The sequence below is a fragment of the Rhodoferax sp. GW821-FHT07G04 genome, from assembly GCF_059418585.1.
Genome location: NZ_JBWKQD010000002.1, coordinates 225,411 through 340,753, shown reverse-complemented (window position 1 = coordinate 340,753; position 115,343 = coordinate 225,411). Strand labels below are relative to the sequence as shown.

At 61.6% G+C, this 115,343-nt stretch carries 97 protein-coding genes and 1 tRNA gene (2 of these 98 cut by a window edge); 59 read left to right on the top strand and 39 right to left on the bottom strand.

The genetic code is table 11. The features are described 5' to 3' along the window. From AC07OO_RS10745 to xdhA, 7 genes are all read right to left on the bottom strand, one after another. A protein-coding gene (locus AC07OO_RS10745) for a TRAP transporter large permease (protein ID WP_495082098.1) crosses the window boundary here: on the bottom strand, positions 1-601 show its 5' end (the start). 698 nt of this gene lie to the left of the window's left edge; only the first 601 of its 1,299 coding nucleotides appear in the window; it begins with the start codon at positions 599-601; the stop codon falls past the left edge of the window. Positions 602-717: 116 nt separating this feature from the next. Next, entirely contained in the window at positions 718-1,374 is a 657-nt protein-coding gene (locus AC07OO_RS10740; protein ID WP_495082097.1) for a hypothetical protein, read from the bottom strand. 98 nt (positions 1,375-1,472) lie between these two features. Then, positions 1,473-1,964, bottom strand: a complete 492-nt coding sequence (locus AC07OO_RS10735; protein ID WP_495082096.1) for a TRAP transporter small permease — start codon at positions 1,962-1,964, stop codon at positions 1,473-1,475. Between the two features lie 23 nt (positions 1,965-1,987). Continuing rightward, positions 1,988-3,004 carry a sialic acid TRAP transporter substrate-binding protein SiaP gene (locus tag AC07OO_RS10730; RefSeq protein WP_495082095.1) on the bottom strand — a complete coding sequence of 339 codons (1,017 nt, stop codon included), beginning with the start codon at positions 3,002-3,004 and terminating at the stop codon, positions 1,988-1,990. Between the two features lie 200 nt (positions 3,005-3,204). Then, complete coding sequence (locus AC07OO_RS10725) at positions 3,205-4,032, bottom strand: hypothetical protein (protein ID WP_495082094.1); 828 nt, start codon at positions 4,030-4,032, stop codon at positions 3,205-3,207. Between the two features lie 158 nt (positions 4,033-4,190). After that, positions 4,191-6,563 carry a xanthine dehydrogenase molybdopterin binding subunit gene (gene xdhB / locus AC07OO_RS10720; protein WP_495082093.1) on the bottom strand — a complete coding sequence of 791 codons (2,373 nt, stop codon included), beginning with the start codon at positions 6,561-6,563 and terminating at the stop codon, positions 4,191-4,193. Further along, complete coding sequence (gene xdhA, locus AC07OO_RS10715; protein ID WP_495083333.1) at positions 6,560-8,050, bottom strand: xanthine dehydrogenase small subunit; 1,491 nt, start codon at positions 8,048-8,050, stop codon at positions 6,560-6,562. The genes xdhB and xdhA overlap by 4 nt, the downstream gene beginning before the upstream one ends. Before the next feature lie 93 nt (positions 8,051-8,143). Here xdhA and AC07OO_RS10710 point away from each other — a divergent pair, with 93 nt between their 5' ends. The 13 genes from AC07OO_RS10710 to AC07OO_RS10650 all read left to right on the top strand — a co-directional run bounded on the left by AC07OO_RS10710 (position 8,144) and on the right by AC07OO_RS10650 (position 23,479). Next, entirely contained in the window at positions 8,144-9,076 is a 933-nt protein-coding gene (locus AC07OO_RS10710) for a LysR family transcriptional regulator (RefSeq protein ID WP_495082092.1), read from the top strand. 13 nt (positions 9,077-9,089) lie between these two features. After that, positions 9,090-10,688 carry an ABC transporter ATP-binding protein gene (locus tag AC07OO_RS10705; RefSeq protein ID WP_495082091.1) on the top strand — a complete coding sequence of 533 codons (1,599 nt, stop codon included), beginning with the start codon at positions 9,090-9,092 and terminating at the stop codon, positions 10,686-10,688. Then, entirely contained in the window at positions 10,675-11,775 is a 1,101-nt protein-coding gene (locus tag AC07OO_RS10700; RefSeq protein ID WP_495082090.1) for an ABC transporter permease, read from the top strand. Before AC07OO_RS10705 ends, AC07OO_RS10700 begins: the two co-directional genes overlap by 14 nt. Next, the gene (locus tag AC07OO_RS10695) at positions 11,775-12,695 is read left to right on the top strand and encodes an ABC transporter permease (protein ID WP_495082089.1); all 921 of its coding nucleotides are present in this window, start codon (positions 11,775-11,777) and stop codon (positions 12,693-12,695) included. Before AC07OO_RS10700 ends, AC07OO_RS10695 begins: the two co-directional genes overlap by 1 nt. Positions 12,696-12,754: 59 nt before the next feature. Then, positions 12,755-13,918 carry a BMP family ABC transporter substrate-binding protein gene (locus AC07OO_RS10690; RefSeq protein WP_495082088.1) on the top strand — a complete coding sequence of 388 codons (1,164 nt, stop codon included), beginning with the start codon at positions 12,755-12,757 and terminating at the stop codon, positions 13,916-13,918. Between the two features lie 377 nt (positions 13,919-14,295). Then, positions 14,296-14,910 (top strand): hypothetical protein, encoded by a 615-nt coding sequence (locus tag AC07OO_RS10685; RefSeq protein ID WP_495082087.1) that lies wholly within the window; start codon positions 14,296-14,298, stop codon positions 14,908-14,910. Between the two features lie 27 nt (positions 14,911-14,937). Further along, positions 14,938-16,839, top strand: a complete 1,902-nt coding sequence (gene pepF / locus AC07OO_RS10680; RefSeq protein WP_495082086.1) for an oligoendopeptidase F — start codon at positions 14,938-14,940, stop codon at positions 16,837-16,839. 7 nt (positions 16,840-16,846) lie between these two features. Continuing rightward, positions 16,847-17,701 (top strand): dienelactone hydrolase family protein, encoded by an 855-nt coding sequence (locus AC07OO_RS10675; protein WP_495082085.1) that lies wholly within the window; start codon positions 16,847-16,849, stop codon positions 17,699-17,701. A 27-nt stretch (positions 17,702-17,728) separates the two neighbouring features. Continuing rightward, positions 17,729-18,766 carry an adenosine deaminase gene (locus tag AC07OO_RS10670; RefSeq protein WP_495082084.1) on the top strand — a complete coding sequence of 346 codons (1,038 nt, stop codon included), beginning with the start codon at positions 17,729-17,731 and terminating at the stop codon, positions 18,764-18,766. 217 nt (positions 18,767-18,983) lie between these two features. Next, complete coding sequence (locus AC07OO_RS10665; RefSeq protein WP_495082083.1) at positions 18,984-19,205, top strand: DUF1161 domain-containing protein; 222 nt, start codon at positions 18,984-18,986, stop codon at positions 19,203-19,205. A gap of 50 nt (positions 19,206-19,255) precedes the next feature. Continuing rightward, positions 19,256-19,750, top strand: a complete 495-nt coding sequence (locus AC07OO_RS10660; RefSeq protein WP_495082082.1) for a DUF6265 family protein — start codon at positions 19,256-19,258, stop codon at positions 19,748-19,750. Between the two features lie 40 nt (positions 19,751-19,790). Continuing rightward, entirely contained in the window at positions 19,791-20,177 is a 387-nt protein-coding gene (locus AC07OO_RS10655) for a nuclear transport factor 2 family protein (protein WP_495082081.1), read from the top strand. A 23-nt stretch (positions 20,178-20,200) separates the two neighbouring features. After that, positions 20,201-23,479 carry a ligand-binding sensor domain-containing diguanylate cyclase gene (locus AC07OO_RS10650; protein WP_495082080.1) on the top strand — a complete coding sequence of 1,093 codons (3,279 nt, stop codon included), beginning with the start codon at positions 20,201-20,203 and terminating at the stop codon, positions 23,477-23,479. Between the two features lie 14 nt (positions 23,480-23,493). Here AC07OO_RS10650 and AC07OO_RS10645 read toward each other — a convergent pair whose 3' ends face one another. The 7 genes from AC07OO_RS10645 to AC07OO_RS10615 all read right to left on the bottom strand — a co-directional run bounded on the left by AC07OO_RS10645 (position 23,494) and on the right by AC07OO_RS10615 (position 33,296). Further along, positions 23,494-24,342: a LytR/AlgR family response regulator transcription factor gene (locus AC07OO_RS10645; RefSeq protein ID WP_495082079.1), complete on the bottom strand. Its 849-nt coding sequence runs from the start codon at positions 24,340-24,342 to the stop codon at positions 23,494-23,496. After that, positions 24,327-25,409: a sensor histidine kinase gene (locus AC07OO_RS10640; RefSeq protein ID WP_495082078.1), complete on the bottom strand. Its 1,083-nt coding sequence runs from the start codon at positions 25,407-25,409 to the stop codon at positions 24,327-24,329. Before AC07OO_RS10640 ends, AC07OO_RS10645 begins: the two co-directional genes overlap by 16 nt. 135 nt (positions 25,410-25,544) lie before the next feature. Beyond that, complete coding sequence (locus tag AC07OO_RS10635; protein ID WP_495082077.1) at positions 25,545-27,575, bottom strand: hypothetical protein; 2,031 nt, start codon at positions 27,573-27,575, stop codon at positions 25,545-25,547. Between the two features lie 85 nt (positions 27,576-27,660). Then, complete coding sequence (locus AC07OO_RS10630) at positions 27,661-29,175, bottom strand: alpha/beta hydrolase family protein (RefSeq protein ID WP_495082076.1); 1,515 nt, start codon at positions 29,173-29,175, stop codon at positions 27,661-27,663. A gap of 184 nt (positions 29,176-29,359) precedes the next feature. After that, positions 29,360-31,327: an AAA family ATPase gene (locus tag AC07OO_RS10625; RefSeq protein WP_495082075.1), complete on the bottom strand. Its 1,968-nt coding sequence runs from the start codon at positions 31,325-31,327 to the stop codon at positions 29,360-29,362. Positions 31,328-31,345: 18 nt separating this feature from the next. Beyond that, positions 31,346-31,669, bottom strand: coding sequence for a hypothetical protein (locus AC07OO_RS10620; RefSeq protein ID WP_495082074.1), 324 nt, complete (start codon positions 31,667-31,669; stop codon positions 31,346-31,348). Between the two features lie 310 nt (positions 31,670-31,979). Continuing rightward, positions 31,980-33,296 carry a hypothetical protein gene (locus tag AC07OO_RS10615; protein WP_495082073.1) on the bottom strand — a complete coding sequence of 439 codons (1,317 nt, stop codon included), beginning with the start codon at positions 33,294-33,296 and terminating at the stop codon, positions 31,980-31,982. A 165-nt stretch (positions 33,297-33,461) separates the two neighbouring features. On the opposite strand from AC07OO_RS10615, the gene guaD reads away from it, so the two are divergent. The 4 genes from guaD to AC07OO_RS10595 all read left to right on the top strand — a co-directional run bounded on the left by guaD (position 33,462) and on the right by AC07OO_RS10595 (position 38,262). After that, positions 33,462-34,778 (top strand): guanine deaminase, encoded by a 1,317-nt coding sequence (gene guaD / locus AC07OO_RS10610; RefSeq protein ID WP_495082072.1) that lies wholly within the window; start codon positions 33,462-33,464, stop codon positions 34,776-34,778. A gap of 211 nt (positions 34,779-34,989) precedes the next feature. Further along, positions 34,990-35,562 (top strand): dCTP deaminase, encoded by a 573-nt coding sequence (gene dcd / locus AC07OO_RS10605; RefSeq protein WP_495082071.1) that lies wholly within the window; start codon positions 34,990-34,992, stop codon positions 35,560-35,562. Between the two features lie 102 nt (positions 35,563-35,664). Beyond that, positions 35,665-36,573, top strand: coding sequence for a KPN_02809 family neutral zinc metallopeptidase (gene ypfJ / locus AC07OO_RS10600; protein ID WP_495082070.1), 909 nt, complete (start codon positions 35,665-35,667; stop codon positions 36,571-36,573). Positions 36,574-36,792: 219 nt separating this feature from the next. After that, a complete protein-coding gene (locus AC07OO_RS10595; RefSeq protein WP_495083332.1) occupies positions 36,793-38,262 on the top strand; it encodes a DEAD/DEAH box helicase in 1,470 nt (489 codons plus the stop codon). Positions 38,263-38,270: 8 nt separating this feature from the next. Here the strand turns inward: AC07OO_RS10595 and AC07OO_RS10590 are convergent, their stop codons facing one another. After that, a complete protein-coding gene (locus AC07OO_RS10590) occupies positions 38,271-39,119 on the bottom strand; it encodes a symmetrical bis(5'-nucleosyl)-tetraphosphatase (protein WP_495082069.1) in 849 nt (282 codons plus the stop codon). A 24-nt stretch (positions 39,120-39,143) separates the two neighbouring features. Between AC07OO_RS10590 and AC07OO_RS10585 the strand changes: the two genes are divergently transcribed. Further along, entirely contained in the window at positions 39,144-40,442 is a 1,299-nt protein-coding gene (locus AC07OO_RS10585) for a hemolysin family protein (RefSeq protein WP_495082068.1), read from the top strand. Between the two features lie 9 nt (positions 40,443-40,451). Here AC07OO_RS10585 and AC07OO_RS10580 read toward each other — a convergent pair whose 3' ends face one another. Next, positions 40,452-41,222, bottom strand: coding sequence for a YdcF family protein (locus AC07OO_RS10580; RefSeq protein ID WP_495082067.1), 771 nt, complete (start codon positions 41,220-41,222; stop codon positions 40,452-40,454). Between the two features lie 147 nt (positions 41,223-41,369). Between AC07OO_RS10580 and AC07OO_RS10575 the strand changes: the two genes are divergently transcribed. The 5 genes from AC07OO_RS10575 (at position 41,370) to AC07OO_RS10555 (ending at position 45,805) form a co-directional block, all read left to right on the top strand. Beyond that, positions 41,370-42,374, top strand: coding sequence for a TRAP transporter substrate-binding protein (locus AC07OO_RS10575; RefSeq protein WP_495082066.1), 1,005 nt, complete (start codon positions 41,370-41,372; stop codon positions 42,372-42,374). Between the two features lie 51 nt (positions 42,375-42,425). Next, complete coding sequence (locus tag AC07OO_RS10570) at positions 42,426-43,061, top strand: TRAP transporter small permease (protein ID WP_495082065.1); 636 nt, start codon at positions 42,426-42,428, stop codon at positions 43,059-43,061. A 2-nt stretch (positions 43,062-43,063) separates the two neighbouring features. Next, complete coding sequence (locus AC07OO_RS10565; protein ID WP_495082064.1) at positions 43,064-44,347, top strand: TRAP transporter large permease; 1,284 nt, start codon at positions 43,064-43,066, stop codon at positions 44,345-44,347. 80 nt (positions 44,348-44,427) lie between these two features. Continuing rightward, positions 44,428-45,438, top strand: coding sequence for an SRPBCC family protein (locus AC07OO_RS10560; RefSeq protein WP_495082063.1), 1,011 nt, complete (start codon positions 44,428-44,430; stop codon positions 45,436-45,438). Between the two features lie 73 nt (positions 45,439-45,511). After that, entirely contained in the window at positions 45,512-45,805 is a 294-nt protein-coding gene (locus tag AC07OO_RS10555; RefSeq protein ID WP_495082062.1) for a hypothetical protein, read from the top strand. Positions 45,806-45,818: 13 nt separating this feature from the next. Here the strand turns inward: AC07OO_RS10555 and AC07OO_RS10550 are convergent, their stop codons facing one another. From AC07OO_RS10550 to AC07OO_RS10510, 9 genes are all read right to left on the bottom strand, one after another. After that, complete coding sequence (locus AC07OO_RS10550; protein WP_495082061.1) at positions 45,819-47,426, bottom strand: amidase; 1,608 nt, start codon at positions 47,424-47,426, stop codon at positions 45,819-45,821. Next, a complete protein-coding gene (locus AC07OO_RS10545; RefSeq protein ID WP_495082060.1) occupies positions 47,413-48,108 on the bottom strand; it encodes a DUF2087 domain-containing protein in 696 nt (231 codons plus the stop codon). Before AC07OO_RS10545 ends, AC07OO_RS10550 begins: the two co-directional genes overlap by 14 nt. A gap of 257 nt (positions 48,109-48,365) precedes the next feature. Beyond that, the gene (locus AC07OO_RS10540; protein ID WP_495082059.1) at positions 48,366-49,022 is read right to left on the bottom strand and encodes a PEP-CTERM sorting domain-containing protein; all 657 of its coding nucleotides are present in this window, start codon (positions 49,020-49,022) and stop codon (positions 48,366-48,368) included. A gap of 163 nt (positions 49,023-49,185) precedes the next feature. Next, positions 49,186-51,243 (bottom strand): SPFH domain-containing protein, encoded by a 2,058-nt coding sequence (locus AC07OO_RS10535; protein ID WP_495082058.1) that lies wholly within the window; start codon positions 51,241-51,243, stop codon positions 49,186-49,188. 144 nt (positions 51,244-51,387) lie between these two features. Further along, positions 51,388-51,463: transfer RNA gene (locus tag AC07OO_RS10530), tRNA-Thr, on the bottom strand. Between the two features lie 37 nt (positions 51,464-51,500). Continuing rightward, positions 51,501-52,505, bottom strand: a complete 1,005-nt coding sequence (locus AC07OO_RS10525) for a class 1 fructose-bisphosphatase (RefSeq protein WP_495082057.1) — start codon at positions 52,503-52,505, stop codon at positions 51,501-51,503. Between the two features lie 7 nt (positions 52,506-52,512). Next, a complete protein-coding gene (pepN, locus tag AC07OO_RS10520) occupies positions 52,513-55,221 on the bottom strand; it encodes an aminopeptidase N (RefSeq protein ID WP_495082056.1) in 2,709 nt (902 codons plus the stop codon). Between the two features lie 34 nt (positions 55,222-55,255). Next, positions 55,256-56,360 (bottom strand): peptide chain release factor 2 gene (gene prfB / locus AC07OO_RS10515; protein ID WP_495082055.1). Its coding sequence is split into 2 segments (ribosomal slippage): positions 55,256-56,278 and positions 56,280-56,360, totalling 1,104 coding nucleotides; the frame shifts between segments, so codons are not numbered across the junction. 63 nt (positions 56,361-56,423) lie between these two features. Then, positions 56,424-57,521 (bottom strand): patatin-like phospholipase family protein, encoded by a 1,098-nt coding sequence (locus tag AC07OO_RS10510; RefSeq protein ID WP_495082054.1) that lies wholly within the window; start codon positions 57,519-57,521, stop codon positions 56,424-56,426. Positions 57,522-57,701: 180 nt separating this feature from the next. Here AC07OO_RS10510 and AC07OO_RS10505 point away from each other — a divergent pair, with 180 nt between their 5' ends. Continuing rightward, positions 57,702-59,315, top strand: coding sequence for a methyl-accepting chemotaxis protein (locus AC07OO_RS10505; RefSeq protein ID WP_495082053.1), 1,614 nt, complete (start codon positions 57,702-57,704; stop codon positions 59,313-59,315). A gap of 18 nt (positions 59,316-59,333) precedes the next feature. Here the strand turns inward: AC07OO_RS10505 and AC07OO_RS10500 are convergent, their stop codons facing one another. Next, positions 59,334-60,236, bottom strand: a complete 903-nt coding sequence (locus AC07OO_RS10500; RefSeq protein ID WP_495082052.1) for an alpha/beta fold hydrolase — start codon at positions 60,234-60,236, stop codon at positions 59,334-59,336. An 82-nt stretch (positions 60,237-60,318) separates the two neighbouring features. On the opposite strand from AC07OO_RS10500, the gene AC07OO_RS10495 reads away from it, so the two are divergent. Further along, positions 60,319-62,097, top strand: coding sequence for an acetate--CoA ligase (locus AC07OO_RS10495; RefSeq protein WP_495082051.1), 1,779 nt, complete (start codon positions 60,319-60,321; stop codon positions 62,095-62,097). Positions 62,098-62,102: 5 nt separating this feature from the next. Here the strand turns inward: AC07OO_RS10495 and AC07OO_RS10490 are convergent, their stop codons facing one another. The 5 genes from AC07OO_RS10490 to AC07OO_RS10470 all read right to left on the bottom strand — a co-directional run bounded on the left by AC07OO_RS10490 (position 62,103) and on the right by AC07OO_RS10470 (position 72,248). Continuing rightward, positions 62,103-63,131: an acyltransferase family protein gene (locus AC07OO_RS10490; RefSeq protein ID WP_495082050.1), complete on the bottom strand. Its 1,029-nt coding sequence runs from the start codon at positions 63,129-63,131 to the stop codon at positions 62,103-62,105. Between the two features lie 226 nt (positions 63,132-63,357). Continuing rightward, entirely contained in the window at positions 63,358-65,127 is a 1,770-nt protein-coding gene (locus AC07OO_RS10485; RefSeq protein WP_495082049.1) for a sensor histidine kinase, read from the bottom strand. A 52-nt stretch (positions 65,128-65,179) separates the two neighbouring features. Beyond that, positions 65,180-66,307 (bottom strand): HD domain-containing phosphohydrolase, encoded by a 1,128-nt coding sequence (locus tag AC07OO_RS10480; protein WP_495082048.1) that lies wholly within the window; start codon positions 66,305-66,307, stop codon positions 65,180-65,182. Between the two features lie 29 nt (positions 66,308-66,336). Further along, positions 66,337-69,762 (bottom strand): response regulator, encoded by a 3,426-nt coding sequence (locus AC07OO_RS10475; RefSeq protein ID WP_495082047.1) that lies wholly within the window; start codon positions 69,760-69,762, stop codon positions 66,337-66,339. Positions 69,763-69,818: 56 nt separating this feature from the next. Beyond that, positions 69,819-72,248: an alkaline phosphatase family protein gene (locus AC07OO_RS10470; RefSeq protein ID WP_495082046.1), complete on the bottom strand. Its 2,430-nt coding sequence runs from the start codon at positions 72,246-72,248 to the stop codon at positions 69,819-69,821. A 105-nt stretch (positions 72,249-72,353) separates the two neighbouring features. Between AC07OO_RS10470 and AC07OO_RS10465 the strand changes: the two genes are divergently transcribed. Then, positions 72,354-73,070 carry an MBL fold metallo-hydrolase gene (locus tag AC07OO_RS10465; RefSeq protein WP_495082045.1) on the top strand — a complete coding sequence of 239 codons (717 nt, stop codon included), beginning with the start codon at positions 72,354-72,356 and terminating at the stop codon, positions 73,068-73,070. A 12-nt stretch (positions 73,071-73,082) separates the two neighbouring features. On the opposite strand, the gene AC07OO_RS10460 is transcribed toward AC07OO_RS10465, so the two are convergent. Then, positions 73,083-74,393, bottom strand: a complete 1,311-nt coding sequence (locus tag AC07OO_RS10460) for a hypothetical protein (RefSeq protein WP_495082044.1) — start codon at positions 74,391-74,393, stop codon at positions 73,083-73,085. Between the two features lie 232 nt (positions 74,394-74,625). On the opposite strand from AC07OO_RS10460, the gene AC07OO_RS10455 reads away from it, so the two are divergent. Beyond that, positions 74,626-75,690, top strand: coding sequence for an aldo/keto reductase (locus tag AC07OO_RS10455; RefSeq protein WP_495082043.1), 1,065 nt, complete (start codon positions 74,626-74,628; stop codon positions 75,688-75,690). A gap of 96 nt (positions 75,691-75,786) precedes the next feature. On the opposite strand, the gene AC07OO_RS10450 is transcribed toward AC07OO_RS10455, so the two are convergent. Together AC07OO_RS10450 and argH are read right to left on the bottom strand one after the other, a co-directional pair. Continuing rightward, complete coding sequence (locus AC07OO_RS10450) at positions 75,787-76,251, bottom strand: hypothetical protein (RefSeq protein ID WP_495082042.1); 465 nt, start codon at positions 76,249-76,251, stop codon at positions 75,787-75,789. A 27-nt stretch (positions 76,252-76,278) separates the two neighbouring features. Further along, the gene (gene argH / locus AC07OO_RS10445; protein WP_495082041.1) at positions 76,279-77,730 is read right to left on the bottom strand and encodes an argininosuccinate lyase; all 1,452 of its coding nucleotides are present in this window, start codon (positions 77,728-77,730) and stop codon (positions 76,279-76,281) included. A gap of 38 nt (positions 77,731-77,768) precedes the next feature. Between argH and AC07OO_RS10440 the strand changes: the two genes are divergently transcribed. Further along, positions 77,769-78,821, top strand: coding sequence for a sensor histidine kinase (locus AC07OO_RS10440; RefSeq protein ID WP_495082040.1), 1,053 nt, complete (start codon positions 77,769-77,771; stop codon positions 78,819-78,821). After that, positions 78,818-79,570 (top strand): LytR/AlgR family response regulator transcription factor, encoded by a 753-nt coding sequence (locus AC07OO_RS10435; RefSeq protein ID WP_495082039.1) that lies wholly within the window; start codon positions 78,818-78,820, stop codon positions 79,568-79,570. The genes AC07OO_RS10440 and AC07OO_RS10435 overlap by 4 nt, the downstream gene beginning before the upstream one ends. A 43-nt stretch (positions 79,571-79,613) precedes the next feature. Here AC07OO_RS10435 and ppc read toward each other — a convergent pair whose 3' ends face one another. Continuing rightward, positions 79,614-82,478 carry a phosphoenolpyruvate carboxylase gene (gene ppc, locus AC07OO_RS10430; protein ID WP_495082038.1) on the bottom strand — a complete coding sequence of 955 codons (2,865 nt, stop codon included), beginning with the start codon at positions 82,476-82,478 and terminating at the stop codon, positions 79,614-79,616. A gap of 61 nt (positions 82,479-82,539) precedes the next feature. Here ppc and hemC point away from each other — a divergent pair, with 61 nt between their 5' ends. Genes hemC through AC07OO_RS10405 form a run of 5 tightly spaced genes read left to right on the top strand, consistent with a single transcriptional unit; the run spans position 82,540 to position 87,737 of the window. Next, positions 82,540-83,466 carry a hydroxymethylbilane synthase gene (gene hemC / locus AC07OO_RS10425; protein WP_495082037.1) on the top strand — a complete coding sequence of 309 codons (927 nt, stop codon included), beginning with the start codon at positions 82,540-82,542 and terminating at the stop codon, positions 83,464-83,466. 4 nt (positions 83,467-83,470) lie between these two features. After that, complete coding sequence (locus AC07OO_RS10420) at positions 83,471-84,280, top strand: uroporphyrinogen-III synthase (protein WP_495082036.1); 810 nt, start codon at positions 83,471-83,473, stop codon at positions 84,278-84,280. Further along, positions 84,277-85,347 carry a uroporphyrinogen-III C-methyltransferase gene (locus AC07OO_RS10415; protein WP_495082035.1) on the top strand — a complete coding sequence of 357 codons (1,071 nt, stop codon included), beginning with the start codon at positions 84,277-84,279 and terminating at the stop codon, positions 85,345-85,347. Before AC07OO_RS10420 ends, AC07OO_RS10415 begins: the two co-directional genes overlap by 4 nt. 4 nt (positions 85,348-85,351) lie before the next feature. Beyond that, positions 85,352-86,629, top strand: coding sequence for a heme biosynthesis HemY N-terminal domain-containing protein (locus AC07OO_RS10410; RefSeq protein ID WP_495082034.1), 1,278 nt, complete (start codon positions 85,352-85,354; stop codon positions 86,627-86,629). Positions 86,630-86,660: 31 nt separating this feature from the next. Further along, complete coding sequence (locus AC07OO_RS10405; RefSeq protein ID WP_495082033.1) at positions 86,661-87,737, top strand: GGDEF domain-containing protein; 1,077 nt, start codon at positions 86,661-86,663, stop codon at positions 87,735-87,737. A 97-nt stretch (positions 87,738-87,834) separates the two neighbouring features. Here AC07OO_RS10405 and AC07OO_RS10400 read toward each other — a convergent pair whose 3' ends face one another. Beyond that, positions 87,835-90,918 carry an Rne/Rng family ribonuclease gene (locus AC07OO_RS10400; RefSeq protein WP_495082032.1) on the bottom strand — a complete coding sequence of 1,028 codons (3,084 nt, stop codon included), beginning with the start codon at positions 90,916-90,918 and terminating at the stop codon, positions 87,835-87,837. 499 nt (positions 90,919-91,417) lie between these two features. Between AC07OO_RS10400 and AC07OO_RS10395 the strand changes: the two genes are divergently transcribed. The 4 genes from AC07OO_RS10395 to AC07OO_RS10380 are packed head-to-tail and all read left to right on the top strand — an operon-like array spanning position 91,418 to position 94,650. After that, entirely contained in the window at positions 91,418-92,488 is a 1,071-nt protein-coding gene (locus AC07OO_RS10395) for an RluA family pseudouridine synthase (RefSeq protein ID WP_495082031.1), read from the top strand. A gap of 42 nt (positions 92,489-92,530) precedes the next feature. Continuing rightward, a complete protein-coding gene (locus AC07OO_RS10390; protein WP_495082030.1) occupies positions 92,531-93,199 on the top strand; it encodes an HAD family hydrolase in 669 nt (222 codons plus the stop codon). 19 nt (positions 93,200-93,218) lie between these two features. Next, complete coding sequence (locus AC07OO_RS10385) at positions 93,219-93,599, top strand: Rieske (2Fe-2S) protein (protein ID WP_495082029.1); 381 nt, start codon at positions 93,219-93,221, stop codon at positions 93,597-93,599. A 34-nt stretch (positions 93,600-93,633) separates the two neighbouring features. Then, positions 93,634-94,650 carry a S49 family peptidase gene (locus AC07OO_RS10380; protein WP_495082028.1) on the top strand — a complete coding sequence of 339 codons (1,017 nt, stop codon included), beginning with the start codon at positions 93,634-93,636 and terminating at the stop codon, positions 94,648-94,650. 9 nt (positions 94,651-94,659) lie between these two features. On the opposite strand, the gene AC07OO_RS10375 is transcribed toward AC07OO_RS10380, so the two are convergent. Further along, positions 94,660-95,418, bottom strand: a complete 759-nt coding sequence (locus AC07OO_RS10375) for an SAM-dependent methyltransferase (protein WP_495082027.1) — start codon at positions 95,416-95,418, stop codon at positions 94,660-94,662. Further along, positions 95,415-96,029, bottom strand: a complete 615-nt coding sequence (locus AC07OO_RS10370) for a Maf family nucleotide pyrophosphatase (RefSeq protein WP_495082026.1) — start codon at positions 96,027-96,029, stop codon at positions 95,415-95,417. The genes AC07OO_RS10375 and AC07OO_RS10370 overlap by 4 nt, the downstream gene beginning before the upstream one ends. 25 nt (positions 96,030-96,054) lie before the next feature. Between AC07OO_RS10370 and AC07OO_RS10365 the strand changes: the two genes are divergently transcribed. The 21 genes from AC07OO_RS10365 (at position 96,055) to acpS (ending at position 114,110) form a co-directional block, all read left to right on the top strand. Further along, complete coding sequence (locus tag AC07OO_RS10365) at positions 96,055-96,597, top strand: YceD family protein (RefSeq protein WP_495082025.1); 543 nt, start codon at positions 96,055-96,057, stop codon at positions 96,595-96,597. 125 nt (positions 96,598-96,722) lie between these two features. After that, positions 96,723-96,905 (top strand): 50S ribosomal protein L32, encoded by a 183-nt coding sequence (gene rpmF, locus AC07OO_RS10360; RefSeq protein ID WP_301019432.1) that lies wholly within the window; start codon positions 96,723-96,725, stop codon positions 96,903-96,905. Positions 96,906-97,017: 112 nt separating this feature from the next. Continuing rightward, entirely contained in the window at positions 97,018-98,043 is a 1,026-nt protein-coding gene (gene plsX, locus AC07OO_RS10355) for a phosphate acyltransferase PlsX (protein ID WP_495082024.1), read from the top strand. Between the two features lie 28 nt (positions 98,044-98,071). Next, complete coding sequence (locus AC07OO_RS10350) at positions 98,072-99,049, top strand: beta-ketoacyl-ACP synthase III (protein WP_495082023.1); 978 nt, start codon at positions 98,072-98,074, stop codon at positions 99,047-99,049. A 53-nt stretch (positions 99,050-99,102) separates the two neighbouring features. Continuing rightward, positions 99,103-100,065 (top strand): ACP S-malonyltransferase, encoded by a 963-nt coding sequence (gene fabD / locus AC07OO_RS10345; RefSeq protein ID WP_495082022.1) that lies wholly within the window; start codon positions 99,103-99,105, stop codon positions 100,063-100,065. Continuing rightward, entirely contained in the window at positions 100,062-100,808 is a 747-nt protein-coding gene (gene fabG, locus AC07OO_RS10340; RefSeq protein WP_495082021.1) for a 3-oxoacyl-ACP reductase FabG, read from the top strand. Before fabD ends, fabG begins: the two co-directional genes overlap by 4 nt. 112 nt (positions 100,809-100,920) lie before the next feature. Further along, positions 100,921-101,160, top strand: coding sequence for an acyl carrier protein (gene acpP, locus AC07OO_RS10335; protein ID WP_326530058.1), 240 nt, complete (start codon positions 100,921-100,923; stop codon positions 101,158-101,160). A gap of 132 nt (positions 101,161-101,292) precedes the next feature. Continuing rightward, positions 101,293-102,537 (top strand): beta-ketoacyl-ACP synthase II, encoded by a 1,245-nt coding sequence (gene fabF / locus AC07OO_RS10330; RefSeq protein WP_495082020.1) that lies wholly within the window; start codon positions 101,293-101,295, stop codon positions 102,535-102,537. A gap of 26 nt (positions 102,538-102,563) precedes the next feature. Beyond that, on the top strand, positions 102,564-103,046 hold the full coding sequence (locus AC07OO_RS10325; protein WP_495082019.1) for a hypothetical protein: 483 nt from the start codon (positions 102,564-102,566) through the stop codon (positions 103,044-103,046). Beyond that, the gene (gene rpoE / locus AC07OO_RS10320; protein ID WP_495082018.1) at positions 103,043-103,666 is read left to right on the top strand and encodes an RNA polymerase sigma factor RpoE; all 624 of its coding nucleotides are present in this window, start codon (positions 103,043-103,045) and stop codon (positions 103,664-103,666) included. Before AC07OO_RS10325 ends, rpoE begins: the two co-directional genes overlap by 4 nt. A gap of 19 nt (positions 103,667-103,685) precedes the next feature. Beyond that, positions 103,686-104,285 carry a sigma-E factor negative regulatory protein gene (locus AC07OO_RS10315; RefSeq protein ID WP_495082017.1) on the top strand — a complete coding sequence of 200 codons (600 nt, stop codon included), beginning with the start codon at positions 103,686-103,688 and terminating at the stop codon, positions 104,283-104,285. Beyond that, a complete protein-coding gene (locus AC07OO_RS10310) occupies positions 104,282-105,295 on the top strand; it encodes a MucB/RseB C-terminal domain-containing protein (RefSeq protein ID WP_495082016.1) in 1,014 nt (337 codons plus the stop codon). The genes AC07OO_RS10315 and AC07OO_RS10310 overlap by 4 nt, the downstream gene beginning before the upstream one ends. A gap of 72 nt (positions 105,296-105,367) precedes the next feature. Then, the gene (locus tag AC07OO_RS10305) at positions 105,368-106,840 is read left to right on the top strand and encodes a DegQ family serine endoprotease (RefSeq protein ID WP_495082015.1); all 1,473 of its coding nucleotides are present in this window, start codon (positions 105,368-105,370) and stop codon (positions 106,838-106,840) included. A gap of 486 nt (positions 106,841-107,326) precedes the next feature. Continuing rightward, positions 107,327-109,138 (top strand): translation elongation factor 4, encoded by a 1,812-nt coding sequence (gene lepA, locus AC07OO_RS10300; RefSeq protein ID WP_495082014.1) that lies wholly within the window; start codon positions 107,327-107,329, stop codon positions 109,136-109,138. After that, positions 109,138-110,103, top strand: a complete 966-nt coding sequence (gene lepB / locus AC07OO_RS10295; protein ID WP_495082013.1) for a signal peptidase I — start codon at positions 109,138-109,140, stop codon at positions 110,101-110,103. The genes lepA and lepB overlap by 1 nt, the downstream gene beginning before the upstream one ends. A 17-nt stretch (positions 110,104-110,120) precedes the next feature. After that, a complete protein-coding gene (locus tag AC07OO_RS10290; RefSeq protein ID WP_495082012.1) occupies positions 110,121-110,480 on the top strand; it encodes a DUF4845 domain-containing protein in 360 nt (119 codons plus the stop codon). A 2-nt stretch (positions 110,481-110,482) separates the two neighbouring features. Continuing rightward, positions 110,483-111,172, top strand: coding sequence for a ribonuclease III (rnc, locus tag AC07OO_RS10285; RefSeq protein WP_495082011.1), 690 nt, complete (start codon positions 110,483-110,485; stop codon positions 111,170-111,172). Further along, positions 111,169-112,230, top strand: coding sequence for a GTPase Era (gene era, locus AC07OO_RS10280; RefSeq protein WP_495082010.1), 1,062 nt, complete (start codon positions 111,169-111,171; stop codon positions 112,228-112,230). The genes rnc and era overlap by 4 nt, the downstream gene beginning before the upstream one ends. Next, the gene (gene recO / locus AC07OO_RS10275; protein WP_495082009.1) at positions 112,217-112,969 is read left to right on the top strand and encodes a DNA repair protein RecO; all 753 of its coding nucleotides are present in this window, start codon (positions 112,217-112,219) and stop codon (positions 112,967-112,969) included. Before era ends, recO begins: the two co-directional genes overlap by 14 nt. Further along, positions 112,966-113,712, top strand: a complete 747-nt coding sequence (locus AC07OO_RS10270; RefSeq protein ID WP_495082008.1) for a pyridoxine 5'-phosphate synthase — start codon at positions 112,966-112,968, stop codon at positions 113,710-113,712. The genes recO and AC07OO_RS10270 overlap by 4 nt, the downstream gene beginning before the upstream one ends. Next, positions 113,709-114,110 carry a holo-ACP synthase gene (gene acpS, locus AC07OO_RS10265; protein ID WP_495082007.1) on the top strand — a complete coding sequence of 134 codons (402 nt, stop codon included), beginning with the start codon at positions 113,709-113,711 and terminating at the stop codon, positions 114,108-114,110. Before AC07OO_RS10270 ends, acpS begins: the two co-directional genes overlap by 4 nt. A 73-nt stretch (positions 114,111-114,183) precedes the next feature. Here the strand turns inward: acpS and murA are convergent, their stop codons facing one another. Next, positions 114,184-115,343 carry the 3' portion of a UDP-N-acetylglucosamine 1-carboxyvinyltransferase gene (gene murA / locus AC07OO_RS10260; RefSeq protein WP_495082006.1) on the bottom strand. Its footprint extends 121 nt past the window's final position, so the window shows 1,160 of its 1,281 coding nt (coding positions 122-1,281); its start codon lies off the right edge, out of view; its stop codon occupies positions 114,184-114,186.

Below are 115,343 nucleotides of genomic sequence, written 5' to 3'. Positions count from 1 at the left end.
TGTTGCGCCGCGTGGCAATCACATGCACCACTACCATCATCAGCACTGCCATCAGAAAGCCCGGTACCACGCCGCCCAGAAACAGCGCACCGACCGACGCGCCAGAGACCAGTGCATAAATCACCATCGGAATAGACGGCGGAATGATGGGCCCCAGCGTGGCACTGGCCACCACCACCGCACCGGCAAAGCCGCGCGAATACTCCGGTTTTTTGAGCATCTGGCGGATGGTCACCAGCCCAGGCCCGGCCGCATCCGCAATGGCGCTGCCGCTCATACCCGAGAAGACGACGCTGACTAAGATATCCACCTGGGCGAGCCCGCCCCGCATGCGGCCCACCAGGATGCGGCAGAAGTCAAAGATGCGCTCACTGACCGTACCCGCATTCATGATATTGGCCGCGAACACAAACAAGGGCACGGCCAGTAGTACATAGCTGTTGTACAGACCATTGCCAACCTGCTCGGCGACCAGGCCCAGGTCTTGTCCTTTGACCAGCAGATAGGCAAAGCCGGAGACCAGCATGGAGATGCCAATGGGCATGCGTAGGAGCATGCCAATGACTAGGACGGCGGCTAGGGTGGTGATGGCTGGGGTCATACGTGAGATGGCTGAACCAGTGCTGACTGTGCTGGAAAAACGGTCACAAGAACTTAGCGCATCGACTCAATTCATACAGCACGGTCAACCCGGTGTAAACGTTATTCGTCAGACTCTCAGGATTTCAGGTGAAACTCAATAGCTGCGTCCAGGGCTTGGTGCAGAGGGATTTTTTGCCCAGCTTCAACCGTCTTGATGGGCGAAACAGTGCGAGTGAAACGGCGCTTTCCTTGTGATTCACTTTCAATAAAAATGACCAATGCAGATGTGCCCGCTTTGAGCTCCGTTTCTGAGTAAAAGGCGCGTTTGTATTCGTCTTCTCCAGACAAGGCTGCAAAATTGTCCGCATCGACCATAGTGTGGGCTATGTCCCCCTCATGCTTGATCGTACCGTTTGCAACTGCCGCACCGATAGCTCCGCCGAACATAGAACCGAGTGCAACGCGTTTGAGTGCAGCACGATTGTTGAGATACACCGCGAAGTGATGCAACTTTGTCGGTGGAACAGGTTGAGACCCGTACTGCTCTTGCAAATGGTGGGCGAATAGTCGAGGGCCAGTCGGAGTAATGATGTCCTCGGCCAAACGGGTGTAACCGTAGCGATCATTGGTGATGATCAAACTAAATATATCGCGAGTGCTCTCGCTCTTCGGGCGCAAATCTTCGACTGGGGTCTTGGCCGACGTAGCAAGGTTTTCTACGGGGAGGGTGACCGGACCAGTGGCGCAGCCCACTAAAACAAATGCGGTCAGAAATGCAAGAAGAAGGCGCATGGGGTAGAAGTCCTAATGTGATTGAAAGGGTGGATTGTCTCTGTAGAGGGGGCAAATTATCCGTCACTCGATCTTGAGAGATTTCAACTGTGGGTCTCTCAGACCCACACTTCCGCCTCCAACCCCACCCCCTTCACCGCCCGCCAGATTCCCCAGGCGCTGCGCACCACCAGCGCCACCATCAGCAGTACAAACGGGATGTACACCCACATCAGCGGAACCTCCAGAACCGGCGTGCCTTCACGTGCCATGAAATGCACATAGTCCCAACTGGCGGGCAGGCCCACCAGAGCCAGGCCGCCGAACAGCAGGTTGCCCGCGATCTGCATGGCTTGGCGGGTGCGGCGGCCTACGCTGTTCCACACCAGGTCAAACACCACATGTTCGCGTTCGGGCACGACCAGTGCGGCGGCCCACAGGATGACCCAGATGTACAAGATGACGGCGAGCTCGTCGGTCCAGGGCAGGGGTTTGTCGAAGGCGAAGCGTGCGGTGATCTGGATGAGGAATACACCAAACAGCGCCAGAAAGAGCAGACCGCCAACCGCGTTGGCGCAGCGTTGCGCCCAGCGTGCAATGGTCATCATCATGTCGTTGTCGTTGTCGTTGTCGTTCAGTGGGTGGCGTTGATGCGGTCAACCAGGCCAGCCGGCCAGGTCTTGGCCAGATCCGATGCCTGATAGGCGGCCTGCACGGTCTTGCGGAAGGCGGCCACATCGGGCGTGGTGACCTGCAAGCCTTCTTTCTTGAAGAAGTCCACCAACTGGGTCTCTTCCTGCGCAGTGTTGTCGTTGTTGTAGGCGGCTGCGGCCTGTGCCGCGGCAGTCACCTTTTGCTTTTGCGCCGCGTTCATCGCGTTGAAGCTTTTATTGGAGATGGCAATGAACAGGCTGTCGACCAAGTGGCCCGTCAGTACGATCTGCTTGGTCACCTCGTAAAACTTGGCAGCACGCACGCTGGGCAGGGGATTGTCCTGGCCGTCGATGGTGCCGGTCTTCAGGCCCAGGTACACCTCGCCAAAGGCCAGCGGCGTGGCGGTGGCGCCCAGGGCATTGCCCAGGAACAACCAGTCCTTGGAGCCCGGCATGCGCAGCTTGATGCCCTTGAGGTCGGCCGGCGTTTTGACGGCATGGGCTTCGCGCAGATTGACCTGGCGCGTGCCCAGGTAGCAGGTGGACAGCACGGTGACATCCATCTTTTCCGACACACGCTTGAACAACTCTGCCCCAATGGGACCTGCAAAAACCTTTTGCTGGTGGGCCGGGTCGCGCAGCATGTAGCCGGCGGTAAAGACAGAGAATTCGGGTACCAGCTTGGCAATGTCGGCCGCCGACATGGAGGTCAACTCCAGGTTGCCGCGGGCCATGGCAGCAGGCTCGGCGCCCTGCTTGAACAGCGATGCATTGAGGTTGATCTGCACATCGAACTCACCGGGCGCGCTCTTCTCCAGCGCGTCTTTGAAGACGGTCCACATCTTGGCGTGCCAGGCATCGGGCACGGCCGGGGTGGAGATGCGCAGCACGGTCTTGGTCTGCTGCGCGGTTGCAGGAAGGCTGCTTGCTGCGGCCAGGGCGATCGCCGTGCCCATCAGGAAGCGCCGGGAGAGGGTAGAAGTCGGGTGAAGGGTCATGGTGGGTGGCGATTGTCGCAGGCGGGGACGCGGGGCTGTATGGGGGCAACCCCCAAATGGAAACAGCCAGTGTTTTACCACTGGCTGTCGTCTAACCCGAAATTGTCGTCAATCCACTAGCTCACTCACTAGCTAGCCGGCCATCTGGCCGCCCATCGCTCACATCGAGCGACGGTGTGCACGCGTTGTTACACCAGTGCCTAGAGCTTGTACTCCACCAGCAGCAGCGGCGTGGTGGCAGTGCAAGAGTTGCGGACGAACGACTTACCGTTGTCGCAGCCAAATTTGTTGTCCCAGTATTCGACACCCAGGCCAGCCGTCAGGCCACTCTTGGGGCCGCCGATGTCAAACATGAAGCTGGCGCGGATCAGGGTTTCGGTCTTGGTCTCTTCGCCAAAGCCATCCTTGCCCTTGGGGCCGACGATGCTGGCAAAGCCGGTGAAGGTACCTACGCCGCCCACGGGAATGGCCCAGGCGGTGTTCAGGGCTGGTGCTGCGTCGAACGACACCGTCTTGCCGACGATGCCGTTGTTGTTGCTTTCCTTGTAGACGGCCAAACCAATGTCCCAAAAGCCGGCGCTGACTGGCATGGCGGCGGAAATACCCAACTGCAGTTTGAGCGGTGATGGCGCAAACGTCGTGTTTTTGCTGCCGGCGTCAATGCGCGCGGTGAGGTTCAGGTCTTTGGCAAAGCCGTAGCCCGTCTTGTTGCCGGTCATAGCGCTGATGGAGAAGTTGCGTTGGTAGAAGCCGTACCACTCCTGTGCACCGTCCGCGCCGCCGTTGTTGGGGTCCTTGTTGTCAGACTTCAGCAGGTCAATCGTGAAGAAGTTGCTGCCAGCCGAGTCGCCGCTGACATGGGTGAAAGACAGGATGTTCTTGGACACCTTGTCCGACACCCCTGGCTCGGATTGGCTGGGGGCGTAGCGGTAGCCCAGCGAGTTGCTGGTCCAGTCGGCGGCTATGGCGCCGGTTCCGGCCAGTAACGCGCATAGCAGTAGGCTGAGTTTGGGTAGATGATGGGTCATGGGATCTTTCTGTATATATCGTTAGTTAGGTTTGTTTGAGCGTGCGTTGTCCTTGCAGGAACCCTGGGTCTTCAATCTTTCTGGCAAAAAAATCGGCGGACGGGTTTCGGCCTATGCAGCAACGCATAAACCGGGCCATCTGCTTGCACCAACAACCGTCAGGCGTGGCGACTGGATTCACCCAGCGCGGCGAGTACGTTCTCAGCGGTAGCTGGTGCACTCAGTCGCACGGGCCCACGGCGTCCAGCCGTGGCAATGGCTTCACGTAGCGCCTCGTAGACGCTGATGGCCAGCATGAAAGGGGGTTCGCCCACGGCCTTGGAGCCAAAGACGTTGTCCTCAACATTGGGTTCGTGCCACAGGGCCACCTTCAGGTGGCTGGGTACATCGCCCGCTGTGGGAATCTTGTAGGTGCTAGGGGCGTGGGTGCTCAGGTAACCCTTGTCGTTCCACACCAGTTGCTCGGTGGTGAGCCAGCCCATGCCTTGCACAAAACCGCCTTCGATCTGGCCCACATCCAGCGCCGGGTTGATGGAGCGGCCCACGTCATGCAATATGTCTACTTTGAGCACCCGGTTCTCGCCGGTCAGCGTGTCGATGGCCACTTCGGTGCAGGCCGCGCCATAGGCAAAATAGTAAAACGGTCGGCCGGTCAGTGTGGTCTTGTCGTAGTGGATCTTGGGTGTGCGGTAGAAGCCGTCGCTCCACAACTGGATGCGGTTGGCATAGGCCATCTTCACCACGTCGTCAAAGCTGCGCGTGACGGTAGGCGACAGCACCTGCCCATGCTCAAAGCGCACGGCACCCGCGCCGCAGCCATCGAGCCCGCTGACGAAGGCAGCCAGGTTGTCGCGCACATGGCGGGCCGCAAACTGGGCGGCGCGGCCATTCAGGTCGGTGCCAGCGGACGCGGCCGTGGCCGATGCGTTGGGTATTTTGCTGGTGTCGCTGGCCGTGCACAGGATGCGCTCATAGGGCACGCCCAATTCGTCGGCCACGATCTGCGCCACTTTGGTGTTCAGGCCCTGACCCATTTCGGTGCCGCCGTGGTTCACCTGCACGCTGCCATCGGTGTAGACATGCACCAGCGCGCCGGCCTGGTTGAACAGCGTGGCCGTGAAGCTGATGCCGAACTTGACTGGCGTGATGGCGATGCCGCGTTTGACGATGGGGCTGCTCTTGTTCCACTCCGCAATGGCTTTGCGGCGCTGGCGGTAGTGCGACGTGTTTTCCAACTGCGACAACAGTGGCTGCAGGATGTTGTCTTCCACCCGCATGCCGTAGTGCGTGGTGTCGCGCTTGTGCTCGGTTCCGGGGATGGCCTCGTCGCTGTACAGGTTGCGCATGCGCACATCCAGCGGGTCCAGGCCCAGGTGGCGAGCGATGTCGCCCATGATGGTCTCGATCAGGATCACGCCCTGTGGTCCGCCAAAGCCGCGGAAGGCGGTGTGGCTTTGCGTGTTGAGCTTGCAGCGGAAGGACGCAATGTCCACATCCTGCAGGTAGTAGGCGTTGTCGCTGTGGAAGATGGCGCGGTCCGCCACGGGGCCGGACAGGTCGGCACTGAAGCCGCAGTTGGCGGCCATCATCAACTTCAGGGCGGTCAGGCGGCCGCTGTCATCAAAGCCGGCTTGGTATTCGTAGGAAAAGGGGTGGCGCTTGCCGGTGACCATGAAGTCGTCGTCGCGGTCCAGCCGCAGTTTGATGGGACGCTGCAGCTTGTGCGCAGCAATCGCAGCCCACACGGCCAGATGCCCGGCCTGGGTCTCCTTGCCGCCAAAGCCACCGCCCATGCGCCGGCATTCGACCTTGACCGAGTGGTTGTCTATGCCCAGCGCGTGCGACACCCAGTGCTGCACCTCACCGGGGTGCTGGGTGCTGGAGTAGACCCACCACTGGTTTTGTTCCAGCGGCAGCACATAGGCCACCTGGCCTTCCAGGTAGAAGTGCTCCTGGCCGCCCACCTCCAGGTTGCCGCTGAGCGTGTGTTGCGCGCGGGCCAGGGCGGCCGTGGCATCGCCGCGCTTCACATAGACCGGTGGCAACACATAGCTCTGCGCGGCCAGTGCGTCCTTCACAGTCAGTATGGCGGGCAGGGCTTCGATGTTGAGCTTGACCTTGCGTGCGGCGCGGCGGGCCTGCATCACGGTGTCGGCCACCACCACGCCGACCACCTGGCCGATGTGCTGCACGGTGTCGATGGCAAACACGGGTTCGTCACCGGCAAAGGCGGCCAACATGGGGTCGCCGGGAATGTCGCCGGACAAGATGACATCGCGCACGCCGGGCATGGCCAGTGCGGCTGCGGCATCCACACCCAGCAGGCGGCCGTGGGCCAGGTTGGAGAGTATGGGCGCGGCATACAGCGTGCCCCGCACCTCGGCAATGTCGTCAATGTAGGTGGCGCCACCGGCCACCTGGGCGGCTGCGCTTTCGTGCGGGCGGCTGACGCCGGCCGTCACATCGGGCCGGCTGTGCGGTGGCAGGCCTTGCAGGTGCTCGGGCTTGACGGATGTATTGAGCGTGTTCATGCGGTCACCTCCTGCGCCAGCGCATCCAGGTCCAGGCTGCGCACGTCGGTGCGCGTCGTGCCCTGGCTCTCCAGCCAAAAACGCTCCAGCAGATTGCCCAGCACCGTGCTGCGGTAGGCCGCTGTGGCGCGCATGTCGGATATGGGCGTGAACTCCTCACGCAGGGTCTGCATGGCGCTGTGGATGGTGGCGGGCGTCCAGGGTTGGCCCCGCAACGCGGCCTCGGTCTTGCGTGCGCGTACGGGCGTGGCGGCCACACCGCCTGCACCGATGGACGCGCGGCGTACGTGGCCATCTACCACTTCGATCTGGATGGCCAGGCACACGGCGGAGATATCGTCTTCAAAACGCTTGGAAATTTTGTAGACGCGGCTGAACTCTTGTTGGGTCGCCTTGGGCACCTTGATCCACGCCAGCACCTCATCGGGTGCCATGATGTTCTTGCGGTAGCCGGTGTACAGGTCTTCCAGCGGCAGTTCGCGGTGTGCGATCTTCTTACCGGCTTGGCGCATCAGCACGATGTTGGCACCCAGTGCAATCAGCAGCGGCATGGAGTCGCCAATGGGCGAGCCATTGGCCACATTGCCACCCAGCGTGCCGCTGTTGCGCACCGGCAGGCCGGCGAAACGGTGGGCGAATTCGGCCAGGTGGGGACGGTTCGCCACCAGTGCGTTGTAAGCGTCGGTCAGCGACACGGCTGCGCCAATAGCAATGTGGTGGGGGTAGTGCTCCACACGGCGCAACTCGGCCACCTGGGTCACGTCCAGCACTTTGGCAAACTGCATGTGCATCTTGGTGACCCACAGGCCCACATCGGTGCAACCGGCCACCAGTTGCGCGTCGGTGTGCTGCGCGCGCTGGGCCAGCAACTCGGGCAGGCTCTGGGGGAGCATGTATGAAGAATGGGCCTCTAGCCCTCGTGGTTCCTGAGCTAGCTGCTGCAAAGTTAATAGCACTTCGGCTTCGTTGACGCGCGCAACGGGCAGCGCTTGCATGGCTTCTGCTGCATCCAATATGGGGCGGTAGCCGGTGCAGCGGCACAGATTGCCCGACAGCGCACCCTGTGCGTCTGCGCGTGTAATGGTCTGGCCCTTGCACGTCTTGTTTTGGTATTGGCCAAACAAACTCATCACAAAGCCCGGTGTGCAGAAACCGCATTGCGAGCCGTGGCAGTCCACCATGGCTTGCTGTGTGGGGTGCAGCGTGCCGTCGGCCGCGGTCAGGTCTTCCACGGTCCATAGGGCCATGCCGTCTATGGAATGGGCCAGTCGTATGCAGCTGTTGATGGCGCTGTACTTCAGTGCGGGGCCATCGGCTTCTGCCACCACCACGGTACAGGCACCGCAGTCGCCTTCGCCGCAGCCTTCTTTGGTGCCGCAGCTGTGCAGGTCTTCGCGCAACACTTCCAACAAAGTACGGTTGCTGTCTACGGCGGGTAGGCTGACAATCTCGCCGCGCCGGAAAAATCTCAAGGGTTTTGTGTGCATGGGCTTCATGGGCATTTCCTAGTCCGTGAGGGTAAATCGGGTGGCAGCACCACACCATATTCCTTAGGATATGACACAAATTGATAACACCGTATGAGAAACCATTCCCTGTTTGACAAGATAGACCTTCATCTGATTAGGGTCCTTCACACCGTGTTAACTGAACGCAGCGTTTCCAAAGCCGCCATCCGTCTGGGCATGCACCAGCCGGCGGTGAGCAGTGCGCTCAAACGCTTGCGTGATTTCGCGGGAGACCCCCTCTTGGTGCGCTCAGGCTCCGGCATGGTGCCTACCGATGTGGCGCTGCGCATGCTGGAGCCCAGCGCCAGCATTTTGCGTGCCGCCGAGATGCTGTTTACCGATGCCAAGGGCTTTGAGCCCGCCACCGCGCGCAACACCTTCCGTGTGGCGGCCAGTGATTACTTGGACCCGGTCTTCTTGCCCCACCTGGTGGCACAGATCAAGACCCATGCGCCGTTGGCCGACATCGAAATCCATTCACTGTCAGGCAGTTCCGATTACCGTGCGCAATTGGCGCAGGGCGACGTGGATGTAGTGATTGGCAATTGGCCAACTCCACCGGACGAATTGCACCTGGGCCGCTTGTTCAGCGACGATGTGGTGTGCCTGGTATCCAACAAACACCCGGCCGTGCGCCGTGGTTGGGACCAGACGGCGTGGCTGGAGGCCGACCACATCGCGCCCGGTGCCACGCACCCCGGCGCCAAGGGTGTCATCGACGAACACCTGGCAAGCCTGGGCCTGCGCCGCCACATTGCCGCGCGCTGCCCCTACTTCGGCCAGATACCGGCCATGGTGGCATCAACCTTGCTGGTCCTGACAACAGGTCGCCAGTATTGCGAACGGTTTACCGACTCCCTGCCGGTCACGATATTGCCGTGCCCGATGGAGTTTCCTCGCATCCAGTATTACCAACTTTGGCATGAACGCACCCACACCTCGGCCTCTAGCCGGTGGCTGCGTGACTGCGTGAAGTCCGTTGCGGCAGCCTTAAAAAAAGAGTGAGACAAACGACGACATGACCACACCCAGACTTCAATTGACAGGCATAACCAAGGCCTATCCCGGCGTCATAGCCAATAGCGATGTTGCTCTGACGGTCATGCCGGGCGAAATACACGCGGTGCTGGGCGAGAACGGCGCCGGCAAGTCCACGCTGATGAAAATCATCTATGGCTCGGTCAAACCCGATGCGGGCCGTGTGCTGTTCAACGGCCAAGAGATGCACATCCGCAACCCCAAGGAGGCGCGGGCTATCGGCATCAGCATGGTGTTCCAACATTTCAACCTGTTCGACACCATGACCGTGGCCGAGAACGTGTGGCTGGGCCTGAGCGGAAGTACCTTGCAAGAGGTAACCGCAAGCATCGTCGCCAAGGCCACCGAGTACGGCTTGGACATCGACCCCGCGCGCCCGGTGCACACCCTCAGCGTGGGCGAGATGCAGCGTGTGGAAATCATCCGCGCGCTGTTGACGCGCCCCGAGTTGCTGATTCTGGACGAGCCTACATCGGTGTTGACGCCGCAGGCGGTGGAGAAGCTGTTTGTGGTGTTGAAGAAGCTCTCCAGCGAAGGCTGCAGCATCCTGTACATCAGCCACAAGCTGCACGAGATCCGCGAACTGTGCACCGCCTGCACCGTGCTGCGCGGTGGCAAGGTTACCGGGGTGTGCAACCCGCAAGAAGAATCGAACGCGTCGCTGTCGCGCCTGATGATTGGCGCCGAGCCGCCGCTGCTGGAGCGGGCCACACGCACGGCGGGTGCACCGGTAATGCACGTCAAGGGCCTGAATCTAGCGCGCGATGACCAGTTTGGTGTGGACCTGGAAGGCATAGAGCTGCAGGTGCGCGCCGGCGAGGTGGTGGGCATTGCCGGTGTCTCGGGCAATGGCCAGAAGGAATTGCTGTACGCGTTGTCGGGCGAAGACTGCCGCGCACCCCGCGGCAGCATCCTGATGGGCGATACCGATGTGTCAGGTCTGCACCCCGGCAAGCGCCGCGCCCTGGGCCTGCACTTTGTGCCCGAAGAGCGCCTGGGCCGCGGTGCCGTGCCCACACTGAGCCTGGCGCTGAATCTATTGCTGACCCGCACCGAATCCATTTCCATGCCCCGCTTTGCCGGTGGCTGGGTGCGTGTGCGCCAGTTGGAGGCCCATGCCACGCGCCTGATCCAGGAGTACAAGGTCAAGGCCAACGGCCCCGGTGCGGTGGCACGGTCCTTGTCGGGTGGCAACCTGCAGAAATTCATTGTGGGCCGCGAGATCGACGCCAAACCCAAGCTGCTGATCGTGTCGCAGCCGACCTGGGGGGTAGACGTAGGCGCTGCCGCGCAGATCCGCGGTGCGATCCTGGCGCTGCGCGATGCGGGTTGTGCCGTGCTGGTGGTCAGCGAAGAGTTGGACGAATTGTTTGAGGTCAGCGACCGCATGCACGTGATTGCGCGTGGCAAGTTGTCGCCCTCGGTAGCTATTGCGGAGGCGACAGTGGAAAAGATCGGTGAATGGATGAGTGGCCTATGGGAGCCCGCGGCCAAGCCCGCAGGCGGTGCGGACCGCGGCACGCGGGGCGAGTCGGTAGCGCCTGCCAATATGCAAGGAGTGCAGCATGCCCACGCTTAAGCTCGAAGCCCGTCCCCAGCCCTCGCGCCACTGGAGCTATGGCTCTCCGCTGCTGGCGCTGCTGTGCACCGTGGTGATTGGTGTGATTCTGTTTGCGATGCTGGGCAAAGACCCGATGAGCGGCCTGCAGGTCTTTTTCTGGGAACCCATCAAGAGTGGTTATGCCTTGGGTGAGCTGCTGGTGAAGGCCACGCCCTTGCTGATCATTGCGTTGGGGCTGGCGGTGTGCTTCCGCTCCAATGTGTGGAACATTGGCGCCGAAGGGCAGTACATCTTTGGCGCCATTGCGGCCAGTGCAGTGGCCCTGATGGCGGACAAGACCACCGGTGGCTGGATTGTGTTGGCCATTCTGTTGGCCGGCGTGCTGGGCGGTATGGCATGGGGTGGCCTCACGGCCGTGTTGCGCGACCGCTTCAATGCCAATGAAATTCTGGTCAGCCTGTTCTTGGTGTACATCGCGCTGCAACTGCTCGGCTATCTGGTGGCCGGCCCGCTGAAGGACCCGCAGGGCTACAACTTCCCGCAGACCAAGACCTTTGAGGCCGTCACGCGCATCCCGCGCCTGTTCGAAGGTTCGCGTGTCAGCATAGGCGCAGTGCTCGCCGTGCTGGGGGTCATCGGTACCGCCGTGTTCCTGTTCCGCACACGGGCTGGTTTCGCACTGCAAGTGGGTGGCCTGGCCAAGGCGGCGTCACGCTATGCCGGCTTCTCGTCGCGCCGGGCACTGTGGACGGCCCTGCTGGTATCCGGTGGTCTGGCCGGTCTGGCTGGGGCGCTGGAGGTGGCAGGTCCCATTGGCCAACTGACGATCTATTTGCCGGCAGGCTATGGCTTTGCCGCCATCATCGTTGCCTTTGTGGGCCGCTTGCACCCAGTGGGCATGGTGTTCTCGGCGCTGCTGATGAGCATGTTCTATATCGGCGGTGAGTTGGCGCAGTCTCGCCTGGGCCTGCCCAAATCTCTGACCGGTGTATTCCAGGGGCTGCTGCTGTTCACGCTGCTGGCCTGCGACACCTTGGTCAACTACCGGCTGCGCTGGGTACACAGCAGCGCGAAGCAATCTCTGGCACTGGGAGCAGCGAAATAATGGAATCCTACGCACTGTTATTGGCCGCCACGCTGAACGCGGGCACAGTTTTGGCCATCGCATCCCTGGGGCTGCTGATCAACGAGAAGGCTGGCATCGTCAACCTCGGGGCCGAGGGCATGATGCTGTGCGCGGCCATCGCCGGCTTTGCCACCGTGGTGCATACGGGCAGCGACACCATGGGCTTTGCCGCCGGCATGGGCGCGGGCGCTGTGATGGCGGCCCTGTTTGCCGCGCTGGTCATTTGGCTCAACACCAACCAGTACGCCACGGGCCTGGCACTTGCCCTGTTTGGCACGGGTTTGTCAGCCTTTGTCGGGTCTGGCTACGTGAAGGAGAACCTGCCCGAGCGCCCCAGCTTCGCCATTCCCGGCCTGTCGGATATTCCTTTCTTTGGGCCTGCTGTCTTTCGCCAGCACCCCCTGGTCTACCTGACCGTTATCTTTGCCTTTGCACTGATCTGGTTCCTGTACCGCACCCGGGCCGGCCTGATTCTGCGCAGCGTGGGTGAAAGCCCCGAGTCGGCCCATGCCTTGGGCTACCCGGTGCGCTGGATACGCCTGGGCGCTGTGGTCGCTGGTGGCGCCCTGTGCGGCTTGGCGGGTGCCTACCTGTCCATCATCTACACGCCTTTGTGGGTCGAGGGCATGGTGTCGGGCAAGGGCTGGATCGCCTTGGCCTTGACCACTTTTGCCACCTGGCGTCCGGCACGTGTATTGCTTGGTGCCTATTTGTTTGGTGGCACGATGATGCTGTCTTTCCACCTGCAGAACATCGGTGTGGACTTCCCGTCACAGTTTTTGAATATGCTGCCCTTTGTGGCCAACATCGTCGTGCTGGCCTTGATCTCGCGGGATCAGGGTTGGATACGGATTAACATGCCAGCTTCCATTGGTAAGCCGTTTTACCCTGGCACCTGATTGTTTTCTCGGCCCCGTTGATTTTTCCGCAACCCCACGTTTTTTTAGAAAGAACTGACATGACAGATTTGCAGAAACGCGCATTACTGAAAATTGCAGCCTTGACCGCCGTGGCAAGCGCTGCGCTGGTTGGCTGCGGCAAGAAGGAAGAGCCCGTGGCGGCCGCACCGGCCTCTGCACCCGCACCAGCTGCGTCGGCCCCTGCGCCCAAGGCCGAGCCGCTGAAGATCGCCTTTGCCTATGTCGGCCCCGTGGGCGATGGCGGCTGGACTTTTGCACACGACCGCGGCCGCCAGGCAGTGGAAAAGGAATTTGGCGACAAGGTCGTGACCTCCAAGGTGGAGAACGTGCCCGAGTCTGCCGACGCCGAGCGCGTGATCCGCGATCTGGCCGGCCAGGGCAACAAGCTGATTTTCGGCACCACCTTCGGCTACATGGAACCCATGCTCAAGGTCGCGCCCGATTTCAAGGGTGTGAACTTTCAGCACGCGACCGGCTACAAGACGGCCGACAACATGAGCACCTACGACAGCCGCACCTACGAAGGCGCCTACATGGCCGGCGTCATTGCCGGCAAGATGACCAAGACCGGCACGCTGGGCGTGGTGGCCTCCATCCCAATTCCAGAAGTGATCCGCAACATCAACAGCTTCACGCTGGGCGCACAGAGCAGCAACCCCAAGATCAAGACCAAAGTGGTGTGGGTCAATGAGTGGTTCAACCCACCCAAAGAAACTGAAGCCGCCACCAGCCTGATCAACGGCGGTGCCGACGTGCTGTTCCAGAACACGGATTCCCCCGCCGTGCTGAAGACCGCCCAAGACAAGGGTAAGCGCGCCTTTGGTTGGGACTCTGACATGACGGCCTACGGCCCCAAGGCCCACTTGGCGTCCAGCATCATCAACTGGGGTCCCTACTACATCAAGACCACCAAAGATGCCTTGGAAGGCAAGAACGCACCCACGCAAAGCTGGTGGGGCGTGAAAGAGGGCGCCATTGACATCGTGTCGATTGCCGATGACGTGCCCGCCGAGACCAAGGCCAAGGTGGACGAGGTCAAGGCCGGCCTGAAGGATGGTAGCTTTATGATCTGGAAAGGTCCCATTCTGGACAACACCGGTAAGGAACAGATCGCCAAGGATGCCGTGGCCGATGACAAGTTCCTGGGCGGGTTGAATTTCTTCGTCAAGGGCGTGGAAGGGAAGATTCCTGGGGGCAAGTAATCCTTCTTCCATGTGTTTGAAGGTCGCTTTCGGGCGGCCTTTTATTTTTGTGGGTCCGTTTGTGTCTGGATCAGCCGGGCTATGCGTTTTGCTCCGCGTCCCCCGGCCTTTGGCCTCCTCCTTTACCTGCGCAAAACGCATAGCCCGGCTGATCTTGTGTGAGGTGCTGGCATGCCTGCAATGGTGAATGCCCTTGTTCGCGCGCTAACTTCTCCAGCCTTCGGTGGGGTTTGGGTATTCTGCGCAGGTAAAGGAGGAGCCCGGAACGGGCGGGGGACACGGAGCAGAATACCCAAGCCCTGCCGGAGGCGATCGATCGCAAACCCGCCAATCCAATCAATAGAATGCCAAAACGTAAAAAACCCTTAGGAACAACTATGCGCTTATCCACACGATTGGTTTCCCTGGCGATGATTGGTTTGGCCATGTCCACTGCTTATGCGCAAGACCTGCGCGCCGTGGTGGAGGATGGCCGCAAGGTCATACTGTCGCCCAATGGCAAATGGCGTTTTGACACCAGTGTGGGGCGCATGGAACTTCCTGCAGCTGGTGGTATGCAAACCTACCAGCCTGCCGTCAAAAAATTCAGCGTGGCCTATAACAGCGACACATGGACCCTGGCTCCACCCAAGGAAGGGGACTCGCCCAACAAGCGCACGTTCACGCACAAGAGCTTGCCGGTGTATGGCATGGTCATATCCGATGAAATACCGGCATCGACCGCGTCGATGAAAAACGTCATCTTGTACAACGCCCGTGCCATTGGCGCAGAGCCAACGGTGCTGCTGGACCAGCAGACCGATATTGGTGGCAACTCCGTGGGATCCATCCGGTTTGCCGTTGCGCCCAAGGGCTTGGAGTTCGTGTTCTCCGTCTATTACTTTGGCGGACCCGAAGGCAATGTGCAAGTCACCTGCTACACCGCGCAGTCGCTGTACTTCAAATACGAAGCCGAGTGCAAAAAGTTCATGGATGGCCTGAGCATCAAATAGCACCCAAACACCACACGCACGCCCACCATGAAAAAACTACTGTTTGGCACTCTGGCTGCCTCCGTTCAATTGCTGTTTGCCGCCGGTTCCCTGGCCGCCAGTGCACCCAAACCCACCACGCAAAACCGCGCCGATATTTCTGCCCAATACCGTTGGGATTTCTCACCCATCTATCCGAGCTGGGAGGCATGGGAAGCCGCCATGAAGGACACCGAGGCCAAGATGGACGCCTTTGCTGCACGCAAGGGCACGCTGAAGAATGGTCCCGCCGCGCTGCTCAGTGCCTACCAGGCCTTTGACGAAATCGGCATGCTGCAAGACCGCGTGTACCGCTACCCCCAGTTGCAGCGCGACGTGCAAACGCGCGACCAGAATGTGGCGGGCAAGTTCCAGCGCGTGGGGGCCTTGTCGGCCAAGTTTGGCACGGCCACCGCGTGGTTTACGCCGGAACTGCTAAAGATCCCCCAAGCCACGGTGGAGCAGTGGATCCGTGCCACGCCGGCGCTGGTGCCGTACCAGTTCACCATCTTGGACAACTACCGCCAGCAGCAGCATGTGCTGGACGAGCAGGGTGAAAAATTGCTGTCCCTGGCCACGCGTTTCCGGCAAACACCCAAAGCCACGTTCCAAGAGCTGTCGACCTCGGACATCAAGTTTCCCAAGATCAAGCTGGCCGATGGCAAAGACATCACGCTGACGCCCGGCAACTACCAGGGTCTGCTGCAGACCAACTACCTGCAGGCCGACCGCGCCAAGGCGTTTGAGGCCTTCCTGGCCACCTATGCCGCCACGGCCAACACCTATGCTGCGGTCTACAACGGCATCATGCAGCAGGGTTGGTTCAACGCCCAGGCGCGCAACTTCCCCACCGTGCTGGACGCCGCGCTGGATACGCACGCGGTCCCCACCAGCGTGGTGCAGACCCTCGTGGACACCGTGCGTGCCGGCACCGCGCCCCTGCAGCGCTATGCCAAGCTGCGCAAGAAGCTGCTGGGTCTGGACAGCTACCACCTGTACGACGGCTCCATCCCCATCTACAAGACCACGGCCACTTACCCGTTTGACGACGCCAAGGAAACCGTGCTGAAGTCGGTTGCGCCGCTGGGTGTGGAGTACACGGCCAAGTACAAGAAATTCTTGTCCGGCAAGCAGATCGATGTCTATGAAAACGAAGGCAAGCGCTCGGGCGCCTATGTGGGTGGTCTCTATGGCGTGGGCCCCTACATGCTGCTCAACCACAACGACACGCAGAGCGCGCTGTTCACGCTGGCCCACGAAGGCGGCCACGCCATGCACTCCATCCTGTCAGCCGAGGCCCAGCCCTATGTGACGGCGGACTACACCATCTTTGTGGCCGAGGTGGCTTCCACCACCAACGAACGCTTCTTGTTGAACCAGTTGCTGGCCAGCACCACGGACCCTAAAGAGCGATTCCTGCTGCTGCAGCATGCGGTGGACTCCATCGTTGGCACCTTCTACACCCAGGTGCTGTTCGCCAACTTTGAACTCCAGGCGCACAAGTTGGTGGAAGAGGGTAAGCCCATCACCGCCGCCGTGCTCAATGGCATCTACCTGCAACTGCTGAAAGACTACTACGGCGATGCGGTGACCGTGGATGAGGCCTACCAATACACCTGGGCCCGCATTCCCCACTTCTACAACTCGCCGTACTACGTGTACCAGTACGCGACCTGCTTTGCTTCGTCGGCCAAGCTGTTCAAGGACATGACCACGGGTGAACCCGCTGCCCGCGCCGCGGCCACCGCACGCTACCTGGAGCTGTTGCGCAGTGGCGGCAACGACCACCCCATGGCGCAGTTGCAAAAGGCGGGTGTAGATTTGTCCAAACGCGAAACCGTGCAGGCCGTTGTAGACCAGATGCAAGAGCTGGTTTCGCAGATGGAAGCAGAAGCGGCCAAGATCCGCTGATACCTGTATGAAGCCGCTCGCCATCCTGACCGTTTGTTTATCTGTGTGGGCTGCCCAGGCGCTGGCTGCGCCGCAAGCGGTACAGGTACCTACGGCGGGCATTTCTTCGGCGCCGGCACCGCTGTCCGCCTTTGTCTTCAGCCCCACCGACGCCGTGGCCAAACACCCGGCCGTGGTCATGGTGCATGGCTGTGGCGGAGCCTATGGCCGCGACGGGCAGCTCAATGCCCGCCACGCCATGTGGGGCGAGTACTTGGCAGCGCAAGGCTATGTGGCGCTGATGCTGGACAGCTTTGGTGCCCGGGGCGTGAAAGAGCTGTGCACTACCAAGCACAGCGAACGCACGCTGAAGGAGTCGGATCGCGTGGGTGATGCCTATGCGGCTCTGGCCTATCTGCGCCAGCGGCCGGATGTGGATGTCCAGCGCATTGCGATGCTGGGCTGGTCGCATGGTGGGGGCGTCACGCTGGACACCATCACGCACCGCCCGGCCGATGCGGCGGGATTCAACGCGGCCATATCCTTCTACCCCGGCTGCACCAACCGCAACAAGAAGCCGGAGCACTTCCATCCCTATGCGCCGCTGTTGCTGCTGATCGGTGAGTCTGACGACTGGACGCCAGCCGCGCCCTGCAAGGCATTGGCTGCGACCGTGGCCGCACGCGGCGAGCCGATGCAGATCGTCACCTACCCTGACACCTACCATGACTTCGACAACCCCGCGCTCACGGCCCAGCGCCTGCGCAAGGACGTGCCCAATGGCGTGAACCCGGGCGCGGGTGTGACCACGGCACCCAACCCGCAAGCGCGTGCCGATGCGCAGCAGCGCGTGCTGCGCTTTCTGGCCGAGCATTTGAAATAGAACACCGCCTTTTGAGGAGATAGACCGATGAACCACAAGCCCGTACCCGCCGAGCGCCTGCCCGAACTGCTGCGCCGCATGCCCAAGGCCGAGCTGCACATGCACATCGAAGGCTCGCTGGAGCCCGAGCTGATGTTCGCACTGGCCAAACGCAACAACGTGGCCCTGCGCTTCCCCAGTGAACAGGCGCTGCGCGACGCCTATGTGTTCAACAACCTGCAAGAGTTTCTGGACATCTACCACGAAGGCACCATGGTGTTGAAGACCGAGCAGGACTTCTACGACATGACCTGTGCCTACCTGGCCCGCGCCCAGGCCGACAACGTGCTGCACACCGAAATCTTCTTCGACACACAAACCCACACCGGCCATGGCCTGGATGCGGCCACCGTCATCAACGGCCTGCACCGCGCCTGTGCGGATGCGCCGGCCAAGTTCGGCATGACGGCCTCGCTGATCCTGTGTTTCCTGCGCCACCTCAGCGAAGAAGAAGCTTTCGAATGCCTGGAGCAGGCGCTGCCGCTGCGCGACAAGATCGTCGGCATCGGTTTGGCTTCCAGCGAGGTGGGCCACCCACCCGAAAAATTTGCCAAGGTCTATGCGCGGGCCAAGCAGTTGGGCTTCCGCCTGGTGGCCCACGCGGGTGAAGAGGCGCCCCCCGCCTACATCTGGAGCGCACTGGATGTGCTGAAAGTGGAGCGCATTGACCACGGCGTGCAGGCCATACACGACGCCGCACTGATGCAACGCCTGGCCAAGGACCGGATCCCGCTGACCGTATGCCCCCTGAGCAACCTGAAGCTCCGTGTGTTCCCCACACTGGCGCAGCACAACCTGCAGCGCATGCTGGATGCCGGCATCATGGCCACCGTCAACTCCGACGACCCGGCCTACTTTGGCGGCTACATCAACGAGAACTTCACGCAGACCTTTGCCGCGCTGGGCATGACGTCGGCCCACGCCTACCAGTTGGCGCGTAACAGCTTCGACGCCAGCTTCATAGACGCCAGCCTGCGTGCGCGTTATGTGCAGCAGCTCGAGGGCGTGTTTGAGACCTTTGCATAGCGATTCGTAAGAAGGCTAAAAACCCCATATTGGGTTTTATGGAATGGATTCAGGCGGGATTTTTATAAAAATGGCCTATAGCCCTCGTGGAATATACCTAGGTAGCTATTGAAAACATAGCAACCATAAAAATAGATCACCGCCCTGTCGCGTTTTACATACACTACTGTCTCATTCTTTTGTACCATCACGGTTTGTCACATTTGGGAGACCGCTCATGAAAACCACCGTTCTGTTCTTTGCTCTGTTGGCCGCCTTTGGCCAAGCCCACGCCGCAAAGGCCTGTGAAGAGTTGAAGACCGAGATTGCCGCCAAGCTCGATGGCAAAGGCGTCAAAGGCTACGAGCTGACCGTGGTGGCCAGCGATAAGACGGGTGAGGCCAAGGTCGTGGGCAGCTGCGACGGCGGCAAGCAAAAGATCGTCTACTCCAAGAAGTAAATAGACCGGGCTTTGCCGGTCCTGCGCTGGTTGCGGCGGAAGGAGCAAGTATGCAAAACGCATCGAAACAGGGGTTGGTGGCGTTGGTGTTGACAGCCTGCGCCATCGCCGCACTCCCGGCCCATGCCGCCGACGCGCCGATAGCGGGGCTGACCTGGTTGTCTGGCTGCTGGAGCACCACCGATGCCGAGCCGGGCTCCGGCGAGCAGTGGATGCCGCTGGCGGGCAATACGCTGCTGGGCATGAGCCGCACCATACGCAGTGGCAACACCGTAGCGCACGAGTTCATGCGTATCGCCACTGCGCCGGACGGCAAGCTGACGTTCTTCGCTCAACCTTCCGGCAAACCGCCGGCCAGTTTTTCGGTGCTCAAGCAAACCCCCAATGAAGTGGTGTTTGAGAACCTGGAGCACCCGTTCCCGCAGCGCATCATCTACCGTTTAGAGTCGCCCACCCGGCTACAGGCCAGCATAGAGGGCACGCGCAATGGCGAGGTCAAGAGCTTCGCCTACCCCATGGTGCGCAGCCGCTGCGACAGCACCTAGAGCCCTTCTCATTTTTCCTTTCTCATTGGACCGCACCGCGATGCCCCACGCCACACCCTTGTCCGTGGTTCAAGCCCAATTGGACGCCTACAACGCCAAAGACATGGCGGCCCTGCTGGCAACCTATGCCGAGAACGCCGAGCAGTACACACTGCACGGCGCGCTGTTGGCCAAGGGCCATGCGGCCTTGCGCGCCCGCTTTCTGGACCGCTTTGCCGAGCCCGATCTGTATGCCAAGCTGGTATCCCGCACGGTGGTCGGCAATGTCGTGGTGGACACCGAGTTGATCACGCGCAATTTCCCCGAGGGCTTGGGAAACGTGGAGTTGCTGTGCGTCTACGAAGTGGCCGATGGGCGCATCCAGAAGGCGTCCTTTGCCATGGGCCAGAAAACGTTGATAGCGCCCACCGCCCATTCAGGTGCTTAGGCCAGGGCCGCGAAAGTGCGCTGATGCAAGCCCACCCGATCCGCAAGCGTTTGGCCCGATGCGCCGGCGCCGCGGCATTTCTGGTCTGTGCTTGGGTCAGTGCGGCGACGCCCGAGGCGCGGTGGTCCCAACTCACCGACACGGTTTTTCAACACCTTAGCGCAGACCAGGGGCTTCCCAACACCATCGCCACAGCCTTGGCCCAAGACGCGCAGGGCTTTATCTGGGTCGGTACCCAAAGTGGACTTGCTCGCTGGGACGGCTACCGTTTCAAAAGCTACCAGCCGCAGGCCGGTGACACGGGCAGCCTGCCCAACCCCATTGGGCAGACCCTGCGCGTGGATGCCACCGGGCGGCTGTGGGTTGGCACCAGCGGCGGGCTGGCCCGTTACGAGCCCGATACCGACCGCTTCACCACCTACCCAACGGGCTCTCACAAACTCGCCAGCCCGTCCGTGCTTGCGCTGGCGGACGACGGCGCGGGCGGATTGTGGGTGGCCAGCGCCGGCGGCTTGGACCATCTGTTGAGCGGCACCGGTGCGGTTGCGCATATCTCGGGCGGGGCGGACAGCGGCCTGCCGGCCGGGCGCATCGCCACCGTGCTGCGGGACCGAGCGGGCAGGCTGTGGGCCGGTGCTGGCGACGGCCTGTACCGGCGGGACGCAAACGCGCAGCAGTTCGTACCTGTTGCATTGCCGCTGCCCGCTGGTCAGACAGTCAGCGTGGAGCGCCTGCTGGAAGACAGCGTGGGCAATCTGTGGGTGGGCACCAGGCGCCACGGGGCCTTCCGGCTGGGCGCCGATGGCACCCCAGCGCTTGCGGTGCGCGAAGGCACGCCCGAGGCCACCGATTTTTCGGTGGAGAACATCGGGTCTTTGGTGGAGGCTGCGCCCGGCACCATCTGGATTGGTAGCTTTGGCCGGGGCATCCTGGTCGTGGATGCTGCAACCGGCCAGACGCACCGCATACGGCGTGATCGGACCCTGCCACGCTCCCTGGCCGATGACAATGTGTGGGCCTTGTTGCGCGACCGCTCGGGCCTGGTCTGGGCGGGCAGCAACCGCGGCGTCAGCGTGCAAAACCCCACGCAAGCCATGCTGGCTTCTGCGTTCGCCGATTCGAGCCGCAAGGACGGCGTCACCGATTCAGAAGTCTTCAGCGTGGCCACAGCGGCCGACGGTCGTGTATGGCTAGGGCTGGGCTCCAATGGTGTGGACATCGTGGACCCGGGTCGGGCGCGTGTCGCACAGCTCCGCCCGGACCCCGGCAAGCCACTGAGTGCGCTGCCCAAGGATCGCGTGTGGAGCCTGGCCGCGGCGCCAGACGGTGCGGTCTACCTCGGGACCAACCGCGGCCTCTACCGCAGTGACATGCAGGCCCAGAAGGTTGAGCGCCTGACCCTGGCTGGCCGTAACCCGGTGGAAAACACCCAGACCCTGCTGCTTGACGGCGACACTCTGTTTGTCGGGGGCACGGTCGGCGGTTTGTGGGCGTTGGAGAGGTCATCGGGGCGGGCGCGACCCATTGGTGCTGCTGCGTTTGCCAATCAGCGCGTAATGACCCTGGCCTTGGGCACCAGCTCGGAGGCTGGGTGGCGCATTTGGGTGGCCACGGCGGGGAATCTGTTCGACGTCTGGATTCCCGCCGCCACATCGACTGCATCGGCAGAACGCGTCACCCCACTGGCGCCGGATGATGATGCGGCCGCTGCGGCGGGCTTGAGCGGCATCACCTCGTTGATGCGCGAGCGCAATGGCCGTCTGTGGATCGGCACCGATGCCGGGGACCTGCAGATACTGGATGCCGGTTCGGCACCGACCACCGCCAGCCTGAAGCGCGTGCGCAATATCGGCTCGCAAAGCCGGGGTATCGACAAGCTGCTGCAGGATACCAACGGAATAGTGTGGGCCAGCACCGATGGCGGCCTGATCTCCGTTGATCCGCAGTCGCTGGCCATTCGCACGCTGGGCCGCGCCGACGGGGACGCCTTCACCACCGGCTATTGGGCCGACTCGGGCGCCATCACGGCACAAGGAGATCTGGTATTTGGCGCATTGGGTGGCCTGACCATTGTGAAAAGCGGCATGGCTTCGCAGTGGCAGTATGTGGCGCCGGTTGTGGTGACCGATTTGCGAGTGGGCGGCATGCCTGTGCCTGTCCGCGCAGCGGGCACCGACGCCGTCGCCAAACTGGAGATCACTCCGGCAGCCAATAGCCTCGCGGTGGAGTTTGCCGCCTTGGACTATTCGGCGCCCGAGCACAACCGCTACGCCTATCGACTGGACGGCGTCGATGCTGACTGGATAGCTACCGATGCCACTCGCCGCGTGGCCAACTACGCCAACCTGGCGCCGGGTGATTACACGTTGCGGCTGCGCGGCAGCAACCGCAATGGCGAGTGGAGCCCAGCAGAGCTGCGTATGCCTCTCACCGTGCTTCCGGCTTGGTACCAGACCGGCTGGTTCCGCGCAGCCATGGGGCTGCTGGCCCTAGCTGTCGTGTATGGGGTTGTGGCGGCGCGCACGGCCGTGCTGCGCCAGCGCCAGCGCGAGCTGGAGCGTAAAGTCAACGAGCGCACGGCCCAACTGGAAGCCGCGTCGCGCGCGTTGGAGGAAGCCAGTTTGACCGACCCGCTGACTGGCCTGCGCAACAGGCGCTTCTTGACCCAGCATCTGGAGGCGGACGCCTTGCAGGCCATCCGACGCTACGAGACGAGTGGCGCAGAATCAGTGCCCCCCGGCGACATCGATCTGGTGTTCTACCTGATTGACCTGGACCACTTCAAACAGGTCAACGATGCCTATGGTCACCCCGGCGGCGATGCAGTGCTGGTGCAATTGCCAGCCCGCATCCGAAGTGTGTTCCGCGAGACCGACTATTTTGTGCGGTGGGGTGGCGAAGAGTTTCTGGTGGTGGCGCGCAATACCTCGCGTAGCAGCGCCGCCGAGCGCGCCGAGCGCATCCGCGCGGCGGTGGCCGAAACTGAATTCGAACTACCCGGGGGCGTGCGTTTGCACAAAACCTGCTCTATAGGGTTTGCGGCGTTTCCCTTTGTACCGCAGGCCCCACGCGCGGTCAGTTGGGAGGCGGCCATCGAGCTTGCGGATGCGGCTCTGTATGCCGCTAAGCGCGCAGGCCGCAACGGCTGGGTGGGCTTGGAGGCCGGCGAGGGCGCCACGGCGCAAGGCTTGGTCCAGCGGTTCAAGCCTTCCCCCAGTGCCATGGTGGCCAATGCCGAATTGGCCGTTGCCACATCGCTGCCGCTGGACGCCGTGATGCAGGGATTTGCCAGCGAGCGTTAGGCAGGCTGGGATGCTTAGAGGTCGCGGAAAAAGTCCGCCCGCGCCCGGCTGGCCTCGACCTTGCCCAGGCCGTGCTTGAGTTCCACCATGAAGCGGCCTGGCCGCTCACGGTGGATCTTGGCCACAAAACGCAGGTTGACGATGCTGGCGCGGTGTACCTGCACAAAAGTCTGCGGGTTGAGCCGCTCCAGCAGCTTGGCCAGCGGCTCGTTGATCAGGTGCTCACCTTGGCAGGTAGTGATCTGCGTGTAGCCGGGCACAGCACGCAGGCAGGCGATGTCGTCCACTGGTATCAACTGGATCTGGTTGCCGCTGACCACGCGGACCCAGGGCATGGGTTCGGGTGCGGGTGGTGTTGCAGGCGCGATCATCGCAGGCTGGCGGGCCATGGCCTGGGCTACCGACTGGGCTACGGCCAGTTGCAGCTCCTGGATCAAGGCGGCGGGGTCTGGGCCTGCAGCACCGTGGTCGGGTCTTGCCAAGCGTTCCTGCAGCCGGGCCACGGTATCGCGCAGCCGCGCCTCTTCCAGCGGTTTGACGAGATAGTCGATGGCGCGTTGTGCAAAGGCCGGCACAGCGTACTGGTCGTAGGCGGTGACGAAGACGATCTCCCCCATATAGCCCTGCTTGCGCATCTGCTGTGCGGCGGCCATGCCGTCCAGGCGTGGCATGCTGACATCCAGAAATACCACATCGGGTGTGTGGCGCTGCACGCTGGCCACGGCGGCGCGTCCGTCGCCCACCTGGTCGACGATCTGCAAGGCAGGCCAGGTGTGGGCGAGCAGATCGCACAGCTCGGCCCGCAGCAGGGGCTCGTCGTCGGCAACGATGGCGGTGAAAGTCTTGGTTATGGTGCTTCCCATGGCAACTCCAAAATGGCTTTGCAGCCTGTGCCATTGTCTTGCAAGCGCAACCGCGCGTGGTCACCATAGCGTAGGCGCAGGCGCTCACGCAGGTTGCGCAGCCCGGTGCCGGTTGATTCAGCATGGGTCTTGGCGAACAGGCCCGGGCCATTGTCTTGCACGCTGAGCAGCAACCTATCGCCCTCGCGCGCTGCCGCAATGTGCAGAGTCAGTTCGGCGCCATCCTCAGGCAGGCCATGTTTGATGGCGTTTTCGACCAGGCACAGCAGGGCGCCGGGCAGCACAATGGCCGCATGCCATTCGGGTGGTATCTGCAGCGTCAGGTGCATGCCGCGGTCCAGGCGTTCGCGCAGTAGTCCCAGGTAGGCTTGAACCAAGGCAACTTCGTCCTGCAGTGGCAGGCGTTCGCTGCGAAAGCTGGGCAGCACCAGCTTGAAGTATTTGATCAACTGCTCCAGCATCGCCAGCGCGCGGGCACTGTCCATGCGTATCAACTGGCGCAGATTGGCCAGTGTGTTGTACAGGAAATGGGGTTCGATCTGCGCCTGCAGCAATTGCAGGTCGGCCAAGGCCCGCTCGCGCTGCAGGCGTTCGACGTCCAGGCGGTTGTTGAACTCCTGGCTCCAGGCTTCCAGTTCTCTCTGGCGTGAACGGGCCAGTACATAAAGGCTGAGTCCCACCATGGCGCCCAGCAGTGGGGCGGACAGCAAACCCTTGATGACCAGATAGCGGTTGAAGAGCTCGGGCAGTGCGCGGCCGTTGGCGGTTGCCAGCAGCAGGATCACGGATGCCATGCCCAGCGTGCCCGCTGCGGCGGGCGCTGCCAGCAGCGTCCAGATCCGCAGGCGTGTGCGGGCCAGTAGCCACAGGCCGGTGGCACTGCTGCAGGCCATGGTGGTCAGCACCGCTGGCAGGACCTGCAGCAGTACGACCCGGGCGCGCTGCTGCGACACCAGCACCACCACCAGCAGGGTCAGCCCCAGGCTCAGGCAGGCCAGCACGGCGGCGTAGTCCTTGAAGGGGAGATGGGGCGTCGCCAAGGTGGATGGCTGGCTGCTGGCTGGCATGCTGTGCAGGGGTTTACGGGTTTCTGAGCCTGTGAAAGTAAAGTCCGCCCGACCGGAAACTGGCTCCGGCCGGGCGGAAGTCGATACTACGCGAGATCACTGAGTAAACCCGCTAGCCGCTGTTGCTGCCATCCGTTAGTTTTTGCAGCCATCCCACCAGCAGGCGCTTGTGCGATAGGGCGCAACGATTTGCCATTTGGGCGTCTCGCTCATGGGCTGCAGGTAGTTTTCACGCAGTCCCCAAGCACCGGAATCACTGTATGCCCCAGTATTGTTAAACATGCTGATCAATTGAGCACCTGATTGTGTCCAGGTTGACATATAGGTTTGATAGCTGTAACCCATTCTCTCGTCATGATTGGCCAGTTTGAATAATTTTGCCCACTGCGGCACGAATTTTTTGTAATCATCAATGCATGATGGTTTATCGTCGGATGTGCAATTATTTGCTGGCACAGCCAAGTGCTGACCCGCTTCGTAGCTCATGACAGGTAGAGGGTGAATGGCCCTCTTGGCTATTTGCTCAACATATTCTGTAGTCCATCCTGCTGCTTGTTTTAGTGCCCCCCCCTTTGGGGCGTCTTTCACATTGCCTTCAAATGGTGTATTTGCCAGGTCGTTACCAGCATCATCCTTTGCACGAATTTCTTTAAATAGCTCGCGAAGTGCAATGGCATCTCCCTGACTAAACCAATGGCTCAGCATGAACTCTCTCGATGAGGGATTTTCGCCGATGTAGTTGCCAAAATACGGGGCAATCGCTACCGAATCAAAATATTCGCCACATGGTTTTGGTAGAAGTTTCTTATCGATTGCAAATTGGCAAGGCAAGACTTGATTTACCGTTGTCCACACACTGCTGGCCATTCCATTGACTGTGCAGTTCAGGCGTTTCGCTTCTGTTCCAAATTCGGTCCTGACGAGTTGACATACTTGGGCGGCACGCATGGATGACCACTGAATCGTACGATCCCAAGATTGTCCAAGTCCCTCAAATACTTTATCTCCTTGTTCGTTCGCATAATGAAACGTGCCGAACGGACCGGCACCATTCCATGGCTCGTTACCGTACTCGATCACTGCCTTTAGATTCGGATTTAGATTGTTTTTGATCAGACGTGCCGCCTGGCGAACATAATCGTCATCCGCTTTGTAAGGAATATTAATCCTCGCATCCGCATTCAGCGTGTTTGCTAGACTGATCATGGCGCCCAGCGGTACCCCTTTGTTGGACCCCCAGAACACATGATCCCATTTGGGGCGATCTGACCAGTGTTCCAATGTATTGGAATTGGTCACTCCCCAGTCCATGAAGCGCAGGGTACGTGTTCCCGTTAAGTCCTTCAGGAAAGTTGGGTACCACATTTGGGTCTTGGATAAGGTCTCCATGGAAATGAATTTGCCCAGCAAGCCACCGCACTGGGCTGCATCGCTGACAACATTGAGCTTGGCCGCCGCGCAGACGCCGCCCGGTGCAAGCATCTGAATATTGTGAATGTAATTACTAGGCTGTGTCGCCTTGATAAGGATGGAGAAAACTACATCTTTGCCAATGGTCACTTGCACGCGGTGTTTACCGTCACCTTGGTCTGGCAAAGTTTTTGCCTCGCCGACCATATTTTCAAAGATAAGTTCACCTTCACCTTCATACACCACGGTGTAATCCCCCAGCGGGTGGGCATTTAGGTCGTTGTGGAACATGAAAGCCCGTGCGTAACGCAGATTGCCATCTGCATCTTTTACGGGTAGTTGCTTAATCCAACCATTTTCATCCAATGATAGTAAATATGAAAGGTTTTCAAGCCCCCAATCGCCAGGACCCTTAGAGAGTACCCAACCGGCTGAATTGTTCGCACGCTTGAACACATCAATGGTTGGAAAATCACCAGAGTAATACGAAAACCCCTCCAGATTCATACCCAGGCCGCTCTGGTGGGCTGGCAATCTACTGGAGGTATCGACCAGTAGCGTGCTAGTGCTGCTGAGCGGTTTGCCGGTGTCCACATCCTCGACGCCCAATTTGGGCAGGGACGCGGCCTGCGCAGTCAAGCGGGTCTCCGCTTCCTCGGGCTTGCGGGCCGCGTCTTCGGAGCCACCGCAGGCCTGCAATAGGCTTACGAGCAGCATGGCCGCGACATTTTTTCGACTTAAGTTTCTGTACATCATTCACTCCCAATAATGTTTCGTTATGCAATACAACAACGGAGAAATTCCCCCGGCTGGATTCAGCTGGGGAAATTGAGGGTGCGCTTTAGCGCAAAGGGTCAAATACCGTGTGGCGCGACCAGGAGGTACAAGCCGGTGCTTCCACCTGCCCGTGATAGCCTGCGCCGGGCTTGTGGATCTTGGTTTGTGTGTCCATCCAGTTCGCGATGACTGGCTGGGTTTCTGCTTCGAGGTCTTCCACTGTCAGCAGCGCACCCGAGCCCACCGCTTGGAAGTAGTCGTTGGCGGCCTGGGCATTGGGGGTGGCCATGTCGTCCAGGCTGCCGTAGCAAACATAGGTCTTGCTGCTGGGCTTCCAGTTTTGCAGCAGGTTGTTCTCTCCAGCGTGCAAGCGCACCTTGGCGCCGCCGCTCGTGCTGGTTGGGCTCAGGTAGCTCGTGACGTATTCCGCAGCCAGCAAGGGCTCGGTGCTGCAACCGGGGTAGGTTGGGGTATCGGGTGTCGCAGGATCCTTCAGGTTGTAGGGCAACTGGCAGGTTTTGCGCAACACGCCGTCGCTCGATGTGGTGGCGCTGGGCAGTAGCGGTGGCAGCTTGCCCATCTCACCAGCCCAAGGGGCGCGGTAGGCCTCGCCGGGCGTTGCGTACACATCACCGTAGCGCTGGTAGAAGCCCTCGATGATGAAGGTGGCGCCGACGGTCTTAGACTCTTCTGCGGTATCGGGCAGGCTCATGAATTGGTCAAACGTGGCCTGCACCTGGTAGGGGCCCGATGTGGGGGCCACGGCGGTGATGGCAAATTCGGTGGGGAAGAAGCGCTCCATGCTGCGCTGGGTGGCCATGGTCACATAGCCGCCCTCCGAGGTTCCGGCTAAGAACAGTTTGGGTCCCAAGGATGCGCCGTAGCCATTGGCATTCAGCCAGTTGCGCGCTGCGCGTACTGCGTCGATGACGACAGCCGCACTGGGTTCGGCCTGCAGGTAGGGGTGGTAGGGTACCGAGGAGTCGGAGTAACCGTGGTAGTCGGGCATGACGACCACATAACCTTGTGAGCCGTAGTAGGCGGCCATGCTGGTCACGCCCTCTTGGCCCACACCGTCCTTTCCGATGCTGGTGCCATGCTGCTGTGACAGCATGGGCCAGGGACCAGGGCAGCCAGTACCAGACGGCACCAGCAAGGCTGCGCTGGCCTTGGCGGTGGCTTGCACCGACTTGGGTGCGTCTTGGGGGTTGATGGTGCTGTAGGTCAGGCGCAGCACCTTTACATCGCACTTGGCATTACCCGCCGCGCTGGTGGCGTCCTTGTTGTTGGTCACCAAGGGCGCTTCGGCGGCGCTGACCGAATTGTCAATGTACTTCTTGCCCAGGTTCTGCGTGGCTGTGGTGCTCAGCACGGTGCCGCGCAGGGTCTTTGCTGCATCCTCCACGGTGGAGCCGCCAGCAGCCTTGCCCTGGGCTTGCAGGGGGGGCTCGGCCCCGGCCGCATCTGCTGCCATGCTGCCGTCGCTGCCGCTTCCGCCACCGCAGGCAGTGAGGGCGGCGGCAAGTGACAGCAACAGGATGTTGGGGGATTGCTTTCGATACGGCCGGAATTGGCGCATGGCGGGCTCCTTGTTGTGACAGATAGGGAATCGTGTGCCTCCATCTGCTATGGAAGGCACGCCCGCCATTTCAGCGCCCGCATGCGGCGGCGTAAACCGCCAAGCCAGTGAACGGTCGATTCCGCCCGTTGAACCGTTACATGGGGCGGTTCAACGGGAGCAGGGTCGCGGCCCTGGCGCCGCCCTAGGCTGCCAGTTCGACCGGATCCACCGGTGCTGTCGCGGGCAGGGTGCGCAACTGCCGTTCCACCTGGCCCAATGCCGCTTGCTGCTGTGCAAATGCCGCCAGGTGCGCGGCATAGGGCTCCAGCACGCTGGGCTTGGCGGCCACCTCCAGGCCCAACCACCGTGCCAGGGCCCCGCGCGGTACCTCGCCTTCGTCGGTCAGGGCCTGGGTGACGCGCAGGAACACGGCACTGTGTTCCTGCAGCAGGCGCACGGCGCGCTGGTACTGTGCTTGCAGCAGTGCCTCGATCGTCTCGTTGGTGGGCGTGATGTCGGTATTGACATCGTCGTCCATCTCGTGCGTCACATCGGTGCGGCTCAACCGTCCGGCAAAGCCGAAGTGCCGTACAAACTGCGCAGCATCGGCCGTCGCCTGCTTCAGGTCCTGCTCGGAACCGGTGGTGCAGGCCTCGACCCCAAACACCATGGCCTCCGCCGCACGGCCACCCAGGCTGACGCAGATCGCATCCAGCAGGTTGCGCCGCGATTCGGAGCGCAGGCTTTGGTAGCTGTTGTAGCCACCGTCAAACGACGCCACATTGATCTTGATCTCCTGCGGCACATGGCCAAACAGCACACCGTAGAGTAGGCCGTGGCCCGCCTCGTGCACCGCCAGCAGCGCGCGGAAGTCCGGGTTGGCGCGCGCTTTGAGCCGGTTGAGTTCGAAGTTGACCGGGTAGGCCTTGCTGTGCGATCCAAACTGTGCCAACAGATGGCGCTTGTCGGCGCCCAGGTTCAACTGCAGCTCGTCGCCCGGCGTGGCACCGTTTTCAATGGCCCACAGCGTGGCATCGACCAGTGGTGCGCTGACGATGGCGTGGATAGACGAAAACAGCGGTCGCGTGCCCTGCGCCGGAAACACCGCGTTGGCATAGATCTCGTCCAGCAGTGCCGGGTCCAAGCGGAAGTGCAGTTGCGAGGACTCGGCCAGATCGCGCACATAGCCGTCGCACATATTGGCGATCAGGCGCTGGTAGGTTGCGCGGCTGAAGCTGGCGTAGATGACATGGTTGTTGCCCAAGCGTGCAATCTGCTCGGGCTTGAAGCGCTTGCCCAATGCCTTCTTCACATCGATCAGCGACAGCTTTTGTGTCAGCGCATGGAAGATGTCGGCATCGGTGTCGCAGTCTTCCACGCGCGCGGCGGTGTGGCGGTACATCTCGTCCAGGTTGCCGGCCACGAAGATCAGCAGCTTGCTGTAATCCGTCTCCCAGGCTTCGGGCGAATTCTGGAAGGCCTGCATGCGGGCCTGGATCTGGTCGGAGGTCCAGCGCATGATCTCCAGCAAGGGCTCCTGCAGTTTGAGCGCCTGCTTCAGGTCGCGTGCCTCGTAGGGCGACAGGTGCAGCTTGAACTTGCTGGCCTCCTTGTCATCCTTCTTTTCACGCTCTTGGTCGTATTGCGCGTTGCCCAGCGAGTACTCCATGTCGGACATGAAGGACAAAGCCGGCGCCAGACGGCCGTCCGACAGCAGCGTCCACACATCCTGGTATCGCTCGACCTTGATGTCGTCACCGTCCTTGTCCAGCGTGCGGTAACGCTGGAACTCGTCCAGCACCAGAATGCCGGGTGCACCTTCCACGATGCCGGACTCCCCCAGCATGCCCGAGATGGTGCTGGGCCGGTAGCCGGTGCTGTTGCTGAAGCCATCCATCTGCACCTCGACAAAGCGGTCGTAGAAACCTAGCTTCTGTGCGATCAAGCGCGTCAGCTGGGTCTTGCCGGTGCCGGTCAAGCCCCACAGGCAAATGATGACCGGGCGCTTGATGAGCTCGGGCATCACGTACCAGGCGCGCAGGGATTCGATGACGCGGTCGATGACCGTGTCGATGCCGAACAGCTCGGTCTTGAGCTCGGCTGCAATTTCGGCCAAACGCGCGCTGCGCTCGGCGATATGCGTGTGCATTTCGTTGTTGATGTTGTTCATAGTTCTATGTCGTTCTGTTCACTGCTCCAGCTGGCGTACCAGCTTTTGCAACGTCACCTTCTCCGCGCGGCGTGCAGCCCCCTGGCTGCGAACGTGCTTGCCCGCGCCCGCCGATGCAGCGCGGTGCGCCATGGCGAAGACCACGGGGTTGCGTGGCGGACGATTGAGCCCCCACGCTTCCCCACTGTGTGTGGGTCGCTGCCCCCCGAGGGGGCCTTGATTCCCCTTGGGGCGGCCCGGCGGGGAATCCAGCATTACCTTGATGGCCAAAGGCTGCTTCATGCGCTGCAGCTTTTTGACCTTGCCTTGCGCGTAGTCGCGCGAGAAAACCTTGGCACTCATGTGTGCACACTCCAAAAGCAAAAAGCCCCGGCTGTAGTTACCAGGGCTTGCGGCTGCGGATGCGGCACGGGCACTGGCTGGACGGTTATGTGGCACACATCCAGCCGGGGCGGCAGAGGTGCGTTTTAGGTGAAGGTTTGGAACAACATAGGTGTGGGCCTTTCAAGGGGTTGACTGCGCAAGGACACTCGTTGCGCAGCGGTCTCGATTCAGCGAAGCCGCGATTCTGTCAGAGCTTGTTGCCCAAGCTCAAGCGATTTTTGCGGTTGGCGTGTGCGTGTGTTGCAAAAAGATAACGCTGCAATGGGCGCTATTGGCAGCCTGCGGATTGCTTCCAGGTAGCCATACTGCCCAGGTCCAGCATCTGGTTGTTGCTGGCGCTACCCATGTAGCGCAGCCTGTCGTCTTGCGATGAAATGCCGACATAACTATTGGTGCCGGGGTAGTGGCGGTAGTAGTAGGGTGCCAGCGTTTGCGAACGCCCCGTGACGGGGGTCAAGAGCTCGGCGTAGTGGTGCTCGCCCCAGTTGAAAACGCAGTCGGCCGATGTGGTGGTGTTGCCGCGGTCCAGCGTGGATGTGCTGACCTGCGCACTGCCGCTGCCCAGGTAGAAGATGCCGGGCAGTCCCGTGGTTTCAAAGCCAGCGCTGGGGTTGGCACTGAGCACGGAGTTGCTGATGGCCAGCGTGCCGCTGCGGTCGTTGCTGACGAAGAAGATGGCACCACCGCCTTCCTTGGCCGTGTTGTTGTCGATCTGGCTACCGCACACCTGCAATTGAAAAGTATTGCCATCGTTGTAGATGGCGCCGCCGCTGCCGCCACCGGCCGTTCCCGCGCGTGCAGGGTTGGCACCCACGCCGATGGCGCGGTTGTGCGTGAAGCGGCTGTTGATGACCGAGTACGACACGCCAATGCTGCTCAAAGCGCCGCCGTTGGAGCACACATTGCCGAGGTCGGTGCGCCCGCCAAAGGTGGAGCCCACCACATAGACCGGCAGGTTCTGCGACTGGCTGAAGGCGCGGATGGCGGCGCCACCTACATCCGGCCCGGTTGCGTCGCACTGGTTGCGGAAGAACCGGCTGTTGACCACCTTCAGCCGGCCGCCGCGCGCCCAGATGGCGCCGCCGCCATCTGGGTTTGCTCCAATGGAGTTGGCGTCAATGAACGTCAGGTTCTGCACCGTCAACTGCGGGTGGTCCTGGTCCTGGCAATGGGAGGTGGTCCACACCTGGGCGGCGTCACAGGTGTTCATGTACAGGATGCGGCTCGTGCCGCCGCCGCTGAGCGCAACCTTGCCGCCCCCATCGATGACGATCTTGGGCCCGGTGTTGTTGACGATCTTGGCCGGCTGCGTCAGCGTGATCGTGATCGGATCCGGCCCGCAATTGAAGGTGATGATGCCGCCCCGGGCAACGCCCTGGACGACGGCAGCACCCGTGCAACTAGCCGGTGTGCCGTTGCCGATGACTGTGGTGGGCGAGGACACGTCTTCCGCCTGTGCCGCCGCCGGCACGGTACAACTGCCCAGGGGATTGCCGGCAGCGGGGAAGTGGTCATCGCCCCAGGCGGTTGTGCCGAGCAGAGTGCAGGCTGCCAAGAGTAGCTTGAATGGGGTGCTGGTTTGCATGGTGGTATCCACTGTAGCCGGGCAAAAGCCCAGTCCGCGGCTACGAATTGCAAGCATTGGTAACGCCTATAGCGCCGACACGGCCCGGGCCACGTGGCGGGGGACGATAGGGTTTATGCCGGGGGCCATATACCTGCCCCAGGCTCCCGGTTTAAGCTAGTCCCTATGAAAGCTTATCGCGCCTCCATTCTCTGGTTTGCCCCCCACACCGAGGGCCCCATTCGTGCATTGTTCGAAGAAGACGGCTTGCTGGTTGTCGGCCCTGATACCAAGGGCATGCAGGTCGTGCAGGCCGTGGGCGCGTACCGCGACCTGGTGGACCAGTATCCGGGCGTTGCGGTGGAGCATTTCCCTGGCCGCATCATCGCCCCGGGCTTTGTGGACTTGCACATCCACTACCCACAGACCAATGTCATTGGCTCTCCGGCCGAAGGGCTGCTGCCCTGGCTGGAGAACTACACCTTCCCTGAGGAAAAACGCTTTGCAGCCCTCGAATACAGTGCGCAGGCAGCTACTTTTTTCGTAGCAGAGCTGCTGCGCAACGGTGTTACCATCGCGCTGACCTTCGCCACGTCGCACACCGAGTCAGTCAATGCCCTGTTTGCTGAGGCCCAGGCCCGGCGCATGCGCATCATCACCGGCCTGTGCCTGATGGACCGCCATGCACCCGCCGAGCTGCTGAATCAAGGGCAGGGTGGCGTCAGCGGCACCGAGCAAAGTCTGCGTGACACCGAGGCGCTGATCCAGCGCTGGCACGGCAAAGACCGTCTGGGCTACGCCATCACGCCGCGCTTTGCCCCCACCTGCACCGAAGCGCAGTTGCGCGGCGCTGGTGAATTGGCGAAGCAGTACAAGGACGTATGGATCCAGTCCCACGTGGCCGAGAACAAGGACGAGATCAGCTGGGCGCGCGAGCTGTTCCCCCAATCGCGCAGCTACCTGGCCACATACAACGACTTTGGCCTGATGCGCGAACGTGCCGTCTATGCCCATTGCATCCATTTCGACGACGCCGACCGCGCGCTGATGCGCGAGACGTGCACGGCAGCGGCCGTCAGTCCGACCAGCAATCTGTTCCTGGGCAGCGGTTTTTTTGACTACGCCGGTGCGGACCGGGTGGGCTTCCAGTACGGGCTGGCCAGTGACGTGGGCGGCGGCACCTCGTTCAGCCCCTTCCACACCATGCTGGGCGCCTATTACGTGGGACGCGAGGGGCAGACCAAGCAGGGGCTGTCGCTCAATCCGCAGCACTTGTGGTGGCAGCACACGGCCGGCGCTGCCCGGGCGCTGGGGCTGGAGGGGGTGGTCGGCAATCTGCTGCCGGGGTGCGAGGCGGATTTTGTGGTGTTGAACCCGCAGGCAACGCCTCTTCTGGCGCGCAAGACCTCTTTGGCTGCGAATCTGGACGAGCTGTTGTTCTCGATGATTGTGTTGGGGGATGACCGGTTGGTCGAGCGTACGGTGGTGTCTCAAGCCATTTGAGGTTCTAGCCCTCGTCAGCATTACATGTATCGCTTCTGTTTTTATAGCTGATCTGGCATGTTTGCCTGCCGGTGAGGGGAGTGCCGGCGAGACGTGGCTGTCCTGTATCCAGCGGTAGTGGACTACCACGCATCGCTGCCGAACGAGAGCTTGCCTCCGCTTCTGTCGCCTCCCCTGCTTACAATCCCTGCACACTAGGAGAGCAGACCCCATGAGCATCAAAAGCGACAAGTGGATTCGCCACATGGCCGAAACGACCGGCATGATTGAACCCTTTGAGCCGGGTCAAGTCCGCCTGGCAGACGGCAAGAAGATCATCAGCTACGGCACCAGCAGCTACGGCTACGACATCCGTTGTGCACCCGAATTCAAGGTCTTCACCAACATCCACAGCACCGTGGTCGACCCCAAGAATTTTGATGAAAAAAGCTTTGTGGACATCCACAGCGAAGTTTGCATCATCCCGCCCAACAGCTTCGCGCTGGCCCGCACCGTCGAGTACTTCCGCATCCCCCGTAATGTGCTCACCGTCTGTCTGGGCAAGAGCACCTATGCCCGTTGCGGCATCATCGTCAATGTGACCCCGTTCGAACCCGAATGGGAAGGCTATGTGACGCTCGAGTTTTCCAACACCACGCCACTGCCGGCCAAGATCTATGCCGGTGAAGGCTGCGCCCAGGTGCTGTTCTTCGAAAGCGACAAGGACGACGTCTGCGAAGTCAGCTACAAGGACCGCGGCGGCAAGTACCAAGGTCAATCGGGTGTGACTTTGCCGAAGGCCTGAAAATGTTGCCCCCACGCTCCGCCGTTGCACGGGTCGCTGCCCCCCATGGGGGCCTTCACGTCTTGGGGCGGCCCGGCGACGCTCAACCTCTGGAGGTGTGACATGAAATGGGAAGGCAACCGCGAATCCGACAATGTGGAAGACCGCCGGGATGAGGATGGCGGAGGAGGCGGTGGCAGTGGCGGCGGTATGTTCGGTGGACGCAGCATCGGCATTGGCACCATCGTTATCGCTTTGCTGGGCGGCTGGGTGTTTGGCATCAATCCCTTGACCATCCTGGGGCTTTTGAGCGGCGGTGGCGGGGGCGGTAGCGCTCCCAGCGCCGTGGTGCAGCAACACCCCGCGCCGGCCCACAAGCCGCCCAGCGACGACCACATGGCCAAGTTTGTGTCCACCATCCTGGCCGACACCGAAGACGTGTGGAAAGACGTATTCGCCAAGGGCGGCGCCACTTACCGAAATCCCAAGCTGGTCTTGTTCCGCAACAGCACGCCCACCGCCTGTGGCAAGGGGCAGTCCGCGATGGGGCCTTTTTATTGCCCTGCGGACCAAAAGGTCTATATCGACCTGGGCTTTTACGAGACACTGAAGAGCCGCCTGGGTGCGCCGGGCGACTTTGCCCAGGCCTATGTGATTGCCCACGAGGTGGGCCACCATGTGCAGAATCTGTTGGGTATCAGCAACAAAGTGGACCAAAAGCGCGGCCAAGTCAGCCAGGCCGAATACAACGCCCTGAGCGTGCGCCTGGAGCTGCAGGCCGATTGCCTGGCCGGGGTCTGGGCTTTCCACGCCAACAATGCCCGCCAACTGCTGGAGCGGGGGGATTTGGAAGAGGCCATGAACGCAGCCGCCCGCATTGGGGACGATGCGCTGCAGCGCGGCAGCGGCCACGCCGTGGTGCCGGAAAGCTTTACCCACGGCAGCAGCGCCCAGCGACAACGCTGGTTCAGCAATGGCATCAAAACCGGCAGTGTGAAGGCCTGTGACACCTTCTCCGCGCGCGAACTCTAGGGTGGCTTTCCTATTCCGCTAGAGGGCCCGGCATAGACCCGGGGTGGCCCTCCGGAGAAACCTAGGGGATAATACGAGGTGCTCCCAGTCTTGGGCGCCATTCAGCTATCGGACCGATAGCACATCTTTTTGCTATGCGTGTTTGATTTGAATACTGAACTGATCTCCCCGGAACCTACCGAAACCCCGACCGCTGCGAAGCCCGCGGATGCGCCTCTGATGGCCTATGCCCAGTTGGCGATTGCCGAGCCGCTCAAGCGTGCTGTGGCCGAGATGGGCTACGAAAACATGACGCCCATCCAGGCCCAGGCCATTCCCGTGGTCATTACCGGCAAGGATGTCATGGGCGCCGCCCAGACCGGCACCGGCAAGACGGCCGCCTTCTCGCTGCCCTTGCTGCACCGCCTGATGAAGCACGAGAACGCTTCCACGTCCCCCGCACGCCACCCCGTGCGCGCCCTGGTGCTGTTGCCCACGCGCGAGTTGGCCGATCAGGTGGCCCAGCAGGTCAAGCTCTATGCCAAGTACACCAACCTGCGCAGCGCGGTGGTGTTTGGTGGCATGGACATGAAGCCCCAGACCCTGGAGCTGAAAGCCGGTGTCGAAGTGTTGGTGGCCACGCCAGGTCGTCTGCTGGACCATATTGAAGCCAAGAACGCAGTGCTGAACCAGGTGGAGTATGTGGTGCTGGACGAGGCCGACCGCATGTTGGATATCGGCTTCCTGCCGGACCTGCAGCGCATCCTTTCTTACCTGCCCAAACAGCGCACGACGCTGCTGTTCAGTGCGACCTTCTCGCCCGAGATCAAGCGCCTGGCCAATAGTTATCTCCAAAACCCGGTCACTATCGAAGTGGCCCGGCCCAATGCCACGGCCTCTACCGTGGAGCAACATTTTTACAGTGTGCCCGAAGACGAGAAGCGCCACGCACTGCACCAGATACTGAAGACCCGCGGCATGAAGCAGGCCTTTGTGTTTGTGAATAGCAAACTCGGCTGCGCCCGCCTGGCACGGTCGTTGGAGCGCGAAGGTTTGAAGACTACTGCCTTGCATGGCGACAAGAGCCAGGACGAGCGCCTGAAGGCCCTGGAGGCGTTCAAAAAGGGTGAGGTCGACTTACTGGTCTGTACCGACGTCGCCGCCCGTGGACTGGACATCAAGGATGTGCCCGCGGTCTTCAACTTTGACATCCCCTTCAACGCAGAGGACTACATCCACCGCATCGGCCGCACCGGCCGCGCGGGTGCATCCGGTCTGGCGGTGAGCTTTGTCGGCGGCAACAACGATGCGCGCCTGGTGGGCGACATTGAAAAGCTGATCAAGACCAAGATCGAGCTGGAGGCCGTGGAGTACGACGAAGATGCTCCCGACATCCGCAAGCAGGGTCGTATCAACGATGGCCGGCGCATGTATGCGCAAGATGGCGAAAGCGACAACGGTCGTGGGCCACGCCGCAGTGCACGTGACGACGGTTATGCCCCGCGCACGCCGCGCGCACCCCGTGGCGACTACGGCCGTCCTGCACAGTCTGCACCCCGCGATCCTTTCTTTGACAAGCCTTATGAGGAGTCCAGCGCTCCTGTGGCTGCGGCACCGTCTTGGGAAGCCACGGCTCGCCCGCAAGCCCGCGGCATATCGGCCAATATCAAGCCCAAGGTCAAGGTCGCAGCGCTGTTCAAGGCAGCATAAGAACGTTTTTAGTCTTTACCCGGTTGCTGCGCAATCGGGCATTGCACCTGAATCAACTCCTGGCTTTGGTCTTGCAGATTGAAGCGCAAGGCGCTGAGGCTGCCGCCCCATACGCAGCCCGTATCCAGCGACAGCACATCGGTTCTATCCAGCCAGCCCAATGTGGACCAATGGCCAAAGGCCACGCTGATGTCGGCGGTCCTGCGGCCCGGCACGGCGAACCACGGTAGATAACCCGCTGGGGCGCTATCGGCGCCATCGGTGGTCTCAAATTCCATCACCCCCTCTGCGGTGCAAAAGCGCAGCCGCGTCAACGCATTGACGATGACCCGCAGGCGGTCCATGCCGCGCAATGCATCGTTCCAGTGATTTGGCGTATTGCCATACATCACCTGGTAGAAGTCGACCGCGTGCTCACCCTGCAGCACGGTCTCCACCTCCTGCGCCAGCGCCAGTGTCTGGTTGGCGGTCCAACTGGGCAGTACGCCGGCATGCACCATCAGCAGTGGCGTGTCACCGCGCTGCAACTGCATGGCCAGCTTCTGGTGGCGCAGCCAGTCCAGCATGGCGTGGCGGTCGGGCGCGTTCAGCACGCCGTCCAGCGTGTCTTTGCGGTGGGGTTTGCGCGCCCCGTGGGCCGTGGCCAGCAGGCTCAGGTCATGGTTGCCCAGCAGGCACTGCGCGGCCTGGCCATAGCCCATCAGGCGGCGCAGCACGGCGGCAGAGTCTGGCCCGCGGTTGACCAGGTCGCCCAGCACATACACCGTGTCGCGGCTGGGAGAGAAATCCAGGGTGTGGAGTAAGTCGTACAGGGCCGCGTCGCAGCCCTGAATATCGCCAATCAGGTAAAGTGCCATGGTTTTCATTCTCGCTTGGGTTTCATGGAATTGATTCTGATCGTGCTGCTCACGCTGCTCAATGGCGCATTTGCCATGTCCGAGCTGGCGTTGACTGCGAGTCGCAAGGTGCGCCTGCAAGCTTTGGCAGACGAGGGCGACAAGGGCGCGCAGGCAGCCCAGGCCCTGCTGGCAAACCCCACGCAGTTCTTGTCGGCGGTGCAGGTGGGTGTCACCTCCATTGGCATGCTCAACGGCATCGTGGGCGAGGCGGCCTTCAGCGAGGGCGTTGCGCGCTGGTTGGCCGGCATGCTTCCGATCTCCCACCGCGCAGCCGAAATCTCGGCGACTGCTCTCGTCGTGACGCTGATCACCTTTGTGACGATTCTCTTTGGCGAGTTGGTGCCCAAGCGCATCGGCCAGCTCTATCCCGAGCCGGTAGCCCGCGTGCTGTCGCGCCCCATGACTTGGTTTGCTACCGGCGCCAAGCCCTTTGTGCGCCTGCTGTCGGTGTGCACGCATGGCACGCTGAAGATTTTGCGCATCGACACCACCGACAACCGCGCGGTCACCGAGGAAGAAATTTCGGCCAGCCTGGAAGAAGGGGTGGACGCCGGCATCATCGAACAGCACGAGCACCAGATGGTGCGCAATGTCTTTGACCTGGATGACCGCAGCCTCGCGTCCATGATGCTGCCGCGCGCCGACATCGAGTGGATGGATGCATCGGCGACGGTCGCCCAATGCCTGGCACAGGCCAGCAGCGGCGGCAGCAAGGGTACGCACTCCTGGTACCCGGTGTGCCGCGGCTCTCTGGACCAGGTCGTAGGGCTGATCAGCGTGGCGCGCCTCTTGGAGGTCGGAGCCCAGCATGAAGGCACGGTGGAGAGCTTGGCAGAGACCGCCGTCTACGTACCAGAAACCCTCAGCGGCATGGAGCTGATTGAGCAGTTCCGCGCCAAGTCCGGCCGCATGGTCTTTGTTGTCGATGAATACGGCGTCGTGCAGGGCTTGTTGACACCCCATGACCTGTTGGAGGCCATCACCGGTGAGCTCAAACCCGACGCTCAGACCCAGGCCTGGGCCACACACCAGACCGATGGCTCCTGGGCCTTGGATGGCTCCATGCCGGTGGGTGAACTCAAGGCACGCCTGGGCATAGACGCCTTGCCCCAAGAGGACAGGGGCCGCTACAACACGTTGGCGGGTCTGCTGATGGCCGTTAGCGGTGATTTGCCGGCTGTGGGTGAGCGTATTGACTGTGCAGACTGGCAGTTTGAAGTGACGGCTGTGGAGGGCAAGCGCATTGACAAGGTACTGGCGCGCAGCTTGGCCGTGGCCTGAGTACGCGTTCTACAGATGGCCTGCCATGCGGTAGGCCAGCCAGCCCACTAGTTCATGCAGCACCAGTTGCCAACTGCGCAGCCCTGAGCCCAAAGAGTATTCGGTCCACGGTGTGGCCGACCCGGTGCGATAGTCCACGGGGTAGGCTGTGACATTCCAACCCGCCTTGGCGAAGGTCGCCATCGAGCGCGGCATGTGCCAAGCCGACGTGACGAGCAGCCAGCGCTGGCCAATGTCCACACCCGGTAACTGGGCCGACAGCGCTGCATTCTCATAGGTGGAACGGGACGCCGACTCGTACAAGACGTTTGGCCCTGAGATACCCAGGCTATCGAAGTACATCTGGGCGCGGCGTGCCTCGCTGATGGCGTCTGCTGGCAGGTTATTGGGGTCCCCCCCGGTGTACAGCAGGCGCAGGTGGGGGTTGGTCCGCAGCATCACCACCGGTGCCGTCATGCGTTCGGCCGCTTCGTTGAACAGCGGCTGCAAATGGGCTTGGGCCACATAGCTGGATTCGGTGGAGCCACCTAGCACCACCATGCCCACGTAGCCCTTGAGATCGGCCTGCGGTGGCATCTCCGCATACTGGCTCTCCAACTGCCGTATCAGCAAATCGGGCAGCGGCAGCCAGCCCAGCAGCAACAGCAAAGCCAACGCAGCGCCCACCAGGGCGCGGGCCTTGTCGGGTTTGCGGCGTACCCATAGGCTGGCCATCAGCAGGGTCGCGACCCAGGTCAAGGGTTGGGTCAACAGGGCGAAGATTTTGGTGGCGATGAACACGGTTGACGATGCTGCGAAGGGGTACAAAGGGAGCGATCGTAGGCCAGGTTTTGGCGCCAAGGGTTAACCCCTAGTGGAACACCACACTTGTGACCAAAGGGTGTTCGATTAACACTCGCATCCATCTCCACTCAAGGATTACACACCATGAAAATTCGCGCCATTGCACTGGGTCTGGTTGTCGGGACAATGTCCATGCTTGCCTATGCCCAGCAGCCCATTGTTATCAAGTTCAGCCACGTGGTGGCAGCCGATACGCCCAAGGGCAAGGCTTCGGACTTTTTTGCCAAGCGCGCCATGGAGCTGACCAAGGGTAAGGTCAAGGTCGACATCTACCCCAACAGCCAGCTGTACAAGGACAAGGAAGAGATGGAGGCGCTGCAGATCGGCGCCGTGCAAATGCTCGCTCCTTCCCTGGCCAAGTTCGGCCCACTGGGCGTCAAGGAATTCGAAGTGTTCGACTTCCCCTTCATCTTTGACGACACGGCCGATCTGCACAAGATCACACAAGGTCCCGTCGGCAATAGTCTGCTGGCCAAGCTGGAGCCCAAGGGTGTCAAGGGCCTGGCATTCTGGGATAACGGGTTCAAGTCGTTCTCGGCCAACACGCCACTGAAGGCCCCCGCCGATTTCAAGGGCAAGAAGTTCCGTATCCAGTCCTCCAAGGTGCTGGAAGAGCAGATCCGCAGCCTGGGTGGCATTCCCCAGGTGATGGCTTTCTCTGAGGTCTACCAGGCCCTGCAAACCGGTGTGGTGGATGGCACGGAAAACCCCATCTCCAACTTCTACAGCCAGAAGATGCATGAAGTGCAAAAGCATTTGTCCATCACCAACCACGGCTACCTGGGCTATGCGGTCATCGTCAACAAGAAGTTCTGGGATGGCCTGCCCGCCGATGTGCGCGGCCAACTGGAACAGGCCATGAAAGAGGCTACAACCTTGGCCAACAAGATTGCCCAGGAAGAAAATGACCACGCGCTGGATGGCGTGAAGAAGGCGGGCAAGACCACCGTCTATGTACCCACCAAAGAAGAGCGCATGGCCTTGAAGAAGGTGCTGGTGCCCGTGCACGCCAAGATGGCGGACCGCGTGGGCAAGGAATTGCTGGACGCGATCTACAAGGACACTGGCTTCGATCCGAACAAGCTGTAAACCCAGCGCGCGCATCGCAACCACCGGTTTGCCACTTACGGAACTTTCACCATGAAATTCTTAGACCACCTGGAGGAATGGATCATCACCTTCCTCATGGGCGGAGCCACGCTCATCATTTTCTTCGCGGTGCTGCACCGCTACCTGGCCAGTGCACCCATTCCCTATTTGCAGGACTGGATGCTGACGCTCAACTTCAGTTGGGCACAAGAGCTGTGCATCATCATGTTCGTGTGGATGGCCAAGTTTGGCGCCGCTTATGGCGTGCGCACCGGCATCCACGTGGGTGTGGACGTAGTCGTCAACCGTTTGGAAGAGAAGACCCGCGCCAAGTTCATTCTGTTTGCATTGCTGGCCGGTGCGTTGTTCACCGGTTGCATCGCCTACCTGGGTGGTCACTTTGTGTGGGAAAACGGTGCCCACCATGCGGTGCTGAAATTCTTTGGCATGAACGTGGGTGACCTGCCCGAAGGCCCGACCACCCCGGACCTGGAATGGCCCACCTGGTTGGTCTACTGCGCCATTCCGTTCGGCTCTTCGCTGATGTCGTTCCGCTTCCTGCAAGTGGCATGGACCTTCGTACGAACCGGAGAGATCCCGCACCACGACCATGCCCACGTTGAAGGCGTGGAGGACGCGCCACCACCCGTCGATAACCACAACACACGCAAAGACGGGGGAGCCTGATCATGAATGCAACCATTCTCTTCGGGCTATTGATCGCGCTGATGTTGACCGGCATGCCGATCTCGATTTCCCTGGGTTTGACCGTACTGACCTTCATCCTGACGATGACGCAGGTGCCGCTGGAGGCGGTGGCACTGAAGCTGTTTACCGGTATCGAGAAGTGGGAAATCATGGCGATTCCCTTCTTCATCCTGGCCGGTAACTTCCTCACACACGGCGGCGTGGCAAGGCGCATGATCAATTTCGCCACCTCGCTGGTGGGGCATTGGCATGGCGGCTTGGCATTGGCCTCCATCCTGGCATGCGCGATGTTTGCCCTGGTCTGTGGCTCCAGCGTGGCAACGGTGGTGGCGATTGGCTCCATCGTGTTGCCAGCCATGGTGGCGCACGGCTATCCCATGCGGTTCGGTGCGGGCGTCATCATCACGGCGGGTTCGCTGGGCATCTTGATGTTGCCCTCCATCCCCAAGGTGATCTACGCCATCTCTACCAACACCTCTATTGGTGCCTTGTTTGTGGCTGGCCTGTTGCCCGGAACCTTGCTGACCATCATGCTGGGTGGCGTGACCTGGTACATCGCCAAGAAGAACGGCTACCCCCGCATGGACAAGGCCACCTGGATGCAACGCCTGACCTTCTTCCGCCACAGCGTGTGGGGGCTGATGCTGGTGGTCATCATCGTAGGCGGCATCTACTCCGGCATCTTTACGGCGACGGAAGCGGCGGCCATGGCTGCGGTGTACTCGTTCTTTGTCTCGGTCTTTGTCTACAAGGACATGAAGATGAAGGATGTGCCGAAGGTCTTGCGTGACTCGGCCAATATGTCGGCGATGTTGCTGTACATCATCACCAATGCCGTGCTGTTCTCCTTTGTGCTGGCCAATGAGAATTTGCCACACCGCCTGGCGGACTGGATGCTGAGCATGAACCTGGGTAAAGAAGGCTTCCTGTTCGTTGTCAACATCATCTTGCTGATGGCAGGCAACTTCATGGAGCCCTCGTCCATCATCCTGATCATGGCGCCCATCTTCTTCCCGGCCGCCATGCAGTTGGGTATCAACCCAGTGCACTTCGGCATCTTGATCGACGTGAACATGGAAGTGGGCCTGTGCCACCCCCCGGTGGGTCTGAACCTGTATGTGGCCTCGGGTATTTCCAGACTGGGTATCACGGAGTTGACGAAGGCAGTGATGCCTTGGTTGCTGACTATGATCGTGTTCCTGGTTGTGGTGACCTACTGGCCGTGGCTGACCCTGGTGGTGCCGCAGATGATGGGCATGTTGTAGCCCTCTGCCACATAGCACCACAATACGCAAAGCCCGGATCCGTCCGGGCTTTTTTCTGACCCCTTGGATAGACACCTATGATGAGCACACTTGTTTTTGTTGCCGGCTTTTGCATCGTCGCCGTGCTGGTCTACATGGCGCGCTACAGCGGCCGCGTGCGGGTGGAGCACACCCGCCTCATAGACGCACCGGTGGATGCCGTCTACGCCAGGCTGGCGGACCTGGGGCAATGGGAGCAATGGAACCCCTGGCTGGACCCCCAGGCTGCCAAGGGGGCCACGCTCTCCACTCCTGCCGATCAAGTAGGCAGCCGTTGCACCTGGAGCAGCGAAACCCGTGGTGCGGGTTTCGTCGAGCATGTGCGCCTATTGCCACGGCAGCGTGTGGAGCAGCGCTTGCGGCTACACCAGCCGTTTACGGTGGCGGGGCGCTGTGTCTGGACGCTGCAGGAGCGCAATGGCCAGACCGAGGTGCATTGCAGTTTGCGCGGACGCGTTGCCTTCACGATGCGGGCCTTTGCGGGTACCGTCAAGGGCGCGCTGGCGTTGGACTGCCGCTATGGCCTGGACCAACTCGCCAGTCTGTTGGAGCCGCCAACGGCCAGCCGCTATGCAATCGAGCATGTAGGGGTGCAGGCAGTAGAGGCTGCCCACTACGCCTACCGCAGCTACCAGGGCCCCATCAACGGCCTGCAGCAGGCCATGCGCACCACGCTGGCTGAATTGCGTCAGCAGCTGTCGGATGCGGGCGTGCAAGCCACGGGCCGGCCAATGGCTGTCTATTTCAAGACCAATATCAAGCTGCGCACCACAGCCTGCCACATCGGCATTCCCATAGGCAGCGCTACGTCGGCGGGCGATTTGCCCGTGCGTGAACTGGTTGCTCACAATGCCTACACGGTGCGCCTGCATGGCGACCCCGCAGCCTTGGAGATTGCCTGGTACCTGGCCATGCAGCGCATGGTGGCCCAAGACGCTAAGCCGGACCAACGCCTGCCGCCTTTTGAGCGTTATTGCGGACTAGGCGATGGTGTAGATGCACAAGCGGCCGCCGACATCATCGAACTGCATGTGCCGGTGCTACCAGCGTGATGAGGGTTTTCAGCAATACCCAGCACGGGGCAGTAGGCCGATAAAGCAGTTTTAGCTTGCGGGAATTGGGGCCATGGCAGAAACCACGCACAGTCTGATTGCCTTTTGCCGGGACAACAAGCGGGTATGCCCCTTACCCAAGAGCTGGAACACGCTGTTTGAAATGCTGCCCAACCGTAAGCGCACGGCCTTGGGTTGGGAGCCGCCCTTGCCCTTGATTCTGGAGGCCTGGGACAGCACACCGGCACCGCTGAAAACCCTGCGCCTTGCGGAGCACATTGAATGGGCCGCAGAACACGGCGCGTTGGAGGCCGTGGCCGCCTTCTTGCGCGGCTTGCCGCAGGACCAATGGCTGTACGCCGACTGAAGCCTGCGATTGTCTACTTGCGTCTGGGCGCTACAGCCTGCAGATTGCGTGACTTGGCGTAGCTAGGTGGGCGCCGCTGCTGGCTGGCCTGCTCGTAGGCGTAGGCCATGGCAATCAAAGGCCCCTCGGCCCAGGCCCCAGCCACAAACGATAGACCACAGGGCAGGCCGTGCACAAAGCCGCAAGGCACGGTGATATGCGGGTAACCGGCCACAGCGGCCGGTGTCGTGAAGCTGCCGCCTGCTGCATCGCCATTGATGAAGTCGGTTAGCCAAGCCGGGCCGCAGGTGGGGGCGACGAGGGCATCCAACTGGTGCTCCTTCATGACCTGGTCAATGCCTTCTTCACGTGCATAGCGGTGGTTGTTGGCCAGCGCGTCGATGTACTCCTTGCTATCGAGCCCGCCCTTGGTCTGGGCGTTCACAAAGTGTTCTTGCCCGAAGTACGGCATCTCCTGTGCGTGGTGTTGGTCGTTGAAGGCGATCACGTCGGCCAGTGTCTTTAATGGTGCGCCGGGCCCGTAGTCGGCCAGGTAGGCGGCGATGTCGGCCTTCAATTCGTACAGCAAAACGGTGAGCTCGGTGTCCGCGTACTTGGCGACATTGGGTACTTCGGCCACCTCTACCAGTGTGGCGCCTTGGGCTTTCAGCACGGCCAGTTGCGATTCGACCAGGGCGGCAACCAGATCGCCCGCGCCAGTCAATTGCGAACGAACCACACCTATGCGCTTGCCTTGCAGGCCATTGCGGCTCAAGAATCGGGTGTAGTCGGCCTTCTTCTGGTCGGCTTGGGTGGTTGCGGGGTCACGCGCATCACTACCAGCCATTGCGGTCAGAAGCACCGCCGCATCGGCCACGGTGCGGGTCATAGGCCCGGCTGTGTCTTGCGAGTGGGCGATGGGGACCACACCGGCGCGGCTGACCAAGCCCACCGTGGGCTTGATGCCCACCAGGCTGGCCACTGAGGCGGGTGATGTGATGGAGCCATCCGTCTCCGTGCCCACGGCCACCGCCGCCAAGCTGGCCGCCATGCTGGAGCCCGAGCCCGAACTGGAACCACTGGTGTTGCGGTCCAGCGCATAGGGGTTTAGCGACAGTCCGCCGCGCGCGCTCCAGCCACTGGTGGATCGCGTTGATCGCATATTCGCCCACTCCGACAAATTGGTCTTACCCAGGATCACCGCACCGGCCTCGCGCAAGCGGGTGACCAGGGCGGCGTCGCGCGGTGGCTTGACGCCCACCAAGGCCAGGGAGCCGGCCGTGGTCTGCATCTTGTCAGCGGTGGCGATGTTGTCTTTGAGCAAAACCGGTATGCCATGCAAGGGGCCACGCGCGCCTTTGGTCTTGCGCTCAGCGTCCAACGCAGCGGCAAGCGCCATGACATCAGGGTTGAGTTCGATGACCGAGTTCAGCTTGGGCCCCGCCTTGTCAATGGCGGCAATGCGCGCCAGGTACAGCTTGACCAACTGCTGGGCCGTGGTCTTGCCCGAAGCCATGGCGGCCTGCAACTCGGTGACCGTCTTTTCAGCGACGTCGAAAGTCGTGTCGCCTGTGCTTGCATGGGCGGTCATGGCCGAGCCTCCTGTCAATAGCATGAGTTCTACAAAATCACGTCGCTGCATGGATGGCCTTTGTGCGCTGGGGTCGATGGGAAACGGTCCGCGTGGATTGTGCCTCGGACACCGATTGGCGCAAAGCGCGCAAGAAGTCTTGCACATCCGCACTGGGGCGCACCGGCTCTTTCCAGTATTCGCTGCAATCGGATTTGCGGCCCAGCAGCTTCATGTTGACCAACTCACGCCGCAGCGTAGCCTGGTCACCAAAAGTGTGGTGGGCATTGAGTATCTGGTTGATTTCTTTCTCGGTGTACTTGCGTCGAATGGAAAACTGCGTCCACATCCACCACATGGCCATTTGCTGCACCGACAGCTTGTTAGGTAACCGTATGAGCCGGCCGGCGGCATCGAACTGCATCAGCGTCTTTCGCACCGTGGGCGACAAGGCACCATGGTTCACGACGGCTTCATTGCTTGCGTGGGGGAGATTTACCTCATTGAACGCCGCATCCGGGGCATCTGGCGCATCCGGTGGTATTGCATCCAGGGCAGCAAGCCGGCCTTCCAGCGACGCCCTGAATGTCTGGAAATTGCGCATACCAGCGGCACGGGCCAGCAGGTTGAGCAGTTCCAGGTGGCTGGGCGGCAATAGCCCTTCGGCAGAGCGTGCGTCGAGATAGGATTTGAGCTTCTTCGCAAAGGAAGAAATGTCCGAGACGGACAGGGGTAAGAGCATGCGAGTCATCATCAACAATTCCTCGTGCGCCATGAACTCTGTACAGAGTGCTGGGGTTGCCACTTGCAGCGTAGGCGCACAAAAATTGATTTTTTGATGCGTGCTAGCGATTACCAATTCAGGTTTAGCGTGAATCTTGGTGAGACTCTGGCAACGCCTGGGTGAACTGCGGACCCGGACGGAGATTGTAGCCACAGACTGCGCATCACGCGCAAGGCACAAAAAAGGCGACCGAAGTCGCCTTGGTGTTCAGCCAGGTTGAACCGGGCTTAGGCTGCGCGCTGCTTCCTGCGCGCGACCGCACCCATCAGGCCCAGACCCGCCAGCAGCATCGCAAAGGTCTCGGGTTCTGGCACAGCCGACACGGGCGCGACAGCTTTGGCGATGAAGGTGGAGTAGTTGCCCCATTGGTTTTGCGCATACTCTTGTGCGGGCACCGCACTACTAAAGTAGCTGGTGATGCCAACGGTTTTGGTGCCAACGCTGACATTGCCCAGCGTCACGCTGAAGGTCGCGGTAGAGCCCAGTGTGTAAACGGAGCTGGGGTCGCTGCCCCACCAAGTAAAGGATTTGAAACCCGTCGGCGCGCTCAGACTGGCCGAGCCATTGCCGTACAAGTCCAGGCCATTGCCGACTGAGCTGGACCAAAAGCCCGGGGCTCCGTGGTAGGACGCTGGCGATGTGGAGCTCAATACGGTCGCGGTTTCGGGGATGAAGATGGTGAAGCCATCCAGACCCGTATAACCACCCAGGCTCTGGTCGTTATTGGTCACGGTGTAGTCGAACTGCCAAGCGTTTGCGCCTACGCCGCTGGCGAAGGAGGTCAGCGAATACTCTGATCCCAGTGGAATGGTGGCCTCGGCCGCGCCACTGCCGTAGAGCACGGCAACTGCCGCAAGTGCCTGAATCAGCTTGGAAATCTTCATCACATGTACCTTGGAAATTGAGGAGACCATTGGAGAGAGGGGCTACAACAGCCGCACTGCCCCGACGGTCTGTAAAGGTAACAGGCAGGCCGCAGAGCGGCAATAGTCCATTTGGACTAGCTGACCAGGCAGCTCCCTCCCGCACTGCCTGACCTTGGCTCGTCTAGTTCACGGCCTCTGGCACAGCGGGTATGCGGTTGGACGCATGCTGGTCCCTGACAAGCCCGGCCAGCAGCACGTCAACCAACGTTCCGCCGCTGGCTTGCGCCCCGCCTTGTGCACCGCCGTTGACCAGCACCTCCGGTACCAGTTTGACTCCGGCCGAGGACAAGGCCTGCGCCACCTGAACAATGGCGTAATTGCCCGACTCCATGGAATCGATCTTCTGCTTGATGACCGTGGCTTCCGCTTGGCCAACCGCCAGTGTCTTGTCGGCTTCGGCCACGCCGGTTACACGTATCACTTCGGCGTCGGCATTGGCGTTGATCTTCTTGGCACGAGCCGTGCCGTCCGCAGTCTTGACGGCGGCCTGGGCAGAAAACTCCGCGATCGCCACCTTGCGCTCGGCATCGACGACCTGCGCCTGGGTGTTGGCCAAGGCGGTGGCTTGCTCCAACTGCTGGCGCACACCCTGGGCCTCCATCTGCGTGTTGTAGGTGACCTTCTCCTGCTCCGCAATCTTGCGGTCTGTCAGCGTCTTCATCAGATCTGCGGGTGGGCTGATGTCGCCAATCAGCGTTTCAACCGCACCCACGTCATAGTCCTTCAAGGCTTTGGCGATGGCCTCCTTGGCCTCTGCCTGGCGCTCGGTGCGTTGCTTCAGGAAATCAATCACGTCCGAGCTTTGCGCCGCGTTGCGGAAGTAGTTGCCAATGGTGGGCTCCAGCACCTGGGTGACCAGGGCTTCCATGCTGCCGAAACGGGCGATCACTTTGGGCGCGTCGTTGCGCGGAATGTGGATGATCTGGCTCACATCCAGGTTGAAGGTGAAGCCGTCGGCCGATCGCACCGTGATGGTGGACAGATTGGCATCGAGTTTGTGGGCCTCGGTCTTGCCGGTTGCCCAGTTGAGCACCACGTTGGCCGTGGGTACGACACGCACCTTGTGCGTGTAGGTGTTGATGGCGTATTTGCCGGGGTCCAGCACATCGACCCAGACGCCTTTCTCGCCACGACGCACCATGTTGGCATGCCTGAATTCCACACCGGTCACATCGTCGCCCGCCTTGCCCACGAAGGCCACGACCACACCGACCGATGCAATCGGCACCTCCGTCATTTCAATGATCTCGACCGTCGCGAACATCGGGTTGATGAAGTAACGGCCCGCCAGCAACACTTGCTCTTGCAGACCCTTGGTACCGTCGTTGTCGACAAAGGCTTGCGGGTCTTGGAACAAATTGTGTCCCGTCACTTCGGGGCCAGCGATTTCACCGGTTTTCAGCGGTGCGCCTTCGCGGGTGGTCACGATGCCGACCTTGTTGTCCGGCACATCCTGTACATCGGCCATGGAGACCTTGAAGAGCCGCGGATTGATGCGGTACTTTCCCTGCGGGATGATGGTCATTTGCGGGCCACGCTCGCCACCGGCGCTCATGAAAGCCTGTGCGTCCTGGAACGAGTCGCAGGCGACCTGCTTGCCGATGATGCGGCCGCCGGAGAGCGGACGCCCGTCGCGCGCTTCGACCACGCCGATCTTCCCGGGTTCGATCACTGTCATGTCCTCCAGGTGCACGGTGAAGAGCAGCGTGTTGATGCGCCAGGTGCCCGGCGGGATGACCGACATCTGCATGCCGCGCTCGCCGCTATTGACCAAGAAGGCCCTTGCGTCCTGAAAGTTGTCGCACTCGACTTGGCGCGCAATCACACGGCCATCTGGCAAGGGCATGCCGTCGCAGGCTTCGATGACGGCGATCTTGCCATCGGGCACCGTCGTGAACTCGACCAAGTCAACGGTGTACTGCCAAGGCCAAAGAAAAAAGTGCAAACCCGGTGCCAAGGTATCGGCCTGCAGGCCCGCTTCACCCAATAGCGCCACGATCTTGCCCGCGGGTAGTTCGCGGTTGGTGCCGAATAGCACGAACTTCTTGGTGATGGTCCCCACCGCGTTGTCGGGGACGATCACAATGCCGAAAAGGCGAAAGACCCACTTGTACGCGGCGGCCAATGCGACCACGATGACAATGGCCAGAATTGGGCCGAAATTGCCGTAGATATCCATATGCGTTTCCTACCTGCAAAGCAGTTGTGTGAAACTGGATTCTGCGAATCGCGGTATCAGGAATGCATAAGGATTCTGTGGGGTGTGGTCACCAATGACAAAGGGTTCACCACCATCTTCATGGCAATGAACCCTTGCTTGTTGTGGTGCCGGAGAGATGAATCGAACACCCGACCTTCTCATTACGAATGAGCTGCTCTACCGACTGAGCTACACCGGCACTAAGCCCGCAATTATAGCGATTGCGGGGTCTTTTTTTATGCCTCCAGGTGGTAGCGGGTCACGCGTTCCACCTCGTTCTTGGAGCCTAGGCACACGCTGACGCGCTCGTGCAGTTTGCTGGGTTGGATGTCCAGGATGCGCTCCTTGCAATTGGTGGCGGCGCCACCGGCCTGCTCGACGATCCAGGACATGGGGTTGGCTTCGTACATCAGGCGCAGCTTGCCGGGTTTCTCGGGTTCGCGTTTGTCCCAGGGGTACATGAAGATGCCGCCGCGGGTCAGGATGCGGTGCACGTCAGCCACCATGCTGGCAATCCAGCGCATGTTGAAGTCTTTGGCGCGCGGGCCTTCCTTGCCGGCCAGGCATTCGTCCACATAGCGCTTGATCGGCGCATCCCAGTGGCGCATATTGCTCATGTTGATCGCGAATTCTTTGGTGTCCTCGGGAATCTTCACGTTCTCTTGCGTCAGCACGAAGGAGCCCTGCTCGCGGTCCAGCGTGAACATGGCTACGCCATTGCCCACGGTCAGCACCAGCGTGGTTTGCGGGCCGTAGACGCAGTAGCCGGCGGCCACCTGCTTGGCGCCGGCCTGCAAGAAGTCTTGTTCCGAAACGCCCACGCCTTCCGGCTTCTTCAGCACGCTGAAGATGGTGCCGATGCTGACATTCACGTCGATGTTGCTGGAGCCGTCCAGGGGATCGAACAGCAGCAGGTATTCGCCCTGCGGGTAGCGGTTGGGCACCAGGTAGATGCCTTCCATTTCTTCCGATGCCATGGCGGCCAGGTGGCCGCCCCACTCGTTGGCTTCGATCAGTACTTCGTTGGAGATGATGTCCAGCTTCTTCTGAACTTCACCCTGGATGTTTTCGCTCTGGGCCGTGCCCAGCACGCCACCCAGGGCGCCCTTGTTGACGGCGTGGCTGATGCTCTTGCACGAGCGGGCCACCACCTCCAGCAGCAGGCGCAGTTGGGCGGGGATGGAGCCGTCTACGCGCTGCTCTTCGACCAGATAGCGGGTCAGGGATATTTTTTGTGCCATATTAATTTCAGTCCGCCAAAGCGCGGTCAATGACTTCGCGCACATCGTTGCTCAAATCGGTTTTGGCGGCCACGCGGGCCAGGGCCTCGCGGGCGGCGCTGCGGTAGGGCTCGGCCAGGCGTTTCCAACGGTCCAGCGCGCGCGCCAGGCGGGCGGCCACTTGGGGGTTGATGCCGTCCAGCTCAATGACGCGCTCGGCCCAGTACACATAGCCCGCCGCATCCGCGCGGTGGAAGCCGCCGGGGTTGGCATTGCAGTAGCTGAAGATCACGCTGCGGGCGCGGTTGGGGTTGCGCATGCTGAAGTCGGCATGCGTCATCAACTGGCGCACGATGGGCAGCACATTGCCGCCACGGTCCGGTGCGCCGGCCTGCATCGCAAACCATTTGTCCAACACCAGGTCTTCGTGCTTGAACAGGGCATGGAAGCGGGCCAGGGCGGGCGTGGCCAGCGCGTGGCCGCTGCCCACCAGGGCTTGCAGTGCGTTGGCGCGGTCGGTCATGTTGCCGGCGTCTTTAAAGCGCTGCAAGGCCTTGCCGGGCCACACCGCATCACCGCTTTGGGTGGCGGCCAGGCACAGATAGCTCAGCGCCATGCCGGCCAGCGCACGGCGGCCCGACGAGGTGGCATCGGGCTTGTAGGCGCCGTTTTCCTGGTGGGCGTCGAAAGCCCATTCCCAGTCGGCCTGCAGGCCGGTGGCAATCTGCAGGCGCATGGCTTCGCGCACGGCGTGGATGCGCTGGGGGTCTACCACGTCGAGCTGCTCGGCGATGTAGGTTTCGCTGGGCAGCGTCAGTACCAGTTCCTTGAAGGCAGCATCCAGCGTGGAGTGGCGCAGAACGTTGCGCATGGCGGAGAGGTATGCGTCATTTAGCACACCAGCCCTCGTGGAATCTGCTTGTGCAGCTATCGCATTGATAGCGCTGCGCAGGGCCAGGCGTTGGCCAGCTTCCCAGCGGTTGAAGGGGTCTGGGTCGTTGGCCAAGAGCGTCAGCAATTGCGCGTCGCTGTAGTCAAAGTCCAGCACCACCGGTGCGGAGAAGCCGCGCAGGATGGAGGGCACGGGCTCCTCGGCCACATGGGTGAAGGTGATGCTGGCCGTGTCGCCGGTCATCACAAACAAATGGTTGCTGGCGGACGCATCCGCGCTGCCCTGCACGGTCAGCGGCAAGGCCGCGCCGCTGTTGCTGCCGACCAGGCCCATCAACACCGGGATCACAAAGGCCTGCTTGACCGGCTGGTTGGCGGTGGCGGCACAGCTTTGCTTGAAATCCAGCGTGTAGGTCTGGGCCTCTGCGTTGTAGCTGCCCGTAGCGGCCAGGCGGGGTGTGCCGGCTTGGCTGTACCAGAGCTTGAACTGCGGCAGCAACTGGGCCAGCGCGGAGCCGGGGTTGGCGTCGGCCATGCTCTGTGCAAAGTCGTCGCAGGTCACGGCCTGGCCGTCAAAGCGTTCGAAATACAGCTTCAGCCCCAAGGCAAAGCCGTTGCGGCCCACCAGGGTTTGCATCATGCGCACCACTTCGGCACCTTTTTCGTAAATGGTGACGGTGTAGAAGTTGTTGATTTCGATGTAGCTGTCCGGGCGCACGGGGTGGGCCATGGGGCCGGCGTCTTCGGGGAACTGGGCGGTGCGCAGCACGCGCACGTCTTCGATGCGCTTGACGGCGCGGGCGCTGGCTTCGCCGCACATGTCCTGGCTGAACTCCTGGTCGCGGAACACGGTCAGGCCTTCCTTCAGGCTCAGCTGGAACCAGTCGCGGCAGGTGATGCGGTTGCCGGTCCAGTTGTGGAAGTATTCGTGGCCGACCACGCTTTCGATGTTGGCAAAGTCCACATCGGTGGCGGTGGCCTGGTTGGCCAGCACGTACTTGGAGTTGAAGATGTTCAGGCCCTTGTTCTCCATGGCGCCCATGTTGAAGTCGGCCGTGGCGACGATCATGAAGCGTTCCAGGTCCAGCGGCAGGCCGAAGCGGGCTTCGTCCCAGGCCACGCTGGCCATCAGCGAGTTCATCGCGTGCTCGGTCTTGTCCAGGTCACCAGGACGCACGAACACCTGCAGCAGGTGGTCCTTGCCAGCGCGGGAGGTAATGCGCTGCTCGCGCGCCACCAATTGGCCGGCCACCAGCGCGAACAGGTAGCAAGGCTTCTTGTGCGGGTCGACCCACTTGGCGAAGTGGCGGCCGTCCTCCAGCACGCCTTCGTCCACCAAATTGCCGTTGGACAGCAGTACGGGGTACTTGGCCTTGTCGGCACGCAGTGTGACCGTGTAGCTGGCCATCACATCAGGGCGGTCCAGGAAATAGGTGATGCGGCGGAAGCCCTCGGCTTCGCACTGGGTGAAGAAGGAATCGTTGCTGGTGTACAGACCCGACAACTTGGTGTTCTTGACCGGGGCGCAGGTGGTGAAGATTTCCAGCTGGAAGGGCTCATGGCCTTCGGGCAGGTTTTCCAACACCAGGCGCTCGCCCTCCATCTTGAAGGATGTGCCCTGGCCGTTGACCAGCACGCGGGCCAGGTTCAGCTCTTCGCCGTCCAGCTTGAGCGCCTGGGCCGGCACGTTGGGATTGCGGCGCAGCGTCATCTTGTTCAGCACGCGGGTCTTGGCCGGGTCCAGATCAAAGGTCAGCTCGACCGTGTCGATGTGGTAGGCCGGGGCCGTGTAGTCGGCGCGCTGGATGACGGTGGGGGCGCCTTCGTTATCGCGGAATTGCAGCATGTTGTTCTCCAGAGATTCTTGTGGGGGCTTGGGCTCAGACGCCCTGCTTCAGAGAGGCTTCGATGAACACATCGAGGTCACCGTCCAAAACCTTCTGCGTAGCAGATACCTCGACATTGGTGCGCAGGTCTTTAATGCGGCTGTTGTCCAGCACGTAGCTGCGAATCTGGTGGCCCCAGCCCACATCGGTCTTGGAGTCCTCCAGCTTTTGCTGTTCGGCCTGGCGCTTGCGCATCTCATGGTCGTACAGTCGGCTGCGCAGGCGTTTCCAGGCCACATCGCGGTTGCTGTGCTGGCTGCGTCCGTCCTGGCATTGCACGACGATGCCGGTGGGGATGTGGGTCAGACGCACGGCCGAGTCGGTCTTGTTGATGTGCTGGCCGCCGGCGCCGCTGGCGCGGAAGGTGTCGGTACGCACGTCGCTGGGGTTGATCTCGATTTCGATGGAATCGTCAATCTCGGGGTAGACGAAGATGGACGCAAAGCTGGTGTGGCGCCCGCCGGACGAGTCAAACGGTGACTTGCGCACCAGGCGGTGCACGCCGGTCTCAGTGCGCAGCAGGCCAAAGGCGTATTCGCCCTCGATCTTGATGGTTGCGCCCTTGATGCCGGCGGTGTCGCCTGCGGTTTCGTCTTCGATCGTGGTCTTGAAGCCCTTGCGTTCGGCGTATTTCAGGTACTGGCGCAGCAGCATGCTGGCCCAGTCACACGCCTCGGTGCCGCCAGCGCCGGCCTGGATGTCCAGGAAGCAGGGCAGGGGGTCGGCCGGGTTGTTGAACATGCGGCGGAATTCCAGGTCCTTGATGATGGCGGTCAACTTCTCGGTCTCGCCTTCAATCGTCACCAGGCCGGCTTCGTCGCCGTCTTCCTTGCTCATCTCGAACAACTCCAGGTTGTCGGACAGCTCGCGTTCCAGGTTTTCAATGGTCAGGACCACGCCTTCCAGCGCTTTTTTCTCCTTGGCCAGTTCCTGGGCTTTCTTGGGTTCGTTCCAGACGCTGGGGTCTTCTAGTGACGCATTGACGGTGCGCAGACGCTCGTGTTTGGCGTCGTAGTCAAAGATACCCCCGTAACTCTTGGGTCCTGGCGGACAGGTCCGTGAGTTGGGTGCCAATCAGGTTGATGCGTTCTGCTTCCATGGTGCTGCTGTCCTCTATCCGGTGAATTCTGGGAATAACCCAGCATTTTAGATGGGCTATTCCCTATCTGCCAGGCACGCGCAGGTCGTCCAGGTAGTCCCGCGCGATCTGGATGCTGGAGGACACGCCCAGATGGGCGTATTTCTTGGCCAGCCACTGCTTGGCGCAGTCTTTGCCCAGGTCATGCAGTGTGTGGATCAGCCGGGCGTCGGTGGAGGATTTGGTGGAGGCGGCGAAGCCTTCCAGTATCTCGCCGCCGTCGATGCGGTGCATCAGCAGGTTCTTGTAGCGGCTGGGGTCCAGCTTGCCCTCGGCCAGCAGGCGTTTGACGAAATCGATGGCGCGCATCTCGGCGATCAGCGCCGCGTTGAAGGTGATCTCGTTGAGTCGGTCCATGATGTCGGCGGCCGTGGTGGGCAGCTTGTCGCGCTTGATGGGGTTGATCTGCACCAGCACCACGTCGCGGCTGTCGCACTGGTAGATCAGCGGGTGGATGGCCGGGTTGCCGGCGTAGCCACCGTCCCAATAGTGCTCGCCCTCAATCTCCACCGCCTGGAACACGGTGGGCAGGCAGGCCGAGGCCATGACGGCCTTGGCGCTGAGCCGCTTGCCGGAAAACACCTCGGCCTTGCCGGTGGTCACCGTCGTTGCTACCACGAAGACCTTCAAGGCCTTGTAGGCCGTCAGTTGCTCAAAATCGATCTGGCTCTCCAGGAAGCGCAGCAAGGGGTTGATGTCCAGCGGGTTGCTTTGGTAGGGCGACACGGTTTGCGACCAGAAGCTGGTCATGGCGTCGCCCACCAGGTTACCCAGCCCACCAAACAGCGCATCAAATGGCGCGCGCTGGGCCTGGGTGATGGAGGCGCCCAGCGCGCCCATCTCCACAATGCCATTCCAGAATGCCGCCAGCGAGGCCCGGGCCGACTCACGCTGGGCCAGTGCCCCACGACCCTGGGCCTGTGCAAAGCCGTGCGCCAAGGCCACCGCATTCATCGCACCGGCGCTGGTGCCGCTCAGGCCCTCGAAGGCCACACGGCCATCGTCCAGCAGCGTGTCCAGCACACCCCAGGTAAAGGCGCCGTGGGAACCGCCGCCTTGCAACGCCAGGTTGACGCGCGGTGGGCTATTGGGTGGAGGATCTAGGTCGGATGGGGTATGCATAGCTCTAGGGTAACAAGCCGGGAGGGTCTGGCGCCCGGTCCATGTAAAGATAAGCAAACGCTGGGCACAACACCCGAGGGGTCAACTTATACTGAACTGGGCCGGTATCTTGCTGCATCGATTTCGCTGGAAAAGCCGGTTCGCTGCCATCCGCCTTCTTTCATGCAAAGCGATTGAACCATGAACTTTCTGAAGAGCCTCAAGATCGGTCCCCGCCTTGCGTTGTGTTTTGGTGCAGTCCTGTTGCTGCTGGTCCTGGTGGCGGGCCTGGGCATCAGCCGCATGGCGCAGCTCCATGAGGCGACGGACGAAATCACCCGCGTCAATGACCCTGAGAGCAAGCTGGCTGTGGCCATGCGCATCGATGTGAACCGGGTCGGTGCTGCCGTGCGTGACATCGTGCTGCTGTCCGACCCGGCCGAGATGAAGGCCGTGAGCGAAGACCTGAAGAAGATCCGCCTGGACTACGACGCCAAGGAAGAGAGCCTGGGCAAGATGTTCGACACGCTGCCCAGCACCGCGCCCAAGGAAAAGGAATTGCTGTCCAAATCCAGGGAGCTGAAAAGCCAGACCTTGCCCTTGTTCGACAAGGTGGTCGCCCTGGGTTTGGAAAACAAAAATGAAGAGGCCACCAAGTTGCTGATGAAAGAGGTCTTGCCTGCCCAGCGGGCCTGGCTGGCCACATTGGGGGAGCTGGCCGATCTGGAGGCAACACAAAACGACGAGGCTGCGAATGCGGCCGATCAGACCTACCACTCGGCTATCACGCTGATGCTCACGCTCAGTGCGCTGGCGGTGGTACTGGGCATTGCGGCCGCCGCGGTCATCACGCGGTCCATCGTGGTCCCCATTTCTAACGCCGTGTTACTGGCGCAGACGGTGGCCGGCGGCGACCTGTCTACCCGCATCGATGCACGGGGTAACGACGAGACCACGCAACTGCTGGTCGCCATGCGCGAGATGCAAAGCAAGCTCGCGCAGGTGGTGTCTGCGGTCCGTGGCGGGTCCGAATCGGTGGCAACCGCCAGTGCAGAGATAGCCCAGGGCAATAACGACCTATCGGCCCGCACCGAGCAACAGGCCAGCGCGCTGGAAGAGACCGCCGCGTCGATGGAAGAGCTGGGCTCCACCGTCAAGCAGAACGCCGACAGCGCCCACCAGGCCAATCAGCTGGCCCAAAGTGCGTCCAGCGTGGCGGTGCAAGGTGGCGTTGTTGTGGACCAGGTGGTGCAGACCATGAAGGGCATCAACGAGTCATCGCGCAAGATATCCGACATCATCAGCGTCATCGACGGCATCGCCTTCCAGACCAATATCCTGGCGCTCAATGCCGCGGTCGAAGCGGCCCGCGCTGGCGAACAGGGTCGCGGATTCGCGGTGGTGGCGACCGAGGTGCGGTCCCTGGCCGGGCGCAGTGCCGAAGCAGCCAAAGAGATCAAGCAACTCATCAATGCCAGCGTGGAGCGGGTCGAACACGGCACCAACCTGGTAGACCAGGCCGGCAGCACGATGAAAGAAGTGGTGGACAGCATCAAACGCGTGACCGACATCATGGGTGAGATCAGCGCCGCCAGCGGCGAGCAAAGCCAGGGCGTGGCGCAGATTGGCGAGGCGGTGCAGCAGATGGACGTGGTTACCCAGCAAAACGCGGCGCTGGTGGAGGAGATGGCGGCCGCGGCCTCCAGCCTGAAGGGCCAGGCCCAAGAGCTGGTCGGAACCGTGTCGGTGTTCAAGGTAGACCAGATGCAGCCCGTGCACCATCGCGCTGCAGGCCGCCATCTGGCCCTGGGCTGACCCGTCGCAGTCGAATGATTACGCGATAAAGCGCTCGATCAAGCCGGCCAGAATCTCCGGCTGGTCGTGGTGCATCATGTGGCCCGCATCGGGGATGAAGCCTATCTCCACGTTGGGCACGTTTTTGATGCGCTCGTGGTATTGCTCCAGCGTGAACTTGCCGTTCCACCACAGGTTCAAGCTGTTGTCCGACGCTTCTACCGCCAGCACCGGCATGTTCAGGCGCCGGTACAGGGCCAGCACCTCTTCGGCCTGGTACAGGTGGGCGCTGATGACCTTGTGCGCGGGCTGGCCCAGGATGGTCCATTTGCCCTCTGCGTTTTCTTCGGCCCAATGGCGGGCCAGCCAATCCGCTTTGTCCTGGCTCAGGCGGGGGTTGGTCTTCATCAGGCGGCGGGCTACGCCGCTGACGGCGTCGTAGGCGCGCAGGTCCATCTCGCCACGGTGCAGTTTCTTCAGCTCGTCCATCCACTTGGCATAGCGTGCGGGCGCCATGTCGGGCGTGGTGGCCGGCATGCCAAAGCCCTCCAGGTTGACCAGGCGGCGGATGCGCTCGGGGCGCACGCCGCCGTACAGCATGACCACATTGCCGCCCAGGCTGTGGCCGACCAGGTTGACGGGGCGGTCTGGCGAGTAGTGGTCCAGCAAGAAGTCCAGGTCGGCCATGTAGTCGGGGAACCAGTAGTTATCGACTTCCCCCGACGGCGTCTTGCCGTAGCCGCGCCAGTCGGGCGCGATGATGTAGTGTTCATCCTGGAAGGCGTCGACGACGAACTGGTAGCTGGCCGCCACATCCATCCAGCCATGGACCATGACCAGCGGGGTTTTGTCGGGAGATGGTTCGCCCCAGATCTGCACGTGGTATTGCAGATTACGTATAGGGACAAACTCGCTGCGGAAATTTCTTTTGACTTGGTACATTTGCTCAATCATACGGAGCCACGGGATGCCAGTCAGTCAAAACAGGGACAAAGCCACGCAACCAACACCCCAGCCGGGCGCCATGCCCAGTGCAGGTGTGCCCGATGCGTATGCGCGCCTGCATGGCAGCTTCATCTGGGCGGTGCCAGAGCGCTTCAACATCGCAGACGTCTGCTGTGCACGCTGGGTCGCCCAAGCGGATGCTACTAAAAAAATAGCGGTCCAGTCATATTCGACGAGGGCTAGAAGCACTTTTTACTCTTATGCCTTGCTGCAGGAGCAGGCCAATCGTCTGTCCAACGCACTGCTGGCCCAGGGCGTGGCGCGCGGCGACCGCGTGGCCATCGTCATGCCCCAGTGCTTTGAGACCGCCGTGGCCTACATCGCCGTGCTGCAAATGGGGGCGGTGGCTATGCCGCTGTCCTTGCTGTTCGGGCCGGACGCGCTGGAATACCGCCTGCAGGACAGCGAAGCGGTGGTCGCCATTGCTGACCAGTCGGCCCTACCGGACCTGCGACTGGCGCGCAAGCACTGCCCGCTGCTGCGCACCGTGGTGGGCGTGGGCGCCCCCGACGCCGTGCAGCGCATGGCCGACTGCGAGTATGCGGACACACTGGCCCAGTTCAGCACGCACTTCACGCTGGTGGATACCTTGGCGGAGGACCCCGCCATCTTGATCTACACCAGTGGCACCACGGGCAACCCCAAGGGTGCACTGCTGCCGCACCGCGCGCTGATCGGCAACCTGCCGGGATTTGTGGCCAGCCAGAATTGGTTTGGCTTTGATCCAGTGGGGCCGAGCGGCACGCAGGCTGTGTTCTGGTCTCCGGCTGACTGGGCTTGGACGGGCGGGCTGATGGACGCGCTCTTGCCCACGCTCTACTTCGGTCGTCCCATCGTCGCCTACAACGGCCGCTTCAGCCCACAGACCGCGCTGGAGCTGATGGGTGCTTGCGGTGTGACGCATACTTTCTTGTTTCCCACCGCGCTCAAGGCCATGATGAAGGCCTTCCCCGGCACGCCCCAGCAGAGCGTGCGCCAGCAGTTCGGGCTGCAACTGCAGGCCATCATGAGCGCGGGTGAAGCGGTGGGCGACGCCGTGTTTGCCTATTGCGAGCAGCAGTTGGGGGTGAAGCCCAACGAGATGTTCGGCCAGACCGAGATCAACTACATCGTTGGCAACTGCAACGCGTTGTACCCCTCCAAGCCCGGCAGCATGGGCATGGCGTATCCGGGCCACAATGTGCGCGTCATCGACGAGGCGGGCAAGGAATGCGCTGTGGGTGTGCCGGGTGATGTGGCCCTGCACCGCCTGGACGTGCACGGCCAGCCCGACCCCATCTTCTTTCTGGGCTACTGGAAGAACGAAGCCGCCACCAAGGCCAAGTTCACCGGTGACTGGTGCCGCACCGGCGACATGGCCGTGCGCGATGCCGACGGCTACCTGTGGTACCAGGGCCGATCCGACGACGTGTTCAAGTCCGCCGGCTACCGCATCGGCCCGGGTGAGATTGAAAACTGCCTGGTCAAACACCCGGCCGTGGCCAATGCCGCGGTCGTGCCCAAGCCGGACCCTGAGCGCGGTGCGCTGGTCAAGGCCTACGTCGTCATTGCTCCTGACTTGATAGCGGCATGTGCAGACGATACGGGGGCTATGGACGAGTTGCATATAAGGCTCACTGGCGAATTGCAGACCCACGTCAAAGGTCTTCTGGCGCCCTACGAGTACCCCAAAGAGATTGAGTTTGTAGCCGCATTGCCCATGACCACCACCGGCAAGGTGCAACGCCGCGTGCTGCGGCTGCAGGAAGAGGAGAGGGCTTTGGGGCGCGTGCGTTCTGCGGGTGGTGGCGTTGGCTGAACTGGCTACTTCCAGCGCATGGCCTGCTTTTCCACCAGGTGCCACGACAATCCGGCCAGCCCAAATGTCAGCACCGTGCTGGCCACGATGTAGCCGACAAAGCTGAGCTCATGCAGCTTGTAGTGCGCCAGCACCTGCTGCACCGGAAAGCCGTACAGATACGCCCCATACGACCAGTCGCCCACGCGCGCGGGCACCCGTGGCAGCCAGCGCCCATACAGCGCCAGCCATAGCGTTAGCGTGCCGGCGCCCAGCAGGTACAGCAGCGTCTGCCGCCCGCCGTGCGGCAGGAACAGCGTGCCGGCCAGTAGCAACAGCGCCGGCCACAGCAGGGGGCGGATGTGCGTGCGCCAGCAGGCAAACACAGCGCCCAGCGCAAACAGCACACCCAGCTTGCCGTGGTAATAGTCCAGGCCCATGAACAGGTCGAACGGCCCCATCACCATGGCCGACGGGCGCATCAAGAACTGCAGCACCAAGCCGGCACCCAGTAGCGGCACTTTGAACCGCAACGGCCCCGGCAACAGGCTGGCCAGCGCCAGCACGCCATAGCAGGTGATCTCATACGGCAGCGACCACAGCGCGCCGTTGACAGTGATCGGCAGGGGGTTGTCCCAAAATACACCAGGCAGCGGGTATTGGATAAACCACGCGCTGGCCGTCTTCAGATAGTCCAAGGTCAGATAGTGCTGCCAGTACGCGGCCTGCGGCAGTACCGTCATCCACGGCCCCAGCACCAGCATGCACAGCAGGCACAAGGTCACCAATGCCGGGTAGATGCGCAGCGCGCGGCGCCGGGCAAATTCGATGATGTGCGGGCTGCGTTCCAGAGACAGTGTCACCAGGTAGCCGCTCAGCACAAAGAAAATCGCCACACCTACGCCGCCCAGCGTGTCGACTCCCCATGTGCTGGCAAGCGGCTCGCTGTGCCCTCGCCCGCTCAGCGGGTAACAGTGGCTGAACAGCACCAGCCACGCCGCCAGCAGACGCAGGATGTCGAAGCGGTTGTCGTCGCGGTTCAGCGGTGGGGGCATGGGATGTGGAGGGGAAGACGGCGTGGGGGGCGGTGGGGCAGGCGGGGCAGGCGGGGCGCATGCTAACACGGGGGTATGGGGCCCTGCTCCTGTTTGGGATTCAAAAATACCCAATTCAGGTATGTTACTGGGAGATCCTGCAAGAAAAGGGCTGTAGCCCTCGTGAAGTGGATGTTTGTGGCTATTTTATTGATAGCAAACATTCTCCCGCATCTGGCTCTGCGCACTACAACTGCGCAGGCGCCTTGGCCGGGAAGGACACGGTAAAGCAAGTACCCTGTCCAGGTGCGGATTCGACCGTCAACTTGCCGCCCAGCAGCGAGGTCACGATGCGGTGGGAGATGGCCAGGCCCAGGCCCGATCCGCCTTGCCCCAGCCGGGTGGTGAAGAAAGGGTCGAAGATGCGGGTCAGCACGGCCAATTCCATGCCCACGCCGTTGTCCACAACCTTGAGGTGAACCTGGCCGGTGGCTGCATCGCTGGCGGCTTGCAGCGTGACGCTGGCGTCGGGTGCGCCCTCTGCAAAGCCGTGGACCACGGAGTTTTGGACCAGGTTGGAAATGACCTGGCCCAAGGGACCCGGAAAGCCATCGCAGGCAATGCCGGGTGGTACCTGGTTGCGTATCTGCACGGTGACGGGCTTCTTCAATGTGGGACCCAAAGTATTGAGCACGTCTTCGACCACGCCATCCAGTGTGAAGTCGCGCCGCCGTTGCGAGGTCTGGTCCACCGCCACCTGCTTGAAACTGGTGATCAAGTCGGCGGCCTTGCGGCTGGCACTGACTTGAAACTCGCTGACCTCGGCCAGAAAGCCCAAGAAGCGCTGCAGCTCGGCGCGCCGAAGGCCCCCGCCGGACACCAGGGTGTTGTTGAATTCGCGGACACGGTCCTGCAAGGTGCTGGACAACATCAGCACGTTGCCGATCGGCGTATTGAGTTCGTGCGACACGCCGGCCACCAGCGAACCCAACGAAGCCAGTTTTTCGGACTCCACCAGCTCTTGCTGGGATTGCTTCAGCAGCGTGAGCATATTGCTCAGCTCCAGCGTCCGCTCCGCAACACGCTTCTCCAAGTTCTCATTGAGCTCCTGGCCCAATTGCATGGATTGGCGCAGTTGCTGCTCGCGCTCCTTGGCCTCGGTGATGTCGCTCAGGCGCACCAGACAGCCCTCCTGCAAGGGCGCGCAGTGGACGGAGAACCAGCGCTCCACGCCTTGCTGCGGGCTTGTTGCGAGGCAACGCTCTTCTTCGCGAGCCTGGGCGGAGGCCAGCGTGCGCTGGCACAGGTCCGAGAGGCCAAGTTCGTGCCAGCGCGCGAAGGCTTGGGCCACCGGGCGGCCTTCGACTTTGGCGTCTCTTGCGCCGGCCAGGCGGGCCATGCTTTGGTTGGCCACCAGAACCATCCAGTCGGTTTCGCCCGGTGTTTCGCCCACCACCCGCCGCAATGCAAGAATGGCGTCGTGGCTGCCATCCAGCACGGCCTCCAGCAGGTGCGCCCGCATTTCCAGGGGCTGGTTGTACACGACCATGGCCAGCGTTCCGTCGGCGCGCTGCAAGGGCAATATCAGGCGCTCCCAGGTGTAGACCGAAGAGGCCCGGTCCGAGTAGTGCAGCGTGTACAGCGGCCGCCGCCGGGCCTGCACGCCGCGGTAGCAATCCAGGAAGAAAGGCGCCAGGACACCGCCGAATTCGGACACCCGTTTGCCCGTCATATTGGTCTGGCTGTGGCGGCTGATCTCTATGCCGTAGTGCAGGTATTGGAAATCGCCATTGTCTAGCGCCTCCAGCACCATGACCTTGGGTACAAAGCGCTGCAGGGATGGTGGTGCCAGTTGCGCGTCGTGCAACGCGAAGTCGGCGAGGTCGGGAAGGTCCGAAGAGCCCTTGCGTGGCAGTGCCTGCCATGTGTACAGCAGTGCCAGCAACTCCGGATTGGTCACTGCAGACTCAATGCCATCCCAAATCGTGCGGTGCCAAAACGGTGATGCGGCGGTCATGCTTTTTCAGTCCCCATGCATGCAGCATGCCAGAGAAACGCTTGCAGGGGGTTTATGCATCCGTATGCTGCTCGGCAATCGCCTTGCAGGCTGCCTCAATCGCCACAAAGGCATCCAGCACATCCGGGTCGAAGTGGCGGCTGCGGCCTTCCTGGATGATGCCCATCGCTTGCGCATGCGTGAAAGCAGGTTTGTAGACGCGCTTGCTGATCAGCGCGTCGTAGACATCGGCAATGGCCATCAGCCGTGCGGAGATGGGGATGGCGTCGCCCGCCAAGCCTTCGGGGTAACCGCTGCCATCCCATTTCTCCTGGTGGGAGTATGCGATCTCTTTGGCGCACAGCAGGAAGGGCACGCTCTTGCCCAATCGGGCCTCTGCGCTCTCGATGGCCAGTTTGCCCAGTGTGGTGTGGGTCTTCATGACTTCGAATTCCTCGGCGGTGAGCTTGCCGGGCTTGAGCAAGATACTGTCTGGAATGCCGACCTTGCCGATGTCGTGCAGCGGTGCAGACTTGAACAGGCGGTCGATCATCTCGTCGTCCAGGTAGGCACTGAAGCGGGGGTGGTGGCGCAACTGCTCGGCCAGCAGGCGCACATAGTGCTGGGTGCGCACGATGTGGTCGCCGGTCTCGTTGTCGCGTGTCTCCGCCAATGAGGCCATGGTCAGTATCGTGACGTCTTGCAGGTCGCGCAGCTCGGCGGTGCGGCGCTGGATTTCGGCGGTGCGGCGTTGCACCTCTTGTTCCAGGTAGTCATTCTTGTTGCGCAAGAAATCGGCCGAGGCCTTGAGCGTCAAATGGGTGCTGACCCGTGACAGCACGATGGCGGGGCTGATGGGCTTGGTGATGTAGTCCACGGCGCCCAGTTCCAGGCCCATTTGCTCATCATGCTCTTCGGTACGGGCGGTCAGAAAGATAACCGGTATGTTGCGGGTGGATGCGTCGGCCTTGAGCTGGCGGCAGACTTCGTAGCCATCCATGTCGGGCATCATGATGTCCAGCAGGATCAGGTCGGGCGCCTTGCCGCCGTGGGCAATCTTCAGGGCCCGCGCGCCGCTGGAGGCGACCTTGACGGTGTATTGGTCTTGCAGCAGGTCGTTCATCAGCACCAGATTGGCCGGGGTGTCGTCTACCACCATCACGGTCTGGCGGTCTTCGTTGGCGGTGGGGTCGATGTCCATGGTCAGTCGGTGTGCTTTCTGGTGGCGGATTAAGTTTGTGGGGGCAGGGCTTCGACCAGCTCCAATGCTTCGTCGAGGGCCAGGCTGTCAATGGAGTTGCGTATGCGGGGGTAGTATTCGCCCATCAGGGGGCTGAACAAGGCGGCATGGTCTGCAAAATGGCGCTGTGCCTTGGCATCGTCGTTGCGCAGCAACTTGAGCAACTGCTCCATCGCCTGGCGTTGTTGGGCTGGGTCTATCGCGGCGGTCTGCGGGGCGGGCGGCGTAGCGGCGCCGCTGGTCTGCAGCACGGGCTGCAGGGCCTGGATCAGCCGGTTGAGCGCGTGCGCAACATCGGGCAGGTGGTTGTTGGCCGCGTCCAGGCTACCGGCGGCAATGGCTTCCTCCAGCGTATGGGCCGCGCCATGCAGGGCGCGGGCACCCACGGTGCCGGCCAGTCCCTGCAGTGTGTGTGCCAGGCGCCGAGCGTCGGTCGTTCGGCCTTCTGCCAGGGCTTTTGTGATGTACACGGTGGCGTTGGCCTGCTCGGCGACAAAGCTGCGCAGCAGGGTCAGATAACGGTCTTCGCGGCCCAACACACGGCGCAGGCCGGCGTGCATGTCCAGGCCGTCGATGTGCGAGGGTAAGAGGCTGCTGGTTGCGGTGGTGTTTTCGTCTTCGCGTTGCGGAGCTTGTCCAGGCGTATTGCGTGTGCCCTCTTTCCAGGTCCAGCGCAGCAGGGTTTGGAATAATTGTTCGGGCTCGATGGGCTTGGCTACAAAATCGACCATGCCCGCGTCCAGACAGCGCTTGCGGTCCGCGTTCATCGCATTGGCCGTCATCGCGATGATGGGGGGGCCGGCCCAGCCGGGCAGGGCCTGCAGTGTGCGTGTTGCGTCTACACCGTCCATCTCCGGCATTTGCATGTCCATCAGAATGGCGTCGAAGGTCTGGGACTGGGCCATTTCCACGGCGATGCGCCCGTTGCCGGCCACCATGACCTGCACGCCCACATCGGCCAGCAGTTCGCAGGCCACTTGCTGGTTCAGCAGGTTGTCTTCGGCCAGCAGCACGCGCGCGCCGGCCAGGCCCTCCAGGCCCACCGCCGGCTTGACGCCCCGCGCCAGGCCTGCCGGTGCGCTGACGGACGGCGCATCGTCGGTCATCAAACGGATCAGGGCGTCAAACAGCACGGAGGGGTTGACCGGCTTGGACAGCACCTCGGTGATACCCATGGCCGTGGCTTGGCCCAGCAGGTCTTCACGGGAGTAGGCGGTGACCATGGCCAGGTGGGGCGTCTTGGCAAGGGGCAGGCTGCGTACGCGGCCAGCGGCTTCCAAGCCGCTCATGCCGGGCATCTGCCAGTCCAGCAGCACGGTGTCGAACGGGACCTTGCTGGCGCTGAGGGCGTCAAGCGCCGCCTGGCCCGATGGCACTTCGGTGGCGTCAAACCCCATTTGCTGGAGCAACCCATGCATGACGGCCCGGGCGTGGTCGTTGTCGTCCACCACCAGAATGCGCTTGCCACGCAGGTCGGGCATGGGTTTGCGCAGGGCCTGGGGCGCAGTGCCCAGGCCCAGGCGCGCGGTGAACCAGAATGTGGAGCCCCGGTCGATGGTGCTCTCCACGCCCACCTTGCCGCCCATCAATTCGGCCAGTTGCTTGGAGATGGCCAGGCCCAGGCCGGTGCCGCCGTATTTGCGGGTGGTGGACGCATCGGCCTGCTGGAAACTCTGGAACAGGCGGCCCATTTGCTCAGGCGTGAGGCCGATGCCGGTGTCGGTGACCGAGAAGTGCAAAAGAACGTCGGTATCGGTGCGCTCGGCCACCCGCACCACAATGGCCACCTCGCCCGCATGCGTGAACTTGACGGCGTTGTTGGCGAAGTTGATCAGGATCTGGCGCAGGCGCAGCGCGTCGCCCACCAGGGCCTGCGGCACATCGGGCGCCACGTCAATGACGAACTCTAGTTGTTTGACGGCGGCCTTCTCGGCTAAGAGCGTGGCCACATCGTCCATCAGGCCCTCGAGCATCATGTCGCCCTGCTCGATCTGCAGCATGCCGGCTTCGACTTTGCTGAAGTCCAGCACGTCGTTGATGATGCCCAGCAGGTGCTGACCGGATTGCTGGATCTTTTGCACATAGTCGCGCTGCTGCGTGGTCAGCTGCGTGCCCATGGCCAGGTAGCCCATGCCGATGATGGCGTTCATCGGTGTGCGGATTTCATGGCTCATATTGGCCAGGAAATCGCTCTTGTGCTGGTTGGCCGCCTCGGCCGCTGCGCGGGCTTGCGTGACGGCATTGAACATGGCCACGTTGTCGATGGCGATGACGGCCTGGTCCGCAAAGGTTTGCAGCAGCTCCAACTGGTGTGGCGGAAACAAGCCTGTCTGGCTACCGACCACGCTGATGGTGCCTATGGCCTGGCCCTCGCGCAGCAGGGGCACCATCAGGCAGGCGTGGTAGTTGCCGCGCTGGGCCAGTCGGCGTGCAGCCTCGCTCAGCTCGGGTGCGGTTTGGGCGTCACGGACCTGTTGGGGTTGTTGAAGTGTCAGGGTATTGGTCGCCATAGGCTCGTCCATGCCGGTGGGAAAGTGCAAGCGCAATGCCTGGGCATGGTCTGTATCAGCCGTGCTGCAGGCGGCCAGGTGCAGTTGTGCGTCCACGATCCGCTGGATGCTGACGCAATAGCCGTTGACCAGGCGCCTGGCGCTTTCCACAATCGCGTCAAGCACGGGCTGCACATCGCCACGCGACTGGGCGATGACCTTCAAAATGTCGGCGGTGGCGGTTTGCTGCTCCAAGGCATCGCGCGTTTCGCTGAACAGGCGGGTGTTTTGCAATGCAATGACGGCCTGGTCGGCGAAGGTCTCCAACAGGGACACTTCCTTGGGCGAGAAGGCACCCACCGCATCCCGCCCCACATAAATAGTGCCTATTCCCACGCCATCGGATACCAGGGGCACGAACAGGATGGAGTGGGTGCCCGTGGTGCGGCTGTTGCGCCGCAGTTCGGCGGTGGCGCCCGGGTCGGTGTGCACGTCGGCAAACTGTATGACCCGCATCTCCTTGATGACCTGGCCAGTGACTGATCCGGCAACCAGCTTGCTGGGCAGGCCCAGTGCCAGCTCTTGCGCCCCGGGGCCTTGGTGAGCACCCAGGTGAACGATGTCGCCCTCGGTCATGTACAAGATGCCGCCATGCAGACCGGTGAACAGCTGGAAGCAACTCTGCGTGATTTTTTCAAAGACCGGTTTGGCATCTGCCATGGAATTGCCCATGACATGCAGCACCGAAGCCGTGGCCGTTTGCTGGGCCAAGGCCTCCTTGGCTTCCAATTGGCGCAGCGCAGTCTCGGCACGCAGAGCCTCCTGCTCGGAGGCCAATTGGCGCTGCAGCCGCCGGTTGCGCAGGGCGGTGGCTCCGGCGACTAGCCAAGCCGCCACGCCCACTACGCCCATGGAAAATGTCAGCATCTCCACTTGCGATCAGCCCTGCCCTGAAGTCTTGGTGTACATGGGGGCGTGGCGCTCTAGGCCAGTTGCTTGGCCAGGCGCTCCAACTGCTTGTGCAGACTGGGTGCGTCATGCGCCTCGCGCAGCACCCTTTCGGTGACGCGCTGCAGCTCGTCGTCACTGAGCTTGCCCTTGGCCATGGCCGCGATGATGCGCGGCGTCATCAGCGTGTGCAGGTCATTGAGGCGGGCCGGTGCCGGGTTGGCGGTGCCGGTTTGCGGGTAGGACTTGTCGTAGCTGCGCTCCAGTTTGGGCGAGGTGGCGCGAGGGGTATCCCGCTGCAGCACGCCCTCGAAGGTGGGGGCATTTTGCACGCGAGCCCCCATGCACCAGCGCGACTGCGGCACACCGGCCCAATGCAATAGCGTGGCCAGGATGGACGTGGAGTCATACGCGGTGGGGGTGGTGGAGCGGAACACGGTTTGCTCCTGGATCCACGGCGAGACCAGAATGGTGGGTACACGCACACCCATAAGGTCGTACTGGAAGCCGTCGTTGGCATCATTGGGCCAAGGATTGACGGCATAGGGCGGCGGCGCGTGGTCGAAGATGCCACCGTGCTCGTCGAAGGTGATGATGAACAGCGTCTCTTTCCACTTGGGGCTGTTGCGTATCGCGTCGTAAATCTCATTGAGCGCAATCTCGCCAGCCAGCGGGTCCGCACCGGGATGGTAGGACGTGGTGCCGGTCATCGCAATCCAGATCGGCTCCAAAAAACTGAAGGCGGGCAGCGTGCCGGCCAGCGCGTCTTTCTTGAATTGGTCTACCGTTTGCAAGAAGGTCGTGGGGTCCGCAGCGATGGCGTTGTCTACCGAGGGAATGGTGCCTTGCAGGTACAGATGGTAAGTGTGGACGAAGTTCATCCACTCCACCGAGTGGTACAGCTTCCAGTCGGTAAAGCCATTGCTCCACAGCACCTTCCAGATCGACTGGCGGTGCGGGTTGGTGGGCCAGTACTGGTAGGTCGTGCCGTTCTGGAAGTTGTTCAACTGCGCCAAGGCCGAACCGGTGAAGGCGAAGGCGCGGTTGGGGTCGGTGGCGCTGGGCATGGAGCAGTACCAGGCATCGGATATCGCGAAGTTGCGGCCCAGGCCATTGAGGATGGGCAACTGCTTGGGCGCATAGGTCTGCATGACCTCGTGCACACCGTTGTTCCACACAAAACCGGCCATGCCCGGTTTTTCGCGTTTCAGGTAGCCGTCTTTCTGTCCCCAGAACATCTGGCGCAGCACATCAGATTTGTCGTGGAAGGGGTCGTTGGGCAAAAAGTCCAAGTCCCATTGTTCGCTGAGCTGGCCGCCCTGGTACTGGCTCAGCATGACCTTGGTGGGGGTCTTATGGTCGGGGCCACCGCAGGGGTCAATGTTGTACATCTCGGTGCTGGCGCCATCGAAGGGTGCGTCACTGCCGATGAAGTTGATGCCGGTGTCGCCCTTGCCATACAGCCAGCCGCAGACATGGTCGAAGCTGCGGTTCTCCAGCATGAGGTAGACCACGTGCTTGATCTTGTCCCGCATGAAGTCCATGGTGCCCGGCACCTGGGCCTGGGCCGGGTTGATCGAGCGCGGTTGCTGCACCAGGGTCAGCGTGGTTGTGGCGTCAAAGCCGGGCGGCAGTGTGCCCTCGCGCACCGGGCCGACCAGCGGATCGGCCGACGTGGGGTCGAATTTCCACAGGCGGTATTGGCCGCTGGTGGGTACCCAGTCCAGCACGTAGTCGCCCATGGGGGTCAGCTTGTGCTCGGGGCCAATGTGCTTCCAATAGCCCTGCTGCAGCGCCGGCAGGCCCAGCGGCATGATGGCCTGGGGATCGAAGCTCCACAGCCAGTACTCGCCGGTGTCGGCCAGCCGGTCCAGCACATAGTCGCCCATGGGCAGCAACTCGTGGTCGAAGTCGATGGAGTCGAAGGAGCCCTGCGGCGTGAAGGGCAGGGGCAGGGGGTCAATGCTCTGCGGGCTGTTGGGGTTGAGTTGCGCGGGGTTGGGGTCGAAGTTCCACAGCTGGAAGGTGCCCCTACCCATTGTGGGTATGACGTTGAGCATGAAGCCACCCAGCGGCAAGAGCATCAACTGCTCACCCGAGTCGTAGCTTTCCTTGGCTCCGTTGGGGTTGCCGAAATCGGCGCGGTAGCTCCAAAATTTGGCCTTGGTCCACAGGCCTTTTTGCAACGCGGGTGCCATCAGCGGGTTGTCCAGCGTGGGGTCGAACGCAAACAGCCGGTAGGGGAAGCAGGGTTGGTATTCCTTCAGCGTCATGGGCCCCCACTCCAGCAGGTAGCGTCCGATGGGGGCGATGGTGTGGGTGCGGTCGAACAGGGCCTTGGGGCCTAGGGGAATGGGGCGCAGCAGCTGCGCGGAGTCCAAGTCTAGTTGCCAAAGCCCATAGGCATCGCTATGGCTGTCGCGGCTGATGACATAGTCATCCATGGGTGTTGCTGTTGTGCTCATGCCGACTGTCTCCCTGGTGCGTCAATAGACACGGAAAATTGTGCACAGTATGGTAGAGTTTTCCGGGTCCCATGTGTTTTTTTTCGACCCCAGGGAGAATCCAAAATGCCAGACTTTGCCCCCGCCTTGCCGCACGGAGCCATCCAGCAAGTCTTTCCCGATGTGTTCTTCGTCACCGGGACCATGCAGACGGTCTTGATGGGCGCGCATTGGCACTTCAGCCGCAACATGAGCATCGTGCGCGATGGCACCGCGCTGACGCTGATCAATACCGTGCGGCTGGACGCTGCGGGCCTGGCCCAATTGGATGCACTGGGAACCGTCAAACACATAGTCAAGATCGGCGCTCTGCATGGGCTGGATGATGCTTTTTACAAGGACCGCTACGGCGCCACGCTGTGGGCGCCGGCTGGCATGCCGCACGAGCATGGCTTGACCGCGGACAAGCTGCTGGCGCCCGGTGGTGAGATGCCATTCACGGGTGCCAGCGCGTTTGTGTTTGAGGGTACCAAATTGCCCGAGGCCATTGTGCGTATAGACCGGGAAGGCGGCATTCTGGTGGCTTGCGATGCCCTGCAAAACTGGGTGGGGCCGGATGCCTTCTTCTCCGACGGATCGCGCAAGATGATGACCGAGATGGGCTTCTTCCAAAGCGCCAACATCGGTCCGGTGTGGATGAAGGTCAACGAGCCCCAGGCGCAGGATTTTCTGCGCCTGCAGGCACTGCCATTCCGCCACGCGTTGTGCGGCCACGGTGTGCCGTTGCGCGATACGGCCAAAGAGGCGTTTCAGGCCCGCTTCAGCCAGGTGTTTGGCATCTAACAGCCTCGGCTGTCAGGGCTTGGCGTTGTAGTCCGGTAGCGGGCAGACCTGGTTGTTGTGCTGCGCGCACCAGGCCATGGCCTGTGGCTTGTTCCACGGCGCGAACTGCGGGCTCTTGTCGATGACGGCGGTCGTGCACAACTGGGCGGCCTGCTCCGATTCCGGCTTGGGGTTGTCGTAAGCACCCCAGCAGGCTGCGGCCACGGCCACCGGATCACCATCCTGCTTGTCGCCCATGGTCTTGGCAAAGCATGCTGTGGCCAGATCTTGCGCTGCCATCGTGACTATGCCCGGCGTGGACGTGCAGCTTTGGTAGACCGCTGCAATGGGGTGGTTGGCACCCATGTAGGCCGTCAGCTTCTGGGGCGTGGCGGGCGATAGCGGGGCGCGACCAGCCTTGAGCACAGCAGTGGGTGTATTGGGGTAGGCAGCGTTCCAGTAACCAATGGCTTCCGAGCCGAACACGATGACGGGGCGTGTCACTGTGCTCTGCGCATCGGCCGAGCCAGCAGGGCTGACCAGGTTTTGCAGCATCGTCGGAATATAGGCCGAGCCTTGGGCGCCAAAGAAGCGCATGGCATTGGCGGTGGGGAAGCAGCCAGTCTCGCCGCTGCCCGGGGCGGCAATGGGGAAAATGTCCACCGTCGTGGTGTACAGCGTCCAATCCGCGGATGCCACGCCCACCGTGGTCAGCAGCCGCTGCCAGCGATTCAGCGTCGCGTTATTCAGGTAATCGGACTGCTGCATGGCCGAATAGGGTGGGTAGTGCAGCAGCATCACTATCTTTTGCGACAGCATGGGCAGGCCCAGCGGCAGGTAGAACTGCCAGGGTCCGGCGCAAGTCATGTTGGCCCCGGTGGGTTCCCAGCAGGCCGGGTCTTTGCTGGCCTGGCAGGCCTTGATGCCCTTGAGCCCCAGGGCTGCTTTTTGCAACCATGCACTCTGGGTTGCACCATAGGCACTGGCCTGGGGAGCGCTGGAGTAGAAGCTGACCTGGTAACCCTTGGCGCCTTGGGGCACGACCTTGAGGCTGCAGGCATCGTTGATCAGGTCGCGGTGCAGCGAGTTTTGCAGGTAGAGCAGTATGCTGCTGGCCACGGCCATGGAGCGGTCGTAGGCGGATTCGGATGCGGTCTGTATGACCGGGTAGAGCGTGTCGATATCTGACTTGGGCCCCAAGGTATAGGTGACCAGCGGTTTACCACCGCAGGGGCTGGTCGCGGTTGTGGCCGCAGCCTGCGCCGAAGCCTGGGCCAGAGCAGCTGTGCTGGCCAGTGCCAGTACGACAGCCAGTGTTAAACGAAATCTCGCAAGAAGGTACATGTTGTCGATCTCCCCTTTTGATGATCAGCCGGTGTGGCTGGGCTTACAGATGCATTCGTTGTGGCGCGCCCGGTTCTGCGCGGGTCGGCGGTGGGCATCGCCCACATTTTTGTATTCTGCACGATAGGCGACAGCGAGTTTGCATGAGCCTGGCTAAACTGGCGTGCCGCCAAGCCCAGCATTGCAGCCGAGCCTGGATTCAACCCTTTCTTTCCATCTTCTGATTCACTTGATGAAAACCATTCAACTGGGCCGCAGCGATCTGTATGTCACCCCGGTCTGCCTGGGCACGATGACCTTTGGCGAACAGGTCGACGAACCCGGCGCCCACGCCATCATGGACCGCGCGGTTGCACTGGGCGTCAACTTTCTGGACACGGCCGAAATGTACGCCGTTCCACCCCGTGCCGAGACCTACAACGCCACCGAGAAAATCATTGGCAATTGGCTTGCAGCCCGCCCGGGGCTGCGCCAAAAACTGGTCATCGCCACCAAGGTGGCCGGGCCATCACGCGGCATGCCATGGGTGCGGGGCGGCAAGGCCGACCTGTCGGGCGAAGACATCATTGCCGCGTGCGATGACAGCCTGCGCCGGCTCAAGACCGATGTGATCGACCTCTACCAAATCCACTGGCCCAACCGCGCGGTGCCGATGTTCGGTTCCATGTACTACAAGCCTGCCGATGACCGCGTGGTGACCAGTTTGCATGCGCAACTCGACGCCTTGGGTCAACTGGTCAAGGCCGGCAAGGTGCGTGCCGTGGGCCTGTCCAATGAGACGCCGTATGGCGTGCATGAAATGGTGCACTTGGCCGCTCAGCACAACCTACCGCGTGTGGCCACGGTGCAAAACGTTTACAACCTGGTCAGCCGGGGGCTGGAAAATGGTCTGGACGAAACCATGCACCGATTGGGTGTGTCACTGTTAGCCTATTCACCACTGGCCTTTGGCTTGTTGACCGGCAAATACGATGCCAGTGGCATTGATGGACCCAACGCACCGAAGGACGCGCGCATCGCCCGCTACGAGTCGGTGCGCAAACAGCGCTGGGGTCGCCCGGAATCTTTGGTTGCGGCGCGCCGCTACAACGCGCTTGCACAGGCCCACGGCCTGACTCCCACGCAGATGGCTTTGGCCTTCTGTTACACCAAGTGGCAGGTGGCCAGCACCATCATCGGCGTGACCACGCTGGCGCAACTGGATGAAGATATGCGGGCCTTTGGCACCACGCTAAGCCCCGAAGTGCTGGCGGCTATCGATGCCATCCGTCTGGAGATGCGGGACCCGGCCTGCTAGGTCTGTGACACGCGCCAAACACATAGTGCTCGGCATGTGGCTGAATTGACGATGGCAGGTGCTGTCGGACGCCCGTGTCGATTAGCGCGGTAGACGTTAGTCCTGCTTTTCTCGCGTTCCAAGTGTATGAATATGAGATCCCATAGTGCCCGACCGGAGCCAATCGTCTACCTGCGGTAGCAGAGAAACAACTTGATTCGCAAGGGATTCATACTTCTGGCGGTCTTCGCCGAAGCCGGCAAACGAAAAACCCCGCAAGTGGTCACCGGTCAAGGGGCCACGTTGCTCCAGGCGTCCCCGGCGAAGTGGGGACAGATGCGTCACCTTGATCTTCTCTTCTGGCACAGTCTCTCCCCAGCTCGTCAGCAGGTCGCCGCGCTGGCGCCGTCCGAACTCGAGGATGAATTCCCCCCCATACTTCCAGTACTGGACGTCCAGAAGGTCCAACGCTTCAGCACTGCGTCGATAGACGGAGCCGTTCGCGACAAAGCCAAGCTGTGCAACTGCGGGCGCAAGGACGCGCTTGAAAGCTTGCCGCATGAGACCACCTTCGCGTGACATGCCGCTTCGTCGTTGGATGGGGCCTGACTACGCCAAGCGCGCCCGGTGCCGTGCAATCTGCAGCTGCACCTGCGCGGGGGCCGTGCCACCCAGAGTCTTGCGGGCGTTCAGCGAGCCGCGCAAACTTAGGCATTCGTACACGTCTTTCTCAATCGTCGGGTTGAATTCTTGCAGTACGGCCAAAGGCAATTCGGACAGGTCCACTTGGTGGCTGGTGGCTGCCTTGACGGCGTGGGCCACGATCTCATGCGCATCGCGGAAGGGCAGGCCCTTCTTGACAAGGTAGTCGGCCAGGTCGGTGGCGGTGGCATAGCCTTTCAGCGCGGCCTGTTCCATCGGCACGGGGTTGACGGTGATGCCGCCTTCCTTGAGGCCGGTGGCCGGGTTCAGTTGGCCGCCGACCATCTCGGAGAAGATGCGCAGCGTGTCTTTCAAGGTGTCTACGGTGTCGAACAGCGGTTCCTTGTCTTCCTGGTTGTCCTTGTTGTAAGCCAGGGGCTGGCCCTTCATCAGCGTGATCAGGCCCATCAGGTGTCCGACCACACGGCCGGTCTTGCCGCGCGCCAGCTCGGGCACGTCGGGGTTTTTCTTCTGCGGCATGATGGAGCTGCCGGTGGTGAAGCGGTCGGCGATCTTGATGAAGCCGAAGTTCTGGCTCATCCACAGAATCAGCTCCTCGCTCATGCGGCTGATGTGCACCATGCACAGGGTTGCAGCAGCGGTGAATTCAATCGCAAAGTCGCGGTCGCTGACCGCATCCAGGCTGTTCTGGCAGACCTGGGGATTGCCCTTTTCATCGACCATGCCCAGCGTGCGGGCCACGCGTTCGCGGTCCAGCGGGTAGCTGGTGCCAGCCAGGGCTGCGGCGCCCAGGGGCAGGCGGTTGGTGCGGCGGCGCACTTCCGCAAAGCGCTCGGCATCTCGGGAAAACATTTCCACGTAGGCCAGCATGTGGTGGCCAAAGCTGACCGGCTGGGCTACTTGCAGGTGGGTAAAGCCGGGCAGGATGACGTCGACATTCTTGTCGGCCACATCCACCAAAGACTTTTGCAGGTCCACCAGCAGTTCGCCAATCAGGTCGATTTCACTACGCAGCCACAGGCGCACATCGGTGGCGACCTGGTCGTTGCGGCTGCGGCCGGTGTGCAGGCGCTTGCCGGCATCGCCCACCAGCTGGGTCAGGCGGGCCTCGATGTTCAGGTGTACGTCTTCCAGGTCCAGCTTCCATTCGAAGTTGCCGGATTCGATATCGCCGGTGATCTGCGCCATGCCACGCTGGATGGCGGCGTGGTCTTCCGCGCTGATGATGCCCTGGGCTTCCAGCATCTCGGCGTGGGCCAAGCTGCCGGTGATGTCGGCCTGCCACATGCGCTTGTCAAAGAACACGCTGGAGGTGTAACGTTTGACCAGATCGCTCATGGGTTCGGAGAACAGCGCGGACCACGCCTGGGACTTTTTATCGAGTTGGTTTTTGGACATGGTGGGCAGGGCGGGTAATGGAGTCAAAATCCGGATTCATGAAAGACACCCAAATATTATCGGCGTTCCACGAAGCGGCTGCGGCCGCGGATGCGCCGGCCCCTGGTGCGAGGCCCGTGGAGGCCTCTTCGGTGTTTGATGCCTGCCAAACCGGTGTGGTGCTGCGGGCGGTGCTGTTTGTGGAGGTGTGCGCCGGGGTCGGTGTTGGCTTTTTTTCGTTCAATGTGGAGGACTGGGTCGTCCGATTGGCGATGGTTACGGGCGCGGCACTTCCGGCGACATTGGTCTGGCTGCTATTGGCCTGCGTGAGCAAGCGTGTACTCGCACGTTTGCAGCCGCTGCTGCAGTACACGCTTGCAGTCGCCATGGGTGGGGCTGCCGGTTTGTATGGCTGTTCGATGCTGGCCTGGTCGGGCTTGTTGCCAGGGCCGCCCTGGATTGCCAGCGCGTTTGCCGGCCTGTTGTTGTCGGGCATTCTGGTAGCTGCCCTCGTCATGCGCAGCAAGGGCCGTATGCCGGCTGACACGTCGGCGCGATTGGCCGAATTGCAGTCCCGCATCCGTCCCCATTTTCTGTTCAACACGCTGAACAGCGCGATTGCGCTGGTGCGCGCCGAGCCCGCCAAGGCGGAGGCCTTGCTGGAGGACTTGAGCGACCTCTTCCGCGAAGCCTTGAAGGATTCCGGTGAACCGGTGCGTCTGGCGCTGGAAATCCAGCTGGCCCAGCGCTACCTGGACATTGAGCAGGTGCGTTTTGGCGACCGCCTGCGTGTGCAGTGGTCGTTGGATCCAGCAGCGGACGAAGCCCAATTGCCGCCCCTGCTGTTGCAGCCCTTGGTGGAAAATGCGGTGCGCCACGGTGTGGAGCCCAGTGCTTCCGGTGCCGATGTGCGCATATCCACCCAACGCAGGGGTTCCATTGTGGTGATCAAAGTGACCAATACCGTTCCCAACGGCCAGGGCGAGCAGGGCCAAGGGCTGGCCTTGCGCAATGTGCGCGAGCGCCTGGCTTTGCTGCACGACGTGCTGGGGCAGTTCAAGAGCGGCCTCAAGGACGGTGTCTACCAGGTGCGCATCGAGGTGCCGCTATGAGCGATGGCGTGCTCAAAGCCCTGGTGGTGGACGACGAGAGCCTGGCGCGGGCGCGCATGCGCACGCTGTTGTCCGATTGCAAGAGCCCCGCGGTGCATTGCGTGGGCGAGGCGGCCAATGCGGTGCAGGCCATGGCGCTGCTGCAACACCAGGAGGTTGACGTGGCCTTGGTGGACATCCACATGCCCGGCTCCGACGGTTTGACTTTGGCGCGTTCATTGCAATCATTGCCGCAGCCCCCAGCGCTGATCTTTGTGACGGCCCATGCCGAGCATGCAGTGGAAGCCTTTGAATTGGAGGCCTCCGATTACCTGACCAAACCGGTTCGTCTGGAGCGGCTCCAACAAGCGCTACAAAAAGTAGAGCGTTTGATGCAGGCCCGACGAGGGCTAGAGGCCAGATCGACCAAAGCCGATGTACTGATCATTCAGGAGCGTGGCCGAACCGAGCGCGTGCCCCTGCAGCAGATTCTGTACTTCAAGGCCGAGCTGAAGTATGTGACCGTACGCACGGCCAGCCGCAGTTACATCCTGGACGGCTCGCTCAACGAGCTGGAAGAAAAGCACCGCGCTGATTTTGTACGCATACACCGCAACGCATTGATTGCCCGGAGTGCGGTGCGGGCGCTGGAGAAGCACTTTGATGCGGAAGAGGGGGAGGGGTGGGCAGTGCGGCTCAACGGTATTGATGAACTGCTGGCTGTGTCGCGGCGCCAACTTGCCGCGGTGCGGGAACTGGTTTCGCGCTAGCTTCCGAACTTCCAGCTCCCACTCCTCCCAACCAGGACCCTAACTAGCCGGTATTCCGCAACCCCGCAGCAATCCCGTTGATAGAAATATGAATCCCCCGCTGCACCCTCTCATCCGCCTGCCCCGCCCGGTAACGCCGCACCAGCTCCACCTGCAAATGGTGTAAAGGATCAATGTACGGAAACCGATGGCGAATCGAGCGCTGCAACGCCGCGTTATTCGCCAAACGATTCTTGTCACCGGTGATGGTGGCTAGTGCCTGGGCCGTGCTGTGCCACTCGGCCTCAATCGCCGTGAAGATCTTCTTGCGCAGTCGCGCATCGGCCACCAGCTCCGAGTAGCGCGAGGCCAGGGCCAGATCGCTCTTGGCCATCACCATGTCCATGTTGGATAGCAAGGTCTTGAAGAACGGCCACTGGCGGTACATCTTCTGCAGCAGGGCGGTGCGCTCCTTCTGCTCGGCAGGAGTGCCCGATGAGATGAAGGCTTGCACCGCCGAGCCAAAGCCGTACCAACCTGGCAACGTCAAACGGCATTGCCCCCAGCTGAAGCCCCATGGAATGGCGCGCAGGTCTTCGATGCGTTGCGAGGCCTTGCGCGAAGCCGGGCGCGAGCCAATATTCAATTCCGCAATTTCGCGTAACGGCGTGGCGCTGAAGAAATACTCGGTGAAGCCGGGGGTTTCGTACACCAGCGATCGGTAGGCCGTCATGCTGTTGCGCGACAGCTCGGCCGCGGCATCCAGAAAGGCCTGGGTGGCGGATTTGGTGGGTTGGAGCAGTGTGGCCTCCAGCGTAGCGGCCACCAGGGTTTCCAAATTGCGCCGGCCGATTTCGGGATTGGCATATTTGGAGCCAATCACCTCACCCTGCTCGGTCAGGCGAATCTGGCCGCGTACTGTGCCGGGGGGCTGAGCCAGAATTGCCTCGTAGCTGGGGCCGCCGCCGCGGCCGACGGTGCCGCCGCGGCCGTGGAACATGCGCAAGCGGATGGGTGTCGTTTTGGTCAATTCATCAAACAGCTCCACCAGTGCAATCTCGGCCCGGTACAGCTCCCAGTTGCTGGTGAAGATGCCGCCGTCCTTGTTGCTGTCGGAGTAGCCCAGCATGATGTCCTGCTCGCCACCGCTGCGCTGCACCAGCGCCGCGATGCCTGGCAGGGCGTAGAACTCGCGCATGATGGGGGCGGCATTGCGCAGGTCTTCAATGGTCTCGAACAACGGGACGACGATCAGGTCACAGACCGGGCTTAGCGGATCGGGCGCAGCCGACGGGCGCGCGCTACTGTTGCCGTTCAGCACGCCACGCATCAGGCCCACTTCCTTTTGCAACAGCAGCACTTCCAGCAAGTCGCTGACCGATTCGGTATGGCTGATGATGTAGTGGCGGATCGCATCGGTGCCGAAGCGCTCACGCATGAGTTTGGCGGCGGAGAATATCGCCAGTTCACTTTGCGTGTGGGCGGAATAGCTGATGCCGTGCACTTGCAGGGAGCGGGCATCACCCAACAGGCCCATCAGCAGGCTGCGCTTGGCGACCTCGTCCAGGTCGGAATAGTTGGTCTCGATGCGGGCGGTGGCCAGCAGTTCGGCGACGACCTCTTCGTGCTTGTCCGAGCTTTGGCGCAGGTCCACCGTTGCCAAATGAAAACCAAAGACCTCGACCGCCCGTATCAGCGGATGCAGGCGCTCCGCCACCAGTGCCGAGCCATGGTTCGCTTTCAGCGAGGTTTCAATGGTTCGCAATTCGGTGGCAAATTCCTGGGACCGTGAGTACGGATTCTGCGGCGCGATGGCATGGCGTGCGGCCTCGGTTCCGGTGAGTTCGCGCAGGGTCGCGGCCAGGCGGGCGTAAACGCCGGTCAGTGCGCGGCGGTAGGGTTCGTCCATGCGGTGCACGTTCTGGTCCGGCGAACTTTCGGCCAAGGCCCGCATGTCTGGCGTACATTCGTTGAGCATTGCCGAAACCGACAATTCGCCACCCAAGTAGTGCACTTCGGTCAGGTAATGGCGCAACACCACTTCCGCCTGGCGGCGCAGCGCGTAATCCAGCGTCTGTGCACTGACGTTGGGGTTGCCATCGCGGTCGCCGCCAATCCATTGGCCCATGCGCAAGAAGCTGTGCACCGGCTGGTTGTTGCCCAGCAACTGTTCCAGATTGGCATAGAGTTTGGGGATCTCGCGCAAAAAGGTGGATTCGTAGTAGCTGAGCGCATTCTCGATTTCATCGGCCACGGTGAGCTTGTTGAAGCGCAGCAACCGCGTCTGCCAGAGCTGCATCACCCGAGCGCGTATTTGCGCCTCGTTGTTGGCCAGTTCGCGGGCGGTGAGAGCATCTTTTTTGCTCTCAAAAAAAGCGCCGCGCATTTTGATTTCGTCCCGCTCGCTGAGCAGGCGGGCAATGCCACGCTCAGCATCCAAAATGCTCTTGCGCTGCACTTCGGTCGGGTGGGCGGTCAGCACCGGCGACACATAGCTTTGCGCCAGCATGTTGGAAATGGTCTTGGGTGCAATGCCGGCCCAACGCAGGCGCGACATGGCTACCTCTACGCTGCCTTCTTGCGTGTCACCGGCGCGCTCGTGGACGGCGCGGCGGCGGATATGGTGGCGATCCTCGGCCAGATTGGCGAGGTGCGAAAAGTAGGTGAAGGCGCGTATCACGCTCACTGTCTGGTCGCCGCTCAGGCCCTTGAGCAGCTTCTTCAAGGCCTTGTCGGCTTCCTGGTCGGCGTCGCGGCGGAATGCGACCGACAGGGTGCGTATTTTTTCGATCAGTTCAAATGCCGCGTCGCCTTCCTGTTCGCGGATCTCGTCGCCCAGTATCCGGCCCAGTAGGCGTATGTCTTCGACCAGGGGGCGTTCGTTGTCTTTGGCGCGCTTGTTGGGGGCTGGGGCGGATACATTTTTCATGAGGCCCATGCTAGCATTGCCCACTCGCAATAGATTACAAATGGGTTACGACGCACAGGCCATGCTTGCACACAATTTAACGATCGCCACCCGCGAGAGCCGCCTGGCGCTATGGCAGGCCGAACACGTGAAGTCACTGCTGGAGCAGCAAGGGCATAAGGTGACCCTGTTGGGCATGACGACCCGCGGTGACCAGATTCTGGACCGCTCGCTGAGCAAGGTCGGTGGCAAGGGGTTGTTTGTCAAGGAACTGGAGGTGGCGCTGGAGGCGGGGCAGGCCGATTTGGCCGTGCATTCACTCAAAGACGTGCCTATGGAGTTGCCGGAGGGTTTCAGTCTGGCTTGCGTCATGGAGCGGGAAGACCCGCGTGACGCCTGGGTCTCCAGCCGTTACGCGACGCTCGCGGACTTGCCGCAGGGCTCCGTGGTTGGCACATCGAGTTTGCGGCGCATGGCGCTGCTGCGCGCGCTGCGTCCCGACCTCAAGATCGAAGGCCTGCGTGGCAATCTGGACACCCGTTTGAAGAAGCTGGACGATGGCCTGTACGACGGCATCGTGCTGGCGGCCGCAGGGCTCAAGCGCCTGGGTTTGGAGTCGCGCATCCGCGCCACCTTTGAGCCTGAGCAGATGCTGCCAGCCGCAGGCCAGGGGGCTTTGGGCATCGAGGTGCGATCGGACCGTGCGGAACTGCTGCAGGTCTTGCAGCCCCTGTTGCATGCGCCCACTTGGCGTGCGGTGTCCGCTGAGCGGGCGGTCAGCCGTATCATGGGCGGGAGCTGCTCCATGCCCTTGGCGGCCTACGCCACCGTGCAGGGGGACCATCTGAGCATTCGGGCCACCTGGGGCGACCCCGAGGGCAAGCTGCCCTTGGTGCATGCTGAGGCGCAGGGTTTGGCACCAGACACCGCCGCTGCAACGCTATTGGGCGAACAGGTTGCTCGTGCCCTGCAGGCCCAAGTCGGTTCGCAGACCAGCCACGGGAGTTAATGCCATGCGTGTCATCGTTACCCGACCGATCCAGGAAGCCGCGCAATGGGTCCACGCGCTCAACGATGCCGGTTTCGATGCGTTGGCATTGCCCCTGATCGGCGTGCTGCCCCCGCCCGACCCCTCGGCGGTTGCTGCGGCCTGGGCACGCATCGGCGAATTTGACGCCGTGATGTTTGTCAGCGGCAACGCTGTGGACCACTTCTTTGCGTCAAAGCCACCGGTAGCCCCCGTATTTGGTATGCCTGGTGCTACGAATATAAGAGCATTCGTGACTGGGCCCGGCAGCTTCTCGGCCTTGAAACGGGCCCAGGTGGACGTCCGCTGCATCGATATGCCGGACCGTGCGGCCGAGCAATTTGATTCCGAAGCCCTGTGGGCCGTGGTCGCGCCGCGTGTGCGCCCGGGCTACCGGGTGCTGATCGTGCGTGGCAGCGCCAGTGTGGATGGCGCACCTGTGGCAGACAAGGCCGCCGATGGCGTAGGCCGGGACTGGTTTGCCGAGCAGGTTCGCGCCGCAGGTGGCACGGTGGAGTTTGTGGTGTCCTACCAGCGGCGCCCGCCCGCGCTGTCGGATAGCGACCAGGCCCTGGTTCGGCAGGCCGCTGCCGATGGTTCTGTGTGGTTGTTCAGCAGCTCTGAGGCCATCGGCAATTTGGTCGCCACCTGTGCGGACCAGTCCTGGGCGCAGGCCAAAGCGGTGGTCACGCACAGCCGCATCGCACAAGCGGCCCACAAGGCAGGTTTTTCTGTTGTTTGCGAGTCACGCCCTACGCTGGCCGCCCTGATGGCGTCTATAGAATCGGTGGCATGAACACCGAGCCCAGCCTGACCACGGCGAATGCGCCTACGGAAGGCTCGCCAACTCCCTTGCCCGTCTTCCCATCCAGCCGCCGCGGCGGCACTACTCTGCAGCGCCTGCAGTGGATCATCGCAGCTGTTGCCATATTGGCCCTGGTGGTGAGCGTGCTGCTGTGGCAAAAACTGAGCGCGATCCAGGAGCAACTGGCGCGTCAGAGCGCCGACACGGGTAGCCAAGCGGCTGAGGCCAGAGTCACGGCACGCCAAGCCCAGGAACTGGCGATGGAAACCGCCGCCAAACTGGCTGTGACTGAGGCCAGGCTCAGCGAAGTCTCCTTGCAGCGCACCCAGCTCGAAGAGCTGATGCAAAGCCTTTCGCGCTCGCGGGACGAGAATCTGGTGGTCGACATCGAGTCCTCGCTGCGTCTTGCACAGCAGCAGGCGCAATTGACCGGTAGTTTGGAGCCCTTGTTGGCAGCCCTCAAGAGCGCGGATTTGCGCGTCAGCCGCGCCGCCCAGCCACGCTTGACCCCCTTGCAGCGGGCCATTGCACGGGATATCAACCGAATCAAGGCCACGGCGTTGGCCGATACACCGGCGCTGCTGGTCAAGCTGGACGAGTTGGTGCTGCTGGCTGACGAGTTGCCGGTGGCCAATGCTCTGCCCACGCCGCGCTCCAACGACACACTGAAGCGCAAACCCGAAGAGACCGTCACCAGCTGGTGGGTCCGCATGGGCTTGCTGGTGCGTGACGAGGTGCGCAACCTGGTGCGAGTCAGCCGCATCGAGGATCCGGATGCGGCCCTCCTGTCACCCGAGCAATCCTATTTTTTGCGGGAGAACTTGAAGCTCAAGTTGCTCAATGCCCGCCTGGGTTTGCTGTCACGCCAAATCGAATCGGTGCGTTCCGATCTGGGGGCTGCTTCCGCCGCAGTGGGGCGTTATTTCGATGCGTCCTCGCGCAAGACCCAGGCCGCCAGTGCGTTGTTGCAGCAGGTGCGCGGCCAGATGAAGGCGCTGGAATTGCCGCGCGTAGATGACACCTTTGCGGCGCTGGCGACTGCAGCCGCAGGACGCTGACACCATGCGGGTCGCACTCTGGTTGATGGCCCTGTTTGCCGTTGCGGTGGCCAGTGCCCTGTTCGCGGGGGACAACCACGGCACGGTGACGCTGTTCTTTCCACCCCACCGGGTGGACTTGTCGCTCAATCTGTTTTTGCTGCTGCTGGCCGGCGGTTTTCTGACCCTGCACCTGGCCATGCGCGCCCTGGCGGCGCTGACCAGCATCCCCAAGCAGGCACGCCATTGGCGCTTGCTGCAAAAAGAGCGTGGCATGCACACCGCATTGCTGGAGTCCCTGGCGCACCTGGTGGCGGGGCGCTTTGTCAGAGCCCGCAAGGCGGCAGAGTTGGTGATTTCGCTCGAAGAGTCGGTGCAGCGAAGTGGCGAACGCGTGCCGTATGGACCGCGCTTGCGCACACTGGCCCATGTGCTGGCGGGCGAGAGCGCCCACGCCCTGCAGAATCGCAGCGTGCGCGATGCCCATTTCACGCTGGCACTGCAGGAGTCTGAGGGGCGCGAAGCCCAGGACGCCCGCGAAGGTGTGCAATTGCGCGGTGCCCAATGGGCGCTGGATGACCGCGACGCCGCTGCTGCGATGCAGTGGCTCGACCAACTGCCACAGGGTGCTTCACGTCGCACGCTGGCCCTGCGCCTGCGCTTCCGGGCGGCCCGGCAAACGGGCCAACTGCCGTTGGCACTGGAAACCGGTCGGTTGCTGACCAAGCACCGCGCTTTTTCCGAAGCCGCGGGCAAGAGCATTGCACGGGGCCTGGCAATTGAGCTCATACGCGCCGCGCACGACAGTGTGCAGATCCAGCGGGCCTGGGAGGCCTTGGACACGCCCGAGCAACTGGTGCCCGAAGTCGCATTCGAGGCGGCCGAGCGCCTTTTGGCCCACAGTGGTTCCGTGGTCGTTTCGCGGCAGTGGTTGCTACCCATCTGGGAATCCATGGTGCAAACCCCAAGCGCGCTGACACTGGCGCAGCGTGTGCGCATGGCCCGCGTGCTGGAGCAGGGTTTTGCCACGCCCGATGGGGCACCCGACGCCGCTTGGCTGAGCCGCATCGAGACGGCGCAAATGAGCAACCCCCGCGACGCGGTGCTGCAGTATTTAGCCGGCGTGGTGTGCATGCGGCTGAGCTTGTGGGGCAAATCCCAACAGCTCTTCAAGCAATCCCTGGCCATGCTGCAGGACTCCGAATTGGCCCGGGACACCTGGCTGGCCCTGGCCCGTATGGCCGAACAGCGCCAAGATACGCAGGCCGCCGCGCAGGCCTACCGGGAGGCTGCGAATAGGTGACGGGAGCGGGATTCAGGGCTATTATGCGGCCATGGCAACACTCACCGAACACATCATCAAGCTGACCGATCACCGGGATCGGGAGCTTCTGGAGTTGACCCTTTCCAAGGCATTGATTGACTTGTTGCGCATAGAACGGGTGGTCGTCGCGCGCGTCGTCAGTGAAGAAGGCGTCAAGCGATGGCTGGAGGTTACGTCGCTGGACGTGCGGGGTGGTGGCAAGGTCGTGGACCCGTTGCGCGTGGACTTTAATTCCTTGCGCGAACTGGCTGATGAAAAAGACCGATTGCGCTGCTTGCAAACCCGGGGCTTGGTGGAGTATGCCTGGGCGGGTGAGGATGGTCCCCGCATCAGCTTTATCCCCTTGTATGCGGATTCGGCCACTGATGACGAGGGTGTTATCGAAGTGCACTCCGGCGCAGCGTTGAATCAGGGCCAGTTGCAAGTCATTGACGACATGGTCCATGTATTTCGCAACATGTACAAGCTGCTGGCCTACAGCGACCGCGATGCGCTGACCGGCTTGCTCAATCGCAAGTCTCTGGACGACACTTTCTATAGTGCCGTACTGGAGGAGATGGACCATGGCCTGGAGGGCGAGACCGCTGTATTGGAAGCTTCGGTGCTGCCGGTCGCCGAGCGCCGGCACCGCGTGCCGCCCAACTACTGGCTGGGTACGGTGGATGTCGACAACTTCGGTACCATCAGCGACAAGAGCGGCCACCTGATTGCCGAAGAGGTGCTGTTGCTGGTGGCCCGCATCATGAACAATACGTTCAGAACCTATGACCGCATCTACCGTTTGGGTGGTGAGCAGTTTGCGGTGCTGATGCACTGCCCGGACGAGGCCTTGGTGCTGGCGGCGTTTGAACGCTTCCGCGCCAACATGGAGAAGTTCAATTTCCCCCAAGTGGGTCGGGTTACCGCTTGCGCCGGGTTCACCCGCGTCACGGCCGAGGATTCGCCCAGCACGACGCTGGAGCGTGCGGAACGTGCTGTGGACTATGCCCAGCGCAACGGGCGCAACCAAGTCTATAGCCACGATGATCTGGTTCGCAAAGGCTTCTTTGGCGATGCGGTCAAGGTAGGCGCAGTCGATCTGTTCTGAGTACCCGTTCACCAAAAAACAAAGGGGCCCAATGGGCCCCTTTGTTTTTGTATTCGGCAACCCTGGAATGCAGGGTTGCCGAATGTCTACCGGGTCATCAGGCCGCCGGTGGCTGCTCGAATGGCAGTGTCATGTTGCGCAGATCACGCTTGGTTTCCACCAGGATCAGCGGGCCGGTCTCCAGGCTGACCGGTTCCGGGCGTTCGCGGGGAACATGGATGGGTCGTGGTTCGGCCGCAATCGCCGCTTGCACGGCGGCGATCTTGTCCGCATCGGAGTTCACCCACTGCAGGCCAGAGCTTTGCGCCACACCGAGCAGGGCTTCCGTGGGCAAGCTGTAGGTCGAGACCTTGGGCATGCGTTCCACGGGTGCTGCGGGGGTGGGCATTGGGGCAGCCGGCACAACGGCAACAGCCTCTACCGGTGCGGCAGTGGGGGATGCGGTTGGCGCCACCATAGCAACAGGCACGGGGGCTACAACAGCATCGACAGCTGCGGTATCCGCCTCACCCGACGGCACGGATGCCTGGGTCGGCACCCGCAGGTCGGGGCGCTCTTCACGTTCACCACCACGTTCGCCGCCGCGCTCTCCACGCGGACCCCGGTCGCGGCCATAGCGGTCGCGCTGACGTTTTTCACGGGGTTCACCGTTTTCGTTGCGGGGTGTGGGTGCTTGGCCGTTGGCATCCACACCAACATCGGCTTGGGCATTGGCAGACGCCGCGTTTGGCACGTTGTCGACCTCAGCAAAGCCGAGTTGGGTCTGCTGGTTGCTGTCGCCAGCTGCGCTGCGGCCTTCGCCATCCGGGCGGGGACCACGGCCATTGCGGCCGCCGCGACCATTGCGACCGCCTTCGCGGTTTTCGCGTCCTTCACGCCCCTCGCGGCTCTGGCCCTCGTTGCGCGAGCCGTTGTCGAGGCTGCTTTCGGCTGTGCCTTCGGCACGGCTTTCACTACGGGTTTGCTGCTCGTTGCGCTCACCGCCCTCATTGTTGCGTTCGCCATTGCGACCACCGCGGCCGCCGCGCTCTCCACGCTCGTTGCGAGCACCGCGATCCGGGCGTTGCTCCTGGCGGTTTCCGTCGGTGCCAGCGGGTTGGCCGCTAGCCTGCAGGTTGGCGTCCATAGCCATGGGCTTGCCTTCGGCGTCAAAGCGCTCGCGCTGTGTGCCGCCTTGGCGTTCGCCACCACGGCCGCCGCGCCCGCCACGGTTGTTGCGTCCGTCACCACCACGGCCTTCACCGCGGGGCCCACGACCTTCGCCACGGGCCTCGTTGCGACCTTGGCCTTCACCACCACGGCCTTCACCGGACTTGTTGCCTCCACGGTTGCCGTCGCGGTTGCGGCCATCGCGTGTTTCGCGGCCTTCGGGGGCCTTGGGTGTGGCAGCGGGAGCAGCCGGCTTCACAGGTGCGGGTGGCTCCGCGCCAAACAGGCTCTTGATCCAGCCAAAGAAGCCCTTTTCTGCCGCCACGGGGGGCTTGACCTCTGCGGGTGCCGGGGCTCCGCGTTGCGGGGTTGCTGCATTGGCGGCTGATGGGGCCGGTGCCACGGGGCGGGGTGCCGCGACGGGGGCTGGTGCATCCGGCAGCACACCCTTGATGATGGGTGTCTGCTTGTTGGTGGGCTCTTGCGAGCGGCGGGTCACCCCGGTGGGATCTTCGATCTCGTCGGCCAGTTTGTAGCTGGCTTCGATATTGTCCAGACGAGGGTCGTCGTGCTTCAGACGCTCCAGACGGTAGTTGGGGGTTTCCAGCGTCTTGTTGGGCACCAGCAGCACGTTGATGCGCTGCTTGAGCTCGATCTTGGCAATCTCGGAGCGCTTTTCGTTCAACAGGAAGGATGCGACGTCGACGGGCACCTGGCACAGCACGGATGCGGTGCTGTCCTTCAGTGACTCTTCCTGGATCACGCGCAGGATCTGCAACGCGCTGGATTCGGTGTCGCGGATGTGGCCGGAACCACCGCAACGCGGGCAGGGAATCGATGCGCCTTCGGAAAGAGCAGGGCGCAGGCGCTGGCGGCTCATTTCCATCAGGCCGAACTTGGAGATGGTGCCGAACTGCACGCGGGCACGGTCCTGGCGCAGCGCGTCGCGCAGGCGGTTTTCCACCTCGCGGCGGTTGCGCGACTCTTCCATGTCGATGAAGTCGATGACGATCAGGCCACCCAGATCGCGCAGGCGCATCTGGCGCGCCACTTCGTCGGCGGCTTCCAGGTTGGTGCGGGTCGCGGTCTCTTCGATGTCGCCGCCCTTGATGGCGCGGGCCGAGTTGACGTCCACGGACACCAGTGCTTCGGTGTGGTCGATGACGATGGCGCCGCCGGAGGGCAGGCTCACGGTGCGGGCATAGGCCGATTCGATCTGGTGCTCGATCTGGAAGCGGCTGAACAGCGGGGCGTCGTCACGGTAGCGCTTCACACGTGCGGCGTGCTCGGGCATGACATGGGCCATGAACTGGTGGGCCTGCTCGTACACGTCGTCGGTGTCGATCAGGATGTCACCGATGTCGTGGTTGAAGTAGTCGCGGATGGCGCGGATCACCAGGCTGGATTCCTGGTAGATCAGGAAGGCGCCCTTGCCGCCCTTGGCCGCGCCGTCGATGGCGGTCCAGAGTTTGAGCAGGTAGTTCAAGTCCCACTGCAGTTCGGGCGCGCTGCGGCCGATACCGGCGGTGCGCGCGATGATGGACATGCCGTTGGGGTATTCCAACTGGTCCATGTTTTCCTTGAGTTCGGCGCGATCGTCGCCTTCGATGCGGCGCGAAACGCCACCGCCGCGCGGGTTGTTGGGCATCAGCACCACATAGCGGCCGGCCAACGAGATGAAGGTCGTCAGGGCAGCGCCCTTGTTGCCGCGCTCTTCTTTTTCGACCTGGACCAGCAGTTCCTGGCCTTCTTTGATGGCGTCCTGGATACGGGCCTGGCTGGCCGAGACGCCTTGTTGGAAGTATTGCTTGGAGATTTCCTTGAATGGCAGGAAGCCGTGGCGGTCTTCGCCGTAATCGACGAAGCAGGCTTCCAGACTGGGTTCGACGCGGGTGACGACGGCCTTGTAGATATTGCCCTTGCGCTGTTCGCGTCCTTCGATTTCGATTTCGTAATCGAGGAGTTTTTGTCCATCGACAATGGCCAGGCGGCGTTCTTCGGCCTGCGTGGCGTTGATAAGCATCCGTTTCATGGGATTGCGTCCTTCTTCTTCAGTTTTACATGCCCTCTAGGGCTATTGATACCTGAACAGACGAATCGAAGCGAAAAGGAATTGCCGGAGAACTTCGACTCAAATGAGGCGACGAAGCGTAGGCGCGTGGAGGGGAGCGAGGGGATGCGTTTGTGGGTTAGCTATCAATTGCATAGCTTGTTGCGCCCGTTGGACGGGGGCTAGAGGCCGATTCATGCCAAGCAACGGAGCGAGAACGCTCCGTAGGCAAAGACACACCAGGCACATCAGCACAAACATCTCGCTTCTATCCGTTTGCAGACGAGGGGTCTGCAAACTGTGGGTATTCCGTATCAGTGTTTCGATTCGCAGTCTTGACCGTGTTGTTTGCAAACCACCACAGGCATTTGGCGTGTGGTTTGTTTGCGGGTCCAACCCGGCGGCATCGACCTTCCAGCGCGTCTGTGTATGGCGTGTGGACTAAACTCCAGACAAATCAACCACTTACAGCGCATCGCTAGTGAAACACATTATAGGGGGCAATCCCAAGCCCCCGTCCGCCCCTGCTGCCCCCCAGGTGAAAACCCTGACCATCGACGAGGATGGGGCCGGGCAGCGGCTGGACAACTACCTGATGCGCCACCTGAAGGGTGTGCCCAAGACCCATGTCTACCGCATCATCCGTAGCGGTGAGGTGCGGGTGAACAAGGGGCGGGCGACCGCCGAGATGCGGTTGAACCTGGGTGACGTGGTTCGCGTGCCCCCGGTGCGGATTTCGGAGCGGGTGGCAGAAAAAGCCCAAGCCATGGCCGAGCACGCAGCGAGCCATGCGCCGGCCAAGGAATTCGCCGTGTTGTTTGAGGACGACAGCCTGCTGGCAATCAACAAACCGGCTGGAGTGGCCGTCCACGGGGGCTCCGGCGTCAGTTTTGGCGTCATTGAGCAATTGCGCATGGCGCGCCCCCAGGCCAAATTTCTGGAGCTGGTGCACCGGCTGGACCGCGAAACCAGTGGCATCCTGCTGGTAGCCAAAAAGCGCAGCGCGCTGAAAAACCTGCAAGACCAATTCCGCGAGCGGGAAACCGGCAAGACCTACCTGGCCTTGGTCATTGGCCAATGGCCCGCCAACAAGAAGGTGCTGGACAAGCCCTTGCACAAATACCTGCTGGCCGATGGCGAACGTCGCGTCAAGGTAGTGGCCAAGGATGACCCGGATGGCATGCCCTCGCTGACCCTGGTCAAGGTGCGTGCGGCCGGTGGCGTGGTGCCGGGGGCGCACCAAGTGCCCGTTGCCAGTGACCGGGGCTATTCTTTGCTGGAAGTGACCATCAAGACCGGACGCACCCACCAGATCCGCGTGCATCTGGCCTCGGAGGGCCTGCCCATTGTGGGCGACGACAAGTACGGTGACTTTGACCTCAACAAAGCGCTGGCCCGCGCCAGTAGCGCTACGCCGCTCAAACGCATGTTTTTGCACGCGTGGCGGCTACAGTGCAGGCATCCGGCCACCGGTGCAGATATGGAGTTGCGGGCCGAATTGGCGCCCGAGCTGGTCCAATTCATGCATCAGGTCTTGCCACAGGCGCTCTAATACACGATTAACGTTTGCCTTCACCTTTCCACGCCCATATCCATGCCGACCCGCCCCTCCCGCCCTTTTGACTTGATTGCCTTTGACTGGGACGGCACCCTGTTTGACTCCACGGCCATCATTACCCGCTGCATCCAGGCCGCCGTGGTTGACGTGGGCGGGCGCAGGCCCAGCGACCAGGAGGCGTCGTATGTCATCGGCCTGGGCCTGATGCAGGCTTTGGCCCACGCCGCGCCCGATGTGCCGCCCAGCAAATACGCGGAGCTGGGCGCACGCTACAAGCACCACTACACAGCCCACCAGAACGACATCAGTCTGTTTGACGGCGTGCTGCCTATGCTGGCGGACCTGAAAGCCCGCAACCATGTGCTGGCCGTGGCCACGGGCAAAAGCCGCCGAGGACTGAACGAGGTGTTGAAGACCTCGGAATTGCAGGGTGTGTTTGACGCATCGCGCACGGCGGACGAGACCGCCGGCAAGCCCCATCCCTTGATGCTGCAGGAGCTGATGCAGGAGTTTGGCGTGCCTGCCCACCGCGTGCTGATGGTGGGCGACACCACACACGACCTGCAGATGGCGCTGAACGCCGGCTGCCCCAGTGTGGGCGTCAGCTACGGCGCCCATGAACCGGCCGCTTTTGCCGAATTGAAACCTTTGTTCGTTGCACACACGGTCGCCGAGCTGCGTGCCTGGTTTGCCGAACAGGCCTGACGTGTACACGCGGTCCGCCATGCACGAAGAAGCCTACGGCCCTCCCATTGCGCTGTGCAACTCCCGCGATCTGGTTGATAGCGGCGAGGCCGTGCCCTTCGACGTGGTCTACTGCGGGCGCACGGCGCGGGGCTTCGCCATCCGCTTTCAGGGCCAGGTCTATGGCTACCTGAACCAATGTGCCCACGTGCCGATGGAAATGGACTACCAACCCAACCGCTTCTTTGATAGCAGTGGCCAGTGGCTGATGTGCGCCACCCATGGCGCCATGTACCGGCCGCAGACCGGCCATTGCATAGGCGGCCCCTGCCGTGGCGGGCTGGTCAAGATAGCCATGACCGAACGCGATGGCGTTGTGCACTGGCATACTGGTCCCAACTTGCAAGCCATCGAATTTTGAAATATTTGCCTCGAACAACCCCCACGACTTCTCCATGATGCCGAATTCACCCCAAGCCCCCGAAGATATTACTGATGCTGCTATTAAAAACGAAGCATCCGCGGCCGCACCCCGCACAGACCCGGCGCCTGGCTGGGAACGCAGCGCACTGGAGACCGTGGCTTTGGCCGCCATCGCCGAGCAGCGATCGGCCCGCCGCTGGCGCAATGCCATCCGCATCGCCTGGTTGATGTTTTTGATGGTGTTGGTGTGGGTGGGCGTGGATCGGGGTAATCCGACGACGGACACCACAACACCGCACACGGCCCTGGTCAAGATCCAGGGCGAGATCGCCTCGGGCTCGGAAGCCAGTGCCGAGCTGATCGTTGCTGCCATGCGCAGCGCCTTTGAGGACAAGGGTGCGCGCGCCGTGGTCCTGCTGGTCAATTCGCCGGGTGGCAGCCCGGTGCAGGCCGGCATCATCAACGACGAAATCCTGCGCCTCAAGGCCTTGCACAAGAAGCCGATTTACGCCGTCGTCGAAGAGACCTGTGCCTCTGCGGCTTATTACATCGCTGCCGGCGCCGACAAGATTTTTGTCGACAAGGCCAGTGTGGTCGGCAGTATCGGTGTGCTGATGGACGGTTTTGGCTTCACGGGCCTGATGGACAAGCTGGGCGTGGAGCGCCGCCTGATGACGGCCGGCGAGAACAAGGGTTTCATGGACCCCTTCAGCCCCCAGACCGAGAAGCAACGCGTCTATGCCCAAGCCATGTTGGACCAGATCCACCAGCAATTCATCAGCGTCGTGAAGGCCGGCCGTGGTGCCCGCCTGAAGGAGACGCCAGAGACATTCAGCGGCCTGTTCTGGACGGGGCAGCAAGCCATCGACATGGGCTTGGCCGACCAGTTGGGCAACCTGGACTTCGTTGCACGCGAGGTGGTCAAGGCCGAAGAGTTGATCGACTACACCCGCAAAGACAACGTGGCTGAGCGCCTGGTCAAGCGCTTTGGCGCCTCCATCGGTGAAGGCAGCGTGCGGGCTTTGCGCGCGCTGCCCGCCCTGCACTGAGTTGCTGCCCTAGCGGCCTATGGCGAACACTGTGGGCAGCGTGTTGGCCAGGGTCCAGGGTTTGTGCTTCCAGTTCTTCGCCACATCGCTGTAGCAGACGGCCGATTCCAGCGTGAGCCCACTGGCGGTGGCTAGGCGCGTGTTGTGCTGCAGGGTGTGCAGCAAGGCTTGCTGCATGGCTTGGTTGCGATAAGGTGTTTCGATAAAAATTTGTGTTTGCCCGGTCTTTAGCGCCAGAGATTCCAATTCGCGTATGCGCTGGCTGCGCTCGGCCGGTGTGCTGGGCAGATAGCCGACAAAAGCAAAGCTCTGACCGCTGAGCCCGCTGGCGGCCAGGGCCAATAGCAGAGACACCGGGCCCACCAGCGGTACCACACGCAAACCCAGATCGTGCGCGGCGCGGACCACCGACGAGCCCGGGTCGGCAATGGCGGGCATGCCTGCTTCGCTGACGAGACCCATGTGGTTGCCGTCCAGTGCAGGCTGCAGCAGGTAGCGCGCGTCGAAATGGCCCTGGTGGTCGCCTTTTTTATGCACCGCATGCGGGAGTTCCTGCAATTGCATGGCCTGCAGCGGTTGGCACAGCGGATGGGTCTCGCCAATGCGTTTGAGGTAGGCCCGTGTGGACTTGGCGTTTTCGCAGATCCAGTGCTGTAGCGAAGCCGCCACCTCCAGGGTTGCAGCGGGCATGCTGCGGTCCAGCGCGACCTGGCTGTCACAGCCAAAGTCCAACGGGGCCGGGACGAGGTAGAGCGTACCCGTGGTCATGGGGTGGTCCGCGGGCCAGCCAGCAATTGGATGCCCGCTGCGCGCAGCATGCGGCTGGTGCGTATCAGCGGCAAGCCGACCAGGGCGGTCGGGTCATCGCTGTCAATGGCATCCAGCAGCGCAATACCCAAGCCCTCGCTCTTTGCGCTGCCGGCGCAGTCGTAGGGTTGTTCCAGAAGCAGGTAGTTTTCGATTTCCGTGTCGGTCAGGTCGCGGAACTGAACCCTGACTGGCGCCAGTGACTGCTGGCTGAAGCCTGTGTCCAGGCACACCACGGCCACCGCGGTTTGGAAAATGACTGTTTTGGCGCGCATCTGGCGCAACTGCATAGTGGCCCGTTCGTGCGTGCCGGGCTTGCCCAGCGCCAGGCCACCCAGATCGGCCACCTGGTCTGAGCCAATGACCACGCAATCGGGAAAGCGCGCGGCAACCGCATGGGCCTTGGCCAGCGCCAGTCGTCGGGCCAGGTCGGCGGGGTGTTCGCCCGGTAGCGGTGTCTCATCTACCAGCGGTGATTCCACGGAAAAAGGGATGTTCAGCCGGTTTAGCAATTCGCGCCGGTAGGCGGAAGTTGATCCGAGTATCAGTTTGCGGTTGGGAATGTCTGGCATGGCCCGATTCTCTTACACTGCGCGCATGAAACACGACTACGATGCCCGGCACCTGAACATCGAGGCTTTTGCCAAAGCGAATGAAAGCCTCTCTGGCACGCAGCAGCTGGCGCAATTTGACCGTTTGTTGGAAGAGGCGCAGGGGGCGGGTGGCGACAATGCCGTGCTTTTCAGCGCCGAAGGCATGACGCGCCCCAACGGGAGCACCGCCGAGCAGATTTGGCTGACGCTGCGCGCGCAAGTGGCTTTGCCGCAGACTTGCCAGCGCTGCCTGGGGCCGGTAGAGGTACCGGTGACATTTGAGCGGGAATTCCGTTTTGTGGCAACCGAGGACGTAGCCGCTGCGGAGGACGAAGAATCCGAAGAAGACGTGCTGGTCCTGAGCCGTGACTTCAATTTGCTGGAACTGGTGGAGGACGAGTTGCTGATGGCCTTGCCGGTCGTGCCCAAGCACACGGTTTGCCCTGGAGATATCAAGCTGCAGGTGGCCGATGCGGACTTCAGCGAAGAAGAGGACGCCAAACCCAATCCCTTTGCCGTTTTGCAGCAGCTTAAAAACAAGCACTAGCCCAGGTTGCCACTTTGGGCTATAATCTAAGGCTTCGCGTGTAAAAACTGCCGCGTTTTTAACTAACCCCCAGTGTTGCATTTTGCATTGAGCAATGGCGCAGCACCCAGCTGAGGAGCCTCGTCATGGCCGTTCAACAAAACAAAAAGTCACCTTCCAAGCGCGGTATGCACCGTTCGCACAACGCCTTGGTGGTGCCCGGTATCGCCGTGGAACCCACAACCGGCGAAACCCATCTGCGCCACCACATCAGCCCCACCGGTTTCTACCGTGGTCGCAAGGTGTTGAAGACCAAATCTGAAGCCTGACCCAGGTTTTTCAACCAAAGCCCGGAGCTACAAAACCTGTAGCGTCGGGCTTTTGTCGTTTTTGGCCTTTGCGGCCAATGTCTGATCTCTTCTCTTCTGGGGCGCCTATCCCATGATCACAATCGCTGTTGACTGTATGGGAGGCGACCATGGCCCCCAGGTCACGCTGCCTGCCTGCACGCAATTTCTGGAGCAGCATCCTGATGCGGCCCTGGTACTGGTGGGTTTGGCCGACAAGCTGGCGGGTTTTTCACACCCCCGCGCCACGGTCGTGCCCGCCAGTGAGGTCGTCACCATGGACGACCCGTTGGAAATTGCACTCCGTCGCAAAAAAGATTCGTCGATGCGGGTCGCCGTGCTGCAAGTGAAGGAAGGCAAGGCCCAAGCCGCCGTATCGGCCGGCAATACGGCCGCATTGATGGCCATCTCCCGCTATATCCTGAAGACGGTTGACGGTATTGAGCGTCCCGCGCTGGCCGCTCAGTTACCCAATGCCAAGGGCGGCGCCACCACGGTGCTGGATTTGGGCGCCAATGTGGATTGCGAGGCCGAGCACCTGCTGCAATTCGCCGTCATGGGCTCTGCCTTGGTCTCCGTGTTGAACGATCAACCCTCGCCCAGCGTGGGCTTGCTCAATATTGGTGAAGAAATCATCAAAGGTAACGAAACGATCAAAAAAGCCGGCGAACTGCTGCGAGCTGCTGCTAAAGCTGGCGATCTGAACTTTTTTGGAAACGTCGAAGGCAACGACATTTTCAAAGGCACAGTCGATCTGGTCGTCTGCGATGGCTTTGTCGGCAACGTGGCATTGAAGGCCAGCGAAGGTTTGGCGTCGATGATGGGCAACTTTTTGAAGGCCGAGTTTTCACGCAATGCTTTCACAAAAATTGCTGCAATTGCTGCTTACTCGGTTCTAAATGCGTTTAAATCGCGCATGGATCATCGTCGCTACAGCGGCGCAGCCTTGTTGGGCCTGCGCGGCTTGGTATTCAAGAGCCATGGATCAGCCGATGCGCTAGGTTTTGGATTCGCACTGAACCGGGCGTATGATGCAGCCCGAAACAACTTGCTTGACCGAGTTCAGGCCCGCATCGCGCACGCAGCGCCGCTCTTGGCGACGGCTGACAGCGCAACCTAAAACCTGACTGGGTGTCACCAACCCCACCATGAAACGATATTCGCGAATTACAGGCACGGGCAGCTATTTGCCGCCGCGCAGGCTGACCAATGCTGATTTGGTGACCGAATTGGCTGCCAAAGGCGTAGAGACCTCGGACGAATGGATTGTGGAACGCACAGGCATTCGCGCCCGGCACTTTGTTGCAGACGGCGTGTTCAGCAGCGATTTGGGTTTAGAGGCCGCCAGGAGCGCGCTGGAGGCTGCGGGCCGCAGCGCCCAAGACGTGGATCTGATCATCGTCGCCACGTCCACCCCTGATATGGTGTTCCCCTCGACCGCTTGTATCTTGCAAAACAAGTTGGGTGCCAACGGCTGCCCAGCTTTTGACGTGCAGGCCGTGTGCAGTGGTTTTGTTTATGCGCTGACAGTGGCCGACGCCATGGTTAAAACCGGGGCTGCCAAATGCGCACTGGTCGTTGGTGCCGAAGTGTTTTCCCGCTTGCTGGACTTCAACGACCGCACCACCTGCGTGCTGTTCGGTGATGGCGCCGGCGCTGTCGTGCTGGAAGCATCTGAGACGCCTGGTATCTTGTCCAGCGATTTGCACGCCGATGGCAAGCATGTGGGCATTCTGTGTGTGCCGGGCCACGTCTCCGGCGGAGCCGTCCTGGGCGACCCCCTGCTCAAAATGGACGGCCAAGCGGTGTTCAAGCTGGCGGTGGGTGTGCTGGAGAGCGCGGCCCGCGCAACATTGGCTAAGGCCGAGCTGACAGAGGCCGACATCGATTGGCTGATCCCCCACCAAGCCAATATCCGCATCATGCAAGGCACGGCCCGCAAGCTGAAGCTGTCCATGGACAAGGTTGTGGTCACGGTGGACCAGCACGGCAACACATCGGCCGCGTCCATCCCGCTAGCCTTGGACGCCGGCGTGCGTTCTGGTCAGGTCAAGCCCGGCCAGACGCTGCTGCTCGAGGGCGTGGGTGGCGGGTTCACCTGGGGCGCGGTGCTCCTCAATTTGTAGCGCCTCGTGTAGATTGCACGAGGGCTAGCACTAATTTTTGACAATTGACGGTTATGAAGAATTTTGCATTTGTATTTCCGGGACAAGGATCGCAGTCGGTCGGCATGCTGGACGCCTGGGGCGACAACCCCATCGTCGCCCAAACCTTGCAAGAGGCGTCGGACGCGCTGGGTGAAGATGTCGCCAAGCTGATCCACGAAGGCCCCAAAGAGGCCTTGGCGTTGACCACCAACACCCAGCCCGTGATGCTGGTCGCTGGCGTGGCCGCTTACCGGGTCTGGATGGCGGAAGTCGGCGTGGCGCCATCTGCGGTTGCCGGCCACTCCTTGGGCGAATACACGGCGTTGGTCGCTGCTGGCGCACTGACCCTGCGGCAAGCGGCTCCGCTGGTGCGCCTGCGTGCCCAGGCCATGCAGGAGGCTGTTCCGGTTGGTGTGGGGGCCATGGCCGCCATCCTGGGAATGGATGCCGCCAAGGTGAAGGCTGGCTGCTTGGAAGTGACCCAGTCATTCGGCGCCGGTTCTGCCGAAGTCGTGGAAGCCGTGAATTTCAATGACTCGGCCCAGACCGTCATTGCCGGCAGCAAAGCTGCGGTCGAGAAGGCGTGTGAAGTGCTCAAGGCCAACGGTGCCAAGCGTGCGCTGCCGCTGCCGGTGTCGGCCCCTTTCCATTCCAGTTTGATGAAGCCTGCTGCCGAAAAGTTGAAGGCGCACCTGGAAACCTTGGACATCGCCGCTCCACAGATCGCACTGGTCAACAATATCGATGTGGCGCTGGAAGTGGACGCAGACCGCATCCGCGATGCCCTATACCGCCAAGCATTCGGCCCTGTACGCTGGGTGGAGTGCGTACAGGCCATCAAGTCACGGGGTTTGACTACACTCGTGGAATGCGGTCCCGGCAAGGTGCTGGCCGGCATGGTCAAACGCATTGATGCGGAGTTGACCGGTTTGGCGGTGTTTGATCCCGCTACATTGCAAGATACAAAAGAAGCGTTGAAGGATGCCGTGGCATGACTGAAGTGAAATTTGAAGGCCAAGTGGCCTTGGTGACAGGCGCCTCGCGTGGCATTGGCGCCGCGATCGCGCTGGAGCTGGCGCGCAAGGGCGTCAAGGTGATTGGCACCGCAACCACCGATGCGGGCGCCGCGAAGATTGCCGACGCCTTGTCCGCTTTTCCCGGCTGTGCAGGGCGCACGCTTGACGTGACCCAAGGCGCCGCTGGCGAGGCGTTGGTCGATGCCCTGGTCAAAGAGCACGGTGGCCTGCAGGTACTGGTCAACAACGCCGGCATCACCCGCGACAACCTGGCCATGCGCATGAAGGATGAAGAGTGGGACGCCGTGATCGAAGCCAATCTCAAAGGCGTTTTCCGCATGAGCCGCGCCGTGATGCGCACCATGATGAAGCAACGCTACGGCCGCATCATCAACATCACTTCGGTCGTTGGCGCATCCGGCAACCCCGGTCAGGCCAATTACGCTGCAGCCAAGGCCGGAGTGGCCGGAATGACCCGCGCACTGGCGCGTGAGCTGGGCTCACGCAACATCACCGTCAATTGCGTGGCCCCTGGTTTTATCGAGACCGACATGACTGCCAGCCTAGGCGAAGACCAACAAAAGGCCTTGCTCAGCCAGATCCCCCTGGGACACCTGGGCAAGCCTTCCGATGTGGCCCATGCTGTTGCATACTTGGCGTCCCCGCAAGCCGCTTACGTGACAGGCCAGGAATTGCACGTCAACGGCGGCATGTACATGTAAGGCCTAAAAGGGCAGAAGTTCAGCCGATTTGTCCGTTCGGCGACCCGTTTGGAGTTGAGACTCTAAGCCCGGGTAAAATTACGGATTCTTTTACAACCCTTAGAGGGAAGCCATGAGTGATATCGAAGTCCGCGTCAAAAAAATTATTGCCGAACAACTCGGTGTGGAAGAGTCCCAAGTCACCAACGAAAAAGCCTTTGTGGCCGATCTCGGTGCGGATTCTTTGGACACCGTTGAATTGGTGATGGCGTTGGAAGACGAATTCGGAATTGAAATTCCTGACGAAGATGCTGAAAAGATCACGACTGTGCAAAACGCCGTCGATTACGCTACTACGCACAAGAAGGCCTGATAGGGCTTTTGCAGCATCGCGGTGCTGCACGGGTCGGTACAACTGGCGTTGCAATGGGGCTGCGGTCCTGCCGATCTGAAACATGGCCGACTCGATCGGCCTTTTTTTGACCAAAGCTGAAAACTGATTGCTATGTCCCGTCGTCGCGTTGTTGTCACTGGTTTGGGTTGCATCAGCCCCGTTGGAAATACGGTGGGCGAGGCGTGGGCCAATCTGCTTGCCGGCAAGTCCGGCATTGGTGCGATCTCCCGTTTTGATGCATCGACTTTCGCTTGCAAGATTGCCGGCGAAGTTCGTAACTTCGACCTAGAGTCCTACATCAGCGCGAAAGAAGCGCGGACCATGGACACCTTCATCCACTACGGCATTGCCGCGGCGGCGCAGGCCGTTGCAGATGCTGGCCTGCCCACGGGTGAGGCTTTGAGCGAAGAAGAAGCCACCCGCATCGGTTGCGTGATCGGTTCCGGCATCGGCGGTTTGCCGCTGATCGAGAGCATGCATTCGGAGTACACCAACCGGGGTGCGCGCCGCATTTCTCCGTTCTTTGTTCCGGCCACCATCATCAACATGACCGCAGGCCATGTGTCGATGAAGTACGGGTTCAAAGGCCCCAATATCGCCATCGTGACGGCTTGCACAACCGGCCTGCATTGCATCGGCGAAGCCGGCCGCATGATCGAATACGGCGATGCCGACGTCATGGTGGCGGGTGGCTCGGAGGCCACCGTATCGCCATTGGGCATTGGTGGCTTTGCGGCCATGCGGGCGTTGAGCACCCGCAACGACGATCCGACAACCGCATCTCGCCCTTGGGACAAAGACCGCGATGGTTTTGTACTGGGCGAGGGCGGTGGTGTCATGGTGCTCGAAGAGTACGAGCACGCCAAGGCGCGTGGCGCCAAGATTTACGCCGAACTGGCAGGCTTCGGCATGAGCGCCGACGCGGGCCATATGACCGCCCCCAATATGGATGGCCCACGCCGCGCCATGCTGGGCGCCCTGCGCAACGCCGGCGTCAATGCCGACCAAGTGGACTATCTGAACGCGCACGGCACGTCTACTCCCTTGGGCGACCTGAATGAAAGCAATGCCATCAAAGCCGCGTTGGGTGACCACGCGAAAAAAATTGTCGTCAATTCGACCAAGTCCATGACCGGTCACCTGCTGGGCGGTGCTGGCGGCATTGAGTCGGTCTTCACGGTGCTGGCTGTGCACCATCAGAAGAGCCCGCCGACCATCAATATCTTCAACCAAGATCCCGAGTGCGATCTGGACTATTGCGCCAATACTGCTCGCGATATGCGCATCGACGTGGCCGTCAAAAACAACTTCGGCTTTGGCGGGACCAACGGGTCCCTGGTGTTCAAGCGCGTTTAGCCATCGCGGGCCTTTAGTCACCCTACATGCACCGGGCCCCCGCGGTCAATTTCCCTGTCACACGCTCCCGTTGGCAAGCGCGGCTCATTGCATCTGCCAGCCTATTCGCAATCGCCATCTTGGGCATCTTTGCACGAGAGCAAGCCGAGTGGGACATCCGCACGCTGGCAGTCGCCTTGGCTGTTGTGGCAAGCAGTAGTTGGGCGCTCCAAGGCTGGCGGCAATCTCCCCAAGGGAGTTTGCGCTGGGATGGGCAGCAGTGGCATTGGTCCGGTTTTACGGATGGCGCCACCGCCCATGTGTTATTGCTGATGGACTTTCAGCAGGTGCTTGTTGTGTCGCTCCACGCAGACTCCCAGAAGGCCCGCACCTTCCTGTGGTTGGAGGCCAGGGCCTTTGGCGATCCGCTGTGGAAGCCCTTGCGCCGTGCGCTGGTGTCCAGCCAGACGATGGCTGGCGAAGCGACACGCACCGCAGCAGCCCGTTTGCCCGAAAGCGATATGGCATGAGTTCCGCAGCGCCCCCAAACCCCCAGGACAGCGATCTGGAGCTGGTACAGCGCACGGTGGCTGGGGATCAGCGTGCCTATGGGTTGCTGGTCATGAAATACCAGCGGCGCATACAGCGTCTGGTCGGCCGCATGGTGCGCGACGTGGATTTGGTCGAAGACATCTGCCAGGAGACCTTCATCCGGGCCTATCGGGCCTTGCACCAGTTCCGCGGTGACGCGCAGTTTTATACCTGGCTGTACCGCATCGCTGTCAACACGGCAAAGAAATTTTTGCTGGAACTCAAGCACGAGCCCACGGTTTCCGAGAGTTTTTTGGCAAATGGGGACGATGATGAAACTTCCTGGAAGAAAAATGAACCAATAGCCGACGATGGACCGGAATCCATTCTGGCTGCCAAGGAAATCGCCGCCGTGGTCAATGCGGCCATGGACGATCTGCCCGAGGATCTGAGGCAGGCTGTGGTGCTCAGAGAGATTGAAGGCTTGAGCTACGAAGAAATTGCCTCCGCCATGAATTGCCCTGTAGGAACGGTGCGCTCCCGTATCTTTCGGGCCCGGGAAGCCATTTCTGCACGGGTACGGCCGCTATTGGAAAAGCAAACGGGTAAACGGTGGTGAGGGATTGCAGGTGAAGAGAATGAATTCAATACCCAACGAACGTGTCTGTGATTTGATGGATGGCCATGTGGCCCATGGTGAATCCGCGCAGGACTTCGAAGCCCTGTTGGCGGATGAACAAGCCATGCAAACCTGGCACACCTACCATGTGATTGGCGACGTGCTGCGCAGCGCGGAACTGGCGCCTACGGAGGGCGACCAAGCGTTTTGGCAGCGTCTGGAGCGCCGGTTGGCGGATGAGCCCCAACGCCCCGTTGCGGTGGCGGTGCAAGTCCAAAACCCACCGTCCGATACGAGGCTGGACAGTGCCAATGCGTCGGTGTTCCGCTGGAAGATGTTGGCAGGTGTGGCCGGGGTCGCGTTAGTGGGGGTTGTGGGCCTAAGCCAATGGACGCAAACAGCACCTGCGGGCGGCGCCCAACAGATGGCGGCTCAGACGCCCATCACACCCCGCGCGTCCGCTCCGCTGACGGTGGCTGACACCAATGCCGGCGCGATGCTGCGCGACGCGCGCCTGGACGAGTTGATGGCGGCTCACCGCCAGTTGGGCGGCCACTCTGCCTTGCAAGTGCCGGCAGGCTTCCTGCGCAATGCAACCTATGAGGGACCAGCCCGGTGACAAATCGACGGGGCTTGCTGGTCCGTACGGGCGCGCTGGTGCTGGCTTTGCTGCTGGCGCCTGGTGTGGCTCTGGCACAGGCAGCTGCGGGGGACAGTCCGCTGAATGCCTGGCTGATGCGCATCCACCAGGCGGCGCGGCAAAGCGTTTATACCGGCACCTTTGTGGTGTCTTCCAGTGGCGGCATGGCCAGCGCCCGCATTTGGCATGTGTGCGATGGCACACAGCAACTCGAACGGGTAGAGACATTGAGTGGCACCCCCAGAGCCATCTTCCGCCACAACGACCAGGTGGTGACCTTTTTTCCACAATCCCGGATTGCCATTGCCGAGGTGCGCGAGTCGCTGGGGATGTTCCCCAATCTATTGAAGTCCAACGACACAGCCATTGGTGACTTCTACCAGCTGAAAACCTTGGGAAATGAGCGCATCGCAGGCTTTGATGCAGAAGTCTCCCAATTGGCGCCCAAGGACCAATTGCGCTATGGCTACCGGGTGTGGAGTGAGAAAAAAACCGGCCTCATCATCCAGTTGCAAACACTGGATGTCAACGGGCGGGTGCTGGAACAGTCCGCATTTTCCGAGCTGCAATTGGGGGCGGTTGTGAATGTCGCCAAACTGTCTCGCTCCGGCAATACCGATGGCTACCGCGTGGTACGCCCTGACCTGCAAAAGACGACGGCGGAGGCGCAGGGATGGACGCTGCTGCGCCCGGTCGAGGGCTTCAAACCCATGGGCTGCTACCAGCGCCCCGCGGTGGTTCAGGCCGGACCCGAGGGCAGCAGTGCGCAGAACACCATGCAATGGGTCTTCTCGGACGGGGTTGCGACGGTGTCATTGTTTGTCGAGGCATTCGATCCACGCCGCCATGCACGTGAAGGTGCCACGGACATGGGGGGCGCTACCCACACCTTGACGCGCCGTATCGACAACTGGTGGGCTACCGCCGTTGGAGAGGTTCCGCTGAACACCTTGCACGCATTCACGCAGGCGCTTGAACGAAAAAAATGATGCCATATTGGGGAACGCTGCCTGCGCGTCCCACTCTATGACAGTACCGTTTTTTTGAATGGAAGATTCCCGATGATGAAGATTTTCATGCACAAGACTTTGCGCACTTTCTTGCTGGTTTTGACGATGTCAGCTGGCGCATTTGTAGCAACCGCTCCCTTGCAACCGGCCATGGCCCAGGCCCGTGCACTGCCTGACTTTACCGACCTGGTGGACCAAGTCGGGCCGTCCGTGGTGAACATCCGCACGATGGAGAAGGTCGTTCTTCGGTCCCCGCAGGGTGGTTCGGGGGATGATGACATGCTGGAGTTTTTCCGGCGCTTTGGCATTCCAACGCCCAATATGCCCAACCCACGGCAGGCACCGCGTCAGAATAGGCCTCAGCAGGAAGAGGAGCAGCCTCGCGGTGTGGGCTCAGGCTTCATTCTGACCACCGATGGCTACATCATGACCAATGCCCACGTGGTGGACGGTGCCGATGAAGTCCTGGTGACGCTGACGGACAAGCGTGAATTCAAGGCCAAGATCATCGGCGCCGACAAGCGCAGCGATGTGGCCGTTGTGAAGATTGAGGCCACCGGTTTACCGGCAGTCAAGGTGGGTGATGTCGGCCGCCTGCGCGTGGGTGAGTGGGTCATGGCCATCGGATCACCTTTCGGCCTGGAAAACACTGTCACGGCCGGCATTGTGAGCGCCAAGCAGCGCGATACGGGTGGCGACTTGCAACTCATTCAAACGGACGTGGCGATCAACCCCGGTAACTCGGGTGGCCCGCTGATCAATATGCGTGGCGAAGTGGTGGGCATCAACAGCCAGATCTATTCGCGCTCCGGCGGTTATATGGGAATTTCATTTGCCATCCCCATGGACGAAGCGGTGCGCGTCAGCGACCAATTGCGCAGCTCCGGTCGCGTGTCCCGCGGTCGCATTGGCGTGCAAATTGAACAGGTCAGCAAGGACATTGCCGAGTCCTTGGGGCTGGGCAAGTCGACGGGCGCCATGGTGCGCAGCGTAGTGGCCGGATCGCCCGCGGAGAAGGCAGGTATCGAGGCAGGTGACGTCATCACCCGTTTCGATGGCAAAGCCATCGAACGATCCACCGATCTGCCGCGCATGGTGGGTAGCACCAAGCCCGGTACCAAGAGCACCATCACGGTATTGCGCCGTGGTGCGTCCAAAGACTTGAGCATCACTGTGGCGGAAGCTGAAGCCGACAAGCCCATGGCCAAGGCCTCTTCGCGCGACGAGAAACCCAAGGCGTCAACCGCGGGCCAGGCTGTTGGGCTGGCCGTCAGCGAGTTGAGCGACGCGCAAAAGAAAGAACTGAAGATCAAGGGTGGTGTCAAGGTCGACAGTGCTGCCGATGCTGCAGCACGTGCTGGCCTGCGCGAAGGTGACGTCATTGTTGCGTTGGGCGACACCGAGGTCGCCTCAGTCAAGGAATTCGAGGCCGCGCTGACCAAGCACGACAAGAGCAAGGCGCTGCGCGTATTAATCCGGCGCGATGACTTGGCATCGTACGTTCTGATCAAACCTGCCAAGTAATCCACTCCGGCCGCCAAACAACCCCTGACCATGCTGGGTCTTTGGACTGTTTTGGCGGCCTTTCCATAGATTTTTTTAATCGGGCAAATGCCTGCTCGATACGTTTGCGGCCACTAACTTTTCGGCTGCGTCCGAAAATTGGTTAGAATATAGGCCCTGCAAAGGGCTTTCTGAGTATATGGATTGAGAAAAATCCATCATATGGGATGCCGGCAAGTCCCCCACAGCTGATCCACAGATCACCCACAAGTTGTGCAGAAGATCTCCATTTAAATTGTTGACAAGCTGTGAATAAGATAACTGTTGTTGAGTCGCAACGACGCCAAACTGGTGTTTCTGGGGCTTTGCTTTCGGGGCTTTTTGCCTACAATGAAGCTCCAACTATCGCAGTTGCCAATGATTGTTGGTTCAGGGCGCGTCACTATCCGACGCGCCCTTTTTTCTTGTCTGAATTAAATTAATTCAACCACTTAAGCGTTCTCGTTGATGAATCACATCAGAAATTTTTCGATCATTGCGCACATTGATCACGGTAAATCCACACTCGCGGATCGTTTGATCCAGCGTTGCGGAGGACTCGAAGCACGCGAGATGGAAGCGCAAGTTCTGGACTCGATGGATATCGAAAAAGAGCGTGGGATAACCATCAAGGCGCAGACAGCTGCGCTGCAGTACAAAGCGCTCGATGGACAGATCTACAACCTCAACCTGATCGACACACCGGGGCATGTGGACTTCTCATACGAAGTGAGCCGTTCGCTGTCCGCATGCGAAGGCGCACTGTTGGTGGTGGATGCGTCACAAGGCGTCGAAGCACAGACGGTGGCCAATTGCTATACCGCGCTGGACCTGCACGTGGAAGTGCTGCCGGTGCTCAACAAGATCGACCTGCCCAATGCGGATCCCGACAACGCGCGCAGTGAAATCGAAGATGTGATCGGCATCGATGCGACGGACGCAATTGTTTGCTCCGCCAAAACCGGCCTCGGTATCGACGACATTCTTGAAATGATTGTGGCCAGGGTTCCTGCGCCCAAGGGCAATCCCGACGGCCCATTGCGCGCGATGATCATCGACAGCTGGTACGACAGCTTTGTCGGCGTCGTGATGCTGGTCCGCGTAGTGGATGGCCGCTTGGCCAAGGGCGAGCGCATCAAGATGATGGCGTCCGGTGCCACTTACAACGCCGACAACCTAGGCGTGTTCACGCCGGCCAACCAGCCGCGCCAGTCGCTGGAAGCGGGCGAGGTGGGTTACATCATCGCCGGCATTAAGGAGTTGCAGGCCGCCAAGGTCGGGGACACCGTGACGCTGATCAAGCCTGGAACGGGTGGCGCGGCGCTAACGGCCACTGAGCCGTTGCCAGGTTTCAAGGAAATCCAGCCCCAGGTGTTTGCCGGCCTGTATCCGACCGAAGCCAGCGAATACGACTCGCTGCGCGACGCGCTGGAGAAGCTCAAGCTCAACGACGCTTCGCTGCATTACGAACCCGAAGTTTCGCAGGCGCTGGGGTTTGGATTCCGCTGCGGCTTCCTGGGGCTGTTGCACATGGAAATTGTGCAGGAGCGCCTGGAGCGCGAGTTTGACCAGGACTTGATCACGACCGCGCCCAGCGTGGTCTACGAGGTCATGAAGAACGACGGGGAAGTCATCATGGTGGAGAACCCCTCCAAGATGCCTGAGGTGGGGAAGATGGCTGAGATCCGCGAGCCTATCGTCACCATGCACCTGTACATGCCCCAGGAATATGTGGGCGTGGTCATGACACTGGCCAACCAGAAGCGCGGCGTGCAAATGAACATGGCCTACAAGGGCCGTCAGGTGGTGCTGACCTACGAAATGCCGCTGGCCGAAATCGTGCTCGACTTCTTTGACAAGCTCAAAAGTGTGAGCCGCGGTTACGCCTCCATGGACTACGACTTCAAGGAGTACCGCGCAGCTGACGTCGTCAAGGTGGATATCCTGCTGAACTCGGAAAAGGTCGATGCGCTATCCATCATGTTGCACCGCAGCCAGTCGGCCTACCGCGGTCGGGCTGTAGTTGCCAAGATGCGCGAGATCATCAGCCGCCAGATGTACGACGTCGCCATCCAGGCCGCCATTGGGGCCAACATCATTGCGCGTGAGACAATCAAGGCCCTGCGGAAAAACGTGCTGGCCAAATGCTATGGCGGCGACATTTCGCGCAAACGCAAGCTCCTCGAAAAACAAAAAGCAGGTAAGAAACGCATGAAACAAATCGGTTCCGTTGAAGTTCCTCAGGAAGCTTTCCTGGCTATTTTGCAGGTGGAAGACTGATGCAGGCGCTGACTTCGGCCGTTTTGGCGGCGTTTGTGGCCTATGCGGCCTCCTGGTATTTTGGTGCGATCGAGGGCAACTTCGCCCTGCTGCTGTTTGTGGCAACGGTGGTGACCGGTGCCTACTGGTTGGCGGAACGCTTTCATTTCCTGCCACAGCGGCTGCAAGCCGCCGCCGCGCTGGAAGCCGCAGACGCCAAGCGCCGCGAAGACCTCGGCAAGATGGGCATCAGCCACGTGGACGGCAATATTGCGGAAGCCAAGAACACCCTGCTGATGCAGCCCTGGTGGCTGGATTGGACCGCTGGCCTGTTCCCCGTCATCATCGCCGTTTTCTTCCTGCGCTCGTTTGTCGTGGAGCCGTTCAAGATTCCATCGGGCTCCATGATCCCCACGTTGCTGGTCGGCGATCTGATCCTGGTCAACAAATTCACCTACGGCTTGCGCTTGCCGGTGCTCAATACCAAGATCACGGAAGGCACTCCGCCCAAGCGGGGGGATGTCATGGTGTTCCGATACCCCCCCCGACCCAGCCAGGACTACATCAAGCGTGTGGTGGGCGTGCCGGGCGACCAGGTGGAATACATCAACAAGCGGCTGACCATCAATGGCCAGGCCATGCCGACATCGGCGTTGCCGGAGTTCCTGGACGAAAGCCTGACCCAGTACTTCAAACAATATGAAGAAACCCTGGGCGACAAGAAACACAGGTTGCTCAACGACGACACACGCCCCGCCTTCGTACCGGGCGCCGACAATTTCGCGGGCCGCGAGGCTTGCCTGTATTCGGTCGAAGGTGTGCGCTGCAAGGTGCCCGAAGGCCACTATTTCATGATGGGTGACAATCGCGATAATTCGCTGGATTCCCGGTATTGGGGCTTCGTGCCGGAAAAGAATATTGTCGGCAAGGCCTTCTTTGTCTGGATGAACTTCAGCAACCCCAAGCGTATCGGCTCGTTTGATTGATTGAAAGGAACGTACACATGAAGCAGGTGCAAACCCGGTCCAAGCAGCGTGGCATTACCTTCTTTGGTCTGGTCTTCGTCGGTGGTGTGCTGGCGGTGTCGGGCGTCATCGCAGCGCAGGTGTTTCCTACGCTGGTGGAATACCAGGCGATCAACAAGGCCGTCAACAAGGTGGCGGTTGAGGGCGGATCGGTGGTTGAGATCCGGGCCAATTTTGACCGCGCCCAGGCCATTGACGACTTCAAGGCCATCACCGGCCGGGACCTGGAAATCACCAAAGAGGGTGACAGGGTCGTGGTCAGCTTCAAGTACGAACGCGAAATCCACTTGACCGGCCCCGCCTGGCTGACGCTCAAGTACGCCGGTCGCTCCAAATAAGCGTGGCATCTTCTGGTTTGCAGGAGTTGCAGCGCCGTCTGCAACATGAATTTTCCAACGCTGCGCTGCTGACCCAGGCACTGACCCACCGCAGCTTCTCGGCCGACCACTACGAGCGCCTGGAGTTCCTGGGCGACTCGGTGCTCAATTTGGCGGTATCCGATCTTCTCTACACCCGCTTGGGCGCGTTGCCCGAGGGTGACCTGTCCCGCGTGCGGGCCAACCTCGTCAAGCAGGATACCCTGCACCAACTGGCCGTTGACCTGGGCCTGCCCGATGTCATGCGGCTGGGCGAGGGCGAAATGCGTTCCGGCGGCCAAAAACGTCCCTCCATCCTGGCCGATACGCTGGAGGCCGTCATTGGCGCCGTGTACCTGGACGCAGGCTTCGCGGCCGCGCAGGCCTTGGTGCAGCGGCTCTTCAAGGGGGTGGAGATCAACCCGCGCATGGAGGCCATTGGCAAGGACCCCAAGACCGAGTTGCAAGAGTGGCTGCAGGGCCGCAAAATGAAGTTGCCGCAGTACAAGGTTGTCGGAACCATCGGTGCGGCCCACAAGCAAAGCTTTGATGTGGAATGTGAGATACCCGAATTGCGACTGACCGAGCGGGGCATCGGCGGCTCTCGCCGATCGGGCGAACAGGCCGCAGCTGCCGCGATGCTGCTCACCATCAAGGCAAAGGTCAAACCATGACGTCCAAGAAGAATACTACAAAAAACATAGCGCATCAATCAGATCCGACGAGGGCTAGCGATGCATCGGACGTGCAACCCGATCTTGACAGCATGCTCGAAGGCCTGCTCAAGGGCACGCCCAAGCTGGCACAGCCCGGCACGCAGGCTGAAGCCGGTGACCAGCGCTGTGGCCTGGTGGCCATCGTTGGCAAGCCCAATGTCGGCAAGTCCACGCTGCTGAATGCGCTGGTCGGCCAGAAGATCAGCATCACCTCGCGCAAGGCGCAGACCACGCGCCACCGCATCACCGGCATGCGCACCGAGGGCGCCACCCAGTTTGTGTTTGTCGACACCCCCGGCTTCCAGACCATCCATGGCAACGCACTCAACAAGTCGTTGAACAAGGCGGTGCAGGGCGCCGTGGCGGATGTGGATCTGGTGTTGTTTGTAGTGGAAGCGGGCAGCTTCACGCCCGCCGACGAAAAGGTGGTGAAGCTGTTGGGCGAGGGCATCCCGGTGGTGCTGGTCGCCAACAAGCTGGACAACGTCAAAGAGCGCGCCAGCCTGGCGCCATGGCTGCAGACCATGCAGGCACGCGGTAAGTTTGCCGAGCTGATTCCCCTCTCAGCCAAGAACGCCAAGGACGTGGAACGCCTGCTCAAGCTGTGCGAGAAATTCCTGCCCGAGCAAGCCTGGTGGTACGACCCCGACGAGCTGACCGACCGCAGCGAGAAATTCCTGGCCAGCGAGCTGGTGCGCGAGAAGCTGTTCCGCTTGACTGGTGACGAACTGCCCTACACCTCCACGGTGGTCATCGACAAGTTCGACGAAGAGCCGCCGCAGAAGAAGGGCCAGAAGCGCCTGCTGCGCATTGCCGCCACCATTGTCGTGGAGCGCGACACGCACAAGGCCATGGTCATTGGCGACAAGGGCGAGCGCATCAAGCGCATCGGCATGGAAACCCGCGTGGAATTGGAAAAGCTGGCCGATGCCAAGGTCTTCATCGAACTGTGGGTGAAAGTCCGCTCTGGCTGGGCCGACGACGAAGCGCGGGTGCGCAGCTTTGGCTACGAATAAACGGATTTCCGACGAGCCCGCCTATGTGCTGCACCGCTACGACTGGAGCGAGTCCAGCCTGATTCTGGAAGTCTTTACCCGCCACTACGGCCGCATCGCGTTGGTGGCCAAGGGGGCCAAACGGCCCAGTTCCAGTTTTCGCCCCGTGCTGCTGCCCTTGCAGATGTTGCATGTGGCCTATGGTGGCGATGCCGAAATCCGCACACTCAAGAGCGCCGAATGGCAGGGTGGCCACGTCATGCCCACCGGCGACGCGCTGCTGTCGGGCTACTACCTTAACGAACTGCTGCTGACCCTGCTGGCGCGTGACGACCCGCACCCCCGGCTGTTCGATGTCTACGCCAATGTCGTGCGCGTGCTGGCCAGCGAGCATGGCGAGGCCTTGCAGGCCGCATTACGCACCTACGAATTGTGGTTGTTGCGCGAAATCGGCCTGTTGCCTGAGCTGAATGCCCAGACCATGACGCTGGGTGCGCTGGATGCCGAAGCCCGCTACTGCCTGGTTCCCGAAGGCGGCCTGCGCCAGGCGCATGATGATGACCGCGCCAGCTTGAGCGGAGCACAGTGGACCGCCTTGCAGGCCGCGCTGGCGGACAACGCCCCGTTCACAACCACCTTGCGTGCCTGCGCCGAAGTCACCACGGAACTCAAACCCCAGTTGCGGGCCCTGCTGCACTACCATTGCGGTGTCAAAACCCTGCGCACCCGCCAGATGATGGTGGACATTCAATCGCTATGACCATCAACCTCTCCGTCAACGTCAACAAGGTCGCCCACCTGCGCAACACGCGCCACCTGGGCATTCCCAGCGTCACCAAGGCGGCCATGCTGTGCCTGCAGGCCGGCGCGGCCGGCATCACCGTGCACCCGCGGCCGGACGCGCGCCACATCCGCCCCGACGATGTCGTGGAACTAGCCACGTTGATGCAGGACTGGCCCGACCGCGAATACAACGTCGAGGGCAACCCCTTCCACAACCTGATGGACTGTGTGGCCGAACTCGTGGCGCGCAAGCTGCCGGTGCACCAGGTCACCTTTGTGCCCGATTCCGAAGGCCAGTTCACCAGCGACCATGGCTGGAGCTTCCCGCAGGATGCCGCCCGCCTGAAGCCCCTGATTGACCAGGCCCACGCACTGGGCCTGCGCGTCAGCCTGTTCATGGATGCCGATGCCAGCGCGATGCCCGCAGCCAAGGCCGTGGGCGCCGACCGTATCGAGCTCTACACCGAGCCCTATGCCGCGGCCTGGGGCACGCCCGATCAAGACGCCCAACTGCAGCGCTTCGCCCAGGCCGCCCAGGCGGCGCTGGATGCGGGCCTGGGCGTGAATGCCGGCCACGACCTGAACCGTGACAACCTGGCCGCCTTCGCCCGCACCGTGCCCGGTCTGGACGAGGTGTCCATTGGCCACGCGCTGATCGCCGATGCGCTGGAGCTGGGCTACACCGCTACCGTCAAGGCTTACCTGGACTGTTTAAAGTGATTTTCGGCATAGGCACGGATATTTGTGATGTCCGCCGCATCAAAGCCAGCTTGGACAAGCACGGCGACCGTTTCGCATTGAAGATCCTCAGCGAAGGCGAATTCAAGACTTGGAAGGCCCGCACCGCCCGCTGGCCGGAACGCGGCATCCGCTACCTGGCCACGCGCTTCTCGGCCAAGGAGGCTTTCAGCAAGGCGGTGGGGCTGGGGATGCGCATGCCCATGACCTGGCGGCTGTGCGAAGTGGCCAAGCTGCCCAGCGGCGCGCCGACCATCGTGCTGCATGGCGTGCTGAAGGAGTGGTTCGAAGCCAAACACCTGAGTGCCCACATCAGCGTGACGGACGAGACCGACTATGCGGCCAGCTTCTGCGTGGTCGAGCACGCCGACACGCTTTGAATCAACTGGCCGCTAGCCCCCGTCGCTTCTAGCAGTAATGCTATAGATTAAGTAGTGGGCAGTGTGCCTAGTCCTATGAAGCCTTGCGCGTGATGCGCGCACCCAGGCTGGTCAGCTTCTCTTCAATGCGCTCATAACCCCGCTCCACCATATTGGCGTTTTGCACGGTGGACTTGCCGGTGGCGCACAGGGCTGCACCGATCAGGGCCATGCCGGCGCGGATGTCGGGCGACACCATGGTCGTGCCGCGCAGCTTGGAGCGCCCGCTGATGACCACGCGGTGCGGATCGCAGACGATGGCGTTGGCGCCCATGCCAATCAGGCGGTCCACAAAATACAGGCGCGACTCGAACATCTTTTCGAAGAACAGCACATTGCCTTCCACCTGCGTGGCCAGCGTGATCATGCAGCTCATCTGGTCCGATGCAAACTGGGGCCAGGGGCCGTCGCCAATCACCGGCATCGTGCCGTCGTTGTCGCGCGTGATGCGCATCACCTGGTTGGCAGGCAGGTAGATGTGGTCCTTGTACAGCTCGATCTTGACGCCCAACGTCTCGAACACGCGGTGGCACATCCAGTAGGAATGCAGGTCCGTTCCCTCGACCTTGATCTCGCCACCGGTGGCCGCCGCCAGCGCCAGGTAAGACGCCGCCTCGATGTGGTCATGGCAGACCTGGTGCGTAGTGCCATTCAGCGAGGGCACGCCTTCAATACTGAGCTGGTTGGTGCCAATGCCGCTGATCTTGGCGCCCATGGCGTTGAGCATCACCGCCAGATCCTGCACGTGGGGCTCGCAGGCCGCATTGCGGATCAGCGTCTGGCCCTCGCTGACGGCCGCGGCCATCAGGATGTGTTCGGTCCCGGTGACGGAGGGCTCGTCAAAGAACATCTCGGCCCCGCGCAGGCGGTCCGGCAGGTCGAAGGCATAGCTGCCGTTGGAGTCCACCGTGGCGCCCAACTTCTGCAGGCCGTAGAAGTGCGTGTCCAGCCGGCGGCGGCCGATCACATCACCGCCGGGCGGGTAGAGCTTGGCCTTGCCGGTTCGGTGCAACAGCGGAGCCACACACAGGATGGAGGTGCGCACCTTGTTGCACAGCTCGCGGCTGATCTCGTGGGTGTTGACCTGCGCCACGTGGATGCTGACGCGCTGGCCGCTGCGCTCGACCTTGCCGCCGATGGCGGTGATGACGTCCAACATGTGGCGCACGTCGATGATGTCGGGCACGTTATCCA

Bases quoted from the DNA above. Each gene is read 5' to 3' on its own strand.
- AC07OO_RS10740 (WP_495082097.1), bottom strand. From the start codon at position 1,374: ATGCGCCTTCTTCTTGCATTTCTGACCGCATTTGTTTTAGTGGGCTGC.
- AC07OO_RS10735 (WP_495082096.1), bottom strand. From the start codon at position 1,964: ATGATGATGACCATTGCACGCTGGGCGCAACGCTGCGCCAACGCGGTT.
- AC07OO_RS10730 (WP_495082095.1), bottom strand. From the start codon at position 3,004: ATGACCCTTCACCCGACTTCTACCCTCTCCCGGCGCTTCCTGATGGGC.
- AC07OO_RS10725 (WP_495082094.1), bottom strand. From the start codon at position 4,032: ATGACCCATCATCTACCCAAACTCAGCCTACTGCTATGCGCGTTACTG.
- xdhB (WP_495082093.1), bottom strand. From the start codon at position 6,563: ATGAACACGCTCAATACATCCGTCAAGCCCGAGCACCTGCAAGGCCTG.
- xdhA (WP_495083333.1), bottom strand. From the start codon at position 8,050: ATGCACACAAAACCCTTGAGATTTTTCCGGCGCGGCGAGATTGTCAGC.
- AC07OO_RS10710 (WP_495082092.1), top strand. From the start codon at position 8,144: ATGAGAAACCATTCCCTGTTTGACAAGATAGACCTTCATCTGATTAGG.
- AC07OO_RS10705 (WP_495082091.1), top strand. From the start codon at position 9,090: ATGACCACACCCAGACTTCAATTGACAGGCATAACCAAGGCCTATCCC.
- AC07OO_RS10700 (WP_495082090.1), top strand. From the start codon at position 10,675: ATGCCCACGCTTAAGCTCGAAGCCCGTCCCCAGCCCTCGCGCCACTGG.
- AC07OO_RS10695 (WP_495082089.1), top strand. From the start codon at position 11,775: ATGGAATCCTACGCACTGTTATTGGCCGCCACGCTGAACGCGGGCACA.
- AC07OO_RS10690 (WP_495082088.1), top strand. From the start codon at position 12,755: ATGACAGATTTGCAGAAACGCGCATTACTGAAAATTGCAGCCTTGACC.
- AC07OO_RS10685 (WP_495082087.1), top strand. From the start codon at position 14,296: ATGCGCTTATCCACACGATTGGTTTCCCTGGCGATGATTGGTTTGGCC.
- pepF (WP_495082086.1), top strand. From the start codon at position 14,938: ATGAAAAAACTACTGTTTGGCACTCTGGCTGCCTCCGTTCAATTGCTG.
- AC07OO_RS10675 (WP_495082085.1), top strand. From the start codon at position 16,847: ATGAAGCCGCTCGCCATCCTGACCGTTTGTTTATCTGTGTGGGCTGCC.
- AC07OO_RS10670 (WP_495082084.1), top strand. From the start codon at position 17,729: ATGAACCACAAGCCCGTACCCGCCGAGCGCCTGCCCGAACTGCTGCGC.
- AC07OO_RS10665 (WP_495082083.1), top strand. From the start codon at position 18,984: ATGAAAACCACCGTTCTGTTCTTTGCTCTGTTGGCCGCCTTTGGCCAA.
- AC07OO_RS10660 (WP_495082082.1), top strand. From the start codon at position 19,256: ATGCAAAACGCATCGAAACAGGGGTTGGTGGCGTTGGTGTTGACAGCC.
- AC07OO_RS10655 (WP_495082081.1), top strand. From the start codon at position 19,791: ATGCCCCACGCCACACCCTTGTCCGTGGTTCAAGCCCAATTGGACGCC.
- AC07OO_RS10650 (WP_495082080.1), top strand. From the start codon at position 20,201: ATGCAAGCCCACCCGATCCGCAAGCGTTTGGCCCGATGCGCCGGCGCC.
- AC07OO_RS10645 (WP_495082079.1), bottom strand. From the start codon at position 24,342: ATGGGAAGCACCATAACCAAGACTTTCACCGCCATCGTTGCCGACGAC.
- AC07OO_RS10640 (WP_495082078.1), bottom strand. From the start codon at position 25,409: ATGCCAGCCAGCAGCCAGCCATCCACCTTGGCGACGCCCCATCTCCCC.
- AC07OO_RS10635 (WP_495082077.1), bottom strand. From the start codon at position 27,575: ATGATGTACAGAAACTTAAGTCGAAAAAATGTCGCGGCCATGCTGCTC.
- AC07OO_RS10630 (WP_495082076.1), bottom strand. From the start codon at position 29,175: ATGCGCCAATTCCGGCCGTATCGAAAGCAATCCCCCAACATCCTGTTG.
- AC07OO_RS10625 (WP_495082075.1), bottom strand. From the start codon at position 31,327: ATGAACAACATCAACAACGAAATGCACACGCATATCGCCGAGCGCAGC.
- AC07OO_RS10620 (WP_495082074.1), bottom strand. From the start codon at position 31,669: ATGAGTGCCAAGGTTTTCTCGCGCGACTACGCGCAAGGCAAGGTCAAA.
- AC07OO_RS10615 (WP_495082073.1), bottom strand. From the start codon at position 33,296: ATGCAAACCAGCACCCCATTCAAGCTACTCTTGGCAGCCTGCACTCTG.
- guaD (WP_495082072.1), top strand. From the start codon at position 33,462: ATGAAAGCTTATCGCGCCTCCATTCTCTGGTTTGCCCCCCACACCGAG.
- dcd (WP_495082071.1), top strand. From the start codon at position 34,990: ATGAGCATCAAAAGCGACAAGTGGATTCGCCACATGGCCGAAACGACC.
- ypfJ (WP_495082070.1), top strand. From the start codon at position 35,665: ATGAAATGGGAAGGCAACCGCGAATCCGACAATGTGGAAGACCGCCGG.
- AC07OO_RS10595 (WP_495083332.1), top strand. From the start codon at position 36,793: ATGGCCTATGCCCAGTTGGCGATTGCCGAGCCGCTCAAGCGTGCTGTG.
- AC07OO_RS10590 (WP_495082069.1), bottom strand. From the start codon at position 39,119: ATGGCACTTTACCTGATTGGCGATATTCAGGGCTGCGACGCGGCCCTG.
- AC07OO_RS10585 (WP_495082068.1), top strand. From the start codon at position 39,144: ATGGAATTGATTCTGATCGTGCTGCTCACGCTGCTCAATGGCGCATTT.
- AC07OO_RS10575 (WP_495082066.1), top strand. From the start codon at position 41,370: ATGAAAATTCGCGCCATTGCACTGGGTCTGGTTGTCGGGACAATGTCC.
- AC07OO_RS10570 (WP_495082065.1), top strand. From the start codon at position 42,426: ATGAAATTCTTAGACCACCTGGAGGAATGGATCATCACCTTCCTCATG.
- AC07OO_RS10565 (WP_495082064.1), top strand. From the start codon at position 43,064: ATGAATGCAACCATTCTCTTCGGGCTATTGATCGCGCTGATGTTGACC.
- AC07OO_RS10560 (WP_495082063.1), top strand. From the start codon at position 44,428: ATGAGCACACTTGTTTTTGTTGCCGGCTTTTGCATCGTCGCCGTGCTG.
- AC07OO_RS10555 (WP_495082062.1), top strand. From the start codon at position 45,512: ATGGCAGAAACCACGCACAGTCTGATTGCCTTTTGCCGGGACAACAAG.
- AC07OO_RS10550 (WP_495082061.1), bottom strand. From the start codon at position 47,426: ATGCAGCGACGTGATTTTGTAGAACTCATGCTATTGACAGGAGGCTCG.
- AC07OO_RS10545 (WP_495082060.1), bottom strand. From the start codon at position 48,108: ATGATGACTCGCATGCTCTTACCCCTGTCCGTCTCGGACATTTCTTCC.
- AC07OO_RS10540 (WP_495082059.1), bottom strand. From the start codon at position 49,022: ATGAAGATTTCCAAGCTGATTCAGGCACTTGCGGCAGTTGCCGTGCTC.
- AC07OO_RS10535 (WP_495082058.1), bottom strand. From the start codon at position 51,243: ATGGATATCTACGGCAATTTCGGCCCAATTCTGGCCATTGTCATCGTG.
- AC07OO_RS10525 (WP_495082057.1), bottom strand. From the start codon at position 52,505: ATGGCACAAAAAATATCCCTGACCCGCTATCTGGTCGAAGAGCAGCGC.
- pepN (WP_495082056.1), bottom strand. From the start codon at position 55,221: ATGCTGCAATTCCGCGATAACGAAGGCGCCCCCACCGTCATCCAGCGC.
- AC07OO_RS10510 (WP_495082054.1), bottom strand. From the start codon at position 57,521: ATGCATACCCCATCCGACCTAGATCCTCCACCCAATAGCCCACCGCGC.
- AC07OO_RS10505 (WP_495082053.1), top strand. From the start codon at position 57,702: ATGAACTTTCTGAAGAGCCTCAAGATCGGTCCCCGCCTTGCGTTGTGT.
- AC07OO_RS10500 (WP_495082052.1), bottom strand. From the start codon at position 60,236: ATGTACCAAGTCAAAAGAAATTTCCGCAGCGAGTTTGTCCCTATACGT.
- AC07OO_RS10495 (WP_495082051.1), top strand. From the start codon at position 60,319: ATGCCCAGTGCAGGTGTGCCCGATGCGTATGCGCGCCTGCATGGCAGC.
- AC07OO_RS10490 (WP_495082050.1), bottom strand. From the start codon at position 63,131: ATGCCCCCACCGCTGAACCGCGACGACAACCGCTTCGACATCCTGCGT.
- AC07OO_RS10485 (WP_495082049.1), bottom strand. From the start codon at position 65,127: ATGACCGCCGCATCACCGTTTTGGCACCGCACGATTTGGGATGGCATT.
- AC07OO_RS10480 (WP_495082048.1), bottom strand. From the start codon at position 66,307: ATGGACATCGACCCCACCGCCAACGAAGACCGCCAGACCGTGATGGTG.
- AC07OO_RS10475 (WP_495082047.1), bottom strand. From the start codon at position 69,762: ATGCTGACATTTTCCATGGGCGTAGTGGGCGTGGCGGCTTGGCTAGTC.
- AC07OO_RS10470 (WP_495082046.1), bottom strand. From the start codon at position 72,248: ATGAGCACAACAGCAACACCCATGGATGACTATGTCATCAGCCGCGAC.
- AC07OO_RS10465 (WP_495082045.1), top strand. From the start codon at position 72,354: ATGCCAGACTTTGCCCCCGCCTTGCCGCACGGAGCCATCCAGCAAGTC.
- AC07OO_RS10460 (WP_495082044.1), bottom strand. From the start codon at position 74,393: ATGTACCTTCTTGCGAGATTTCGTTTAACACTGGCTGTCGTACTGGCA.
- AC07OO_RS10455 (WP_495082043.1), top strand. From the start codon at position 74,626: ATGAAAACCATTCAACTGGGCCGCAGCGATCTGTATGTCACCCCGGTC.
- AC07OO_RS10450 (WP_495082042.1), bottom strand. From the start codon at position 76,251: ATGTCACGCGAAGGTGGTCTCATGCGGCAAGCTTTCAAGCGCGTCCTT.
- argH (WP_495082041.1), bottom strand. From the start codon at position 77,730: ATGTCCAAAAACCAACTCGATAAAAAGTCCCAGGCGTGGTCCGCGCTG.
- AC07OO_RS10440 (WP_495082040.1), top strand. From the start codon at position 77,769: ATGAAAGACACCCAAATATTATCGGCGTTCCACGAAGCGGCTGCGGCC.
- AC07OO_RS10435 (WP_495082039.1), top strand. From the start codon at position 78,818: ATGAGCGATGGCGTGCTCAAAGCCCTGGTGGTGGACGACGAGAGCCTG.
- ppc (WP_495082038.1), bottom strand. From the start codon at position 82,478: ATGAAAAATGTATCCGCCCCAGCCCCCAACAAGCGCGCCAAAGACAAC.
- hemC (WP_495082037.1), top strand. From the start codon at position 82,540: ATGCTTGCACACAATTTAACGATCGCCACCCGCGAGAGCCGCCTGGCG.
- AC07OO_RS10420 (WP_495082036.1), top strand. From the start codon at position 83,471: ATGCGTGTCATCGTTACCCGACCGATCCAGGAAGCCGCGCAATGGGTC.
- AC07OO_RS10415 (WP_495082035.1), top strand. From the start codon at position 84,277: ATGAACACCGAGCCCAGCCTGACCACGGCGAATGCGCCTACGGAAGGC.
- AC07OO_RS10410 (WP_495082034.1), top strand. From the start codon at position 85,352: ATGCGGGTCGCACTCTGGTTGATGGCCCTGTTTGCCGTTGCGGTGGCC.
- AC07OO_RS10405 (WP_495082033.1), top strand. From the start codon at position 86,661: ATGGCAACACTCACCGAACACATCATCAAGCTGACCGATCACCGGGAT.
- AC07OO_RS10400 (WP_495082032.1), bottom strand. From the start codon at position 90,918: ATGAAACGGATGCTTATCAACGCCACGCAGGCCGAAGAACGCCGCCTG.
- AC07OO_RS10390 (WP_495082030.1), top strand. From the start codon at position 92,531: ATGCCGACCCGCCCCTCCCGCCCTTTTGACTTGATTGCCTTTGACTGG.
- AC07OO_RS10385 (WP_495082029.1), top strand. From the start codon at position 93,219: ATGCACGAAGAAGCCTACGGCCCTCCCATTGCGCTGTGCAACTCCCGC.
- AC07OO_RS10380 (WP_495082028.1), top strand. From the start codon at position 93,634: ATGATGCCGAATTCACCCCAAGCCCCCGAAGATATTACTGATGCTGCT.
- AC07OO_RS10375 (WP_495082027.1), bottom strand. From the start codon at position 95,418: ATGACCACGGGTACGCTCTACCTCGTCCCGGCCCCGTTGGACTTTGGC.
- AC07OO_RS10370 (WP_495082026.1), bottom strand. From the start codon at position 96,029: ATGCCAGACATTCCCAACCGCAAACTGATACTCGGATCAACTTCCGCC.
- AC07OO_RS10365 (WP_495082025.1), top strand. From the start codon at position 96,055: ATGAAACACGACTACGATGCCCGGCACCTGAACATCGAGGCTTTTGCC.
- rpmF (WP_301019432.1), top strand. From the start codon at position 96,723: ATGGCCGTTCAACAAAACAAAAAGTCACCTTCCAAGCGCGGTATGCAC.
- plsX (WP_495082024.1), top strand. From the start codon at position 97,018: ATGATCACAATCGCTGTTGACTGTATGGGAGGCGACCATGGCCCCCAG.
- AC07OO_RS10350 (WP_495082023.1), top strand. From the start codon at position 98,072: ATGAAACGATATTCGCGAATTACAGGCACGGGCAGCTATTTGCCGCCG.
- fabD (WP_495082022.1), top strand. From the start codon at position 99,103: ATGAAGAATTTTGCATTTGTATTTCCGGGACAAGGATCGCAGTCGGTC.
- fabG (WP_495082021.1), top strand. From the start codon at position 100,062: ATGACTGAAGTGAAATTTGAAGGCCAAGTGGCCTTGGTGACAGGCGCC.
- acpP (WP_326530058.1), top strand. From the start codon at position 100,921: ATGAGTGATATCGAAGTCCGCGTCAAAAAAATTATTGCCGAACAACTC.
- fabF (WP_495082020.1), top strand. From the start codon at position 101,293: ATGTCCCGTCGTCGCGTTGTTGTCACTGGTTTGGGTTGCATCAGCCCC.
- AC07OO_RS10325 (WP_495082019.1), top strand. From the start codon at position 102,564: ATGCACCGGGCCCCCGCGGTCAATTTCCCTGTCACACGCTCCCGTTGG.
- rpoE (WP_495082018.1), top strand. From the start codon at position 103,043: ATGAGTTCCGCAGCGCCCCCAAACCCCCAGGACAGCGATCTGGAGCTG.
- AC07OO_RS10315 (WP_495082017.1), top strand. From the start codon at position 103,686: ATGAATTCAATACCCAACGAACGTGTCTGTGATTTGATGGATGGCCAT.
- AC07OO_RS10305 (WP_495082015.1), top strand. From the start codon at position 105,368: ATGATGAAGATTTTCATGCACAAGACTTTGCGCACTTTCTTGCTGGTT.
- lepA (WP_495082014.1), top strand. From the start codon at position 107,327: ATGAATCACATCAGAAATTTTTCGATCATTGCGCACATTGATCACGGT.
- lepB (WP_495082013.1), top strand. From the start codon at position 109,138: ATGCAGGCGCTGACTTCGGCCGTTTTGGCGGCGTTTGTGGCCTATGCG.
- AC07OO_RS10290 (WP_495082012.1), top strand. From the start codon at position 110,121: ATGAAGCAGGTGCAAACCCGGTCCAAGCAGCGTGGCATTACCTTCTTT.
- era (WP_495082010.1), top strand. From the start codon at position 111,169: ATGACGTCCAAGAAGAATACTACAAAAAACATAGCGCATCAATCAGAT.
- AC07OO_RS10270 (WP_495082008.1), top strand. From the start codon at position 112,966: ATGACCATCAACCTCTCCGTCAACGTCAACAAGGTCGCCCACCTGCGC.